We start from the raw sequence: 115,343 nt of genomic DNA, 5'->3' as shown, positions 1-115,343 counted from the left end.
AAAATAGCAATCGCTGCGCCAACACTAGAACCAGTTGAAACACCTAGTAAATTAGGTGATGCCAGCCCGTTACTGAAGACAGATTGAAAAGTGGCGCCGGCCATCGATAGACCTGCGCCAACTAATACAACTGCTATAATTCGAATAAATCGAAGCTCTAAGATCAATTTAGATGAACTGTTGGCCTGCCCAATAAAGTATTTTGAAACTTCTGAAAGTGACAAGTCGTACCGTCCCATCATCATTGACACGAAGATCAAAGCCACAAGTGTCAACAAAGCTATACTCATCACAAGTTTGTTTTGTCGCTTCTTGATAATAATTACCACCTACTATGTTGCTATACTCTTGGTCTCTTACGATAGACGATTGGACGTCTAAAGATATATTGCCAAGGTAACGTAAGGGCATGAACTAATCTTGTGTATGGGAAGAAAGCGAAAATCAAGAATCCACAAATTACGTGAATCTTAAAGATAATTGGTACTTGTAACATCAAATGATAATCAGGGTGGAAGACAAAGATCTGTCTGGCCCAAACTGATAAGTTCAAACGGTAGTTGAATTCAGGATGCAAGATCGCTCCATCAATAAATGAAGCACTCAAACCTAGAACAATAATGATCAAGAATGATACATTGACCATTAAGTCACTGAATGAACTAGTTTTGAAGACACGTTTGTTAGTGAATCGACGATAAGATAAAATCATCATTCCGGCTAACGCCATGAACCCAGCGATACCACCCATGACCAGTGCACCAATATGGTACACCTCGTTAGGAATACCTAACCAGTCAGTGAATGCTTTAGGTATCAGGATTCCTACAACGTGTCCCGCAAATACGAAGATAATCCCAACGTGGAAGAGAATACTTCCAATCATCAGTTGTTTCTTTTCCAATAATTCACTAGATTCTGCCGTTACACCAGCGTGAAAAATAGCGAATCTGCCGATTGTTCCAAAAATGAACGAACCGAGAGCAAGGTAAGGAAAAATAACCCATAAGAATATATCCAGTGCGTCTTTCATTACTGCATCTCCCCCTCTTTTTCAGTTTGTTCAAGACAAGACTTAAACTCAGCTCGAACAATTCTGATCAGTTTGAAATACATATCATCTTCTTGAACTTCGGCATTCTTCAGTAAACTATAAGTGCCATCCTCAACTACTGAGAACATCAATTGTAAATCTTGTTGACGCTTATCATCCTTCCAATCACTATAGGCAAGAAATTCAAGCATCAATGGCAAATAATCTGATAATTCTGAACCATCGATACGTACACCAAACATCTCATACAACATTTTTAATTTTGCCAACAACTGACCTCTTTCACGAGAATCAGTCATTTTATAATACGTCATATACAAAGTATAACGGTTATTTAACTCGAATAGTGAAACATAATGAGTTCTTAACTCTTCCAATGAGTATGTTCTCATTTCATTAATAACATCTTCAATCGCTGATTTAGAAGGTGTCTCACTATAATTCTTCCGAAAATCCTCAAGAAATTCATCATCTAATTGAGCTTGCTCTGGATAATCAAGTAAACGTGAAAGATACGTAAATCCTTGTTTTAGAGTATTTAGCTTCTCAATATTAATCACGCCAAATTCCTCCATAGAAACTTTCAGCATAGGCATCTTTACCCGATTCGCCAGCCTTAGCTTTACGCAAGACACTTCCATGAACTGGTGCTAGTGAACAGCCATTACATGCTTCGTAACCTAATCCACCTTGTTCATCTTCAACGTGTTCTACTTTTTCTTTCTTAGCCTTTGGAATGACAAATCTGTCATCGTACTTGGCGATTGCTAATAGACGATATAGTGATGTTGCTGATTTTTCTGTTAAACCAACACGATCGAGTTTCTCAGGATCGAAGTCTTTACCACTAGTTCTAGCGCGCATGTACAATCTCATCATGGCTAACTTGTAAAGTGCGTTCTTGATTACTTCTGTATTGCCACCCGTTAGAAGGTTAGCAAGGTATTCAACTGGGATACGCATTTCATTGATAGCTGGGAAAATCATTTCTGGGTATTTGATCGAGTTCTTGCCTTCGAAATAATTCATGATTGGTGACAATGGTGGCACATACCAAACCATTGGCATTGTACGGTATTCAGGATGCAATGGGAATGCAATCTTTTGTTCAACAGCCATCTTGTAGATAGGTGATTTTTGAGCACATCTGATTGTTTCCATATCAACACCGTCAGCTTGTGCTTGAGCGATAACTTCTGGATCGTTTGGATCTAGGAATAAGTCTAGTTGTCTCTCATATAGCTTAGTGTCATCAGGTTCTTCACATGCTTCGGCGACACGGTCAGCATCGTACAAAATAACTCCGATGTAACGAATGCGGCCAACACATGTTTCAGAACAAACAGTTGGTAATCCTTCTTCAATTCTTGGATAACAGAAAGTACATTTTTCAGCTTTGTTGGTCTTCCAATTAAAGTAAACCTTCTTGTAAGGACATCCTGTCATACAGAATCTCCAGCCCCGGCAACGCTCTTGATCGACTAAGACGATACCATCTTCGTCACGTTTGTACATAGCACCACTTGGACATGAAGCCACACAAGCAGCGTTCAAGCAGTGTTCACATAATCTTGGTAGATACATCATAAAGGTCTTTTCAAAGTTACCTTTGATATCTGCTTCGATACTTTGCATGTTAGGATCTTCACCAAAACTTCTGTCAGATCCAGCCAAATCATCATCCCAATTAGGACCATTGTTTAGCTTCATATATTCACCAGTAATTTGTGACTTAGCACGAGCAACTGGTTGATGCTTTCTTTCTTTACCAAAAAGTGTTTGGTAATCGTATGTCCATGGTTCGTAATAGTCGTCTAGGTTAGGCATGTCCGGATTATAAAAAATCTTTGCGAGCGCAACTTTGTTCAACTTATTACCGGCACGCAATTCCAATTTACCTTTACGGTTCAACTTCCAGCCACCTTTATAATGACTTTCGTCTTCCCACTTCTTCGGATATCCGACACCAGGTCTAGTTTCTACGTTGTTAAACCACATGTACTCTGCACCTGGGCGGTTTGTCCACGTTTGCTTACACGTTACTGAACATGTGTGACAACCAATACATTTGTCCAAGTTCAGCACCATGGAAATTTGTGCTTTAACCTTCATTCCACTTGACCTCCTTTAATTTTCTAACATTTACGTATAAGTCTCTTTGGTTACCGATCGGTCCATAATAGTTGAATCCATAACTTAGTTGAGCGTAACCACCGACCATTTGGGTTGGTTTGACATGGATCTGAGTTGGAGCATTGTGACTACCACCACGATTTCCGGTAATAGTTGATAATGGCTCTTCGATCTCCATATCTTGAGCATGATACATGTACATCGTGCCATCTGGCATACGTTGACTAACGACTGCTCTGGCAGTAATGACACCATTCTTGTTATAAAGTTCAACCCAATCATTATCTTTGACATCGATCTTCTTAGCGTCGTCCAAACTCAACCAAACCGTTGGACCACCTCTGAACAATGTCAGCATGTACAGATTATCTTGATAAGTTGTATGGATATTCCACTTACCATGCGGTGTTAAGTAACGTAACGTTACTTCCTTATCTGCTGGTTCAACTTTTGTATCTGCTGGTCCTAAGACGTGTGGTGGAAGTGTTGGTTTGTAAGTTGCCAACTCTTCACCATATTCTTGGAAAATTTCATGATCAAGATAGAATTGTTGTCTACCAGTCAAGGTTCTGAATGGTACATTACGTTCAATATTGACTGAGAATGGTGAGTACCGATCTCCGTTGTGCTTTGCACTTGAGAAGATAGGTGTTGGAATCGACTCGCTAGGCTGAGCTGTAATCTTAGCGAAGGTCATTTGTTTCTCAGTCAATCCTTCAGAGATATCAGATAATTTCTTACCTGTGACCTCTTCCGCATTCTCCCAAGCTTTTTTAGCAACGTGACCATTTGAAGCACTTGATAGATGAAGAATTGCTTCGGCAACATTTCTATCTTCATCCAACTTTGGAAGTCCTTCGTCTGGTCCGTCATCATACGTTCCAATAAGATCCTTTAATTCGTCATATTCATCAGCAACACTGTAACTGTAACCATTGGCTCCGACTTTGCCGCTACGAGTATTTGGTCCTAAGGCTACATACTTGTCATAAACCTTAGTATAATCACGTTTGACCAACGATAGACTTGGCATTGTCTTACCAGGGATAGGTTCGATCTCACCACGTTTCCAATCCTTGATCTTACCAAGTGGTTGTGATATTTCACCCTTCGAATCGTGACCAAGTGGTTGAGTCTTCAAATCATATTGAGGTTCCTTCAAGTATTTCTTAGCCATACCTTGGAATTCCTTGGCGATGTGCTTAAATGCTTGCCAATCACTTTGTGATTCCCAAAGTGGATCGACCGCTTTGTTGAAGGGGTGAATGAATGGGTGCATATCAGTACTTGATAAGTCTTCTTTTTCATACCAAGTTGCGGCAGGAAGAACAATATCTGAGTAAAGTGGTGTTGTTACCATTCTGAAGTCGAAGTCTACCGCTAGATCCAACTTACCGGTAACGCTCTTTTCATCCCACTCCATATCTTGTGGCTTGAAGTTTTCACTTTGCTTTGCAAGTAAGCCATTTTCGGCGCCCAAGATATGCTTCATGAAGTATTCTTGGCCCTTACCTGATGATGCGAACAAGTTAGAACGCCAGATAAACATCCCTTTTGGTTGATTAATATCTTCATCTGGTGCTTCAGCCGCAAATTGTAATGAACCATCTTTTAGTTCTTTAACAACTTTATTTGAAATTTCTTTAATGTCGGTTGTTCCGTACTGTTTGGTAAAGTCCAAACTATTACGGTTGAATTGTGGATATGATGGCATCCAACCTAATCTGATTGCCATTTGTTGGTAGTCAGCAGGATGTTTGAAAGTATCCTTGATCGTCTTAACAGGTGATTTCATACCTTCGTTGTCGATCTCGTCGTACTTCCATTGGTCACTAGCAAAGTAGAAGAATGAAGTTCCTTGTTGTTGACGAGCACCGCCTGGTTGCCAATCATTAGCGAAGGAAATATTAGCCCAACCTTCTGCCGGACGAAGTTTTTCTTGTCCAACATAGTGAGCCCAGCCGCCACCTTGCACTCCGATACAACCGGTCAGCATCAACATATTGATAACGGAACGATATGTCATATCAGAATTGAACCAGTGGTTAACACCAGCACCAATAATTACCATTGATTTACCGTGTGTTTCAGCGGCATTTTGAGCGAATTCTTGTGCAATTTGTACAACTAATTCTGGTTTCACACCAGTAACTTTTTCTTGCCAAGCTGGTGTAAATAAGCTGTCAGCATCGTCATAACCCTTGGCTGCTAACTCATCCATCTTCTTACGACGAATTCCATATTGAGCCATCAATAGATCAAAAACAGTCGTAACTAACTTCTTACTACCATCTTTTAGAGTTATCTCTCGGCACGGTAATGTACGTTGATAAATACCATTCCCACTAGCATCAAAGCTAGGCATATCTACAACTCGTTCATCTTCACCCAAGAATGATAACTTAGGACTGATACCATCGAGATCAAGATTCCACTTCTTACCTTGTTCCCATCTTTGACCTATCGTTCCATTTGGAACTACTAACTGATCAGTAGGTTCATCGACTAGAACTGGTTTCCATTCCGCATTTGGTGTTTCAGTATCTTTAATATCAGAGATTCTCAAGAAGCGTCCTGAAACAACATGTTCATGATTTGTTTCACTCTGATCAAGCATGATAACAAATGGTAGATCAGTAAACTTCTTAACATAATCATTGAAATATGGAACTTGTTTATTGTTATAAAATTCATTCAAAATAACATGTGTCATACCTTGTGCTAATGCTGCATCTGATCCCGGATGTGGAGCTAACCAATTATCCGCAAATTTCACATTTTCAGCGTAATCAGGACTGACGGAGACAACTTTAGTTCCTTTATAACGAGCTTCAACCATGAAGTGAGCGTCAGGCGTTCTAGTTAATGGAACGTTTGAACCCCACATGATCAAGTATTGACTGTTATACCAGTCAGCTGATTCAGGAACATCAGTCTGTTCACCCCATACTTGAGGAGATGCTGGTGGCAGATCGGCGTACCAATCGTAGAAACTCAACATTTCTCCACCAAGTAATGAAATAAATCTAGCACCTGATGAGTAACTCAACATCGACATAGCTGGAATTGGTGAGAATCCAGCAATACGATCGGGACCGTATTTTTTGATCGTGTAAATCAGCATGGCAGCGATCATTTCTGTAGCATCGCCCCATTTGACACGGATCAAACCACCGTGACCACGAGCTGATTTGTATGACTTAGTCTTCTCTGGATCAGTAACAATACTCTCCCAAGCATCGATAGGATTATCGTACTTGTGACTTGCCTCTTCCCAGAACTTCCAGAGACGTTCACGAATATAAGGATACTTGATCCGTAAAGGACTGTATTCGTACCAACTGAAACTGGCACCACGAGGACAGCCACGAGGTTCATATTCAGGCATATTTGGTCCACATGAAGGATAGTCAGTTGATTGATGCTCCCAAGTAACTACTCCTTGCTTAACGTAGACGTTCCAACTACAAGATCCCGTACAATTGACACCGTGTGTCGTACGTACGACCTTATCATGAGCCCAACGTTCCTTGTATAACTTCTCCCAACGACGAGAATGTTCTTCTAGTTGGGTGAAATTACCGTTAAACTTATCAACTTTTTTAAAAAATCTAGATTTTAGCATATGCAACTCCCACCTAGTTCACTTTAATATTCCTTATAACAAATCTAGCACTTATCCTAATTGACTTCGATTAGGAATTTCCCTAACCTTTTGCATGTGAGGTGAAGAAAATGACAAGCAGATACGACAGGCAGTTAAAGATCAAACAAATAGGAATTGAGGGACAACAAAATCTAGAACAATCCAGTGTCCTAGTGATCGGTGTGGGTGGATTAGGAAGTTTCGTTGCATCCGAATTAGTCAAAGCTGGAATTGGTAAAATAACTTTAGTCGACTACGACGTAGTTGAATTGACCAATTTACATCGGCAAAATCTCTATACCGAGGAAGATGTTGGTACTGAAAAACTGATTGCTATGAAGAGCCACTTGCAAGCAGCTAATCATAATGTAGTTATCAAGACTATCAACCAAAAATATTCCGCTGATTTACTTACCGATTACGACTTAGTGATCGACTGTACGGATAATTTCCCCGTCAAATATCAAATCAACGAAGATTGCCAAAAACGTGGTATTAAGCATATCTTTGGAACATGTGCTGCCAATCAAGGACAAGTCATGTTTATCGATTCAGATTCCGCATGTCTCGAGTGTCTGTATCCGAAGGACAAAGTAGCTCAATTGGGATTGAGTGCTAATATTGGAACGAATCCGATGATTGTTGCTTTAACGGGAAGTTTACAAGCTTCATTAGCTATGAAGTTTTTAACTAGCGGCAAGTACACCGCCGGTCAATTACTGGTGATCGACAATTGGACATTTGATTTTAGAAAAATTAAAGTTAATAAGAAGAATGATTGTCCTATAAAATAATAATTAATTTGAGGAGGAAATTATTAAATGATTGATTTTGGAATTATCACTGTCAGTGATACTAGAACCGAAGAAACTGACAAATCCGGTCAATATCTTCAAAAAGCCATGACGGACGCCGGAAATAATTTTGTCAAAAAATATATCGTCAAAGATGATGCTCAACAAATCGTTGATGCTTACAATAAATTGCTGGTCACTTCCTGCAAATTGATTTTGGTAAATGGTGGTACTGGTATCGCTAGAAGAGACGTCACAATCGATACACTCGAACCAAAATTTATCAAAGTTATTCCAGGATTCGGCGAATATTTCCGCCAAATAAGCATCGCTGACATCGGCTTGAAAGCTCTCGTTTCTGGAGCAACAGCAGGTATCACCGATAGCGACCAAATTTGTTACTTACTGCCGGGATCGACCAACGCTTGTAAAACTGCATTGGAACAAATCATCTTGCCAGATCTTGACCATCTAATTAAGGAGATAACTAAATAATGTATAAACCAGTTGATAATAGAAATGCCATCAGTATCGACCAAGCACGCCAAGTGATCGTTGATAATATTGATAGCGTAAAACTTACCACAGAAAAAATTTCAGCTATAGAAGCTAATCACCACGTAATTGCTGAAGATGTCTTAGCACCAAATGACTATCCAACCTTCAGACGTTCTGGCTACGATGGCTTCGCTATGTTACAAGCTGATTTGAAGAACTTACCCGCTACCTTAAAAGTCGTTGGCGATATTCCAGCTGGTGCCGACTTTGATCGTCCTCTAGTTTCTGGAGAAGCCGTTCGTATTATGACTGGTGGTTACGTTCCTGATGGTGCTGACATTGTCGTTATGCTAGAAACAACCCGAATGATCGACGATGACACTGTGGAAATATCTGAAACACAGCACAAAGACAACATCACACCAGTTGGCGATTATTTCAAAAAAGGCGATGTTCTATTAAAGAAGGATACTGAAATCAACCCCGGCGGCATCAGTCTATTGAGTGCTTTTGATATCCAAGAGATTTCTGTTTATAAGAAACCAACAATCGGTATCATCACGACTGGTTCAGAGTTATTGAATCCTGGCGAAAAAATCGTTAACGGAAAGATTTTTAACAGTAATGGACCAATGATTCGTGATCTATGCAAAGAAAACGGTGCTGATGTTATCAGCTATACTCAAATCAAAGACGATCCTGATGCCTTGAAGTCAGCCGTCAATTCACTATTAGGTAAATGCGATGTCATTATCACTGACGGTGGTGTATCAGTCGGCGACTTTGATATTATTGCCGATCTCGCAAAATCATCCGAAAAATTATTATTCAATAAACTGGAAATGCGTCCCGGTAGTGTCACTACTGCCTTTATCTACGATGGCACGTTATTTTTTGGACTATCAGGTAATCCGGGTGCCTGCTTCACAGGTTTCTACTTATACGTAGAATATGCCTTGAGATTGATGCAACATCAAAACAGTCGTTGCATCGAATGCACTGGTATTTTGAACGCTGAATATACTAAGACTAATATGTATGACCGTATTTTGCGTGGACAATACAAATTTGTTGGCGATCACATTGAAATTGGACGTGTCGGCGGGGATGCATCTGGTAATCTCAACAACTTACAACGTGCAACTTGCATGTTCGAAATTCCCCGTGGAAAATCAATTACACCAAAGGACAGTAAATTACGCACATGGCTATTACCTTTCAAATAATTGGACACAAAAAAAGCGGCAAGACTACCTTGCTGCAAGATTTTTTGATCAATTCTACTAATTACAAATTCAGCGTCGTTAAACACACCCACCTTCCGATTGAAATTCCTGACAATACCGATACTGGAAAATTCTTTAAATATTCTGATGATGTCTTATTACTGAATAATGAACAAACCATTCACTATCAACGCAACTTGCCTTCTACTGAATTAGATAAGATCCACGAGTTACAAACTGGAGATACTGACTTCATCATTATTGAAGGTATTAAAGAATTAGACTTTCCCAAAATTGTCTTACTTAAGTCCAATGAATCGATTGCCGATTTCTCTAATGTTACTAACATAAAATACTTCGTAACTATTCAGGGTAATCAGTCTGATCAAGTCATTGATATTGAACAGCCTGATAAGAGAATCGCATTCATAAATAATTTTTTGAAGGATATTAAAAATGACTGATAGTTTGATATTAGCTGGCGGAAGATCAAGTCGCTTCAAAAGTGATAAAGCTCTCGCACACTTCAACGATTTATCCATTCCCAATGTGAAATATACCGCTGATCTAACTTTGCCATACGTCGACCATTGCTATGTCTCGACTAATAGTAATAATCATCATGCCATCAGCACTTTATTTGATGATTCCAAAATAACTGTCATTCAAGACCAAGAGCCCCTGATCGACTGCGGTCCAGTGTCTGCACTTTGGTCGTATTTTCAACAAAGTGATCAAACAATTGCTGATCTGATAGTCATAGCGACCGATTACAAAATCGATCAAAGTGCCGTTGAATTCCTAAGTGAAGATTTCGGGTATATAAAAATTAAGCGTCTTCCCTACTACACTTGTTGCCACTTAAAGATTAAGATTGATTTATTGAAGCAGCAAATACACAATCACAACTATCGCTGGCGAGAACTACTGGACAAGTCTGATTGCGGAGCTAGGAACTATGAAGGTAACTTGAAAAACATAAATTATCCGGAGGATTTAGAATGAAAGCACAAACTGAGATGAGCCGTGGGGATTTTCAAAAACTAGTAAGAATCTGTTTGAATGATTTGAGTATTCAACGAACTTTATTGGAGAATGAAGAGCAGACGCAACGTGATGATTTAAGAACTTTGGAACAAGATGAAGCAATTGAAAAGATTGAACGTCGTATTATGTTGATTAAGAAGGATTATGATTTCTACAAGCAATTTGCGGATCCTGATTTTGAAACTAGTGAGGCTGAGTACTAGTATTGATGCCGCTGAGGGTGGACAACAATTCCATCTGTCGTGGGACCGGTCTCAAACTACGTTTTCAACCTCGCTCTGAAGCCTGTAGTCTTCAGATTCGTCCAGTTTACTAAGCGATAAATCGCTAAGTAAACTATCACGACGGATTCCATTGTTGTCCACCCTCAGCTGGGTTTGTATTATCTTTTATATCTACCTTGAGATAAAAGATGGAATCTATTTTACAATTTCAATTTCTAGAATATAAATCAAATGGTTCACTATTAGTCGTTGGAGACTGACAGTGAACTATTTTTTTATTGCTGTGCATGCAAGAATATTGAGGATCTAACGGAGATCTCCCAAGAGTACATTGATTGGTATAACAATTTAAGAATTTCAAGAAAGACAAAAAGCATGTCACCAGTAAAATACCGGGAACATGCTTTAGCAGCGTAAATAATTTAATTTTGTCTAACTTTTGTATTACACTTCATAGCTTAATCTATCCAAATAACCGTAGTATGCATAATTACTCAATTTTAGCTGGAGGTCAGCAGTAATGGAATCAGTGGCGAAAGTGGTGTTAATGCGGGCGGTTTCCCCACATTTACAGCACGGACGTCTTTCTTGATTTGCGGTTTATGCAAAGCAAGAAAGCGAGATCTTAGACCGCTTTTTTGGCTAAGATCGGTCCCGCCACAGATGGAATTACTGCTGACCGGAAGCGACATCCCACCTATATATTTTTACTCGTCAGTATCTATTCGATCAATAATCTTGCGTGCATCATCAGTCGTCTTAGTCTGCATCAAATCATTTCTAATGGCAGAAGCACCCTTCATCCCACGAACATAAATCTTAAAGAATCTTTGCAGCGGTGCAAAGTGTCCGGGAATCCCCATGGCAACGAACTGATCATAAAGATCCAATTGATAACGCAATAATCCTAATAACTCATGCGTTGAATGCTCCTTAGGAACTGGTTCAAAGGCAAATGGATTAGTAAAGATACCACGTCCGATCATAATACCGTCAATTCCAGGGTGTTCATGATACAATTTCATACCTGCCTGATAGTCAGCAATATCTCCATTGATTTGAAGTAATGTATCTGGGGCAATTTCATCACGCATCTTCACAATATCATCGATCAATTCGTAATGAGCCGGTACATTACTCATCTCTTCACGCGTTCGTACATGGACTGTCAAAACTGGAACTTGTTGTTCCAACAAAAATGGAATCCAAGTTTTGTATTCATCGACTTCACTATAACCAATTCTTGTCTTCACAGTTACGGGTAAGTCAGATTGACGAGCGCCTTCAATGACTTCTTTGGCTCGGTCAAAGTGACGGATTAAATCACTACCACTGTGATTTTTGATCACAGCAATATCTGGGCAGCCAGTATTAACGTCGATAGCTTCGTAACCTTGTTTTTCTACTTCTTTGGCTGCTTTAGCGAAATCTTCGTAGTTGTTACCCCACAACTGAACAATTGGCTTGGGATTTTCTTTCGGGTCGATGTACAAACGACCTTTTGTAGTTTCTTTAGCTTTTGGGTGTGTGATACTCAAAGCATTCGTAAATTCAGTATATAAGACATCTGGTGCGGCAGCTTTTTCTACCACACGGCGAAAGACTGATCCAGTAACAGCTTCCATTGGTGCTAAGCTGAAAAATGGTCGATCTTCTTTCTTTGCCTTTTCTGCGATGCGATTCCAGTAAGGTGACTGGGTCACAATCTCATCTCCTATCAAATAGTTAATTACAACTTATCAACTATACCGATAGTCGGTAAGTTAACGCAAGTTTTTAGTTCAAAGATTGTGAAAAATCTCTTGCATATTATTTTCGATTTTGTTTATTTCATCTGCGTAGTCCTGTAATGATTCAGAATATTCAGCAACTTTTTCAGCTGGTTCATCCGTCTTATAACGTAATTTGTGTTCCAAACTGGCCCACATATCCATGCCAATTGTTCGAATTTGAATTTCAACTGGAGTAACTTGGACCCCATCTGATTGAAATACCGGAACGGTTACAACCAGATGCAGACTGCGGTAACCACTCTCCTTAGGATTTTTGACATAATCTTTTTGTTTCAAAAGGGTCACATCATCTTGAGCTAACAAGTTGTCTTGAACAGTATAAATATCATCAATATAGTTAGTTATTACTCGAAGACCGCCGACATCATAAATATTATCTTTGATGCTTTCAAATTTTACTGGCAATCCCTTACGAGTTATCTTTTCCAGCAAACTTCCAACATCTTTCATCCGCACCTCAATATGATGAATAGGATTATGATTATGTCTAACTTGATAATCAGCATCTAAGTTTTCTAATTTTGTTCCAAATTCACCGACTGCCGAGTGACAAAGCTGATAATAGTTGACCAATTCACTAATGTCGCGAATCTCTTCTCGATTAGAATATTCTCCTAATTCCTTTTCGATTTGGTGAATATTTAACATATTCTGACGTTCTAATATCATTTTTTCTCCTCGTACAAAACAGATTTGAATACAAATTTAATTATACTAGGATTTCTGGCCATTCAAAGTAAGGACTGAATTATCTTTACTGATCAAATTATTTTCTAATTCACTGGCAACATTTTTTCCATGTTTAATGGTTGCCGTAGTTATTTCTTCAATCTGTTTGTCATTTGTCTGTGAGTTTAAAACTGTTTTTACTCGTGACCCAGAACCATACAAGTTGTTACTTAAGTCAGCCCAGGTATTTCCGTGATTATTCAGATTAAAATTCCAATTGACCGAACTGTCTCTGCCAAGATATGCTCTGGTTTTCGTGTAAATAAAATTAGAACTTGATTCACTATTCAATGAATAATTAACTTTGGCGTTTGCTCGAGCTAATACCTCTACGAAAAAATTAGTACGGTTATTATTTTTGCCATAATTACTTAAATTCTGCTCGATTGAAACTTCGGCATCACCCTCCGCAACGACCAATACATGAGTATTAAGATCTGTCGGCCTAGTGTCATCTTGAATCAAATTGATACTAATCGGTTGAGATATTTTGACACCCTTTGGAATGTACAAAAAGACACCCGAATTAACACATGCCAAATGAAAGGCTGTCATTTTGTCCTCGTCAGGAGAAATCACCTTGTCCATAAAGGAAGTCTGGATTAACCGAGGGTGAATCCTTAACGCGGTGAAGATATCAGTCAAAATAACGCCTTGTTCTTCCAATTCTTCTGGTAAACCGTTCTTCACTGTTGTTTGACCAAATTGCGTCATCGTATAATCGTTAATATTTTTAGCATCGATCAAATCCTTTTTTGAACGGATTCTTTGCGGTGAAGTAATCTTAACAAGATCATCAAATTCATTAAAATATTGACTCTTCGCCAAATCTAATGAATCAAGCTGTTTCAAAACTTCAATTCGGCGATCGATAAACCAATGCGGTTCACCATGATCATTAGCATCTAATTTAAAATCTTCTAAATATTCATTATTTATTCCCATTTTTTAAACTATCCTCTTTTAATATTCCATTTTTATATAAAAAATTAAATATCAACTTAAAAAAATGCCTCTAAACCAACTTTTGGAGGTTTATATCTATTATTCTCTCATAAATATTCCAAAATAAAATTAGGTAAATTGCTCATACACATTCACTCAAAAACGTGGCATAATAGGTATTAAATAATAGTTAATCTTTTCACTAACTAACAAATCAAAAAATATTTATTTTTGGAATATTGTGGAGGCGGACTTTATGCAACTGATTTCTGATCATGTAATGAACAAGAGTTTTGAACTTTGTAATCTAGAAAAATTGGACAGTCAAACAGCGCAACGCCTCCATTCACTGGGGATCCATGACGGAAGCGAAATGTCTGTGGTTAGATTCTTTCCGATGCATGGACCAGTGATAGTTGAAATCGAGCAGCAACAAATCGGAATACGTTACAAGGTATTCAAGCTCTTGTCTGGAGGTCAACTCCAATGACAACAGTTGCTTTAATGGGAAATCCCAATACTGGGAAAACAACTATCTTCAATCAAATCACCGATACTTACGCTTACGTTGGTAATTGGACTGGCGTTACGGTTGAAAAAAAGATGGGTAATATCAAACACTCTGAAATAGTTGTCACCGATTTACCGGGAATTTATTCTCTTAACCCAATTACTAAAGACGAGTCGGTCGCCATCAACTACTTATTAACTGACGATGCTGATATTATCCTAAATGTAACAAATGCCAGTCAATTGAAACGTAATCTTTTACTATCGATCGAACTATTGGAATTCGGTCGCCCTACGGTGATTGCTTTAAACATGATCGACGACTTAAAGCGTTCGGGAATTTATTATGATATCAAAACTCTCTCGCAACGACTAGGCTGTCATATTGAAACGACTAATGCTCGTAATAAGGATGGAATCAAAGAATTACGTGACGAACTTCTAAATATGCCTGCTGACGAATTGCCCGATGGCTCGGCTTTGGAATTAGACTATCCTTTCATGGTTAAGCAAGCTATTAGACAGGCAAGTGAGAGTTTAGTCGCTGATTATGATATGAAACCGGCCTTTGCTCGTTGGTTATCGATTCAATTCATCAATAAAAACAAAATAATTCGTAAATATGCTGTTAAAAATGATTTGAAGCCATTGCTAGAACAACGTGAATACTACGATGCTCAAAAGTTTGAAAACAAAATTTTCAATACTAGATTGAGTTTCATCGATGCAACACTGACGGCTGCTACTAAGAACTTGGAATCAACTAAGAACGTCGAGATGACTTCAAAAATCGACAAGATCATCACGCATCCCCTATTAGGATTACCAGTATTCATTCTGATTTTCTTATTGATGTTCAAATTATCCTTTGATTGGATTGGTACACCGATTTCAGATCAATTGGATGCACTATTGTCCGGGCCAGTCTCCACCTATGCCAATCAATTCTTGATCAGCGTTGGAGCAATGCCGTTCTTACGTTCACTGATTGTTGACGGTGTCATTGCTGGTGTCGGCGGTGTTCTTACATTCATCCCCCAGATTTTTACTTTATTCGCCTGTATCTCGATTTTGGAAGATTCTGGTTACATGGCACGTGCCGCACTAGTCACTGATCGAATCATGCAGACTATTGGCTTGAATGGCAAAGCCTTCATCCCGTTGATCATTGGCTTTGGCTGTAACGTAACAGGAATAATGGCTGCCAGGACGATCGAACAACCTAAGGAAAGATTGATAACTACTTTGATCTCACCTTTCATGAGTTGTTCAGCTAGATTACCAATTTACAGTTTGTTCGTAGCAGCATTTTTCCCTAGAAATCAAGCTTTAATAGTTCTATCGATCTATTTCTTAGGAATCGTCGTCGCCTTGACGATGGCTAAGATCTACCAAGTTGTCTTCAAAGTGAAAGATAGCACCGTCTTCATTGTTGAGTTACCTAAATATCACATCCCTCGTCTAGATATTATCTGGCGTGGAACTTGGGATAAGAGTAAGGGCTTCGTTAAAAAGGCCGGAACAATTATTTTTGCTGGAACTGTTTTGATTTGGTTGATGTCGAACTTTGGACCGACTGGATTCGTTTCAGATATTGACAATAGCTTTTCAGCTCTCTTAGGTAAAGTATTGTTACCAGTCTTTGCACCGATCGGAATCACTTCCTGGGAAGCAATCAGTGCCTTGTTCACTGGTATCATGGCTAAAGAAGTTATTAGCTCCAGTATGATGGTCTTATTCCATACCTCAAGTCAAACTGCTTTGATTGCTACCTTTGGACAAATGTTCACTCCTGTTGCCGCATATTCTATGTTAGTTTTTGTGCTATTATATGTTCCCTGCTTCGCAACGATCGGTACGATCAAATCAGAAACTGGCTCAACTAAATGGGCAGTCTACTCAGTGGTCTCAAGCTTAGTTATTGCCTATGTGATTTCATTTATTATCTTCCAAGTTGGAAGTTTATTATTCTAAATAAAGGAGAAATTAGATGTCACTTTTTATTAATATATTAATTGCCGCAATTATCATTGGTTTAGCTGGATACGAGATCTATAAGGTCACTCAAAAATCAAAGCAAGGTAAATGTGCTGCTTGCGATTACAAGTGTGAAGCTAAACTGATGGCTGATAAAAAGAATCATGTACTGAAAAATGGAAATCTTTAAATCATAATTGATTGAGTCTGAGATAAACTTCCCAGGCTCTTTTTGTTTTGAGCAATTCCCCTAATACTTAATTATCATCACTGTTGTTATACTTTGGATAAAGAAAATTTTATATTGTCAATTAAGGAGTCATCAAAATGGATGAATTAACCCACTTCAATGATCAAAATAGAGCCAAGATGGTCGACGTTACTGACAAAAAAGTCACTTCACGTTTCGCCGTAGCTACGGGAAAAATCAAAATGCATCACGAAACATTGCTTCGTATTCACGAAGGTAAAATAAAAAAAGGTGACGTCTTGGCAGTTGCACAAATAGCCGGCATAATGGCGGCTAAACAAACTAGTTCTCTGATTCCCATGTGTCATTTGATCCCCCTAACTGGAGTCGATATTCACTTCGAGGACGATAATGAAACGACTATCACAGTTACAACTAAAGTGAAGACCAAGCATGTCACTGGTGTAGAAATAGAAGCATTATTGGCCGCACAAACGTCACTTCTAACTATCTATGACATGTGTAAGGCTATCGATCGAGGAATGCTTATCACTGATATTCATTTGGTTGAAAAAGATGGCGGTAAAAGTGGCCACTTCATGTATGAATAATTGCCAACTCAAGGAGGCTAATTATGATTGGACTTGTTTTTAACGAGCAGCTTAGTAGTGCGTCAATCACCAGTGTTGATCTCGCCGCAAGCAAACTCTTACTTATGACTACTAAAGTACTGATTTCAACAACAGATACGAACTATGATGAATTAACCAAGCACTATACAGCTATGAAAAGTATTCAAGTAATACCCTCACAAACAGAGTTTCAAAATTGTGGCTACTTGACTGATATTTATTCTGCCAGTTGTCAATTTCAAGGACCAACAGAATTCCTGACGTTATCTCCCAAATATTCTAATTTGGATCAAGAAGTCCTGTCTATCTTGGCTGATAATCAAAACAGCTATGCTACAACTACAAATAATAATTTCTACGAGATCAGTCACTTCAGTGTTGAAAGAGATAATCTAATACCTTATTTAAACTTACAAAACTTTAGCTTGGAAGAATTCATCACTGAAGAACTTCAATGCCTACCTATTACTTTCGTTAAAAGTGATATTATTTAATACTTTATATAGAAAAACGCTTATATAATATTCCAAAATTAAATAAAAACCGGTAAAATCAATGTTAATGCTCTATAAAAATGTTATTATTAGGAGGAAATAAGACGTGAATCCAGAACAACCAAAAAACTTATCTGATTATCAATTGGATTACCAAAAAGTCGTTAATCAGATCTATCACGCTGAGAATTTTGATTTTGTTGGCATTGCTCTTCAATCTCAAGATCCCCCACATTCTATAAAATGGTCATTTGTCGCTGGAAATTCTAACGAGAGATTTAGAAAAATCGTCTTACGCAGTGGTATTGGGATTGCTGGACTGGTCGTAAGAACTGGCAAACCATTTTGGGATAATAATCTAATCGAATATGAATACTCTAGTAAAATGTACACCCCAATCGCTAAAAGTGAAAAACTTCAGACAGCCGTGGCCGTTCCGATCATTGATCACCTCGGTTTAGTTAACGGAGTACTACTAGCGGGATATCGCACAAATACTATAGTTTCAAATCAAACAGCCCAAATTCTCTCCCAATATCTTTGATTCGTCAAAAATTGAGAAAGGGCTGATTTTTTTTGCTTGAAACTACGCAATGGATCAATGATTACTTCGATGAATCGTCTGATGCAATCATGATTTTTAAAGATACACAATTAATAGTAAGCAATCATATGGCTAAGGAACTTCAAGACGAGTTGAACATGAACCCACAATATCTGGTTGAAATTGCTGACTCATCCGTTAAACAGAAGTTCTCATCCACTGATGACTGCTTCAATTGCATAATTCAAAATAAAATGAAACAGATCTCTATCCCTATTACACTGGCAAAAGAAATGCCGCATCCGTTGCCATACTTTATGATCTACAATGTCATCGATCCTGACGAGCATGTCTTCTCTTTGACGTTGAAAAACCGTGGAACGATCAATCGAATGGATCAATTAGCACAACAGCGTAAGTTAACGCAATACGTCAATCGAGCTTATGAGGATGAGCGCAAACGTATTTCTGAGGATCTACACGACAGTATCGCTCAAGGAGTCTATTCTGCAATTATGGGTGTTCGTAGACTGAGTGACTCACAATTGTCACAAGAAGATTTAAACAAGCTCACTGAAGTAGTTCAATCACAACTGAACGATACTCTTACCGAGGTCAAAAGAATGGCACTCGATGTTAGACCTTCTGTCCTTGATAGTTTTGGACTGTTGGCAGCTTTAAGAGTATTAGCCAAGCGACTCCAAGAAAACTCGGGAGTAACTATCGATGTCATCGGTAACGCTGATACGAGCAACCTTTCAAACGACATTCAGAGTGTCTTCTACCGAATCGCTCAAGAAGCAATCAACAATGCGTTAAAGCATGCCAATGCCGATGAAATTTCTATTTTGTTGGTATCGCACGATCACTTCATTACCTTAGAAGTAATCGATGATGGCGATGGCTTCGATGTTCCGGCTCATCAAACTTTCAATGGTCATTCACTAGGGTTGATGAACATGAATGAGCGAGTCAAAGCTCTAAACGGTGCTTTCAATATCAAATCAGTCAAAAACGAAGGAACTACGGTTACAGTTAAATTTCCAGTAGCATAATTAGGGGGGACTTTATGTATAAAGTTTTAATTGCTGACGACCATGCAGTTGTAAGGTCTGGTTTATCCTTTTTAGTTAATAAACAAAATAATTTCGAAGTTGTCGGTGAAGAGGCAAACGGAACTGATACTTATATGCGTGTTGAACAAGGTGGCGTTGACATCCTGATCATGGATTTAAGTATGCCGCCTGGTGAGAGTGGACTTATTACCACACAACGAATTCATGACAAATATCCTGACGTTAGGATCTTGATCTTATCGATGCATGAGGAACAAGAATACATCAATAAAGCAATTCACAACGGTGCTATGTCGTATATTTTAAAGAGTTCTTCAGATGATGAACTGATCAAAGCCTTAAAATCATTGTCCAACGGTGAGAACTATATCGATAAGAATATTATGATCACTAAGTCAGATGTACAAGAAATCAATTCTGACGGCGTGGATGTTGATCTCAAAGGATATAACGGATTGTCAAAACGGGAAAAAGAAATATTCCCATTGATTGCTTTAGGATATTCCAATAAAGAAATTGCTGCCCAAATGTTTATTTCTACGAAAACAGTTGAGGCACACAAAGCTAATATCATTCGTAAATTGTCATTAGATACTCGTGCAGATCTAGTTCGTTACGCTATTCATCATCATTTAATTGAATTTTAAAATAAAAGAAGAAGCCTAAAAATTTAGGCTTCTTCTTTTGCTTTAATAGCTTTTTCATACTTAGTTCTCAATGCAGCAACTCTGATCTCAACAACTTGATTGTTGTTAATATGAGCAAAAGCCAAAGCTTCGTTCATCAGACGATTAATTACTGTGCTGGACTTTTTCTCATCGATCGCATTCTGAGCAGCTTGCAACTTCAATCTTGGCAAGTAGTAAGTAACATGATATTCAGAACAAAGATCAATCCCCATTTTTACCAATTTGTTACTCAATTTAATATTGCCCTTGCTTGCATAATATTCAGAAGTAAAGAAAATCAAGGTCAATATCTTCAAATAATGATCATCTTCCTCATCAGAATCCTTAGCTGGTTCATGATGATAAGATTCAATAAATTGATAAATCTTCTCAAAATAAAAATCAGCTTTTTCATTCTGCTTCTCACGCGAATACATTACGCCGGATCCTAAATATGCGAGTTGAGTATAAATTGATTGATGTTTATCATCAAGGTCATCTAATATTTGCGAGAAATCAAATAAAATATCAACTGGCTTTTGATTGGTCAAGGCATTTAACAAACCACGTAAGTAATAGAACTGCGTTTTTAATGGAATGAACTCAATCTTTTCTGGTTTTATCTCAGATAAAATATCAATTACTTCCTGATAATTCTCCATCATTAATTCTTTTTCGGCATGATTCAAGCCATCACGAATCTTAGCCGTTGAAGTCGTTGAATCTTGATATAGATCATCAACCATCAATCCTAATCGTGCACACAATTTATTCAAAATCGTCAAAGAAGGCACACGACCGTTATTTTCAAACTTACTTAATGTTGCTTGAGTACAAATACCCTCACAAAGTTTCACCTGCGATAACTTAAGTTCCTTACGTCTTTTTATAAATACGTCTATATTAATTTCTCTCACAATTAACACTCCAAAGTTTAACTATCATAGATTCCCAGAGATATCTTCGCAAAACGACTAGCCATGTCCAAATCCCATGCTGGTTCCCAAACTAAATTAATTTCTACAGTATTAACGCCATCAACTAACTTTGCAGCATCAGTGATCTCATCGTGCAAGTAATCACCTAGAGGGCACCCCATTGTTGTTAATGTCATCGTAATAATACAATTACCATCTATTATATCAATTTTATAGATCAATCCAAGGTTTACAATATCAATTCCTAATTCCGGATCAATCACGTCCATTAATGATTCTTTAACTTGGTCTTCCATCGTTGTTTCTGTCATGACAAATATCCGCCTTTCGGGTTGTTTAAACTTATTATCTCACTTATCCACCAATTTGGCTCATGTGTCTCCAAGTTGGTGCTTTGTCAATTACACGATCTGCTTCATCCATTGCCATCTCATGGTTGAGTGGCTTGCGATCTAGCGATTTTTGAATCAATCTTCTGAATTCTTTTTTATCAGGAATAGATTTACGAATATCTATTTCCTCGTTCCAGTACAGGCAGGCTTTAACGTATCCGTCCGCTGTTATACGCAGCCTGTTACAGTTTTCACAGAACTTAGAACTAATGGGATGAATAAGGCCAAAACTGCCCTTAAAGCCCTCTATTTGATAATTATCAGATGGACCATTTCCCTTCAGTTCAATTGGTGAATATTCATATCCGTTTTGTCTACAAGTATCAAAGACACTTTGTAATCCCACGTATTCCTTCTTCCACATCTTCTCTGAATTACCAATCGGCATGAATTCAATAAATCTGACATTTACATCATGATATTTAGTATAATTTAAAAAATCTAAAATTTCATCATCATTTTGACCCTTGATCAAAACAACATTTAATTTTATCTTTTTAAAATGTAATTCTGCGGCTGTATTGATCCCATCAAGTACTTGTTCGATATTCCCACCACGAGTGATTTCTTTATATCTTTTGGCTTGGAAAGTATCCAAACTAATATTTAGACGATCAAGACCAGCTTCTTTTAACGCTTTAGCTTTTTTAGCTAAATACAGGCCGTTAGTAGTGATTGAAACATCCTCAATACCATTGACCGCTTTGATGCGACGAATAATATCTACAACATCGGTTCTAAGTAGTGGCTCTCCACCAGTTATTCGAACTTTAGACACGCCCATTTCAGAGAAATTTTCAATCATTTTCACGATCTCATCTTGTGACAAGACCTTATCGGATGGGAAAAACGGCAGACCTTCTTTAGGCATACAATAAACACATCTTAAGTTACATCTATCTGTGATCGACAAACGTACATAGTCATGCACACGGTCATATTGGTCATACAATTTTTCCATACTAAAACCTCCGAATAATGATTCCAAATTGTGAATTATATAATTAACTAATATAATTATGTATTAGATTTATTCCAAAATGAATTAGTAAAAGCCCTATAAAATAATTTAAAACTTGTGTGGTGTTTGGTGTGTAGTTCCGCTTCCGGTCAGCAGTAATTCCATCTGTATCAGGACCAGTCTGAGCCACAAAGCGGTCTCATACCTTGCTTGGTTGCTTTGCAAAAACCGCAAATCAACCAAGACGTCCAGTGCTGTAAATGCGGGAAAACCACCCGCATTAACACCACTTTTGATACTGATTAAATATTTGTCGTTATGTTCTATTTTTAGTTACAGAACACATACTTCGATTACTAATTTATTGCCAGACGAATATTAATAAAGAGGTAATACTAACCTAGCTACCGGTGGGCAACAATGGAATCAGCCGTGATAGCGTACTTATCGATTTATCGCTTAGTACGCTGGACGACTCGGAAGACTACAGGCTTCCGAGCGAGATCGAAGACGGCCACGGCTGAGACCGGTCCCACGGCAGATGGAATTGTTGCCCACCGGCAGCGGCATCCATCCAAAAACCAAAAAAATCCCCCGCCAAAATGGCAAGAGGATTAATCTGTATTTGCACGGGTAAATGTTACAATTGCGGTCGATGCAATCAATAATAACGCACCGATAATTATATTTGCCGTGATTTGAATTGGGAAGAAAAAGTAAGAATAAATAATAACAACGATTGGCCCTAGGGCACGCACGATGTTTGCCTTCCCTGCCGTAATGAATTTCAAACTCGTATAAAATAGTAATAATGATAAGAAACCATTGAAAAATGCGCCAAAGAAGTTAAACGTTACTGCCTTAGCTTGGATTCCACCGAAAGTTCCAGGAATTATTAGAGCATATACAAATAGTAAAACTGCTGAAACTAAGTGATTATAAAACAAAACATTACCAGGATTGTTGTCCTCAACTAAGTACTTAGCAATAATATTATTTATTGCATACATTAATGGATAAATAAAAGCACAAACAATTCCCCAAACACTATCGATTTGAATGCGACCAGTGGAAACAAAGATTGATCCACCAATACACATTACAATAGCTAAATAATCCCATTTAACTAATTTCTCTTTTAAGAACATGTACGATAATGCAAAAACGTAAACTAAATATATTCGAGCAATCAAAGTGACCGTAACTGGACTGAGCAATGTTAATGCAATGTATTGCAAGATAACACCAACGGCATTTGATAATCCTAAAGCGATCACCCACTTGTTCTTGATGATTGCAAAATTATGATACATTACAAATATCAAGATCAAGTTGAAAATAGCGGCGAATACACTCGTGAACAAAGCTCCGATAACTGGATTTAGACTGACTAACGAGAACTTATTGAGAACTGGACTGATACTACTAAATAATAGCGAAATTAAATTAAGCTCAACTCCTAGAAGTTGGGCCTTTTTAGTGGTCATAGAATTCACTAAGCTAATTCCTCAACCTTGAATGGTTTACTTGCTAAATCAGCTTTGATTTCATTTACATCCAATTCTTCATTTCCAGAAATTGTTAAAGTCATCTTGTCCATATCTTTGTCTAACTTCTCTACACCCTTAGCGTCCTTGATCAATTCAGCAATGTGCTTAGGACAGTTCTCACAGTGTAACCCACTTACTAAGATTTGTTTTTCCATAATAATATTCCTCCAATATATTAATTCTATTACTTTTTTATAATACCGCAGTAAGAAATTAATTTAACTTAGGATTTTTACTAATTTTTTATTATTCCTAAAAACGCTAGAATATAAGTAATATAGGAATGGAGAACTAATTATGGCTGAAAATGTAAGTATGGAACAATCTATTTATCAATTATTAAATGACGTAAATCGTAATTACTTTACTTCTAACCGTCAACTAAATAAGCAATCAATGTTGTACCAAACAATTGAGGAAGTTCAAGATAAGGGCTGGTTCAACGACTTAAAATTAGAAGAAATCGAAAATTATTCTTTGGCAACTGCCACTCTAAAGCCAGCTACTCTAACTAAAGATGGTATCAACAAACTTACTGAACTTAAAAAGATCTACGGCAAGGAGGACGATAAGTAATGGATATTGATGATTTAAAGAAACAAATGAGTGGTCGTTTTGAAAACGCCCCTATTCAATCATCAGCTTTTTACGCTGATCCTGAAGATCACCTGGATAATCAAAAAAAACTGCGCGTTACTCTAAAATCATTCACTGAAACTCAAAAAATGATCACACCATTTGCCTTACAAATTCTCTGTACACATTCAGAAATCACTCTGATGCCACTAGGGCTATTGGATTTAAATGAATTAAGAGACTGGGAAGATCAACAAAGAAAAGATACTGGAATCTTAGTTGGTAATCCTGACAAACGTACTGGTATGCCCTTGGTAATTCAATTTGAATCACATGTCAAAGAGTTCCCATCTGAAAAAAAGGTACTTGATGTCTATACTGACGATATGTTCAATCATTTCCATGAAACATTCAATGATCATATTTGGCCAGTTGTTATGAAATACTTGAACGAAAATCAAACAATCCTAAAAGAAATCGAAAAGAAACTCGATGAAGAACGTATTGAAGTTCGTGATTTAACGTTAAAACAATTGGAACCACTGAACGAATCTGAAATCAAAGAAAAACTTGGTGTTCCTTTAAAGAAAGATCAATTAGATCATTATTCAAATTACATCGCCGATATGAGTCAAGTTAATTCCATCATTACATCTTCGGGAACTTTTACTAAAGAACAAATATTAAAAGACAAGCCTTTCCCACAAATGATGAATTTGGCTGAGATGCGTAACACATTCTTCTATGTACTCGACAATACTTTCAACGAAATTTTATATTTCTACATTGAAGCCTACGGAACTAAGGATGCAAAATTAAAAAAACATCTCCAAACATTGCGCAAAAATTTGGCAGCACTAATGCGTCAAGATGCCTGGAAGAAATCCAATGACATCATTGAAAAAGAACAAAAATTCAATGCACAAAAGTTTTTCAGTTCAGTTTTCTTACCGATTGCTGAAAACCTCGAAGTTGAAATTGATAAATTCAAGTAAGGAGAATCGTTATGGCATCACCATTTGAACAATTTGAACACTTAAATCCAAAATTGATCAATTTGGAAGACTACATCCTCCACTTGATTGAATTAAATAAAGATGACATTATTTCCGAAGCTAGCGGATTTTTGAAATCTAGCCGTTTTCTTCACGGAGCATTCTTCTATCTATTCTCAGCATTTGGTACAACTGACGATCTACGTGAGAATGCCTTACAATCAGCTGCCGCCGCAACGCAAATGTTCTATATCAGAAATGAAATGATGCGCCGACATCAAGCGGGACCTGACTCTATCAAGTTAAACTTTATGGTCGAATACTTCTCCGACTTGATCGATGTAGAGTTACGCAAATGCTCAGCTGATGATGACGCCTTACAAGGCAAAATCGATGCTATTCAGGAAATAACTACGCAGCAATTATTAGCTGACGAGCAAATGGTTAAACCGGTCGAAGATATCGGTGAATATGTCAAACGTGTTGAAGGACGCTCAGCAGTGATGTTTGAATTTGCCTGCCGTTTTGGTGCCCAAGCTGCTCACGCCTCTGACATTATTGTTGATTCAGCTGGTGAGATCGGTCGAACAATTGGCATTGCTTATCAAATCAAGAGTGAAATCCTTGATCTGGTCGGGATCAACACTAATGATGATGAATTTGGGCCATTATACATGCTTCAAAGTGGCGAATTCACTTTGCCAGTTATCTTTGCAATCGGCAAAAAGGGTCCTGACTTCATGAATAAAATTGCTGAAGCTGGACGTACTGGTGAAAAAGCACTGGCCGAGACAGCTGAAGAAGTTATCGATAACGGTGTTGACGCTTCACAAGTTATGGTTAAGGAATATAAGGATCAAGCTTTATTCGACATTAATATGCTGCCTGAAATACCTGAAAAACATGACTTGCAGAAGTTAGTGGAAATGTTACTGTAATCATTCAGTATTAAAAATGGATACCTATAAAATGAAGAATTTCATAGGTATCTATTTTTTAACTTCTATACTTTAAACCAAATATTGCAAATCACTTGCTGGTGTTGGATATGCAAAAATCGTATTAACGATCTCATCATGAGTAAGTTTTTTGTTGATAGCTAATGTTAAATAATTGATCATTTCATCAGCTTCATTACTCATAAGTGTTGCTCCAACAATTTGATCATCTTTATTGAAGACTATTTTTGCTTTAGCGACTGGTTCATTAGTTCTATAATACGTAAACCACTTAGTTAGATCCTGATCGACTACTCGATAGTCATCAGGATTTTTTTCGGCTTCAGTTGTACTTACACCAACTTTGGCCAGTTCAGGTGAACCGTAAACCAACGTCGGAATTGCCGGGTATTCAATCTCTTTATCAGTCTTACCCAGAATCACATTGGATACATATCTAGCGTCAAATCCTGCAACTGGTGTTAGTTTAGGTTGCGATTTATCAACAACATCCCCAATTGCATAAATATTTTTATTTGTTGTTTGTAACTTATTATTAGTCTTAATTCCCTTAGTTGAGTATTCAACTCCAGCTTTTTCCAAATCAAGCTTATCTACATTAGGAACTCGGCCAGTTGCACCAACGATCAGATCACTTACTAAGTTAAAGTCACCAGCATCGATGACGTACTGCTCACCAAACTTGGCAATAGACTTCGTATCAACATTAAAGTGAAATGTAATTCCACGGCTTTCTAATTGCTTAACTAATGCATCCACGTAACCAGCATCGAATTCTTTTAGGGGTCGATCATTATGATGTACGATATGAACTTCAGCACCAGTTGAACTAGCGATAGTCGCTAGTTCAAAGGCAATGTAACCTGCACCGATAAAGGTTACCTTCTTAGGCATTGACTTCAAGTTCATGAAGTCAGTACTCGTTAATAGATGCTCATTACCTTCAATATTTAGACGACTTGGTCGTTGGCCAGTCGCAATCACAAAGTTATCAGCTTGATATATTTCATCATTAACACTGATTTGATCTTCAGAAATAAACTTGGGTTCACCATCAATTGCGGTTATTCCTGCACTTATCAGTCCATTGCGACTACCTTCAGGGATCTTACTTGTATAAGTATCTTTAAATGCTTCAATCTCTGGCCACTTAACATATGGCGCATCTCCAAAACCTTTTCCTTTTAATTGAGCCACACGATCACGTGCCTGTACACCACTTAGAAGCATCTTCTTGGGATCACAACCACGGTTAGGGCAAGTTCCACCCCATTGATAATTCTCAACTACAGCAACATCCTCACCTGCTGACTTGAGTGCATATGCCTCGGCCAATCCCGCGGGACCACCGCCGATAATAATTGCATCGAATTTATTCATCTTAACTAGTTACCTCCGAAAAGTTGACTAAAAAAATAGACCTCATAACATTTCTATTATAAGAGTCTACGTATAATTTTTTTAGTTATTTGCTTATTCTACAATTATGACAATTAGAATTCAGCGTTACCTGGTGTTCTAGGATAAGCAATGACATCTCTGATATTTTCCATACCAGTGATGTACATAATTAGTCGTTCAAAACCGATACCAAAGCCTGAGTGAACTGTACCACCATACTTACGTAATTCTAGGTACCACTTGTAGTCGTCTTCATTCATTTCAAGTTCTGACATTCTCTTTTCAAGTTTGTCAAGACGTTCCTCACGTTGTGATCCACCGATCAATTCACCGATTTCTGGAACTAATAAGTCAGCTGCAGCAACTGTCTTACCATCATCATTAGCACGCATATAGAATGCCTTGAAGTCCTTAGGATAGTCAGTAATGAAGACTGGCTTCTTGTAAACTTGCTCTGACAAGTAACGTTCATGTTCTGAATCAAGGTCAAGTCCCCAATAAGGTTTAACCTCAAATTCAACATCAGTAGCTTTTTCTAGAATATCGATAGCATCTGTATAAGTAACGTGCGCAAATTGTTCGCCAGCAGTAGCCTTCAAGCGATCGATCAATGTGTTATCCACGTTCTCATTCAAGAAGTCCAATTCTTCCTTGGCATGATCCATTACATAATTGATAACATACTTAAGTAATTCTTCGGAGCAGTCCATTTCATCTTGTAAGTCTGCAAAGGCCATTTCTGGTTCGATCATCCAGAATTCTGAAGCGTGACGACCAGTATGTGAGTTTTCAGCTCTAAATGTAGGACCGAAGGTGTATACATTTCTGAAAGCCAAAGCAAATGGTTCAACCTCAAGTTGTCCACTAACAGTTAAGTTTGTTTCCTTCTTGAAGAAGTCTTCACTGTAATCAACTTTGCCATCATCAGTCTTAGGAACATTATTCATATCAAGGGTTGTTACTTCGAACATTTCACCAGCACCCTCAGCATCTGAACTAGTGATAATTGGTGTATGAACGTAGACGAAGTCGTTCTTTTGAAGATATTCATGGATAGCAAAGGCAGCTAATGAACGAATTCTGAATACTGAGTAGAAAGTATTTGTTCTTGGACGCAAGTGAGCAATTGTTCTCATGAATTCATATGAATGAGCTTTCTTTTGCAATGGATAGTCAGCATCAGAAGAACCTTCTTCGATAACTTCTGTAGCGTGGATCTCAAATGGTTGTTGTGCTTTAGGAGTTAATGCTAATTCACCGACAACTTTGATTGTTGTGCTGATTGGGAACTTAACAACATCAGCATAGTTTTCCATGTCACTTGTGATAACTACTTGAACATTCTTGAAAAATGAACCGTCATTTAATTCAATGAAGCCGACACGTTTTGATCCTCTGATTGTACGAATCCAACCAGAAACAGTGATTTGATCACCGTCAGCAAATTCTTTTTTGTATAAATCTTTAACTAAAATATTTTGCATTTACTTCTCCTTATTATTTCCGAATACTATATAGAAACAAAAAAATCCTTCATCCCTAATAAAAGGGACGAAAGATTTTCCGCGGTACCACCCAAGTTTTTTTATAAAAAAACACCTCAAAGTATTATTCAATACTTACAATGGTAACGCATTGGCTTGCGTCTAAACCTACTCTCGAAATTTCAGTTAGAACAACAAAGATGTTTTTCGTATATACCGACACACCAAGCTCTCAGTAACCTCGGTTCCCTGTAGATAAAGTATATAGTACTCGTTCTTTTCATATCTAATATATTATATTTTCTTAAATGTAGCATATCTTTGTGCAACTTGTAAAGTACCAAATGGAATAGAGCAATTCAGCCTACTTACCTGAATCGTCGGCCTTGCCCTTATTTAAGTTAAGAACTGACATGAAGGCTTCTTGAGGAATCGAAACTTTTCCAACTTCCTTCATCCGCTTCTTACCAGCTTTTTGCTTGTTTAATAGCTTATCACGACGGGTTCTGTCACCACCGTATAGCTTAGCAGTAACATCCTTACGATAAGCCTTGACTGTGGCACGGGCAACGATCTTATTACCAATAGCAGCTTGAATAGGAATCTCAAACATTTGACGAGGAATAACTTCCTTCAAACGTGAGACGATGTCACGTCCACGTTGATAGGCGAAGTCCTTATGGACGATAAAGCTCAAGGCATCGACCGGTTCACCATTCAACAAGATATCCATCTTAACTAATTCACTTGGTTCATATTCTTCAACTCGATAATCCAGTGAAGCGTATCCTTTAGTATTTGATTTCAAATCATCGAAGAAATCAAAGATGATTTCTAGCAATGGCAATTTGTAGATTACGTTAACTCGATACTTATCTAAATAATCCATAGTTACAAATTGACCACGTTTGCGTTGGCATAATTCCATAACTGGGCCTACGAAGTCTTCGGGAACCATGATCTCGGCTCGTACATACGGTTCACGAACTTCTTTGATCTCAGAAGCATCTGGTAATTCAGCAGGATTATCGACGATTATTTCTTCACCTGAAGTAGTCGTAACGTGATAATCAACTGATGGTGATGTGATGATCAGATCCAAATTAAATTCACGCTCTAGTCGTTCTTGGACAACGTCCATATGGAGCAATCCTAAGAAACCGACACGGAATCCGAATCCTAAAGCTTGCGAAGTTTCAGGCTCATATTCCAAAGCAGCATCATTTAATTTTAATTTTTCGAGTGCTTCATGTAAGTCTTCATATTTAGCATTATCAACTGGATACATACCAGCATAAACCATCGGTGTACTCTTACGATAACCTGTTAATGGTTCATCTGTTGGATTATCGGCAAGTGTAACCGTATCACCAACTTGTGTTTCGACGACTGATTTGATACTGGCAGTGATATAGCCAACATCACCGGCCATTAAGTAATCACGTGAAACGGCCTTAGGAGACATTACACCAACATCTGTAACTTCGAAGGTCTTCTTATTACTCATCAATTCAATCGTGTCACCGACCTTAACTAAGCCTTCACGAACACGTACGTTCAAGACAACTCCGCGATAACTGTCATAAACTGAATCAAAGATCAACGCCTTTAGAGGTTTGTCAATGTCACCTTCAGGTGCTGGTACATCACTGACGATCCGCTCAAGCAATTCATCAATACCGATACCCGTCTTGGCACTAGTCATAACCGCGTCCGAAGCATCGATTCCGATCATCTCTTCGATCTCTTCTTGAACTTTTTCAGGTTGTGCTGATGGCAAGTCGATTTTGTTGATGACTGGAACAATCTCCAAGTCATTATCAATAGCTAAATAAGAATTAGCTAGTGTCTGTGCTTCAACACCTTGTGCCGCATCAACAACTAATAGTGCTCCCTCACAGGCAGCTAGTGAACGTGAAACTTCATACGAAAAATCCACGTGTCCCGGTGTGTCGATCAGATGGAAGATATAATCCTTACCATCTTTAGCAGTATATTCCAATTCGACCGCATTAAGTTTGATCGTAATTCCACGCTCACGCTCTAGATCAAGATCATCTAGAATTTGTGCCTTCATATCACGTTTTGCGACTGTATGTGTTTTTTCCAAAATACGATCAGCAATTGTTGATTTACCGTGATCGATATGCGCTACGATAGAAAAATTACGAATTCTTTTTTGTCGTTCTTTTAATTTGTCAAGATCCAGATCCATAAATGTTTCCCTTCTATCAATTACTTTAATTATTTAAGAATTAAATCTCATCTTATCTATTTTACACTATTTGAACCTATACCACCACGTAACAAGTACTCTTATTGAATGATAACTAGATAAGAATATAGCAAAAAAGAAGCCTTGAGTAAATTAACTTCAAGACTTCAATTTTATAATAGATTAACCATTAAAGGCATCTTTTATCTTATTAAAAAAGTTACTATCTTTTTCTTTTACTTTGTTTCCGCCTGCTTCCGCAAACTTCTTCAAAGCTTCACGTTGTTCACCTGACATCTTACGAGGTGTAACGATATTTACGGTAACTTTTTGGTCACCAATATTCTTGCTGTTAAGAACTGGAGCACCTTTACCACGTAATCTAAATGAGGTACCAGTTTGTGTACCGCTAGGAACTGTTAATTTAACTGGACCATGAACGGTATTAACCTGGATCTCATCACCTAGAGCTGCTTGAGGAAAACTGATATTTACTGATGAGTAAATAGTTGATCCATCACGCTGAAATTCTTTGCTTGCGGCAACATGGAAGACAATGTATAGATCACCATAAGGTCCACCGTTTTCACCGGCTTCACCTTGGCCATCAAGGCGCATTTGTTGACCATCTTCAACACCTGCTGGCACAGTAACTTTAAGAGTATGTTTCTCATTAACCTTACCCTTACCATGACAAATGTTGCATTTTTCTTTGATTTCTTTACCAGTACCACCACAGACATCACAAACAACTCTTGTACGCATGCGACCAAGTGGTGTTTGACGATCTACTTCGACATAGCCGGAACCATGACATTTAGAACATGTTTCAGGATGTGTACCAGGTTTAGCACCACTACCATCACAAGTCTTACAGATCTCTTCACGATCATAAGAGATGTCACTCTTCTTACCAAAGACACCTTCTTCAAAGGTCAGATCCATACGATATTGTAGATCAGATCCTTGTCTAGGTGCATTAGGACTTTGTCTAGCTGTACCGCCGCCGAAGAATTGACTAAAGATATCTTCGAAACCGCCGAATTGATCACCGCCAGCTCCACCACCGAAGCCACCAAAACCTTGGCCTTGGTTCATACCAGCTGATCCATATTGATCATAAGCTGCACGTTTTTGAGGATCCTTTAGTGTCTCATAAGCATCGTTGATCTCTTTAAATTTCTCTTCAGCATCAGGAGCCTTATTGATATCTGGATGATACTTTTTTGAAAGTTTACGGAAAGCTTTTTTGATTTCATCTTCAGAAGCGTTTTTATCCACGCCTAAAGTTTCATACGGATCTCTATCTGCCATTTAAAAATCACCCTTGTGTTGACTAGGACTCTACGTCCGATTTTATCTTTTATGCTCAAAAGAGCAGTTGTTAATACTATACCATTGTTGGTCTAGTAATTAAAATGACTGCTCTTTATCACAAATTATTATTATTTCTTATCTTTATCTGGGTCTACTTCTTCGAAGTCGCCATCAACTGTACCATCATCGGACTTCTTGCCGTCCTTTGAATCTGTACCTGTTCCAGTAGCACCTTGGGCACCACCAGCTTGTTGAGCACCTTGAGCTTGTTGATAAAGTTTTACAGAAAGATCTTGAACGATCTTATTCAAATCGTCACGCTTCTTCTTCATGTCTTCAATATCACCAGAGTCTTGAGCCTTCTTCAAAGCATCACGAGCATCTTCGGCCTTCTTGATTTCATCGTCAGAAACCTTACCCTTAATATCTTTAAGAGTCTTGTCAGTAGCAAACAATGCTTGTTCAACATCGTTCTTAACGTCTACTTCTTCCTTACGTTTGTTATCTTCGTCTTCGTGTTCCTTAGCTTCCTTCATCATTTGATCGATTTCTTCATCGCTCAAGCCTGATGAACTCTTGATAGTAATCTTTTGTTCCTTATTAGTACCAAGATCCTTAGCAGAAACATTTACAATACCGTTCTTATCGATATCGAACTTAACTTCGATCTGAGGTACACCACGTGGTGCAGCTGGAATGTCTGTTAATTGGAAACGACCTAAGGTCTTATTGTCAGCAGCCATTGGACGTTCACCTTGTAGAACGTGAATGTCAACAGCACTTTGGTTATCGGCAGCAGTTGAGAATGTTTGTGATTTACTTGTTGGGATAGTTGTATTTCTATCGATCAACTTAGTAAATACGCCACCCATTGTTTCAATACCTAATGAAAGTGGTGTGACATCAAGTAAGACAACGTCTTTAACATCACCAGAGATAACACCACCTTGGATAGCGGCACCTAAGGCAACGGCTTCGTCAGGGTTGATTGAGTGGTCAGGTGTCTTGCCTGTCCATTTTTCAACAGCATCTTGAACAGCGGGTGTACGTGTTGAACCACCATTTAAGATAACTTTATCAAGATCGTTGATTGTCAAACCAGCATCCTTCAAGGCATTGTCAACTGGGATCTTTGTCTTTTCAACTAAGTCAGCAGTTAATTCATCAAACTTAGCACGTGTCAAAGTTTCTTCCAAGTGAAGTGGGCCATTAGCACCTGATGAAATAAATGGAAGACTGATTGATGTTTGCATAACACCAGATAAGTCCTTCTTAGCCTTTTCAGCAGCATCCTTTAATCTTTGTAGAGCCATCTTGTCTTGTGACAAGTCAACACCGTTCTTGTTCTTGAATTGTTCAACTAACCAGTCGATAACCTTTTGATCAAAGTCATCACCACCAAGGTGTGTGTCACCATTTGTTGAAAGTACTTCGAAGACACCGTCACCTAATTCAAGGATAGAAACATCAAATGTACCACCACCAAGGTCATAAACAAGAATCTTTTCGTCACCCTTGTCGTTATCAAGACCATAAGCAAGTGCTGAAGCAGTTGGTTCGTTAACGATACGTTGAACGTTCAAACCGGCAATCTTACCAGCATCTTTAGTAGCTTGTCTTTGTGAATCATTGAAGTATGCAGGAACTGTAATAACAGCATCTGTAACAGGTTCGCCAAGATAGTCTTCTGAGAACTTCTTGATGTGTTGCAAGATCATAGCTGAAATTTCTTGTGGAGTATATGACTTGCCAGCAACAGTAACTTTGTAACCTGCTTCACCCATATGTCTCTTGATTGATGAAACTGTATCAGGGTTAGTGATTGCTTGTCTCTTAGCAACTTCACCAACTTGAATTTCACCATCTTTAAAAGCTACAACTGAAGGAGTTGTTCTTGCACCTTCGGGGTTAGCAATAATCTTTGGTGAGCCACCTTCAAGTACGGCAACAGCTGAGTTAGTTGTACCTAAATCAATACCAATAACTTTTGACATAAATATAAACCTCTTTTGAATTTTAATATTATTTATTAACTAAATTATGAAGAACTATTGTGCTACAACGACCATTGCTGGACGAAGTACACGATCTTCTAGCTTGTAACCTTTTTGTAGAACTTGGACAACAGTATCTTTTTCATGATCTTTATCAGCTGGTACAGTTTGAACCGCTTGACTATCAGTTGGATCAAACTTCTTACCAGCATTGTCGATAATCGTTACATGATTATCAGTCAATGCCTTAACCATATGTTGTTGAACCATTTCGATACCCTTCTTTAGTTGCTTGCCAGCATCATCGCTGACTTCAACTGCCAAAGCTCTTTCTAAGTTATCAATAACTGGAAGAATTTCTGTAGCCAATTTTTGACCATCATATTTAAGGATTCCGGCAACTTCCTTCTTATGACGATTATTCATATTTTGAATTTCAGCTTGGCTTCTCAAAAACTTATCTTCTAGTTCTGAATTCTTAGCCTCAAGATCCTTGATTTTTGCATCCTTAGGATCGATTTTGGTTACTTTTTCAGCATCCTTCTTTGCATCCTTAGCAGTGTCTTTTGCTTTTGACTCTGTCTTAGATGCGGTCTTCGTCTGTTCACTAGAAGATTTAATATCTTCTTGCTTCTCTTTATCTGCCATTACTTCCTCCTAAATATCAAGAATCATCATACCGTGAATAATAATCGATCAAGCGCTTTGCCAGCTCTTGTCTAAATTCACCTAATAACCCAATTAATTGTGAATAATGCATTGTTGTAGGACCAAGCAAAGCAATTACCCCTTTACCATGATGACCAACATCATAGTTTGCAGTGATAATACTGTAGTTCTTCAATGCATCGGATCCTAACTCACTACCTAAACGAACTCTGATTCCATCATCAGTGTCGTTGGGATCAAGCAATTTCTTCAAATCTGTACTTTGATTAATAATTGAGAATAATGATTGAACTTCTGATAGATCTTCGTTATTCGCGTAATTTAACAAATTCAATTGACCATCAACGAAATACTTTTCCGATCCGGCTTTTTTGAACAGCTGATCTATCATATCGATCAATCCATCGTTTGAATACATATACTCAGATAAGATAGCTGGTATATCATTGTGAAGCATCTTTAAAACTCGTGGCAACGGTTGTCCAACCAACTTATCATTAACAACTCTTACGATTTTTTCGATTAACTCTGTATCAAAGTTTTCATCGATCGTATAAATATTACTCTCAACATTATTGTCGCTTGTGACGATGATCGCCATAATTTGACGCGAATTCAAAGGTACGATCCTAAATCCTGTTAGGAGGATCGAACTACTCTCTGGTCCCAATGTGATTGCTGTATAACTAGTTAGATGAGATAAGATTTTCGCCGATTGTTCAATGATGTCATCAATTTGATGATATGTTTGACCAAAATCCTCGTCGATTCTCTTTGCGATATCTTGTGGTACGGTAGTTGGTTGTACCAAATTATCGAGATAATAACGATATCCCATTGCGGAAGGAATACGACCGGAAGATAAATGAGTCTTCTCTAAGTAGCCTATTTCTTCTAGCACTGCCATTTCATTTCTGATCGTTGCTGAACTGACGTGAAATGGTAATGCATTCATCAATGTTTTTGAACCAACCGGCTGGCCGGTATCTGTGAAAATGCGCACGACTTCTTTCAAGATTGCATCTTGACGTTCCGATAACATTCTACCGTCCTCCTTTTAGCACTATTCATATTGGAGTGCTAACAATGTAAAATATAACAATCTATGCTTATAGTGTCAAGTGGTGAGACTCATAAAATTAAAAATTTGCACAAAGAAAAAAGCAGGTCACAAAAACCTGCTAATATTAATGTTTCTTAAAGTAATTCAGTGAATCTTCTTTATCCTTGTGAAGCTGTTTGACCAAACCATCAGCATCACTGAACTTAACTTCGCCACGAAGATAGTGTAACCATTCAACGCGGACGTCTTTTCCATAAATGTCTTCATCAAAATCAAAGATATTACATTCGATCGTCACACCGGTATCTTCCTTAAAAGTTACATTGTATCCAACTGATGTCATCGATGGATACCATTTGCCGTCAATCTCAATACGAGTCACGTACACACCGATAGAAGGCTTTAACTGTGATTTGCTAGTAACCACATTGGCCGTCGGATAACCAAGCGTACGGCCACGTTGTAAGCCATGTACGACGGTTCCTTGATTCTGGTAGGAATATCCTAGTAATTCGTTAGCATAATCAACTCTATCGTTTAATATTAACTTCTTAATAGTGCTAGAGCCGATCTTTTCATCATTTATCATTTGCTCAGGCACAGTTATAACTTCAAATCTACCTTTAGCAAAGCTAGGGAGAGTCTCCATATTGGCGATATCCTTTTTCCCATAAGTGTAATCAAAGCCGGCAACGATATACTTGGTTCTCATTTTGACCATATAATCGTCGACAAACTCCTGTGGTGGCAAACTAGCGAATTCTGAAGTGAATTCAACAAAGTATAAATAATCGACACCTAGTTCTTCAACTAACTCAGCTTTGCGTTCCATAGTGGAAATATATTTATAATTTTCTTCATGTTGATATATTTCTCGAGGTGAACGATCAAAAGTCAAAAGAACCGATTTTAGTCCTTTTTGACGTGCCAAATCTACCCCACGTTGAATCACTTTTTGATGGCCACGATGAACTCCGTCAAAAAATCCCATGATCAATACGATATCTGATCCTGGTATTTGATTATTCTTCAGCGGATGTGTAACATTCACGATCTCCATCAGTTCATCCCCTTAATCATTATTTAATAACATAGTTTCTGGAATCCACAATTGACGCTCATCATTGTATTTATAAATTGCTTTAGTTACATGATTGCGAGTAACACGCATCAGATTGGACTTGTCATAACCTGATAAATCCAAGAATCCGCCATGCAGTACACGGACCTCCCACTCCTCATCAGTCAATTCATGTGCCTGCATATCGGATAATACATCATCAGTGCTCCGCAAGAAATCATGATTTCCTTCTGACATCATACGCTCAATATCAGCCAATTTGTATGTTTCATCGATATTGAATCCAGCACTTTCTGTTCTCGTCAGCTTGGACATAAATGACGGTACGCCAAGTAAATCACCGTATTCGACGGCCAAGGTTCTAACGTAAGTACCTTTGGAACATTTAACGTGGAATCGTAATTTTTGTGTTCCTGTTTCCGAGTCAAACTCGGGTTCGTCCAACATATAAAAATCATAAATATGAATATGACGTTCTGGTCGCTCTACTTCTATCCCAGCTCGAGCATATTCGTATAATTTCTTTCCATTAACCCGAACAGCTGAGAACATTGGCGGAATTTGAGTCAAATCACCTATCATTTTTTGGAAGTTAGCATTCAATTCTTCCTTAGTAAAGGCTTGATCCAGCTTTACTTCCTTTACAGTCTCACCTTCACGGTCTTCAGTAGTTGTTGATCTGCCTAGAGTTATCTCACCTTCGTATTCTTTAGGTGAACCTGTTAAGCGATTTACTAACTTAGTTGCCTGGCCAACACAAATTGGTAATACTCCATCAACTAATGGATCTAGAGTACCTGTATGACCAATTTTTTTTGTGTGCAAAATTTTTCTTAATTTATAAACATAATCAGAACTTGTCATTCCAATTTCTTTATTTAGGGGAATTACTCCGTTCATTGCTATCTCCCGATTCGATAAAATTATTTACTTAAACATATCAATGACTATTTTACTAGTAATCTTATACAATAACATTCATTTTTTTAAGTTACTTACAAAAAAAAGACCCAACAATGTAAATTGTTGAATCTTTAATTCTATTTATTAGCTTCGTCTTGGTGCATTTTAGCGATCAAACGATCAATTTTTTCACCATATTGAATGGATTTATCTTGTTTGAATTCCAATTCCGGAATCTTGTACAGTGTCAGTCTTGGAGCTAACTCTTTACGAATTAATCCCTTGGCTTTATCCAATCCTGCTTGAGTATTCTCAATATCTGCATCTTTTTCAGACAAGATACTGTAATAAATAGTAGCGGATTGCAAGTCACCTGTCATTTCGACTCCAGTAACTGTTACGCCTTGTACACGAGGATCACGAACACGTTTTAATAGAATGTCATTTACTTCTTTTTGAATCTCTTGTTCTACACGACCGATTCGATGTTTTACCATATTATCATCTCCTATTTGACTGGAACTTCTTCCATCACATAGGCTTCAATTTCGTCGCCAATCTTGATGTCATTGTAGTTTTCGATTGTGATACCACATTCGAATCCTGACTTAACTTCTTTGACGTCGTCCTTGAAACGTTTAAGTGAAGCAAGTTTACCTTCATAGACAACAATACCATCTCTAATTAAACGAACTCCACTTTCACGAGTGATGCTACCACTATTTACGATACATCCGGCAATTGTACCGATCTTAGAAACATTATATGTTTCACGAACAGTTAAGTTACCTGTAACTTTTTCTTCGTAAACCGGTTCTAGCATACCCTTCATGGCAGCTTCGATTTCATCAATAGCCTTATAGATAACTCTATGTAGACGAATATCTACGTTTTCTTCCTTAGCTTGAACACGAGCTTGAGCTGTTGGACGAACATTGAATCCGATGATAATTGCATTACTTGCTGCAGCTAAGTTAACATCACTTTCAGTAATGGCACCAACGGCTTTATGAATAATGTTTACACGAACACCTTCAACTTCGATCTTCTTCAAACTTCCGGCAATGGCTTCAGCAGAACCTTGAACATCGGCTTTGATGATAACATCAACAGTCTTAAGTTCTCCTTCTTTCATTGTTTCAAACAAGTTATCTAGTGTAACAGGGTTAGTCTTCTTACGTTCAATTTGAAGAGCACGACTTGCACGCTCTTCACCAGCTGCACGAGCTGTCTTCTCATCATCGAAGACAACAAACTTATCAGCTGATTCAGGAACATCATTCAAACCAGTAACCTCAACTGGTTGAGAAGGTGTAGCTTTCTTGATTTCTTTACCGTTGTAGTTAGTCATTGTTCTAACACGACCATACGTATTACCAACAACGATTGGATCTCCAACGTGAAGTGTACCTTGTTGTACCAATAGTGATGCAACTGGTCCACGACCCTTATCAAGTTTAGCTTCAATAACAGTACCAACGGCTTTTTGGTCAGGATTTGCTTTCAATTCCATCACATCAGCTTGTAGAAGTACCATTTCTAGTAATTGATCGATATTTGTTCCGACTTTGGCAGAAATATTAACAAAGATAGTATCCCCACCATAATCTTCAGGAACAAGGTCATATTCCATCAATTGTTCAATAACGTGTTGTGGATTTGCACCTGGTTTATCGATCTTGTTAACTGCAACGATGATTGGATCATTAGCAGCCTTAGCATGGTTGATAGCTTCAATTGTCTGTGGCATAACACCATCATCTGCAGCTACAACTAGAATAACAATATCAGTAATATCAGCACCACGAGCACGCATATTAGTGAAGGCAGCATGTCCTGGGGTATCAAGGAATGTGATCAAACGATCCTTTAATCTTACTTGATAAGCACCGATATGTTGAGTGATACCACCAGCTTCACCAGCTGTAACGTGTGTATGTCTCAAGTGATCCAACAATGTTGTCTTACCATGGTCAACGTGACCCATGATAGTAACAACTGGAGGACGAGGTACTAAGTTCTCTGTATTTGTTGTCTCTGCATCGAAGTATTGATCGATATCAGCAATATCTTCTTGAACTTTTTCTTCAGCATTAATTCCGTAATCAGTTGCCAACAATTCAATTGCATCTTTATCCAATGATTGGTTTTGGTTGATCATAATACCAAGCATGAATAGCTTCTTAACAATTTCAGCTGGTTCACGGTGAATTAACTTACCAATATCTTGAGCGTTCATACCAACTGTATATGTAAGTGTTTCTGGCAATGGACGATCTTTTCTTTGTGGCATTGGCTTCTTAGGTTCAGTTCTTTGACGTTGTTGTCTCTTACGTTCCTTCTTCTTCTTACGAGAACCAAATGGGTTAGCCAAGTTTTGTCTGTGACCAAAGTCACGGTTGTTATTAGTTGGCTTACTCTTCTTATATTCAGGTTTTGGAACTTCAATACTTGCTGGTGATACATTTACCTTTGAAGTTTCCTTTGGCTTGTTGTTTGAAGCAACTGGTCTTCTGTTGTTATTGTTACTACTATTATTGTTTCTGTTATTGCTATTGTTGTTATTGAAACGATTGTTGTTAGGACGGTTGTTGTTATTGCTATTACGATTACCATTGTTGTTATGGTTGTTATTACGGTTATCGTTTGTACGACTGGCATTATTACCATTGCGGTTATTATGGTTGTTAGTTCTAGGACGGTTAGTTGAACGACTTGCTTCTTGGATATTTGTCTTAAATTGTTCTAGATACTTGTTACCAGCACTTTGTCTAGGTCTTGGTGCTTGTTGTGTTTGTGGACGATCACGTCTAACACTGCCATTGTTACGACGGTCACGGTTTTGGGAGTTATTACGGTTGTTCGAATGATTTCTGTTGTCATTTGGACGGTTATTCCCATTATTAGCATTATGATTACCGTTATTATTATTACTTCTATTATTTAGATTAGAAGAATTATTACGGTTACCATTATGATTATTGTTATTATTTCCACGATAATTACTGTTTCCGTTGCCATTATTGTTACGGTTACGGTCAAAGTGTCCCTTATTCTTGTTAGGGTCTCTTCTTACAGCAGTAATTTTGATCTTAGTCTTGTGATCACCACTTTGTTGATGATTTTCACTTGTTTTTTCTTTTGAAGCATTATTTGATGCATTGTTTGAAGATGGTTTAGCAGCAGCTTTTGGAGCTGGTTTTGAAGCAGGTTTACTACCCTTAAGACTACCTACAATCTTCTTTTCACTTGATTCATCGACTGATGACATGTGATTCTTTACATCGATACCTAATTTGGCAGCGGCATCTAATACAACCTGATTTTCAACACTATTTTCTTTTGCAATAGTATAAATTCGTTTTTTGGCCATCCTATCACTCTCCTTAATTTTCCATAATTTCAATTAACCTTCTAGCAATTCCAAGATCCGTAATACCGATAACTTTTCGCTTTTTACCGATTGCATCTTTTAGTTCTTGACTGGTGAAATTGTCAATCAAAGTTACATCATAAGAATTTGTCTTATTAGTCAAATCCTTCTTTGTCCGATCACTACAATCACTTGCCATCACTACTAATTTAACACTTTTATTTCGAATTCCTTGCATGGTTAACTCTGTACCACTAATCATTTTTCCGGCACGTAAAGCTATACCTAAAAAATTTAAAAATGAATTTTTCAATGTTTCTTACCCAAATCACCGAATAGATCCATTCTTGCTTTTTGATGATCTACGAAATCGAATAATTCATCATAGAAATCATCTGGAACTGCATGCGAAAAAACTTTTTCCAAAGTTTTTTTGGACTTTGCTTCTTTAACGGCTTCAGGATCTAGCCCTACATAAGCACCACGTCCAGATTTCTTACCGGTTGGGTCAATGGAAATAGTACCTTCTTTGTCTCTTACAATTCTAACCAATTCTCTTTTAGGGAACATCTTATTAGTCAGAACATCTTTTCTCATGGGTATCTTACGCGTTGCCAAACCCATCACCCCCTTAATCTTGTGAGTCAGTATCAGTATCTGAATCTGAATCTAGTTTTTCATCGATATCATCAATATCTACATCTTGATCGTTATCGTCAACAAATTCAACTTGTGATTCAGGCTTGATATCAATCTTGTAACCTGTTAATTTAGCAGCTAATCTTGCATTTTGACCCTTCTTACCAATTGCTAGTGACAAATGATAATCTGGAACAATAACGATACATTGCTTCTTATCAGTGTCATCAAATTGTACAGCAATAACTTCAGCAGGATTCAAAGCATTAGCAATGAAATCAGTTGGGTCATCAACATAAGGTACAACATCGATGTTTTCGCCGTTCAATTCATCAACAACAGCTTGAACACGCGATCCCTTTGGTCCTACACAAGTACCAACTGGGTCAATATCAGGGTTATCTGACTTAACAGCAATCTTAGTTCTATCTCCAGCTTCACGAGCGATTGAAACAATTTCTACAGTTCCATCATATATTTCTGGAACTTCTTGTTCAAATAGTCTCTTAACCAAACCTGGATCTGTTCTAGATACAAATACTTGAGGTCCCTTTGTAGCATTTTCTACCTTTGTTACATAAACACGGATTCTGTCACGTGAATTATAAGTTTCACCTGGCATTTGATCAGACTTCGACATAACTGCCTCAATCTTACCAAAGTTGATGTATACAAATCTACTATCACTACGTTCAACGATACCTTGAATGATTTCATGCTCGTATTGGCTATACTCATTATAAATGATATCACGTTCAGCTTCACGAACACGTTGCATAATTACTTGCTTAGCTGTTTGAGCAGCGATTCTTCCGAAGTCCTTTGGTGTTACTTCTTCACGAACATGATCGCCAAGTTCATAACCCTTGCTCTTCTTCAAAGCATCTTCAAGTGATACTTCCAAACGGTCATCAACCACTTCATCAACTACTTCTTTAACTGCATAAACATGTATATTACCCTTTTTTGCGTCAAATTCAACCTCAACGTTTTGAGCTTGATTGTAATTACGCTTATAGGCTGCTACTAATGCGGCTTCTAGGGATTCAATAACGTATTCTTTTTTGATACCTTTTTCAGTTTCCAACGCATCTAGTGCGTCAACCATTTCTTTACTCATGCTATTCTCCTTAAATGAGTTCTTAAACGTTCTCTAGAATTCAATTGCGAGTCGAATCTTAGCAATCTTATCTCGTTGGATAACAATTGTTTTCTTAAGATTCTTCACTTTTATTATTAAAGTTATTTGTGTATCAGTTACTTCAGTCATTGTACCTTCGAAAACTTTGTCACCGTCTTGCTTTTGGTACAGTGAAACATTAACATAGGCACCTTCATAGTTTAGAAGGCTTTCGTCGTTTTCCAATGGACGCTCTGCACCAGGTGAAGAAACCTCCAAGTAATAAGCAGGCTCGATCGGATCTAATTCATCAAGCTTCTCACCATACTCTTCACTAATAACGGCACAATCATCAATACTGATTCCACCTTTCTTATCAGCATATACTCGTAAATACCAGTCTCCACGTTCATGAACAAATTCTAGATCGACAAGAAAGAAATCATGTTTCTCCAAAATAGGTTGTAAGATGGCTTTTAATTCATCAATTTGTGTATTCAAAAATACTCCTCCAAAGTAATCGGCAATAAAAAGAGTGAGCATTTCTGCTCACTCATTAATCAATAATTAACTAATAGGTAATTTAACATAGTTTCACAATTAAATCAACCTCTAACGCTTGACGTTAAAAGAGGGAGAGCTGATTTTCATCAGGCATCCCATCCAAAACATGATTTTCAGTCATGTATTCAATGATAGTTTTTGATACCTTACCACGAGTAGACAAATCTTCCTTTGATAAGAAAGGCTGCTCTTCACGTGCTGCAACAATCTGCTTAGCAACGTTATCACCAAGGCCTGGAATGGCATTGAATGGTGCCAGTAAAGTTTTATCATCGACTATTTTGAACTCAAATGCATCGGATTTTTCAAGGTCAACCATATTGATCTTGAAACCTCTTTCTAGACACTCATTAGCAAGCTCTAGAACTGTTAGTAAATTTTTCTCTTTTGTAGATGCGTCCATACCTTTATCGTTGATTTCTTTCATAGCGGTTTTGACAGCATCTTTACCTGTCGTCATCGCAACTAAGTCGAAATCATCGGCACGAACTGAGAAGTAAGCACTGTAATAGTATAACGGATAATGAACTTTGAAGTAAGCAATACGCAAGGCCATCAAAATATATGCCGTAGCATGGGCCTTAGGGAACATATACTTGATCTTCAAACAAGATTTGATATACCAATCAGGAACATTGGCGTCTTTCATATCTTGTTGCCACTCATCCGGAATACCACGTCCCTTACGAACATGCTCCATAATTTGGAAAGCGGTTTGTGATTTCATACCCCAGTGGATCAAATCCATCATGATATTATCACGACAACCAATAACTTCCTTCAAAGTAACAACGCCCTGATCGATCAATTCTTCAGCATTACCTAACCACACATCAGTACCATGTGATAAACCGGAAATTTGTAACAATTCAGCGAAGGTTGTCGGATGAGTTTTCTCCAACATTCCACGAACAAATCTGGTACCGAACTCAGGAACTCCTAATGTACCAGTCTTCGAAAAGATCTGCTCTGGTGTGACACCGAGTGATTCAGTTCCACGGAACAATTCCATAACTTCTGGATCGTCAACCGGAATAGTCAAAGGATCGATACCAGACAAATCTTGAAGTGTACGAATCATAGTTGGATCATCATGTCCCAGAATATCAAGTTTCAAAATATTATCATGAATAGAATGAAAATCAAAATGGGTCGTCTTCCAAGCAGCATTTTGGTCATCAGCTGGATATTGAATCGGCGTGAAATCAAAAATATCCATATAATCCGGCACAACGATAATACCAGCCGGATGTTGACCAGTTGTACGTTTTACACCAGTTGATCCCATTGCCAAACGTTCTTCTTCAGCATTACGCAATTGTTGTCCGGTCAACTCTTCATAATTCTTAACGTATCCAAAAGCCGTTCTATCAGCAATAGTACCGATAGTACCGGCACGGAACACGTGATCTTCACCAAACAGTACCTTGGTATAATTATGAGCTACCGGTTGGTAGTCACCAGAGAAGTTCAAATCAATATCAGGAACCTTGTCTCCCTTGAAACCTAAGAATGTTTCAAACGGAATATCTTGTCCATCTTTTTTGAGTTCCGTTCCACACTTAGGACACTTTTTATCAGGTAAATCAAATCCAGAACCAACTTCACCTTTGGTAAAGAATTCTGAATACTTACATTTAGGGCAACGATAATGTGGTGGCAATGGGTTAACCTCAGTAATACCAGTCATTGTGGCAACGAAACTAGAACCAACAGAACCACGGGAACCAACCAAGTATCCATCTTTATTAGACTTGTAAACCAATCGTTGAGAAATCAAATAAATAACTGAGAATCCATTTCCAATAATACTCTTCAATTCCTTATCCATTCGTTCTTGAACAATTTCAGGAAGTTTTTCGCCATATAACTCATGAGCTTTGTTCATAGTCAGACTGCGGATCTCTTCTTCAGCACCCTCCATTTTAGGAGTATACAATTTGTCCTTAACTGGTGAGATCTCGTCGATCTGATCCATGATTTTTTTAGGATTATCAACGATGATCTCTTGCTCGGTTGCATCATCTAAGAAATCAAACTCATCAAACATTTCATTAGTTGTTCTGAACTGTACATCAGGCAATGTTTGACGAGCCAAAATATTACTCTTGACCGCTTTAATTACAATTTCACGATAAACCTTGTCGTGAGGATCCAAATAGTGGACATCCCCAGTTGCAACAACTGGTTTATTGATCTCTTTACCAAGTTTAACGATATTCTTGAGTATTTCTTCTAGACCTTTTTCATCCTTGATCAACTTTGCATCCAACAAGTGTTGATAAACAGGTTTTGGCATCACTTCAAGATAATCGTAATACTGAGCGACTTCACGAGTATCATCGTAACCTTTTTGCATCATCGTATTAAAGACTTCACCGTCTTTACATGCTGAACCAACTAGGATACCTTCACGGTATTTGTTCAAGAGTCTTCTAGGAACTCTTGCCGTCCGATAATAATATTCAGTCATTGAATAAGAAACAATCTTAAATAAGTTCTTCAACCCAGCCTGAGTCTGTGCTAACAAAATAGCATGACTTGGACGAGCTTGTTTATAAGCTTCTTCCCCACCAACATGATCATTCAATTGCGACACATTTGTAATTTGGAATTTGTCTTCCATCTCTTCGAACAACTTATACATCAAGTATCCAGTAGTTTCCGCATCGGCATTAGCACGATGGTGGTGTTCCAAAACAATATTGTAACGTTTGGCCAAAGAATCCAACTTGTGATTACGATATTCTGAATGGAGTGTTCTGGACATTTCCAGTGTATCGATAACTGGCACAGATACTCGATTAAGTCCCATTCTAGTTAAAGCAGAATTAATGAAACCAATATCAAAAGTAACGTTATGTCCAGCTAGAATATCATCACCAACAAAATCGATAAATTTTTGAATTATTGTCGCTTCATCAGGAGCATTCTTAACCATGTCATCGGTAATACTTGTCAAACTAGTCGTAAATTCTGATAGCGGATGGCCTGGATTAATGAATTCATCGAATGAATCGATCACTTCGCCATCTTTCATCTTCGTGGCAGCGAGTTCGATAATGCTGTCATAAACAGCTGATAGACCAGTTGTTTCCACATCAAAGATCACATATTCAGCCGGATTAAGTTCTTCATCTCGCAAATTGTATGCAATTGGATTTCCTTCATCTACAAGATCAACTTCAACACCGTAAGCAATTTTCACACCGTACTTTTGTCCCGCACTATAAGCTTCTGGGAACGCCTGCAACGCACGATGGTCAGTTATAGCAATTGCTGGCTGACCCCAGTCACTAGCACGTTTGATCAAAGCAGTCGCACTAGGAATTGCATCCATCTGACTCATATTAGTATGTGCATGTAATTCGATACGCTTGTTGTCTTCAGGAGCTTCATCCTGTCTTTCGGAATGCTTGATCACATTAATATCATTAGCCATAATAACTAATTCACGTGAAAAATTATCTTCTTGAATATTACCGCGAACCCTGATCCATGAACCTTTATTCAAGCTCTCAAAGAAGGCTTCGTCATCTTCACCGTTTGAGAATTTCTTAATACTAAATGAAGAAGTATAATCAGTAACTTTCAAGATCAACAATGATCTACCCGACTTTAATTTGCGCACATCGATGTCAAATACATTACCTTCAACTACTTTGTTTCGATCTTCTTCATTAATATCGATCATCTGCATAATTTCAGAATCATCAGGGATCTTACGTCCAACTTTAGAAACGTTAGCCGCAGGTTTTTTAGCTTTTTTCTGAGCCACTTCTTGGACTTTGTCTTGAAAATGCTTAGTCTCTTTTTGCTTAGCCGCTTCCAGTGCCTGAGCTTTTTCCTGACCTTTAGCCTCATCAACGTCGACCCTAATCTTAAACGGAGGGAATCCTAATGATGAATAGGCTTCTTGAATGCTACCAATCAATTTCCCATCCATAAAATCAGCAATGAAACCATTAGAAACAGTCAAAAAGACTTGTCCATTTTCTAATTTTGGTGGATTTTGACTCATTAACTGTGAAACGACCGGTGATCGTTCCTCACAGTTCTCAAGAACATAGTTCCAATAGTCACGGATATTATTTTCACTTAACTGCTCGTTCTTAGAATTGATATCAAAATCAATCGTAGCAATTCCATCAAAGGTATCATTCAATGAATGTACAAAAACTTTGAATTCGTTGAATGGAATGACATCATCGAACATGAAATGAAATGTCCAACGATGAGATTTTTTATGGACCTCTAGTTTCTCCAACTGCGCTGTATTAAATAGTTCATCAGATTCTGCTAAATTATCCAATTTGATTTGTTTAATTAAAATTTTAAAAAGTTGATTATTATCAGACATATCTTACCCTTCAAAAAATAAAAAAAGGCTTAAGCCTCATTACTGATTCTTAAGCAATATTTTTACTGAATTTACTAATTCATCTTTACTTACTTCAATTGTTTCGCCAGTACTTCTGATCTTCAATTCAACTATGTTATCAGCAGCTTTTTTACCAACTGTAATTCTGATAGGCATACCCATTAAGTCTGAATCAGCAAACTTAACACCAGGACGTTCTTTACGGTCATCTAATAAGACATCGTATCCTTCATCTTGAAGCATTGTTACGATTTCATCACTCAATTTTCCTTGAACATCATTATTGTACTTAATTGGAACAACATGAATTTGATATGGTGCTAATGCAACTGGCCAAATAATTCCATTCTCATCATTATGTTGCTCAATGATAGCTGACAAGAGACGAGAAATACCAATTCCATAACAACCCATGATCAATGGATTTGATTTACCATTTTCATCCAAGAAGTTAGCACCGAGTGCTTTAGAGAACTTAGTACCTAGCTTGAATATGTGGCCAATTTCAATCCCACGAGTAAACTTGATAGTTCCATGTCCATCAGGTGACATTTCGCCTTCCTTAATAACACGGAAATCTCTAAATGTTGGTTCTTCATCAGTTATGTCTTCAAAGTTAGCATTAATATAATGTTTGTTAGCTTGATTAGGACCAACAACAAAGTTTGTCAATCCTTCAAGTGAACTATCATACAATACTTGCACATCGTCAGACATACCCTTAGGTCCAATGAATCCAGGAACACTCTTGAACACATCTTTAACTTCGTCAGCTGTAGCCTCGCTTAAGAAGTCTGCACCTAAGTAGTTTTTCAACTTAACGTCGTTAACTTCATAATCACCGCGAATCATGACCAATACTGGCTTTTCATCAGCAATATAAGCAACTGCCTTCATAATTGTAGAAGGTTCAACTTTCAACAATGAAGCTAAAGTATCGATAGTATGGACATCTGGTGTATCAACCAATTCAGCTGTCTTGTGTTCTGCTTGAGGATTATCAGGTAACTTACTTGCTGCCATCTCCAAATTAGCAGAATAATCACTTTCGTCTGAATATGCAATAGTATCTTCACCAATATCAGCGATTGCAGAGAATTCCTTAGAATCTGTACCACCCATGGCACCAGCATCACCAATGATTGAACGATAGTTCAATCCACAAATATCAAAGATATTACGGTAAGCTTGTTCCATTTGATTGAAGATAACATCTAGTTGATCTTTATTAGCAGTAAATGAATAAGCATCATACATGTCAAATTCTCTACCACGTAACAATCCATAACGAGGACGATCCTCATCACGATATTTCATTTGCATTTGATATAAAACTAGAGGAAGTTTTTTATAACTATTCAAACTTTCTTTTACAACACTAGTAAATGTTTCTTCATGAGTTGGTCCCAGTATGAACTCTCTTTCATGACGATCATCGACCTTGAACAAGGTTTGACCGTATGTATCATAACGGCCACTCTCTTTCCATAAATCAGCAGGAATAATTGCAGGCATGCGCATTTCAGCAGCATCCATTTTGTCATTTTCCTTGCGAATAATGTCTTCGATTTTACGAATTACTGACCAAGCAAGTGGTAAGTAACTGTAAATACCAGCAGAAACTTGTCTTACATAACCTGCTCTCAACATCAACTGATGACTAATAGCCTCAGCATCAGATGGAGTTTGCTTTAATGTTGGAATATACAGTTTTGATTGTTTCAAATTTTTATCCCCCTATTTTATGAAAAAGCGTTGGATATCATTCCAAGTTACAGCAACCATTAATAGTACTAAAATGCCGACCCCAATCAACGTAATGACATTCTCATACTCTTCAGGTAATGGTTTTCTTCTAATAGCTTCAATGATATTAAGTAAAATTTTACCACCATCAAGTGCTGGAATTGGAATCAAATTAACGATACCCAAATTCATTGACAACATTGACATGAATAAAATAATACTCAAAATTCCTTGTGATGACACTTGCGATGTCATCGAATAAATACCAACTGGTCCAGATAGTTGATTAATGCTGAATCCACCAGTTACCATCTTGCCTAATACATGAAGTATTTGTACGGTGGTTTGCCAACTGTATGTGAATCCATATTTAATTTTAGCCGCAAAACTATAATCACGAACTGGCATAATGCCTATCTGACCATATTTTTGACCCGATGATTTAATTGTTTTCGGAGTTAATGTGATGTTAGAAACTTTATTACCAGATTTAACCTTGAAATCAGTTTTCTTGCCAGGATATTTTTGAATATTCAATGACAAAGTATTCCAATCATTAGTCTTATGACCATTAACGGCAAGTATCTTGTCATTAGCCTTTAATCCAGCTTTGGCTGCAACACTTCCACTCTGAATCTCACCCAGTTGATTAGTATTTTGTACAACACCGTTCATCATGAAGGCGGCAATAATTGCACAAACGATTGCCAAGATGAAATTATTAAATGGACCAGCAAAATTAGTGATCATTCGCTTCCAAACTGAAACAGATTGCAGTTGCACGTCTCGCGGAGCAATCTGTACTTCAGTTCCATCTTCTTCAACAATCGTAGCATCATGATCTACTGAATAAGTCTTAATAGCTGTTTCGTCACCATTTTCGTATCCTTCGATCGTTAATGCATCAACTAAATCAGCTTTAGAAATTTGAACTGGTATACCATTTGGATCATATACTTTACTAGAAGTAATGATTTTCCTAACTTTTTGTTCATCATTCAAGACTAAAGAGGCCATAGTCCCAGGTTGTATTTCAGAATCGTCTTCTTGTGCTCCGGCCATTCTGACATAACCACCTAGTGGCAATAGTCTCAGTGTATATGTAGTACTATTTTTTCGATATGCGAATAGTTTTGGACCCATTCCGACAGAAAATTCACGGACTAGGATTCCTGACTTCTTCGCTGCGTAGTAATGTCCAAATTCATGAACGATTACCAAAATTCCAAAAACAATAATAAATGTAATTATCGCGGTCATTTTAACCTCCACGAATCGCCTATACTAGGCCAAAAATGTGTAACAAAGGTAAGACAATAAGCATACTGTCAAATCTGTCTAATATTCCACCATGACCAGGTAAAATATTTCCAGAATCCTTTACTTTGTAATATCTCTTATATGCAGATTCAATTAAATCTCCCATTTGTCCGAATACTGAAAGAACAAATGCAATCAATAACATTGATGTCATTGAATATTGTTGTGGTACAAAATACATGTAAATACCAGAAAGGACTAGTGCAGAAACTATTCCACCAATTGTTCCTTCCCACGTCTTGTTAGGACTAATAGCCGGCCATAACTTATGCTTACCGATCTTGCGTCCAAAAGTATATGCAAAAATATCAGTTGACCAAACAACGATCAATGCAAACATCAATAATCCTAGGCCGCCACTAGAGTTTCGTACTGAAGCAAGATAATGGAATCCAGTTCCAATATAAATCATCGAAACTACAGAAACACCAACATCTTCAAAATTAAACTTGTTCTTAGTCAGAACCGTAATTATCAATAGCAAAACCGCAAAAACATAAAATACATCTAAGCGTGTGAAGCTATCGGGTAACCATCCCTTATAAAAGTTCAACGGGACAGCAATTGCTAATGTTCCTAATAGTGTGATCACAAAATCAATTGAAACAATGATTCGTTTTCGCATAATATAAATCTCAAATATACCTACTACTGCTAGTGCTGCTGCTGCAACTTCAAGCCAAATTCCACCTGCAAGTAGAATTGGAATGAAGATTGCTAAGGCAATAACAGCTGTAATTACACGTTGTCTCATAATCTTCCCCCAAATTAAATAGCGCCAAATCGACGATCTCGATCATTAAAAATCTTAATATCCTCAACCAAATTATCTTTTGTAAAATCAGGCCAGTATGTCTTGTCAAAAACCATTTCTGAATATGCCAATTGCCATAATAAGAAATTAGAGATTCTCTCTTCACCACTAGTTCTGATCAACAAATCAGGATCAGCTAAACTTCCCAAAGGACTAGTTAATAGCTGATCCGCAAATAATTTATCATCAATGTCATCTGGACTAATTGAACCATTAACTGCTTCTTTTGCCAAATTTTTTGCCGCATTAACAATTTCTGCACGGCCACCATAGTTGAATGCAAAGTTCAAGACCATACCAGTATTGTCTTTTGTATCTTCCATAGCTTTAAAAACAACTTTTTTTGTTTTTTCTGGCAAATGCTCAGTAAATCCGGTAACTAAGACTTTAATGTTCTCTTTAATTAAGTCTGGCATAAATGTTCCAAAGAAATCTACAGGTAGACGCATCAAAAAGCTGACTTCTTTACTTGGTCTACTCCAGTTTTCCGTAGAAAAGGCGTAAAGGCTCAAGACCTTAACGCCCATATGACTAGCTGCAGTGGCAATTCTTTTGACATTGTTCATGCCTTCTTTATGACCCGCAATACGAGGTTGACCACTGCGCTTAGCCCATCTACCATTACCATCCATAATGATAGCTATATGCTCTGGAACTCTTAATTCAGAACTTAATTCACTACTATTAATCTCTGTCATAAACCATCACTCCGAAGGTTACCCTTCAGTGATTTCCTTTTCTTTGTCTGCAGCAATTTGATTAATGTCAGCTACTGCTTTGTCAGTTACTTTTTGAATTTGATTTTCTAAATCATGTAAGTCGTCTTCTGTAATATCGCTGTTCTTCTCTTGTTTCTTAATATCGTCCATTGCATCACGTCTTACGTTACGAACAGCAATACGTGTTTCTTCAGCTTCCTTACCAACTTGCTTAGCGATTTCCTTACGGCGTTCACCAGTCAATTGAGGAATAACTAATCTAATAACGTCACCATCATTAGCAGGGTTCAAGCCAAGATCTGAAGAATTGATTGCATGCTCAATAGCATCCAAAGCTGATTTGTCATATGGTGAAATCAATAATACACGAGCCTCTGGAATGTTGATTGAAGCAACTTGGTTCAAAGGTACAAGTGTTCCGTAGTATTCTACCTTAACGTTATTAAGAATAGATGCATTAGCTTTACCAGCACGGATATTAGCTAATTCTTTTCTCAATACTTCAATAGATTTGTTCATGTTCTCTTTAGCTTTTGAAACTGCACTGTTTTCAGTCATTACTACCACCCTTTATGATTGTTCCAATGTTTTCACCTTGAACAACCTTTTTAATATTTTCTGGCTCATTTAAATTGAACACTATTAATGGAATATTGTTATCCATTGATAATGATGAAGCAGTTGAGTCCATTACACCTAAATTCTTGTTAATAATATCAAGTTGTGACAACTCATCATACTTCTTAGCATTTGGATCCTTTTTAGGATCAGCTGAATAAACACCATCAACATTATTCTTAGCCATTAAGATAACGTCAGCTTCAATTTCAGCTGCACGTAGAACAGAAGTAGTATCTGTTGAGAAGTATGGATTACCAGTACCACCAGCAAAAATAACTACACGTCCTTTTTCAAGATGACGAACAGCCTTTCTTCTAATATATGGCTCTGCGACTTGTCTCATTTCGATTGAAGTTTGAACACGTGTAGGAACATCCAATTGCTCCAAACCGTCTTGTAAGGCCAAGCCATTCATCACAGTGGCCATCATACCCATGTAGTCTGCTTGGGCACGATCCATTCCCATTTCAGCACCAGTTTCACCACGCCAAATGTTACCACCACCACAAACGATAGCAACTTGGACACCTAGCTCATGAACACTTTTAATTTGTTCAGCAATTTTCTTGATTACTGGAGGGTTGATTCCAAATCCCTTTTCCCCAGCTAAAGCTTCACCGGAAACTTTTAATATAATTCTTTTATACTTGATATCAGGCATAAGTACTCTCCTTTAATTTTGCTACTAAACATTTTAACATAATCGATTACAGTAGATTGTATTAATAACCAATTTTACGTAAAAATTGACCGAATTGCACCTTATATACAAGAAAAGATCGTTTAATTCATAAGAATTAAGCGATCCCCTCTATAATTTTTAAAAATTAATTATTTAATTTGGTTCATAACTTCGTCAACAAAGTTATCTTGAGCTTTTTCGATACCTTCACCGACTTCAAAACGAACGTAAGATACTAGTGAGCTCTTCTTTGATTCAACATATTGTTGAACAGTCATATCTGAATCCTTAACAAATTCTTGATCAGCCAAACTAATTTCTGACAAGTACTTGTTTAGACGGCCTTCAACGATTCTTGGAATGATCTTTTCAGGCTTACCTTCAGCTTTTGTTTCTTCTGTGAACACTTTCTTTTCATGTTCCAAAACATCAGCAGGTACTGCATCACGGTTCAAGTATGTTGGGTTGATAGCAGCAACGTGCATAGCAACGTCTTTAGCAACTTCTTCATCAGATCCGTTAAGAACTGTAAGAGCAGCAATCAATCCACCGTTATGTAGATATGAACCGAATACTTGTGAATCACTCTTTTCAACAACTCGGAAACGTCTCAAAGTGATTTTTTCACCAATAACAGCTGTCAAACCAGTGATAGCATCATTGATTGTTTCGTCGCCAACTTTAAGAGCAAGTGCTTCTTCCATTGTCTTTGGTTCACCTTCAACAAGAGCTTTACCGATCTTAGCAACAAGATCCTTGAACTTATCATTTGATGAAACAAAGTCAGTTTCTGAGTTTACTTCGTAGATAGCAGCTTTGTTACCAGAAATAACGATTTCTGCTAGACCTTCAGCAGCAATACGGTCGTTCTTCTTGGCAGCCTTAGCAATACCCTTTTCACGAAGTTCGTCAATAGCTTTTTGCATATCACCATCAGCAGCAACCAATGCCTTTTTAGCATCCATCATACCAACGCTTGTCTTATCACGTAATTCTTTAACTTGAGCAGCAGTAATTTTAGCCATGAATATCCTCCAGTCGTATAAATAAAGCCATCTTGCTCAGATGACTCTATTTATAACTATTATCTTTTTATTTTTCTGCGTTACCATTATCATCTGATTCAGCAACATCTTCGATTGACTTGTCATCTGATGCAGCGTCATCATTCTTAGCAAAATCATCAGTAGATACTGATTCTTCACCTTGTTTACCTTCAACGATAGCATCAGCCATCTTAGAAACAATTAGGCGAACGGCACGGATAGCATCATCGTTTGATGGGATGATAACATCGATGTCATCAGGATCAGTATTTGTATCAACCATAGCTACGATAGGAATGTTAAGTTTCTTAGCTTCGTTAACAGCAATGTTTTCCTTATGAGGGTCAACGATAAACATAACATCAGGGATTCTTGGCATATCTTCGATACCACCAAGGAACTTCTCTAACTTAGCTTGTTGTTTTGTAAGTAAAGCAACTTCTTTCTTAGGAAGACGTTCGAAAGTACCGTCTTCAGCCATTGCTTTAATATCCTTTAATCTCTTAATACGTTTTTGGATTGTGTTCCAGTTAGTCAAAGTACCACCTAACCAACGATGGTTAACGTAGTATTGACCAGCACGTGTAGCTTCTTCTTCAATAGCATCTTGTGCTTGTTTCTTTGTACCAACGAATAAGAAGATACCGTCATCACCGGCAACAGCCTTCATATAGTTGTAGGCATCGTCGATCATACGAACTGTTTTTTGTAAATCAATGATGTAAATACCATTTCTTTGTGTAAAGATAAATGGCTTCATCTTAGGGTTCCAACGTCTTGTTTGGTGTCCAAAATGTACACCGGCTTCAAGTAGTTGTTTCATAGAAATAACTGACATAAAAAATTCCTCCTGGTTTTTACCTCCACCTAAGTCGTGTTCAGTTGACACGCAATTGCGCACCAACAACTGAATCGTTAGGTGTGTGTATTCAATACAAGAAAATATTATAATGGAATTTTTTTATGAAATCAAGAAATCTCGCCAATTAATTCCGTGATCCTGTAAAAAAGTTTCTTTTTTCTTACGGGTAAGCTTCTTCAATTCTATTTCTCGTTTAAGAGCATTAGACTTACTATTCAAATTCTCCTGATACAGCAACTTAACTGGTCTTCGAGTCTTGGTGTACTTTGCTCCCTTACCAGAATTATGAGTTGCTACTCTTTTTAATACATCATTGCTGGTACCAATGTAAAATGTCCTGTCTGCGCACAGCAATATATATACGAAATAATCTCTACTGTCCGTCAATTATCTCTCTTCCTTCTGCACTCAATTCATTACCATCATACATAACAAGATCAGGCTGCACTATGAGTGAACTCTCTTTAACCGTCTTTATCGCGTCTACCAATACCAAATTAGCGTTGTCATCGGCATGTGAGCGTACAAATCTAACTTTTTTTGGTTGTAATCGATTATCAGCCATTTTAACAAATAATTCACTCAATCTATCCGGTCGATAAACCATGTACACGTGGGAATTTTCTTTTAAGAGTACTTTGATCGTATACAAAATTTTATTTAAATCCGTTTTTATTTCATGTCTAGCAATGGCCAAAACTGGATTTTCTTTTGTTTGAGTATGTTCTTTCGATGTAAAATATGGTGGATTACAAACTATCATATCGATAGAATCGTGTTTCAAATATTTCTGTATATCTTTTATGTCAGTATTAATGACCTTAACTTGATCATTCAAATTATTTTCTTCGATACTCTTTTGAGCAAGATCTGCCAATACTTTCTGCAGTTCTACCAAATAAATTTTTGAATTAGTTTTGGCAGCTAAACTTAAACCAATTGCGCCATTACCGGCACATAAATCAACTATATTTCCTTTTTTTGAGGTTTTTGCAAAATTATAAAGTAAAATAGTATCTAGATTGAATGAATAAAGGTCTTTATTTTGGAAGATCTTTATTCCACTGTTAGAAATTTCGTCTTGCGAAAGATTGGACATAGAGCACCTACTTTGTGGTATTTTATTAAAGTAAAATTTATTTTAGGGAGAATGATACTAAATGTTTTATAAATTCATCCGTGTGGTTGCGAGAGGCATTGTCTTTTTACTTAACGGCAGATATGAAATTGAAGGTAAAGAAAACTTACCCGATAAGCCATTTATAATCGTGGCTCCACATAGAACTTGGTGGGAACCAATTTTCTTTGCACTAGTTATTGCACCCCGCGAAGCAACATTCATGGCAAAAATAGAATTATTTAAAAATCCAATTCTAAGGTATATTCTCGTTCATGCGCATGCCTTTCCTGTAGACCGAAAGCATCCCGGACCATCTGTGATCAAGACGCCCGTAAAAGCACTTAAGAAAAAAGGTCAAGTCTTGATAATGTTTCCATCTGGAACACGTTATTCTGAAGACTTAAAAGGTGGAGCGTCTTTGATTGCAAAAATGTCTAAAGCACCACTCGTTCCCTTCGTATATCAAGGACCATTAAAGTTCTCTGGACTTTTGAAACATCAAAAAATAACTATTGGTGTTGGACCTGAAATCGATTTTGATTTTAAGGCAAAACTAGATGAAGAACAGACCAAACAAGTTAATGAAGATATGGAATTAGCCTGGAACAAATTAGACAAAAAGATCAATCCCGAGTTTAAGTACATTCCACCAGTTAAAAATAAATAACGTTATAAAGTATATTACAAAAAGACCGATCATTGTGAGTTTAATTATTCACAATAATCGGTCTTTTTTAAATAGAATTATTTCCAATATCTGTTCGATAAAAAATATTATCTTGCTTTAATTTTTTCAAATCATCATAAATATCCGCTTGAGCATCTTTCAGATTATCGGCATGTGTTCGTATCAAGAACAACCGACCACCATTAGTGAAAAGTGAGTTGTTCTTATTCACAACACTTGCGTAATTCACTTTGCAATCTAATAAATCAAAATACTCTATTGAACCTAAATCCGCACCCTTGGTAGGATTTTCTGGATAGCCTTGACTGGAAACAAATACTCCTAAGTCAATGCCTGAATCATCCCAATGTATCTCGGGATTCTCGTCATTCAAAATCGCCAAGATAACACTAGATAGATTAGTCTTTAATCTAGGTAAAACAACCTCAGTCTCGGGATCACCAAATCTGACGTTGAATTCGATCACCTTTATGCCTTTGTCAGTCAATATCAAACCAGCATAGAGGACACCGGTATACTTTATCTTCTCTTCAACTAAAATATCAACGAACGGTTTTAGTACTTTATCAACTGCAAATTTATATGTTGATTCAGAGATATTATTTACAGGACAAACTGCTCCCATTCCACCAGTATTAGGGCCTTTATCGCTATTATTCAATTTTTTATAATCTTGTGCGGCTGGCATTGGATAGAATTTGCCGTTATAAACAAACGCCATCAGTGAAAACTCTTCACCGTCAAGATATTCTTCAATAACAACTTTTTCAGTTTGATACTTATGACTAGCCAAAAGTTCAGATATAACTGCTAAAGCCTCTTTTTGATCATTAACGATATAAACACCTTTACCTGCAGCCAAGCCATCAGCTTTGATCACAAGTGGATATTCAGATTGACGCTTAATATATTTTTCGGCAACATCAAGATCATTAAATTCACAATATTGTGCTGTAGGAACCCCGGCCAATTTCAATAATGACTTAGTAAATGCTTTAGAGCCCTCGATCTTAGCAGCTTTTTTGTTAGGTCCAAAAATCCTTAAGCCATGTGCTTCAAAGAAATCAACAATTCCATTGACCAATGGTTCTTCTGGACCGACAACGGTAAATGCTATATTTTCTTTGATTGCAAAATTTACTAATCCTTCAAAGTCATCCTCAGTAATTGACACTGTTTTTATCCCAGATAATTTCATCCCATCGTTTCCCGGTGCACAGAAAACTTTATTATTATCTGAAGATAACAACGCATCACAGATAGCATGTTCACGTGCACCAGATCCAATTACCAATATCTTCATATTAAAATACCTCTTAATGTCTAAAATGACGTCTGCCGGTACAGATCATGGAGATGCCATATTTATTTGCCATGTCAATTGAATCCTGATCATGAATCGAGCCACCAGGTTGAATGATTGCTGTTACACCATGTTCTGCAGCATATTGTACACAGTCATCCATTGGAAAGAACGCATCAGATGCCATAACTAACGGTGTATTACTTTCACCATTTGCTTCTTCTTGTTCAATGGCTATCTTAACTGAACCGATTCTATTCATCTGTCCAGCACCTACACCCAGTGTCTTATCAGTCGTTGAAATTATAATTGCGTTACTTTTGACATGCTTAACAACTTTTTGACCAAATAGTAAGGCTTTGATTTCTTCTTCTGTTGGCTTCTTCTCAGTCACTACTTCGAAGTCAGTGACATCATCTACCACATTGTCACGTTCTTGCACTAATAAACCGCCCATAACAGAAATATATTCATACTTATCTGCGTTTTTAGCTTCATCAAAATCTAATGTCAATAAGCGAATATTTTTCTTTGATTCAAGTATTTCTAGTGCTTCATCTGTAAAGCTAGGTGCAATTACAATTTCTAAGAAAATCTTGTGTAACTCCTCTGCAACTTCTGCTGTTACCTCTCTATTGAAAGCAATGATTCCACCAAAAATAGAAATCTTATCAGCACTGTAAGCTTTTTGCCATGCCTTATAAATACACTCGTCATCAACACCAACACCACAAGGATTCATATGTTTTAATGCTGCAACACACGGTTGATCAAAGTCAGCGACGATTCTTAGGGCTGCGTCAGCATCTTTGATGTTATTAAACGATAGTTCTTTACCATGTAATTGTTTTGCTGAAGCAATTGAGTATTTTGTTGGTAATGAACTTCTGTAAAATGCTGCTTTTTGATGAGAATTTTCACCATATCTCAATGATTGTTGGAAATCATAAGACAGTGTCTCTACATCTGGAAATTCCTCGCCGTTACGCTTAGATAAGTATCCTGCAATAATACTGTCATATTGTGCAGTATGTCTGAATGCCTTGGCTGCTAATTTTTGTCTAAATTCAACATCATCAGGCGTATCTAAATCATTCAAAACAGATTCATAGTCTAACTGATCAACTACTACATATACACTCTTGTAATTTTTAGAAGCTGAACGAATCATTGATGGTCCACCAATATCAATTTGTTCAATTGCTTGATCAAGAGTTACATCTGGCTTAGAAATCGTTTCTTTGAATGGATATAAGTTTACACAAACCAAATCAATCGTTTCGATATTTAGTTTTTGTAATGTTTCCATATGTTCTGGATTATCACGTTTAGCAAGTAATCCCGCATGTACTTTGGGGTGTAATGTTTTAACGCGACCGTCAAGAATTTCAGGAAATTCCGTAACTTCGTCGATCTCAATGACTGGCACTTCATTTTCTTGAAGTCTTTTATATGTACCACCAGTTGAAATAATTTCAAAATCTTTTTCTACTAAACTCTTTGCAAATTCTACGACACCAGTCTTATCTGAAACACTAATCAACGCTCTTTTCAAAATTACGGTTCCTACTTTCATTTTTTTATAAGATCAAGAATTACTTTGATATACATTTCATGTTCTTTTTGATGAATTCTCTCTTCCAAGGAATCCACCGAATCACTTGGTAAGATAGCAATTTTTTCCTGACGAATTACTGGACCAGTATCTACACCCTCATCGATATAATGAATAGTTACACCAGTTTCTTTTTCTGAAGAATCAAATGCACGTTGGATGGCATCCAAACCTGAAAACTTAGGAAGTAGTGAAGGATGAATATTAATGATCTTATTAGGATATCGGTTCAATAATTCACTTGTAACGACTTTCATATAACCGGCTAAAAAAATATAATCCAAGTCATAGGAAGCAAGTTTCTCAATAATTTTTTGTTCATATAATTTTCTACTTGGATAATTCTTCAATTCATTAACGAATACAGGTATTTTAAGATCTTTAGCTTTTGAAATAACCGGCGCATTTGGTTGATCACAAACCAAGATTTCAATCTTTAATCCAGCCTCTTTTAATTCCTGTGAATTAGCAATTGCATCAAAGTTGGTACCATTACCTGAAGCAAATATCGCTACTTTCATGTAATTACACCCCCATTAATTCAACTGGATTTGTTCTTCTCTTGACAATTTTGCCGACTGGCCAAGCATGAGTCTTACCTTGGTTCAATATCGACAAAACTTTGGATTCATTAACCGGATCAACTGCAAGGATCATCCCTAATCCCATATTGAACACGTGATACATATCATCATTTTTCAAATTACCATACTTTTGAACAACATCGAAGATTTCATCCTTAGACCACCTAGTAACATCAATATGTGCTGCCAAGTCATTTGAAAACATGCGTGGCACATTCTCGTAAAACCCGCCGCCAGTTATGTGTGCAATGCCATGAACTAACTTATCAGATAATAACGGTAAAACATCCTTAACATAAATCTTTGTAGGAGTTAATAAAGTTTCACCAAGCTCTTTGTCACCGAGTTCTGGTAGTTTAGAATCCAGCTTAAAGTCATTATCCTTGAAAAATATCTTTCGAATCAATGAATACCCATTTGAATGTAAGCCACTCGAAGAAATACCAATCAATACATCGCCATCTTTGACATTTTCTTTGCGTAAAATAGCATCTTTCTCCGCTATTCCCACAGAAAAACCGGCAATGTCATAATTATTTTCTCCGTACACATCTGGCATTTCTGCTGTTTCACCACCAATTAGGTCTGCTCCTGCTTGGTCACAGCCTTCAATTACTCCAGACAAAATATGTTTCACCTTGTCATCGATTTTGCCTGTTGAAATATAATCTAAAAAATATAATGGTTTAGCTCCTTGAGCTAAAATATCATTCACGCACATTGCCACGCAGTCGATTCCAATTGTATCTAGATTTCCATTTTCTGTAAGTAGAAGCTTTGTACCTACACCGTCATTACTAGAAATTAAGACCGGCTGTTTGTATCCTTCTGGTATCTCGTACATTCCGCCAAAGTTTCCAATATTTGCGGATTTATCCGAAGTGTTCTGTTTAACGAATTTAGATATTTTATATCCAGATTCAACATCAACACCTGCATCTTTATAGGGATTTGACATATAGGTCTCCTTTAAGAATCTTTTTCTGCATAATCATATAAATAAGCTGGATACTGACCATTGAAATAAGATAAATCTAAACCTGAATCTGGTAATGAACCATCCTTGTTAAGACCGATAGCATCCACTAAGCCTTCTTCACTTAGAAATTCTAATGAATCAGCATCAAAAATTTGTCTCATTTCTTCAATCGACTTATGCGAAGCAATTAACTCACTTTTCTTTTGAATATCAATTCCAAAGAAACAAGGATACTTAAATTGAGGTGAAGCAATTCTCAAATGAACTTCTTTAGCTCCAGCATCTCGTAACATGCTGACGATATAACCACATGTCGTTCCTCTAACAATCGAATCATCGACTAGAATTACTCTCTTACCTTCAACAACGCCTTTGACAGCTGCTAATTTCTGGCGAACACTCTTCTCACGTAATTCTTGAGTAGGTTGAATAAATTCTCGTCCCATATATTGATTCTTAATTAGTCCCATTTCGTAAGGCAATTTGCTTTCTTCAGCATAACCGCTAGCTGCGGACAATGAAGAATTTGGAACACCTACGACAATATCGCCTTCTACAGGTTGTTCTTTAGCTAAATTGATACCCATTCTCTTTCGAGCAGAATGAACATTGATACCTAATAAATTGGAATCTGCTCTAGCAAAATAAACAAATTCCATAGAACAGAATGCCGGTTTAATATTTTTTGTCCAATGATCAATTTTCATCCCTTGATCATTGATCGTAATCAATTCGCCAGGAAGAACATCACGAACAAACTTGGCATTAACCGCATCAAGAGCACAAGTCTCACTTGCCACAACATATGATCCATTTTCTAGTCGACCGATTGATAATGGCCTGAAACCATTACTATCCAGTGCAACCATCATTGAATCTTTATTCAACAACAAATATGCAAAACCACCTTGAATTTTATTCAAAGCTTCTTTAACTTTTTCAACTAATTCTGTTTTTTTAGAAAGCTTGATCAAATGCATCAAAACCTCAGAATCAGAACTTGATTTAAAAATATGACCATTAGCTTCTAATTCTTTTTTTAGAGTAATCGAATTCGTTAAATTGCCATTGTGCGCTAGCGCATACTGCTCGTCAGTAAAGTCAAATAGCAGCGGCTGAACATTTTCGATTCGATTCTCACCAGCGGTTGAGTAGCGAACGTGGCCAATAGCTGAATTGCCAGTCAAAGAATATAAGTTATTCTTATCTTCAAAAACTTGAGATAGTAATCCAAGGTTTCGATAGCTCAGAAGTTTGCCATTGTCGTTTGTAACTATTCCAGCACCTTCTTGACCTCTATGTTGCAAACTATGTAACCCTAAATAGGTTAAATAATTTGCATTTTCAGCACCCCAGACACCAAAAACTCCACATTCTTCATTTAAACTGCTTACTTCATTAAACATGGTATAGCCTCTTTCCAGTTATCAAGGGCTTCACTTAGTTCAATATCTACACTGTCATCCAAAGTACGGATAGAAAATACTGAATCATTAGTTACAAATCCAAGACACTCAAAGTTATCTTCAAATAATTTTTCTAGTGCTTCTTTATCTTTACTATCAATTGATACTAGATAGCGAGATTGTGTTTCTGCAAACATTTGCTTAGTGGTCAATTTTGTTTGAATATTAAATCCTAATTCATTTTTAAAGGCTGATTCAGAAATAGCTGTTGCTAGGCCACCCTCTGATAAGTCATGGCAGCTCTTTAGTAATCCCCGTCTTATTGCTGACAAAATAATCTCTTGATTCTTTTGTTCAACATCTAAATCAATTTCGTTCAAACGACCTTCAACAAATCCTAATAACTGGTTTTGAATCTCAGAACCGTTGAAGTCATTTCCAGTTTCACCTAATAAATAAATTAAATCTCCAGAATTTTTAAATGATGAAGTAGTTATATGATCAATATCTTCGATCAATCCCACCATTCCAATCATTGGACTAGGGTAAATGGCCTCTTTGTTATATTCGTTATATAGCGAAACATTTCCAGAAATAACTGGAACTCCTAGCTTATTGCATACGTCAGCAATTCCTTGAACACTTTGGTCCAATTCCCAAAAGATTTCTGGATCTTCTGGATTACCGTAATTTAGACAATCAGTAATTCCAACTGGTATTCCTCCAGTAGCAACGATGTTACGAGCAGCTTCCAGAACAGTGATTTGTCCACCAACGTAAGGATCAACGTAAACATACTTTGAATTGCTATCATTCGTCGATGCAATAGCTTTTCTTGTATTTCGAATGCGAATCACACCTGCATCACTACCAGGTTTTACGACGGTATTACTCTTAACTTGAGAATCATATGTTTCATACAAATACTCTTTTGAGGCAATGTTCGGACTTGTCAGAATACTCAACCATGTATCTTTAAGTGATCCGATTTCTGGATCAAATTGAGTTCTATCATCCGATATTCTTGTAGGTCTAACTCCTTGATGATCATATTCAGGTACATCCTCAGTTAGACTATCAACTGGTATATCAACTACTAACTGATCCTGATGATAAATTTTGTATTGTTTGTCAGTTGTGACTTTACCAATTACAACAGCATCCAAGTTATATTCATCGAAAAAGTTCAAGACATCTGTTTCAAACTCAGGTTTAATACACAGAACCATTCTTTCCTGTGATTCGGACAGCATCATTTCATATGCACTCATTCCCGACTCGCGTTGTGGAACATTATCTAAGTTCAATACTAGACCACTGTTAGCTTTAGAAGCCATCTCTGCTGTCGATGATACTAATCCGGCAGCCCCCATATCTTGAACACCTAATATCCACTCAGAATGCTCTTGAATAATTTTCACACAAGCATCCATCAACAATTTTTCTATGAATGGATTACCAACTTGAACGGCAGAGCGTTGTTTTTGTTTTTTGTTTGAAAATTCATCAGATGCAAAGGTTGCTCCATGAATACCATCACGACCAGTTGTAGATCCAACATAAACGATCAAGTTGTCACTTCCGCTGGCCTGACCATGCTTAAACTGCGTATCATTCAATAACCCAATACACATGGCATTGACTAGTGGATTTTTCTCGTAACATTTTTCAAAAGATATTTCTCCACCAATAGTAGGAATACCAATACAGTTACCATAACCACCAATACCTGCAACTACTTCTTTTACTAAGTGCTTAGTTTGACCATTATCAACTGGACCAAATTTTAAGCTATTCAGCAATGCTATTGGAGTAGCTCCCATGGAAAAAATATCTCTGATAATACCACCGACACCTGTCGCCGCACCTTGATATGGTTCAACCGCTGAAGGATGATTGTGGCTTTCAGCTTTGAATACTACTGCTTGATTATCACCAATATCGATAATTCCCGCATCTTCCCCAGGACCAGCTAAAACACGCTCGCTATTATTTGGAAGTTTGCGCAGTACCTTTTTAGAATTCTTGTATGAGCAATGTTCACTCCACATAACTGAATACAATCCTGCTTCGGTATAGTTAGGTAATCTGCCCAAAATCTTCTCACTGATAAGATTGAATTCTTTATCACTCAAACCCCAAGCTCGGTAGATTTTTTCTTCTTTGATCTGGATAGGTGTTGGTTCATTCACTGTTATTGCACCTCGCTCTTTTGAGTTTCTAACATCGATTGAAATAGTTTTAAACCATCATCGGAACCTAAAATTACTTCTAGAGCTCTCTCAGGATGTGGCATCATTCCTAAAACATTTTTTTGCTTATTTGTAATTCCAGCAATTTTATCGACACTGCCATTAACGTCCTCGCTATATCTAAAGATAACTTGATCATTGTCATTCAATGATTGCAATGTCTCAGGGTCACAATAATAACGTCCTTCACCATGTGCTATTGGAATATCGATTTTTTCTTTCAAACTGTAATGATTAGTAAATAAAGTTTCGTTATTTTCAACGGACAACTCTACTTGCTTACAGATGAAGCGATTTTGACGATTATTCGTCAATGTTCCTGGTAATAATCCAATTTCAGTTAAAATCTGGAATCCGTTACAAATACCTAGAACTGGTTTGCCTTGTTTAGCAAGTCTAATTACTTCTTTGATTATTGGTGCATGGCTAGCAATAGCCCCACTTCTCAAATAATCACCGTAGGAAAATCCTCCCGGAATCAATATTCCGTCATAACCCTCAAGTGACTCTTCCTTGTAACTGACCAAATCTGCTTCTTGTTTGATTCCATCTTTAATGGCGTAATACAGGTCCATATCACAATTGGAACCTGGAAAAACTATGACAGCAAATTTCATTAAACTTCCTCCACAATTTCATATCGATAGCTTTCGATATTAGGGTTAGCCAATAATCCATCACAAATCTCATCAACATCTGTTGTCAAATTATCGTTGTTTTCATCAAATTTGATTTCAAAGTACTTACCCATTCTTACTTCGGCTACATTCTTATATCCCATAGTGTGAGTGGCATCTTTAATTGCCTCACCTTGAACATCAACTACAGAATCCCTTAAAGTTACGTATACTTTTACTAAAACCATGATTATCTCCTTATTCAGCTGTCAATCTATCCAGCACTTTTTGATAAGTTTCAACTAGATCGCCCTTTTTTTGTCTAAAAATATCTTTATCTAATGAATTGTGGCTAGTCTGATCCCATAATCGACAATTATCTGGTGAGAATTCGTCAACCAAAATTATTTCATCGTTCAGACGACCAAATTCCAATTTAAAATCAATCAAATCAAGATTCTTATCTGCAAAAAATTTGACCAATAAATTATTGACTGCTAAAGCTTGATCCTTAACATAATCAATCTCATCTTGAGTTGCTATTCCTAAAGCTAATACTTGTGAATCGTTGATGAACGGATCGTCCAATTTATCACTCTTGAAATAAAATTCGATGATAGGTTTTTCTAATGTTTCACCTTCAATAAGATCAAACTTTCTAGCTAAACTTCCAGAAACTCTATTTCTCAAAACTACTTCCAGTGGGATCACTTCTGTTTTTTTGATCAATTGTTCGTGATCTGAAACATTTTTGATTACATGTGTCTTAATGCCATTTTTGATTAAATAATCAAATACTAAAGTTGCAATTTGGCAATTGAGAGTTCCTTTACCAGGAAAAATTTCTTTTCTTTTACCATTCAATGCTGTCGCTTGATCTTTGTAGACAACTAATAATTCGTCTTCATTTTCAGTTTTAAATAAGTCTTTGGCTTTACCTGAATAAATTAATTCGTTATTCATAATCTCTCCTAAACATCCCAAATTGGATTTTGTTCAATTTCTTTTTCTGTTGTCTCAATATCATTCGTCAAAATGGTAATATGTCCCATTTTTCGATTATGTTTAATCTGATCCTTGCCATAGTCGTGAAAATTCCAATCACTGTGTTTAAAAACATCTTGGCGGGCTTTCTCTAAGTGTTGGCCTAATAAATTAACCATTATTGCTGGCTTAAACTGTTCAATTGATGGCATGGGCAGATTACATACACCGCGAATGTGTGCATTAAACTGTGAAATATTGCATGACTCGATAGTCAAATGTCCAGAATTGTGTGGTCGAGGTGCAATTTCATTTACAAACAACTCGTTATTTTCAGAAATAAAAAATTCTACACACATCGTGCCAATTAGTTCGAGTTTTTCCGATATTCCTTCTGCAATTCGATGAATCTCATTACTCAATTCATCATTGATTCTTGCTGGACAAATACTCAAATGTAAGATATTTTCACGATGAATATTTTCAATTACTGGAAAAACTGCTGTTTCTCCTGAGCCGTTACGAGAAATAACTACTGACACTTCCATTTTCAATTCAATTGTTTTTTCTAACATGCATTCACCAGAACTAACTAACTCACTAATTCCAGTTTGTAAAGTATCACTTAGACGAAGCTGTCCCTTTCCGTCGTAACCGCCACGAGTAGTTTTTAAAATAGATGGAAATCCGATCCTCAGTGAAGCCGATTCGAAGTCTTCCATATTATCTACAATTGCATGTGGAACGACTGGAAAATTATTTTCTTCAAGGAATTGTTTTTCCAAGGTTCGGTTCTGTGTAACAGTCAATGCCTTTGTTCCTTGAGGTATATACGTATACTTCGATACTTCGTTTATTGTTTCAGCATCGACATTTTCAAATTCATACGTCAAAACATCAACATTCTTGGATAATTCAATCAGTGCTTCTAAATCATCGTATTCTGCAACTATCTGTGCGTCTGACACTTGTGCTGCCGAACAATTATCCTGTGGATCCAAAATAATTACTTTGTAGCCCATTTCTTTAGCAGAGAACGCCATCATTTGTCCCAACTGACCTCCACCGATTATTCCAATCGTCGAACCAGAGAGAAATTGTTTATTCAAGATTTTTCCCACTTTCTACTGATTTGTCATGCATTTGATTTTGGTAATCAATCAAATTAATAGCATATTGCTTATTTTCCAATGCACATATTTTAGTAGCTAAAATTGCAGCATTAGTGGCTCCTGCATCACCGATCGCTACGGTTGCTACCGGTACACCACTTGGCATTTGAACGATGGAAAGCAAAGAATCCATTCCACTTAGTGCATTTGATTTAACGGGTACACCGATAACCGGAAGAATTGTTGAAGAAGCAACCATTCCCGGTAGATGTGCGGCACCACCAGCACCAGCAATGATAACCTTGTAATGATTGGCAGCGGCTCCTATCGCGAAGTCAAGCATTTCCTGTGGCATTCGATGTGCCGAAATGACCTTTACGTCGTAACTAACTTCCAATTGTTCAAGAGTTTCAATGGTTCTCTCCATTGTTTTCAAATCTGAAATTGAACCCATAATTATTGCAACATCTTTCATTATTCGTTTACCCTTTCCAATTAGTAATCAAAGTTTATCAGCAATGATTTTAATTTTCAAGCTAAATACGTACATTATTATCTATAATTTTAATAATCATTCGTGAATTCGCTTTAAAAAAGAAAATATTAAATATTAATAATAATTATAGTTCGTAGTTTATTAGATAATCGTTAATGAATACAAAAAAAATAGGTTGAACAAGATTAATTTAATAATCTTATTCAACCTATTTAAATTAAACATACAAAAAATTACTTTTTGCTGTTTTCTCTCTTTTGTTGTGCTTTCATTGAGCTCATCAATTGATTTAACTTCTTTTGTGAAGGCTTTTGTCCCATTTGAGCCATCATTTGTTTAATCATTTCAGGACTAATTGGTGGATTATCTTCGAAGTATTTCTTCATGTACCATCTGGCAGCGAAGAAACCAATAATCAATCCAACTAGTAAAGCTAAAATTCCAACTGCGATTGTTATTCCCATATCTTGTTCTCACCCTTTCCGTACATCTTATAATGATACAAAAGAATTAATATAATTAAAAGACTAATCGTCACGTAATCCTTTTTTACGTTGAATTTCTTTTACTTTATTAGGTGTAACTTCCTTGCCTTCTTTGTCATAGACTCTCATCATTTCGATTTGAGATCTAAAACTTGCACGAAAGTTCTCTAAGTATTTTCTACGAAGACTTGCTTGTTGTTCCTCTTCTTCGTGTGTCAAACCACCATTCTTTGATTTGTGTGCCAATTCGTTGATCTTGGCAATGAGTTCTTCTTGTTCTTTCATTCTATATTATCTCCTAAATACATACCGAACACTTGTTTGAATTTATATCACCATTCTGATACAATCTAAATAAGATACTAACAATGAGGTGTTCTAATGTCAAAAGCTGAGGGCTCTAAACAATCCCAAATTTTACAATGTATTCATGATTATTTAGATGATCATGGATACCCACCAACAGTCAGAGAGATTTGCGAAGCAGTAGATCTCTCTTCCACATCAACTGTTCATGGTCATCTTTCTAGACTTGAAAAGAAAGGCTATTTACAACGTGATCCAACTAAGCCACGTGCAATTGAACTTACAGTCGCCGGTTTAAATTCCATTGGGGTCAAATCTAAACAAATTCCTATTTTAGGTGCCGTTGCTGCTGGTCAACCAATTACAGCTGAACGTAATCCTGAAGGATATTTCCCCATTCCACCTGACTTAAACCGTGATTCTGGTGAATTGTTCATGCTGGATATTCATGGTGAAAGTATGATAAACGCTGGAATATTCGATGGTGATCAAGTAATCGTCCACGAACAAAATACAGCTAATAACGGCGAAATAGTCATTGCTATGACTGAAGACATTGAAGCTACCTGCAAACGATTCTACAGTGAAAATGGTCACTATCGTTTACAACCAGAGAACGATACTATGGATCCAATAATTCTCAATAATGTTGAAATTCTTGGAAAAGTCGTTGGACTATATCGTTCACAAATATTTTAATCAACACAACCTTAAATTAGTTCTAAGTAAAGATGATCATCTTTGCTTAGAACTTTTTTTGTAAAAAAAAGATGCCTCGAGGGCATCTTTTGATTGCAATATTAGATATCGCGACGACGTTCTTTAATACGTGCAGCCTTACCTTTACGATCACGTAGGTAATATAGCTTACTACGACGTACACGACCATGTCTGATAACTTCAATCTTTTCAACACGAGGTGTGTTTAGTGGGAATGTTCTTTCAACACCAACACCACTACTGATCTTACGAACAGTGTATGTAGCACTGATTCCTGCACCGTGTCTCTTAATTACAACACCTTCGAACAATTGGATACGTTCACGTGAACCTTCAACAACCTTGGCATGGACACGAACTGTGTCACCAGGACGGAAGTCAGGAATATCTGAACGTAATTGTTCTGATGTAATATCTTGAATTAACTTATTCATAAAAAATTTCTCCCTATTCGACACTCTTATACATCCTCAATGGTGCACAGCGGAATATCGTTAATATGTGTTCAAACACTCTTACAATGATACATTATTTATATTTCAGTGTAAACTATTTTTTTGATTTTATTTCTCGTAATAATTTTTTCTCTTCATCTGACAAAGCGACCGTCTCTAATAAATCCGGACGACGCTCTAATGTCTTCTTAAGAGCTTGTTTTAAGCGCCATACGCGGATTTTCTCGTGGTTACCGCTAGTTAACACATCTGGCACTTTTTTGCCACGGAAATCGGCAGGGCGTGAATACTGAGGATATTCCAATAATCCGTTTGAAAAAGACTCATCTTCAGCCGATACCGAATTACCTAGCACACCGGGTACAAATCTTAATGTTGCATCGATCATACTCATTGTGGGAAGTTCTCCACCAGTCAAAATATAATCGCCAATAGAAACTTCATCCGTTACTAAGTCTTTGATTCTCTCGTCAAATCCTTCATAATGTCCACAAATAAAAACCAGCTGGTCTTCTTTAGCAAAATCACGAGCCATCTTTGTATCAAATGTTTTACCCGCTGGATCTAACAAAACAACACGTTTCTTACCAGGTTTTTGTTTTTCAACGTAGTCCATAGCATCATAGATCGGTTGTGCTTGAAGTAACATCCCTGCTCCCCCACCATATGGTGCATCATCAACGTGATTTTGTTTATCAGTAGTGAAATCACGGAAATCAACTACGTCAATATTGACCAAGTCTTTCTCTTGCGCCTTACCAATCAACGATTCATCCAGCGACTGAAACATTCTTGGAAAAATACTTAAAATTGTAATATCCATTAGTCTATCAATCCATCCGGAATCTCAACATCAATTCTTTGATTATCGAGATCCACTTTTTTTACAACATCATCAATATAAGGAACTAAAACTTCTTTATATTTTGTTCCCTTTACAACCCAAACATCGTTGGGGCCTAATTCAATAATTTCTTTAACTTTACCAATATTACCTAGGTCAGGATCAATCACATCCAGACCTATTATCTGACTATAAAGAAATTCACCTTCAGCTAATTTTGGTTTAACCTCATCATCTGAAAACAATTCAGACTTTACGTACTGCTCTACATCATTGATATTGTCGTACCCTTCAAACTTGATCAGAACAAAATTCTTATGTTTGCGTGAAGATTCAACGATCAATTGTTTTTCAGCACTTCCTGATTTATGAAGATACAACTTAGCTCCTGGTTTGAATCTTTCTTCTGGAAAGTCAGTAATAGGCATGATCCTTAGTTCACCCTTAATACCATGAGTATTAACAATTGTTCCCACTCTGTATAATTTTTCGGCCATTGGCTCCTCCATGATAAATAAATAGGACCTGACAAAACTAAGTTTTATCTGATCCCACTTTTTTTATTCATTATTTTGAATATTTGTTTTCATGATACTTTTGCATAATACCATGTGTCTTAAGCAAGTTGCGAACTGTATCTGAAGGTTGTGCACCTTTTTGTAACCAGTCCATGATCTTGTCATCATCCAACTTGATTTCTTCTGGTTGTGTAATTGGGTTGTAGTAACCAACTTGTTCGATAAAGCGGCCATCACGTGGTGCACGTGAATCAGCAACAACGATTCTATAAAATGGTCTTAACTTACTACCCATACGTTTCATTCTAATTTTAACTGACATTCTGTTTCCTCCTAAATACTTAACTTTGTTAGTATACACAAAAAAAATAGAAGTGTAAAGTTTTTTTCTTTACACCTCGCATTTTATTTTGATTTAAAACGTTTGATCTTCTTCAAGCGCTTCTTTTTGTTCTTTTTCTGTTTTTTAACCATCGAACGCATTGCCATCTTACCAATTTTTCCGGACATTCCTCCGCCCATCATTTGGTCTAAGCCGTTCATATTACCTTTGCTCATTTGTTTCATCATGTCACGTGATTGTTTGAATTGCTTGATCATTCTATTAACTTCTTGAATATTACGTCCAGATCCACTAGCAATTCTCCTTCTACGTGATGGATTCAACATATCAGGATTCTCACGTTCTTGAGGTGTCATTGAATAGACGATTGCCTTCAAGTGATCGATATCTTTTTCACCGATACTAACATTGGCTAATTGTGGATTATTTGCCATACCAGGGATCATCTTCATGATTTCATCAAGCGGTCCCATCTTTTGAACTTGATCCATTTGGTCAATGAAATCATTGAAATCAAAGCTGTTTTCTCTGATTTTTTCAGCCATATCTTCAGCTTGCTTAGCATCGTAATCATTTTGGGCTTTCTCGATAAGAGTGAGCATATCACCCATTCCCAAGATACGATCCGCCATTCGATCAGGATGGAAAACATCTAATTGATCTAATTTTTCACCTTGACCAATAAACTTAATTGGTTTACCCGTAACCGAACGAATTGAAAGTGCGGCACCACCACGAGTGTCACCATCTAACTTAGTTAATACAACACCAGTGATATCTAATTGCTCATCAAATCCATGAGCAACTTTAGCGGCTACTTGACCTGTCATTGAATCAGCAACGAACAAGATTTCGTTTGGATGAGCTAAATCCTTAATACGTTGAAGTTCGTCCATCAACTTATCATCGATTTCCAAACGTCCAGCAGTATCGATAATTACGTAATCATTTTTGTTTTCTTCAGCTTGCTTTAATCCATTTCGAACAATTTCTACTGGATCTTTATCTGTACCTTCATCGTATACGGGAGCACCAACTTGCTCACCAACAACTTTCAATTGTTCGATCGCAGCAGGACGATAAACGTCTCCAGCAATAAACAATGGACGAGCTTTATCATTAGCCATCAAATACTTGGCTAATTTACCAGCTGTTGTAGTTTTACCAGCACCTTGAAGACCGACCATCATAATGATAGTTGGAATGTGCGGTGCCTTATTTAGAGGGACTGCTTCCTCACCCATTAACTTCGTTAACTCATCGTCAACAATCTTGATTACTTGTTGAGAAGGTGTCAAACTGTCCATTACTTCAGCGCCTAAAGCACGTTCTCTAACTTGTTTAACGAAACCTTTAACAACGTCAAAGTTAACATCAGCCTCAAGTAAGGCCATTCTTACTTCACGCATTACAGCACGAACATCATCTTCTGAAAGTTTTCCTTTACCTCTCAGTGAAGAAAAAACTTTTTGTAGTCGTTCACTTAATCCTTCAAAAGCCATCTCTTACTCCTATTATTTTTCATTTATTTTTGAAATTCGTTTAACTAAATCTAGCAATTCTTTATCTTTAGGATACTTATTCAAAACAATTTGGTCCAGTTTACTAGCGATATCATCTATTTCTTGGGTCTTCTTAACTAAACCAATTTCAGTTTCAAACGACTCTAATAAACTGACCGACCGATGTAAATTATCCATTACTGCTTGACGAGATACATCTAATTGTTCAGCAATCTCACTGAGTGAAAAGTCCTCAACATAGTACAAATTCATATATTGATTTTGTTTCTTAGTCAATAAAGAATGATAAAAATTATACAACAAATTTATTTTGGTAGTCTCATCGATTCCCATAATTATTTACCAGAGCCAACAATCAATTCCTTAAATAATCCGTAAATAAATTTCTCAGGATCAAAGTCACGTAGATCATCCATCTGTTCGCCAAGTCCTACTAACTTAACTGGGATATGCAACTCATTACGGATCGGCAAAACAATTCCACCTTGTGAACTACCGTCGATCTTTGTCAAAACAATCCCTGTTACATCAGTTGTTTCGTTAAATTGCTTAGCTTGGCTCAAAGCGTTTTGTCCAGTTGAACCATCGAGAACCAACAACACTTCCTGTGGAGCTTCTGGTAATTCGCGAGTTATCACACGCTTAATCTTTTCAAGCTCACGCATCAATCCCTCTTTATTTTGAAGACGACCAGCAGTATCCACTAGCAAAATATCAAAGTCTTCTTTCATTGCACGTTGAACGGCATCATAAACAACTGAGGCCGGATCAGTTTGAGGCTTACTTGCTTCAACTGGTACATCGACACGACGGCCCCATTCTTGTAATTGTTCGATTGCACCAGCTCTAAATGTATCACCAGCGGCTAAGAGAACTTTTTTACCTTCTTGTTGGTATCTATGGGCTAATTTACCAATAGTAGTGGTCTTACCAGCACCGTTAACACCGACAAATAAAAATACGGTTGGTGTCCTATCTGTACTGAACTTCAAAGAATTGTCTTCTTCTTTGCCTTCTTCATCGTACATATCAACTAATTTACGAACGATTACATCAGAAACGTCAGAACGCTTTTTAACATTTTCCAACTTAACTTCTTCACGTAATTCATCGGATAATTTCAAAGCAGTTTCGTAACCAACATCAGATTCAATAAGTAATTCCTCTAAGTCGTCGAAGAATTCCTCGTCAACACTTCTAAAGTTAGCTAAGAAGCGATTGAAACGAGCCCCAAAGGAGTTACGACTCTTTTTAAGACCCTCGTCATACTCTTTAATATCATCCTTTGGCTCAGTTTCTTCTTCGGAATCACCAGAATCAGAGTCTTCAGATTCTTCCTCTGGTTGAGTAGTTTGATCTGTTTGTTCTGTTGATTCTTCGTTATCACTTGATTCAATTGATTCTTCAGCATTATTAGTTGTTTCTTCAGCATTAGATGCAACAGATTCTTGTTGATCTTCAACTTTAGAACTCTCGGCCTTAGGTTCTTCAACCTCATCTTTTGGTTCTTCTACATCCTCTTCTGATTCCTCAGGTTTTTCAGTTACATCAGATTCATGCGATTCAGAAGCATTCTCTGCTTCATCCGACCCATTATTCTCATCAGCAGTAGTTTCAGTTTGGTCAGATTGTTCTGGAGCAGCTACGTCAGTATCGGAATCTTTAGAATCCGCTTCTTCAGTAACTTTTTCTTCAGTCGCTTCTTTTGTTTCTTGTTCTTTTTTTTCTTCTTCGTCGTCTTTTCCAGTAAAAGCTTTTTTTATTCGATCAAAAAGTCCCATTAATTAATCTCCTTTTAAGCGTTTTTGTTTATATCTTGAACAGACACTGACAGCATTCTGGATACACCAGATTCCTCCATAGTGACACCATATAAACGATTTACATTCATCATTGTACCCTTACGGTGAGTAATAACAATAAATTCGGTATTATCATCATAACGATTTAAATAATTTGCGAAGCGATAAACGTTAGCATCGTCAAGTGATGCTTCCACTTCATCCAAAATGCAGAATGGTACCGGATGAACTTTAATAATAGCGAATAACAATGTAATTGCTGTTAACGCCTTTTCACCACCAGATAATAAACTCAAACGTTGGAATTTTTTCCCAGGTGGTTGAGCAATAATTTCAATTCCTGTTTCTAACAGATTATTAGGATCAGTTAGTACTAACTTAGCACGTCCTCCAGCAAACATTTCTGGAAAAATCGTTTCAAATGCAGCACTAACTTCATCAAATGTCTTCTTAAAACGTGTTGTGACTTCATTGTCCATCTCTGACATTGTATCTAATAATTGTTGGCGAGCTTTCAACAAATCATTTTGTTGAGAGGTCAAAAACTCATAGCGATCCTTAACTTTGTCATACTCTTCGATTGCTGAAAGATTGACTGTTCCTAATTCATCGATACCCATCTTTAATAACTTAGCCTCACGTTTGAGCGTATCAGGATCAGAATCAAGTTCTTTTAAGTTCTTCATCGCTGCTTCATAAGTTAATTGATATTCTTCAGATAAGGTATCCAAACGACTGTCAATTTTATTAGCCAATTTGGTTACTTCTATCGCCAAATTCTCTTGTTCATCTGAGGCCGACTTTTGAAGGTCAAAGTTTCTTTGGGCTTTATCATTTAAAACAACTGCCTGTTCATCTTTTTCACTTCGTTGAGATTTCAAATCATCCAGATCAACTTGTAACTGTTTGATGTCAGCTTCAAATTGCGCTGTCTTTGACTTGATTTCTGCATTAGTCATATTTAATTGATCTTTTTCAGAATTAAGCTGATCCAATCTTATACCTAATTCTTTGATTTGATCATTGGCAGCAGCTATCTCATTAGTTAATCGTTCTTGTTGAGTTTTTTCGTTTTCATAATTACTCTTTACAACCGCTAAACTAGTTTGATTCTTCTGGATATTGTCGTTTATTTGACTTAGTTCTGAGTCAAAATCTTTTAGGAGCTTTTGCTTGTCCTCAATTTCTTTTTGAATATCAACGACCTGTTTTTTTAGATTATCAGCATTTTTAATTTGAACATTAAGATCTTTTTGTAACTGATCTTTTTCCTGGTTATTCTTATTAACAGTATATTGCAGAGCATCCCTCTGCTCTTTTAGATGATCTGATTCATTCTTATAATTTGATAGTGCACTGCTCAATTGGCCTTTTTCTTGATTGAAGCTTTCTAGTTTAGTAGCAATTTGCTTCTTTTCTTCACGCAATTCAACCAATTTTTGACGCAGGTCTACGACTGATTGTTGTTTTTGATCCAACAGTAATTCCTGTTTAGAAAGTTTGGTATTCAACGATGTTAATTCGTCTTTTCTAGTTAAGATACTTGAGTTAACTCGGCGTTGCTGCCCACCAGTCATGGAACCTCCAGCATTGACCACATTACCATCTAACGTTACTACACGATATTTTCTATTTACTGCAGCTGAGACCTTTGTTGCAGCATCTATATTTTCGGCGATTAAAAGATTACCTAAAATATTCTTCACGATATTTGAAACTTTATCGTCAAACTTAACTAGATCACTAGCAACACCAACGTAACCGATCACTTGCTCTGCCTTATTCAAATCAGTCGCATAAATAGTACGAGGCTTAATAATATTGATTGGCAAGAAAGTTGCACGTCCGCCGTTACGTTTGCGCAAATAAGAAATCGCCTTTTTAGCTGATGATTCATCTTTTGTAACGATCGACTGCAGCTGATTACTTACCACAGTTTCGATAGCCAATTGATACTTACTTGGTACCTTGATCAATTCAGCAACCGCTCCAATGATTCCACCAATTTCTGCTTGATTATTTAAAACATTTTTAGCACCTTCAAAAAATCCAGCATGCTCTTGTTGCATATTTTCAAGTACAGTTTTACGAGCCTTAGTTTCTTGAAGATTCTCCAAAAATTTCAAATATTCTTGATTTTCAGCAGTTCCGGTTTCTGTAACCTCTTTGATATTCTCATCGATCTCATCATTTTTCTTGATCAAATCATGATTATCGTCAATTAGTTTTTGTAGTTGCTCACTAGTAGTTGTTACCTTGTCATTGGCTTCTTTGAGATTGTCTTCAATATCAGCCATACGATGTTCTGTCTCTTCGTTAGAAGTTTTAATTCGATCCAACTGACGTTGAGTATATTTCTGATCATTGCCAGTCGAGACCTGTTCTTGCAAAGTATTAACATACTTATCGCGCAAATCATTGATATTATTCTGAATTTGCTCAGGTGTCTTCTTTTGCAACTGTGTTATTTCTTTTAATTTTGCTTCAAATTCTTTTATTTGTGATTTATATTCTGCAATTTTGGCATTGCATTCAGACAACTTTGCTTCATGTAATTCTTTATCGGCCTGAACACTTTTTAACTGTTCATTTAGTGACGTCTGATTAGTTGTATTGAAACCATTTCTTTCATCCGATACAGCAATTTGTCCATTCAAAATTTCCAAAGCTTGTGTCTTCTTAACCAAATCTGATTGACTAGCATCGATTTTTTCAGCCAGTTTACTAATTTGATCACGATTATCAGCAACAGCCTTGTTAGAGATTTTTACTTGTCGTTCGATATTTTGCAGACTCATCTTTACTTCACGAAGTTTTGACTCTGTCTGGCGCTTTTCTTTGGACAAATCTTTTATTTCAATGGTCAAAATTTGTTGGTAAATGCTGTCGTACTTACTCTTCTGTTCTTTATAGTCACGAGCAATACTAGCTTGTTCTTTAAGTGGTTCTACTTGCTTAGACAATTCCGACACAATATCAGAAACACGGTGCAAGTTATCCGTTGTCTCAGTTAAGCGATTTTCTGCCTGTGCTTTTTTCTGTTTGAATAAGGCAATTCCAGCAGATTCTTCAATAATTGAGCGACGTTCGACTGGCTTACTGTTAAATACTTCTTCCACTCGACCCTGAGAAATAATCGAAAATGATTGTTTTCCCATTCCCGAATCCATAAACATTTCAGTAATATCCTTTAAGCGACAGGCCTTGTTATTGATTGAAAATTCTGTATCACCATTTCTGAACAGTTTACGCTTAATCGTAATATTAGTCTGATCTGACTTCAATTCTCCATTAGAATTATCAAATTCCAATGTAACTTCCGCATGATTCATCTGTGCTCGTGTTGCGCTTCCGGCAAAAATAACATCCACCATCTTGTCACCACGTAGGCTCTTAGCTGATTGCTCACCCATTACCCAACGAATTGCTTCTGTAATATTTGATTTTCCACTTCCATTGGGTCCTACAATACCGGTGATTCCACTTGTAAAATCAATCTTTGTCTTATCAGCAAAAGATTTAAACCCGTTGATCGTTAATGATTTTAATGGCATAAAATAAAAACTCCTATAATTCTTCTAATGCTTTCTTAGCAGCCATTTGTTCTGCATGCTTCTTACTAAATCCAAATCCCTTGGACATAACGTCTCCGTTAACAACCAATTCGATCTCGAATTTTTTATCGTGATCTGGACCTTCTTCATCGATTACTTTGTAATCAATTTCTACCTCACCTGATTGTTGCAATTTCTCTTGCAAGTGAGTCTTAAAATCAGTATCTTCAGAGAATTCACCTGAATCGATGTGTGGATATACTACACTTTCAAGAAATTCCTCAACAGCTGAGTTTCCTTGATCCAAGTACAGTGCACCATTGAATGCTTCAAAAATATCCTCTAACAAAGTATGTCTTTGACGAGCACCTTGCTTTTCTTCACCTTTACCGATCAATAAATATTTATCAATTTTAATTTGTTTAGCAAACTTAGCAAAACTGTCAGTTCTAACAATATCCGATCTTAATCTCGTTAATTTACCTTCAGGTAATTGGGGATATTTTTCAAATAGATATCTTGAGATGTTGATTTCCAAAACCGCATCCCCCAAGAACTCCAATCGTTCATAGTTACCTATTCCTAATTCTTTGTGTTCATTATCAAAAGAAGAATGAGTCATAGCACGCTCAATCAACTTCTTGTTGTTAAAGGTAATACCATAGTTCTTTTCTAAATAATCTAGAAATTTTTGATCTAGCATAACGCGTCCCCTTTCCAATAACTTTAATTATACTAAACTTTTACAGTAAATAATTAAATGGCGAAAAAAATAAGACCAATTGGTCTTATTTTTGATGGCTCTTAATATAATCAACTGCTTCACCAACAGTTGTAATCTTCTCAGCATCTTCATCTGGTATCTCAGCATCGAATTCTTCTTCTAATTCCAAGACAAATTCTACTAAGTCGATTGAATCAGCATCTAAATCTTCTGTAAATGATGTTTCTTTCTTGATAGTACTTGCTTCAACTTCAAATTTATCAGCGATCAATGCAACAATTTTATCGTAAATTTCTTGTTCTGACATTTAATGATTCTCCCTATTTATCTTCATCTTTTTTGTTCATTTGTTCAAAGTAAGTATTAGCTTTGTTAATCGTGTCGTTTAGCAACATATCATAAATCTGCTTAACTGTATAGAAAACTGTCTTACTATCGGCTGCACCATGTGCCTTGATGACTGGTGACTTCAAACCTAACAACACAGCTCCACCGGCATGAGATGTATCAAACATATCACGAAGCCCTTTTAATGAAGGGGCAACAATAGCTGCACCCATTTTAGTAAAGAAGCCGTTATTTAGCAAGGCATGTTTCATTTCCTTCAACAGAATAGTTGCTGTACCTTCAGTAGCCTTCAAAGCAGCATTCCCGGTAAATCCATCTGTAACGATAACGTCAGCAACACCGTTCAAGATATTGTTTGATTCCACATTACCGATAAAGTTAATACCTTCAGTATTCGACAATAACTTAAAGGCTTCTTTATGAAGCGTATCACCCTTATCTTCTTCCGTTCCATTATTTAACAAACCAATTCGTGGTTCTTTGATTTGTTTAACATCACGAGCATAGATCGATCCCATGACTGCCCATTGTTGCAAGTATGTGGGCTTAGCTTCAGCATTGGCACCAACGTCTAAAACATTAACACCTAGAGCTGAGTTGGTAACTGGTAGAGTTGGCATCAAAGCTGGTCTTTCTACTTGTTTGATACGTCCAACAATGAAGATACCTGCTGCCAATAAAGCTCCAGTATTACCCAAAGAGAGCATTGCATCTGCTTCTTTTGCCTTAACTGATTTAGCAGCCAAAACCATCGAAGAGTTTTTCTTAGAACGAATAGCCTTAACCGGTTCATCCGTTCCCAGAATTTCCTCATCAGTATGAACAATAGAAATACGATCACTATTCTTCAAATACTGTTTGATTTTTGCTTCATCACCGTACAATACAAAGTCTAAATCAGCCCATTCGTCACGAGCTTTTTCAATCCCCTCAACAATAACTTGAGGAGCATTGTCTCCACCCATGGCGTCTACTGCAATTTTCATTCATTAATTCCTCACAAATCTTTTTATTTTTAATCGAAATTATTCAACTGTTCAAATTCATCATTCAAAAATAATTTTAACACTTTGTTTTCTGGATTATCCATAGCCTGCGGATCCTTAAAAATTTGTTCCGCTTCAATTTGGGCTGTTTGCAAAATATTAAAATCAGCAATAGGATTACCAACCTTAAAGTCCGGCAGTCCCGATTGCTTGCTACCAAGCAGATCACCAGATCCACGCATCTTAAGATCTTCTTCAGCCAAAACAAAGCCATCATTGGTTGATGTCAAAATTTTCATTCGTTCTAATGCCACATCATTCTTAGGGTCAGCAATCAAAATACAATACGACTGCTTCTCACCACGGCCAACTCGACCACGCAACTGATGTAACTGCGATAATCCAAATCTATTAGCATCATATATTACCATAACAGAGGCATTAGGTACATCGACACCAACTTCAATAACCGTCGTTGACACTAATACATCGATCTCTTGGTGACTGAATTTGTTCATTATATCTTCTTTTTCGTCGTTGCTCATCTTGCCATGTAAAATACCGATTCGATACTTAGGAGCATATAATTCATTGAATTTATCATAAATCAATTCAGCATTTTTTAAATCGATTTTTTCAGATTCTGAAATCAGCGGCGTGACTACGTATACCTGCGCATGCTCAGCCAATTGCTTGGATACAAACTTATACATTTGCTCAATTTTTTGACTTCTGATCCAATAAGTCTCGATTTTCTTACGTCCGGCTGGAAGTTCATCGATCCGTGATACTTCCATATCACCATAAGTCGTAATGGCCAAAGTTCTAGGAATTGGTGTTGCTGTCATTGCTAAGACATCAGGATTATTGCCTTTTTCACGTAAAGCCTTACGTTGATTAACTCCAAATCGATGTTGCTCATCGATAACGATAAGTCCCAAGTTCTTAAAATCCACGCTATCTTGTATCAAGGCATGTGTACCAACGATAACATTAGTCCGACCTTCACGAATATTTTCAGCAATCGTATCATGCTCTTTTTTCGTCTGTGATCCAGTCAAAATAGCTGTTCTGATATGCCATTTCTCTAATAATCCGCCAATTTTTTCAAAGTGCTGTTGAGCCAATATCTCGGTCGGTGCCATAATTGCCGCTTGAAAACCTGCCGTCACAGATGCGAGCATTGCAATGACCGCAACGATTGTTTTACCAGAACCAACATCCCCTTGCAACAGTCGATTCATATGGTGATCTGACTCCATATCATTCAGGATTTCATTTACCACACGACTTTGGGCATCAGTAAGATTAAACGGTAATGATTCTCTAAACTTAGCAATATAATTTTTATCGTACATTTCTACTAAGCCATCATTTTCCTGTGCATCCTTAGCTTTAACACTCTGGATACCACATTCAAATAAGAAAAACTCCCGAAACTTAGCACTGCGTCTGGCAGCTTCATTCTCTTCTTCACTGTTAGGAAAATGCATCCCTTTAACAATTGCCTTATCATCTAGCAATTGATATTTATCCAGGAGATTCTGAGGCAGAATTGACTCTATTTCATTTTGGTACTTATCAAAAGCCATTTTGATCAGATTGACTAGTGTTTTTTGATGGATATTTTTATTCACCGAATAAACAGAATCAATCGTATCTTGTTGATTACTGCCGATCACCTTCATCCCTGTTAACGAACGGCGATTCTCATTCCACTTGCCGTATACAGCAACTTCATTACCAGTTTCAAACTTATCTTTCAACCAGGGTTGATTGAAGAATGTCACCATTACCGATTCATTTTCGACCAATATTCGGACATTCAGCCGATTTTTTTTATAGCCAAATCTCGCTACGACCGGATCACTGGCAACAACGCCCTTGAGTAGGATCTTTTCTTGATCAACAGCATCGTTTAACGATTTAACTTCCATATCTTCATAACGAAAGGGAAAATAAAATAATAAATCATAGATACTATCAATTCCCAGAGATTTTATAGCTTCTAATCGTTTAGGACCTACTCCCGGTAATTCAGCAACTGATATCTCTCTTAAATTCATTTTTCCCTCCTTATACAAAAAAGAGACCAGAAGTAGTCCCAGTCTCAATTTGTTTGATTAAATTAATTATTCAACAGCGATCATGTATGGATATACTGGTTGATCACCTTGATGGATCTCTGTCTCTAAATCTGCATACTTATCATCTAAGTAATCTGCAAATTTCTGGGCATCCTCAAGATTACCATCTTGTCCTACAAGGATCGTAATAACTTCACTGTCATCGTCGATCATCTTATCAAGCATTTTTTCCGTACCAGAAATAATATCAGGATCATCTACTAAGATCTTACCATCAACGATTCCCATGTAATGTCCAGTTGTTATCTTCAGACCATCGATCTCGGTATCACGAATAGCTTGTGTTATTTGACCACTCTTAACAGTGTCTAAGGAATCTTCCATGTTGTCTTTGTTTTCATCCAATTCAGCTTCTGGATTAAACGATAGCATAGCTGTCATTCCTTGAGAAATCGTCTTTGAAGCAACGATTGCTACTGGAATATTAACCAACTCTGCAGCTTGTTTTGCGGCCATAATAATATTTCCGTTATTTGGCAAAATCAAAGCTCGTTTGGCATTAGCCTTGTTAATAGCATCAACAATATCATTTGTAGACGGGTTCATTGTTTGACCACCACTAATAATATTAGTTACACCAAGACTTTCGAAAAGTTTAGATAAGCCTTCACCAGATGAAACTGCGATAACTGCATAATCAACTGGCTCATTGCTTGCTGATGTTGGCGTAGTTTCTTCATCATCTTCAACAATTGTTTCATGTTGAATCTTCATATTATCGATCTTGATTTTAGTTAAGGCACCGAATTTTCTACCTGCAGCCCAAACTTTTCTTGGATAATTAGTGTGTACGTGAACTTTAACGACTTCATCATCAGAAACAACTAATAATGAATCACCGATTTCACTTAAATAATTACGGAACTTGTCGTAATCAAATTTTTCATCAGAAGTAGGATCTTGACCTAATTCAACCATCATTTCTGTACAATAGCCATTTTCAATCTCATCTGTATTGAACTGACCTTGCGCTGATTGATGATGTGTTGCATTGATCATTTCGTCCATCTCAGTCTCATCAGGAGTATAAGCTTCATCGCTCGCTTCACCTGATAGACCTTCTAGAAAGCCTTCATAAATGAAAACTAATCCTTGGCCACCAGAATCAACAACACCGACTTCCTTTAAAACTGGAAGTAGTGATGGTGTTTTTTCTAGTCCCACTTTGGAACCCTTAACTACGGCTCTCATTACTTCAATCGCATCTTTAGTTTCTTTAGCTTTTTTAACTCCAGCTTCAGCACCAAAACGAGCAACTGTCAAAATTGTACCTTCAACTGGTTTCATAACAGCTTTATAGGCTGTTTTCACTCCATCATCAAAGGCTTTTGCTAAATCATCTGAAGTTAATGTTTCTTTTGCTTCGATACTTTTAGAAAATCCTCTGAACAGTTGTGAAGTAATAACACCTGAATTACCACGTGCTCCCATTAGCAGGCCCTTAGCGAGCGCTTTGCCCAATGTTCCCACGTGTGTACTCTCTGACTCGTTTACGGCCTTAAAACCGCTCTGAACGGTCAAGCTCATATTCGTCCCAGTATCACCATCTGGTACTGGAAAGACGTTTAGTGAATTCACAAATTTTGCGTTTTTCTCAAGTCTGTGTGCTGCCACACGGATCATATCGGAAAATTCATTTTTGGTAATAAGTTCTTTGCTCAAAAGTTTCCCCTCCAACTAGCGTAATACCTATTTAATGTCATCTAGAACTTTGATTCCTTGAACATATACATTAACAGTGCCAGCTGGTGTTCCAAGCATTGTTTCTAGGTTATATTTTACTTTTTCTTTTAAATTCTTTGCTACTTCAGATATTTTAATACCATATCCCACGATTATGTAGACATCAACGGCAATCTTATCATCCTCTTGATGAATAACCACTCCGCGTGAGAAATCTTCACGATTTAAAATTGTGTTCATCCCGTCACGTAGTTGATTTTTGCTTGCCATACCTACAATTCCGTAGATATCTAATGCAGCACCGCCAACAATCGTCGAAACGGTATTAGTTGATACATCAATTTCACCATGTTTTGTTTTTATTGTAACTGCCATTTGGGATCCTCCTATCTTGGATCTAACTATCATAAACATTAAAATTCTATCATAGCAAGATTTTGAATTAAAGATTTATGACACAATATTATTCAACTGTTGTTTTTATTTTCAGTTTATGGTAAATTAGTCAGGTGATATTTTAAAGAAAACATGTAGCCAAAGGAGGTCGGTCCCATGGCAAAAGATATTATTACAGGCCGTAAGACAGTGTTTGGTAACAAACGTTCTCACGCTCTTAATCAATCAAAACGTTCTTGGAAGCCAAACTTGCAAAAAGTTCGTATCATGGTTGATGGTAAGCCTAAACGCGTTTGGGTTTCAGCTAGAGCTTTGAAATCAGGAAAAGTTACTAGAGTATAATTATCATATAATTAACTAAAAAAGACTAGCAAATAATGTTTGCTAGTTTTTTTTGTGGGTAATTTGACTGTTTGATTGCTTGATTGCCGCTGAGAGTGGACAACAATTCCATCTGCCGTGGACCGGTTTCAAACTCCGTTTTCAACCTCGCTTGGAAGCCTATAGTCTTCCAAGACGTCCAGTGTACTAAGCGATGAATCGCTAAGTACACTTTTACGGCGGATTCCATTGTTGTCCACTCTCTGCTAATTTTCATTACCTTTTTATATTAGTTACTACTTGGCGTTCACTAAACGATAGTAAAGTAATAATTTAATTTCATATTTCTCAAATAAAAAACGCATATCACAGCAAAAGGATAAATATATATCCAAATTGCCGTGATATGCGTTTTTTTTATAATCAACAAATTTAGTTGGAGGTCAACAGTAATGGAATCAGTAGCAAAAGTGGTGTAAATGTGGGCGGTTTTCCCACATTTACACCACTGGACGTCTTTCTTGATTTGCGGGTTTATGCAAAGCAAGAAAGCGCAGTCTGAGACCGTTCTTTGGCTCAGACTGGTCCTGCTACAGATGGAATTACTGTTGACCGGAAGCGGAATAAAATCCAGAAACAAGCTCTAAATACAATCTATTTACTATCCCTAGACTGTATCACAGCGATTATCCCACTCTCAAAACCAAAATTGATCGTATCCCCAACAAATTCATTGCTGGACCAACTAACAGGATGCATCGCTGTAAAATCGTCTAACTTATATTTAGCATCAAGAATATTAAAGTGCGTCACAGGACCCAAATTAACGAAGCCCACGTATTTCATACCCTCTTCATGGTAGATCGTATATCTACCAGGTCTAAAGAATCTAATCGTATTTGTAGCAGATTTAAAATACAGCTTGTCATAAAAGCTTAAAAATCTTTTGTCGTACGGTAAGAAAAAATTAACTAAGAAGTGATCGATACGACCACCTGTACCGCCATAGATATAATATTCTGACGCATTAAATTTTTCTTTTGCGGCTAAGATACACAATTGTGAATCAGTATCGTCTTTTTCCGGAGGATACTTCTGGAAGTCATGTACATTATCCTTTAATAATTTTTGTTCTTTTTTATTGATCGAATCGAAATCACCAATAGCAATCTCTGGTAACACACCGTGAGCAATCAAATATAAACTTCCTCGATCTGCTCCGACCCAAGGTCCTGAAATCGCCTTAATGCTCTTTGAAAGTTCATCAGGATACTCGCTCTTCGGTCCGCCCAATAAGATATTTACACGCTTCATATTAGTCTTCCACTAGCTTTTTTAAGGTATTAACACGATCCTCAAATCCGTCTTGTCCGTTATACAAGTATGAACCTGCAACGAAGATATCTGCACCTGCTTGAGCACATTTAACGATTGTCTCATCATTGATACCACCGTCAACTTCAATTTCAAAATCATCATCAGCTGATGTTTGACGAAGTTGATCTAGACGTTGAATTTTTTTGGTCATACCAGGAATAAACTTTTGACCACCAAATCCAGGATTTACGGTCATAACTAAAATTTGATCGATGATTGGAAATAATTCTTTAACGTTTTCTAGAGGAGTTCCCGGATTAACAACAACTCCAGCCTTTGCACCTAAACTCTTGACCAAGTCGATCGAACGGTAAATGTGCTTAGTGCTTTCTGTATGAATCATAACTGTGTCTGCACCAGCTTCAACGATTGGTTTGATGTATTCATCAGGGTTATCGATCATCAAGTGAACATCCAATGGCTTGTCAGTAATGCGTCTCATCCCTGCAACAACGCTAGGACTAAACGACATGTTAGGAACAAAATGTCCGTCCATAATATCGATGTGGAATAAGTCAGCCCCTGCTGCTTCTGCCATCTTGACATCACGTTCAAGATTCATAATATCTGCTGATAAAATTGATGGTGCAATTTTTTTTGTTGTCATATAAACCACTCCTCTATACTCTCTTAATATCTTTTTTTGTAAGAATTTATTTCATTTAAAAAGTAAAGATAATTGTCATAGCGACTTTTCATAATCGTTCCATCGGCAACTTTTTCTTTGACCTTACAACCAGGTTCGTTCACATGATTACAACCACGGAATTGACATTCCCCACTGTATTCAACAAATTCTGGATACAGCGTTGGCAGTTCTTCCTTCTCTATATTGATCAATTCTATCGAAGAAAAACCTGGCGTATCAGCAACCAGACCATTAGCAAGTTCAAACAAAGAAACTTGTCTAGTTGTATGTTTACCACGATTAAGGGTTTGAGAAATCGCAGCAGTTGCTAAACCTAATTCAGGATTAATGTGATTAAGCAATGTCGATTTACCGGCACCAGATTGACCTGTAAAGACTGTTACTTTGTCAGCAAAATGCTCCTCAAGACGATCGATCTGTTGTTGATTATAGGCATCTCGATCCGTGAAGACTACGTATCCTGCCCGATGATATCCATCAAAAATTGATTTTAATTCTTGATATTTATCATCATCTAACAAATCAGTCTTAGTCAAATAAATCAACGGATCAATCCCATTGTGTTCAATATTAACCAAAATCTTGTCTAACAAGTTGCTAGAAAAATTAGGCTCGACTGCTGATGTTACTACGATTGCCTGATCAACATTGGCAATCGGTGGACGAACTAAGCTATTAGTTCTTGGTAATATTTCTAATATGTATCCTAAATCGCCGCTAGCATCATAATTAACGAAGTCGCCAACAACTGGTTTGATCCCACGTTTGCGAAAATTACCTCGAGCTCTAGTACGTATCAACTCGTGACTCTCATTATCTAATACATCATAGAAACCACTGATCGACTTAATAATTCTTCCTTTTTTATTCATATTACCCACTTACTGAGCCGGACAGAATCTGCTTACCATCACGCTCGATGTTGTAAGAACCATTTTGTCCACTCTTCAAATTAAATACTAATGTCAGTGTCGTATCTTGTGTAATACTCATTGATTTATAAACGGTGTTAATGCTGTGAGTAGCATCTGAAAGGTAAATCGTGATCGTATTACTACTGTTGCTTGAATCAAACGGTATGGTGACATCTTTAGTTACTGTCTTAGTATTTGACGACGATGAATCGTCATCGTTCTTGTCACTTTGATTGTCATCGTCAGAATCACTCTCTGGTTCTTTGCCTTTAGAGATAACCACTGCCAAAGTATCACCTTGATCAATAACACTACCAGCAGTTGGATTCTGACTGATCATAACGCCATCTTCAATTGTATCAGAATAATCATAACTGACATTCAATGTTGCTCCGATCTCACTAGCATAATCTTGAATACTCTTGAGATTATAACCAGTGAGATCTCTCACCTTGGTTACTTTTCGCTTGACTGTTGGTGTTTTAGCAATGGTCAATGTCAGTTTCTTATTCTTCGTAACAACTTTCTTGCCAGCCTTGATACTCTGCTTAGTAATTACACCCGATTCATATTGGTTAGTCGCCACTCGTTTGATCGAAACGTTAAAGCCACGCTTCTTCAAGTTATCCGAAATATCGTCATAATCTTTTCCAACTAGTTGTGGCATCTTGTAATACGTCGCTCCTAGACTCAATACTAAGTTGACTTTGGCATTGTTCTTAAGTTTTAGTCCTTTCGCTGGTATGGACTTAATAACATGCCCTGCTTCAACATCATCGTTGTTCTCTTTAGAAATCGTACCTACCTGCAAATTAGAACCTTTCAGCATCACATCTGCCTGTTTAACTGTCAGGTTCTGTAGATCCGGTACGGTTGTTTCTTCATTGCCTTTGACAACCATGAATATCAAAAACAGAACCAAAGCCAAAGGAATCAATGAAGCCAAAATTATATTGCGCCGACGATTATTTTTTTTATGAAGCGGTTTACTCTCTGCTTCCTCATCATCGATCGAAGGTACAACCTTCGTTTCATCCATATCATTCAAAGGTTGCGGCACAAATTTAGTTTCGTGAGCACGTTCAGGAAGTAGGCAAGTACTTAAGTCTTCATGCATCTCACGCACAGATTGATATCTCTGAGTTGGATCCTTTGCTGTAGCTTTCAAAACCGCATTCTCAAGCGGTTGCGGAATATTAGGGTCAATTGCCTTCAGGTCAGGAATATCTTCTTTAGAATGCTTGAGAGCAACTGATACAGCCGTATCTCCAGTAAATGGAACATGTTGCGTCAATAATTCAAACAAAATTATTCCCAACGCATAAATATCCGATAAGGCAGTCGCAGACTTACCTCTAATCTGTTCCGGGGACATGTAGTGCACTGAACCAAGTAACGAATTCGTTCTAGTTATAGAACGATCACTCAAAGCTAGAGCAATACCAAAGTCCGATACTTTCACTTGAATCGGATCTTTCGATGTATCCACTAGAATATTTTCTGGTTTTAAATCACGATGAATGATTCCATGATCATGCGCGTCTGCCACGGCGGAACAAATCTGCTCCATAATATCGACAACTTCATGATATGGAATTGGAAAATGTGTTTTTATGTATTTTTTTAAGTTAGGACCGTCAACATATTCAATTATGATATATTGCAACCCGTTGTCATTGCCAACGTCTAAGACATTAACAATATTGGGATTAGAGAGACCACTAGTAGCCTTGGCTTCACGTCCAAATCTCCTTTTGACAGACTCATCATCTTGAAGATCATATCTTAAAGCTTTTACTGCAACTTTACGATTAAGCTTGGTGTCATTAGCTAAATACACATTAGCCATTCCACCTTCACCAAGAGTACCTAGGATCTGATAACGACCACCAACTAGGTAACCTTTGTCCATCTACTCCTTACCCCCATTTCCAGAGGCAAAAAGTAGAGCTGTGATATTATCTCGACCACCAGCTTGATTGGCTTTATCAATCAAAATATGGCATTTGGATTCTAATCCAATTTTTTGCGAGAGCACAGACTTGATTTCATCTTCTGGCACCATATTAGTAAGTCCATCGGTACACAGTAAGATGATTGAATCATCAATAATATCAAAATTTTTAACTCTTGGTTGTACCGTTTGCGATACACCCAAAGTCTGCGTGATGATATTTTTTTGGGGATGATTCTCAGCTTCTTCAGGGCTGATTTGACCAGTTTCTAAAAGTTCATGAACCAATGAATGATCAACACTTAGTTGTTCTAATTCATCATCATGATATACGTAACAACGTGAATCACCCACGTTGACGACCATCATTTTTGTTCCTACAAAGAAGACACCGACCATAGTAGTGCCCATACCGTTCAAATCATCAAATTGATTCGATACAGATACGATGCGATCGTTTTCTTTACTTATTTCTTTTAGAACCCATTCACGTAAATCTTCTAAGTCAGTGATTTCTGACTCTTCAAAATTATGTCCTAGATGAGAAACCGCCATATCAGAAGCAACGTCACCTCCACGGTGACCTCCCATACCATCAGCGACAATACCGAAGACGATTCCTTTTTTATTTTTGAAAACATTGACATAATCTTGGTTATTTTCTCGCAATTTTCCTACATCAGTTAATAACGCATAGTCCATATTTCTAAACCTTACCTCATTATTTTTTTCGTCTAAATGCGGCTACAAAAAATCCGTCAGTGAAATAATCACTTGGTAGTAACTTCAAGACACCGTCATTTACATTCTTATCAAGAGATTTTTCATGCTTAACAGGAACTAATTCATAATTATCATGTGCATTCAAGAATTTCATAACGACATCTTCATTCTCTTCTGCATCAAATGTACAAGTACTAAATACTAATTGTCCACCAACTTTTAATAGACCAGTAACACTATCCAAAATAGACAGTTGAATACGTTGTAAGTTCATAAGATCGTCTGGATCTCTGAAGTACTTCAACTCTGGTTTGCGACGGATCAATCCTAATCCAGAACATGGTGCATCAACTAAAATACGATCGAATTCTTCATCAAATTCATCTTTAGCCTTACGTGCATCCAAAGCTCTTGTCTGTATTATATCGCCGTAACCTAATCTTTGCCCGTTTTCTTGAATCAACTTCGTCTTGCGTTTGTGAATATCCAGTGCCATAACTGATCCTGATTTAAGATAACTGGCAATATGTGTTGTCTTTCCACCAGGAGCTGCACAGGTATCTAGCACTTTATCATCAGGTTGAACATCCAATGCAGGTGCAACGAGCATCGAACTCTCATCTTGAATGGTGAACAAACCTTCACGAAACTCTTCAGTATCAACTAAATTACCACTGTGACAAGTTAAACCAACTGGAGAAATCTCACTTGGCTTCATATCGAATCCTTGTTCAGCCAATTTAGCTGATAATTCTTCAACAGAAGTTTTGTTGGTATTAACTCGAATCGATATGTGTGAAGGATCATTGATAGTACTTAAAATTTCTTTAGTCTTCTTCAATCCTTGTTGTTTAATAAATAAATCAACTAACCATTCAGGAGTACTATAACGAATGCTCATTGACTCAACACTATCGTCCTGTGGTACCGGACGAGCACCATGTCGTTGGTAATTTCTCAGCACCGCTGTTACTAGGTTACCGATTCCTTGACTGCCACGACCCTTAGCAACATTGACCGATTCATTCAACACAGCATGATCTGGTACCTTATCCAAGTATTGCATTTGATAAATAGCTGTCATCAACAAAACTCGGATCCAACGATCTAAGTCTTTACCTCCAACATAAGGCTTCAGTTGATACTCCAACGTTAGTTTATGTTGCAATACACCGTAAACAATATTAGTCATAAGTCTTGAATCAGATTCTGATAATTCTGAGTTTTTCAAAATATTATTTATTTCAATATTTGAATATGCTTTATTTTGTAAAACTCTCGTCAATGTCTCAACGGCTAAATCACGTGGATTATTATTTTTCATTAATTTCGACCACTCTTTGTCCTTTTTCTAGATCCTTACCCATTCCGTTAATGTAATTGGCAACATCCATAATTTTTTTACCTGCTGGTTGAATTCTCTTGATAGACAAACCATTACCATCACCAGCGACGATCACTAATTTTTTCTTAGTTATTTCATAAATTGTTCCGGCCGCTTGATCAGTTGTTAGATCAACGACCTCACTCTTATATAACTTAGTTCTCTGATTATTGAACATGACCCATGCTCCTGGTTCAGGGCTTAGAGCGCGGATGTGATCAAAGATCTGTTCAGCACTTTGGCTAAAGTCTAATTGTTCTTGTTCCTTCGAAATTGTTGGTGAAAATACAACCTTATCCTGATCTTGTTTGATAGGATCAATATCACCGCTAAGAATCTTAGGAATCGTATCCAACAATAACTCTTGGCCGACGACAGCTAATTTTTCAAATAGTGAGCCATTATCATCGGTTGGTTCAATAGCTATTTTTTCTTGGCTGATGATATCACCCGCATCCATGGCTTTTACCATATACATAATAGTTACACCAGTTTCTTTATCACCATTCAGTAATGAATATTGAATTGGTGCACCTCCACGATATTTAGGCAACAACGATCCGTGAACATTGATGGCAGCTACTTTAGCTGATTCCAAAAAACTTGTAGGTAAGAATTGACCGTACGCTGCTGTAATTATTAAATCAGCGTTCAAAGCTTTAAGTTCCTCAACTTCAGGACTACCTGATAATTTGGCTGGCTGAAAGAGTTTGATTTTTTCATCTTCAGCAATTACTTTAACTGGACTCTTTTGGAGTTTTTGTTTACGTCCAACTGGTTTATCCGGCTGAGTTACAACAGCTATAACATTGTATTCTTCTCTTAGTAATCCCTTTAAGACAGTTGCTGCAAAGTCCGGAGTTCCTAAGAATATAACATTTGTCATTTAATATTCCTCACTTTATTAACACTAATCGATATGTTGTGGCTCATTATCGATTGCAATAGTAAAACCTTTTTTAGCATCTGCTTGAGTATCGTTTAAAATATCCAGCAATTTTTGATGCAATTGTGGCTCATTCTTATATTTTACAATAACTTGGTAATAATATTTATTTTGTTTACGAGAAATCATTGTTGGACTTGGTCCCAACAGAATAGAATGATCTGACAAAGCACCCTGCAACTGACGCTTGATCCAATAACTTTGCTTGAGTGCCTGTCCTTCCTCCTTATGCGCTACACTCACTAAAGTAGTGAAATAATACGGTGTGTAATTCGACTGATGTCTCAAATACATCTCTTGTTTATAAAATGTTTCATAGTCCTGCACAGCTGCGTCTTTGATGGCATAGTGATCAGGATTGAAGGTTTGAATAATAACATGTCCTTCTTTATCAGCACGACCGGCACGACCACTAACTTGAGTTAACAATTGGAACGTTCTCTCACTTGCCCGATAATCGGAGATACTCAAAGTAGTATCAGCATTGATCACTCCAACTAATGTAACATCTGGAAAATCTAGTCCTTTAGCAATCATTTGCGTTCCTAACAAGATATCCGCTTTGTGTTCACCAAACGCCTTTATAATTTTAGCATGTGCACCCTTTCGACGTGTAGTATCAACGTCCATTCTCAAGACTCTTGCTTGAGGTAATAATTCATTCAATTGACGTTCAATATTCTGTGTACCCGTCCCATAAAAGCCTATTTTGTTGCTCTTACAATTAGGACAAGTAGTCGGAACTGGTTCTTCATGTCCGCAGTAATGACATTTCATCCGTGAAAGATCTTTATGGTATGTCAATGAAACATCACAATTAGGGCACTTCAGTGTGAATCCACACTCACGACACATCATGAATGAAGAGTAACCTCGACGATTGAGCAATACAATTGCCTGCTCACCACGCTTTACGGCTCGATATAAATTATCTTGTAATAACGGTGAAATATCACCCTTAGCGGCTGAATTCTCGGCATCACGCATATCAATAATTTGGACATGTGGAAGAGGATGATCATTGACACGTTTCTTCATATATATCAGATGATAGACACCCTTTTGTGCTCGTGCTCTCGACTCTAGACTAGGCGTTGCACTTCCTAGAACCACTGGACACTTATGCTGCTTAGCACGCCACAGTGCTACATCCCTAGCGTGATAACGAGGATTATCATCTTGCTTATAACTAGCCTCATGTTCCTCATCTATGATGATCAAACCTATATTCTTCAATGGTGCAAAGACAGCACTGCGAGCTCCGACGACAACTTGAACACTGCCATTTTCAATTCTAGTCCATTCGTCATAACGCTCACCACTTGATAAACCACTATGTAGAACCGCAACCTTGTTACCGAATCTACCCGTAACTCGATTGACCATCTGTGGCGTCAATGATATTTCAGGCACTAACATCAAGGCCGAACGGCCTTGATTCAAAGCTTGTTCAATAGATTGCAGGTAAACCTCGGTCTTACCACTACCGGTTACTCCTTCGATCAAAAATGTCTCAGCTTTTGATTCATCAATACTATTTGTGATCTGATCTACTGCATCTTGTTGTTCAACAGTCAATTTCAATTTAGTAGTTTTTTCTGGCGTAATACCGACTGGCTTTCTGCGCTTAGTAACTTCGATGATCTTTAAAATACCATTTTTTTCAGCTGTTTTAATAGCTGAACGTCCAATGTCTTCGTCATTTTCTAACACACTCATCTCAACAGGTAACTTGTCTAAATTATCTATCAAATAATTGACTAACTTCAATTGAGCCTTAGCATTAGCGCGTAATCCACTTCTCTTCTCACGTAATTGAATTGGATTCAATTCTGTCATAACTGCCTGACGTTGTAATTGCTTTGCTTGATTTTCTACTACATAATTTATTTCTATTTTGTTTTGACGACGTAGTCTATTGATCAATTGAATCGTCTCATCGGTTATTTGTGAAGTTATCTCTAGAGATTCACTGTCACCCAATAAACTTCTAACTTCATCATCGTCAACGTAATCGTCTTTTGCTTCCACAAATTGCTTATACTTGGCTCTCATGACACTAGGAAGCATTGTCTGCAAACAAGATATTTGAAATGAATAAGTTTGATCAGCTAACCAGTAAGACAAATCCAGCATTTCTGATGTCAATACGGGTCGCAGATCAATTACCCGATCGATCGGCTTGAGTTTGCCGGAGAAGCTACTACTATCTTTTACCTTCATAACAAAGCCTTGAACTTTTCTCTTACCACGACCAAAGGAAACTTCGACTCTCATCCCTGGAACAACGACGTCTCCCAGTTGTTCAGGTATTGCATATTCAAACGGTCTATTAGTTTGCATCGTTGGAACATCAACGACGACCTCTGCGACTGACATAACTTCTCACCACCTAATTAATCTCATAATAAAAAATCCTTCACCATCATCTTGTCGACAATCAGTGAAGGAAATAAATATCTATTCTTCTTCTTTTTTCTCTTCTTCAACTTTTTCGGCTTCTTTTTCAAGAAGGATTGAGTTAGGATCGATTTCAATTTTGTCATCAGCAATTTCTTCGAATGCTTTACCAATAGTTCTTGGTGATTCATACTTGCTCAACAATTCAATGTCACCATTCTCTAGTTCATGAGCTCTCTTAGCTGCCAATACAGCTAGTGAGTAACGTGAGTCCACTCTGTCTAATAACTTATCGATTGATGGATAAATAATCATATTATCATTCTCCTATTATTTTTTTATATTTGTCAATTACACGTGGCACTCTTAAGTGTTCACTTCTAATTATACCTTCAATTTTTTTGACTGCATTAGGTATTTTATCATTAACTACGGCATAGTCATAGTTTGACATCATTTCAATTTCTTTTTTGGCTTGTTCCATACGCTTGTCGATCGTCTTAATATCGTCTGTTCCACGATGTGTAATACGGCGACGCAAACTAGGAAGATCAGGTGGTGTTAAGAATACAAATACACCATCGGGCATCTTCTCACGAACTTGCATTGCACCGTTAACTTCGATTTCTAACAAGACATCGATACCGGCATCTAATTTTTCATTAACATATTTTAATGGTGTTCCATAATAATGGTCAACATATTTAGCATATTCCAACATGCCGCCATTTTTGATTTCTTCTTCAAACTCTTCATTTGTTCGGAAATAATAATCGACCCCATCGACTTCTCCAGGTCGCATATTACGAGTGGTCATCGAAACTGAATAATCAAATCTAATTGATGACTTCTTTAACATAGCTTTTCTAACAGTTCCTTTACCCACACCGGAAGGACCTGACAATACGATTAACATTCCCCTTGTTGACATTTAACTATCCCTACTTATCTATATTATGATATCTATAATGCAATAGATTTACTGTGTTTTCAAGACTTTGGCCCATTCGAAAGAAAAATAAATTAAGAAAAATTAAAATATAGTTGCTTAAACGAACAAGGGTTCGTATAATAGAGACACAAACAAGTGTTCGGGGGTTTCCAAATATGCAAGTAAAACAATCACACATTAACAACACATTAGCCAAAGCCATCATTAGTAATACTGCCACTTTTATTGACAGAAATTTTGACTTCAAACTTGGTGAAGTAGCAACCCATCTCAAGCAAATGCCTCTTAAGCAACTCGATATCTTTGCTAGACAAAGTCTTCAAAAACAATATTCTATTATTGTAACTATGGTAAACGATGAACAGTTTCATGGCAAGCTGATTAAACGAATCAATCAAAATAAATATATTCTCAAAGTAAATAATTCATTTTTTAAGATCGTCGAATTAAGCCAAATCAAGTCGATCAACTTAATCTAATCTCTTTTGCTCGCCTTGCGCTAATTCAAGTAATTCTTGTGCATGTTCTTTAGTAAGATCTGTTACCTTGGTACCAGCAAGCATCAATGATATTGCATCAACTCGCTCGTGATCATTAAGCAACGAAACTGAAGTAGAAGTTTTGTTCTTAATGGTCTTTTTTTCGATCTGGAATTGACGATCACTCATAGCTGCCACTTGTGGTAAATGAGTAATACATAGTACTTGAACCGCTTGTGATACTCGATAAATCTTGTCCCCAATTGCTTGAGCGACTCGACCACTTACACCAGTGTCGATCTCATCAAAGATTATGGTTTCAACATTCATTTTTTCAGCAATAATTGCTTCAAACGCTAGAATGACACGTGATAGTTCACCACCAGAGGCCACTTTTGCTAAAGGTTTGAAATCTTCTCCGACATTGGTTTTTAAATTAAATCTAACTTGATCTATACCCTTTTCTGTTAATGAATCTTCATCCAAGGTTTTAAAACCAACATCAAACCGAGCGTTCTTCATATACAATTCTTTCAACTGGTAATTGATGGACTTTTCCAGTCCAGTGGCTACTTGATGACGTTCATCGGATAACTGTTTACCAAGCTTCATCAACTGATCTTGTATATCCTGAATATCTTGTTCCAGCTTAGCTTCAGTAGAATCATCAATATCAATTTTTGATAACTCATCATGGGCATCAATACCGAATTGAATGACTTCATCCAAAGTTGGACCATATTTTTTCTTCAAGTTATCTAAGGCAATCAAGCGCTTTTGAATTTCGTCCAATCTATTCTCATCAAAATCCAAGCCATCCAGTTGATCAGAAATAGTCGACATATCATCTTGAATTTGATAATAGGCGCCATTGATTGAATCATACAGTTCCTTGTAAACTTTATCGTAACCACTTATATCATCTAACTGGTCACGAACGTTTCCCAGTGCATCAACTACACCAATATTGTTCTCTGAGAGTGTACGATAACTTTCTTGCAGTGCCTCACTTATTTTTTCAAAATTAGCTAGATGATTTTTTTCATCTTCAAGCTCATCATCTTCGCCTTGCTTTATTTGAGTACTATCTATCTCTTCAGTTTGAAATTTGAGCATATCTATTCTTTGAGCCAGATTTTGTGAATCCTTTTGGATTGCGCGAAGTCTAGCTTTTTTTGTTTGATATTCATCAAATAACTCATGATATTGATTCAAGAGTTTTAGTAATTTATCGTCAGCAAATCGATCAAGTATATCTATATGATTATCTTCATCCAATAGTTCTTGTTGCTGATTCTGACCATGGATCTCAACTAAATATTTACCAATTTCTTTTAAAGTCGTCGTATTGACCAATTCTTCATTTAAACGACAAACATTACGTCCCTTACGATTGATCTCTCGCTTAATAATAATTGACTTGTCCGTATGATCTATACCGTACTTATCCAAAATAGCAAAAACAGGACTACTTGAACTAACTTCAAATAAACCCTGTACTTTGAGACTATCTTGACCTGTTCGAATAAAGTCAACAGAAGAACGGCTTCCGACTAGTAATCCTAATGCATCGATAATGATCGACTTACCGGCACCAGTTTCACCAGTCAAAGCCGTCATACCATTTTTGAAATCAATTTGTAATTCGTTAATAATAGCAAAATTATTAATTATCAATTCTTTCAGCATTTATATTTTCACCTATTTGTTCAAACTTGAATAAGCAGCTTCCATCGTATCACTAATAGATACACTGTCTAAGATTTCGCCTTCTTGCTCTGTCTCTGGTTTCTGGATATGCATCAAAAATTCAATATTACCTTCTCCACCTTTAATAGGTGAGAAATCCAATCCTTTAACAATAAAACCTGTTTCTTTGGCAAAGTCCAAAATCTTCTCCAATACCATCTTGTGAACTTTATGGTCTCTAACGATTCCGTGCTTTCCAACATTTTCTGGTCCAGCTTCAAATTGTGGCTTGATCAAACAGGCAGCTTCTGAACCTGGCAAAATAATATTGAACATTGGTGGCAAGATCAACTCTAAAGAGATAAATGAAACATCAGTCATCGCAAATTGTGGCAGCCCCTCATGGAAGTCTTCCGGCTTGCTGTAACGGAAATTCACACGTTCCATTACAACTACCCTATCATCACTTCTAAGCTTCCATGCTAGCTGATTATAGCCAACGTCGAGTGCATAAACTAACTTTGCCCCATTTTGTAATGCGACATCAGTAAATCCACCAGTTGACGAACCGATATCTAAACAAATTTTATCTTTTAAATCAATACCAAAAGATTCTAAGGCTTTTTCCAGCTTATATCCGCCACGACTAACATACTTGCTGTGAGCACCTTGGACAACATGAAGAATCGTATCAGGATCGATTTTTTCACCTGGTTTATCAAAGCGCAAATTATCTTGGTTATACACTTCTCCAGCCATAATCGATCGCTTTGCTTGTTCACGTGATTCAAATAAATTTTGTTCGACTAATAAAACATCTACCCTTTTTTTTGCCAATCTTTTCACCTAATCCTTAAAATAATCCAAAAAACTTACCATCAAATTTTTATCAAATTTTTCTTCTTTTAATACTGCATTCAATGCATCTTTAACTAAATTACGTAATCTATCCTCAGTAGCATCTTTTCCAATTAAATTGGGAAAGGTATTCTTGTCAGCATCTTCAACACTGCCAAAGTCATCTAAGTCATCCTTAACTTGAAAGGCCAAGCCAACTTTATTAGCGTAATCAACCAAATTAGTTGATAAACTATGGTCTGCACAAAAAGCACCGATCGTAATGGCTGCGACAATCAGGTCTGCCGTCTTTTGGCGATGCAAATCAGTCAATTCTTCTTCATTCAATTGACGGTCTTCTTTGGTTATATCGGTCATTTGACCAGCAACCATCCCCATAGGACCGGCATTATGAGCCAAAATTCTCACTGCTGCCATGCGTTTGCTTGTATCAAGACTAGACTTAGCGATCCAATAAAAAGCTTGAGTCAATAATCCGTCTCCAGCTAAAACCGCTGGTCCAACGCCAAATTTCTTGTGGTTAGATAATTTACCACGACGATAATCATCGTTATCCATTTCTGGCAAATCATCGTGGATCAATGAATATGTATGGATCAACTCAATTGCTCCAGCAATATCATAATACTTGTGTAAGTCCTCGAGCTTCACTCCACAAGAATATACTACGGCGAGCATCAATATTGGACGTACTCGTTTACCGCCAGCATTGACAGAATACAACATCGCATCACGAAGTGTAGGTTGCTTGATTTCTGAAGTTATTTTGGTAGTTAAAAAATCATTAAATTCAGGTAACACTTTTTCATGAAATTTTTTAAAATCTTTTATCTCCATGACTAATCCTTACCTTCAGTCTTATCGTCAGTTAAATCTTCTTCTGATCCGTCTTGTTGCATAATCTTTGTAACGGTATTTTCAGCATTATTCAATGTTTTTTCTAGGCTTTTGCTTAGTGCAACACCTTTTTTGAATTTTTCCATTGCTTCTTCCAATGGAACATTTCCTGCTTCAAGGTTTGTAACGATTTCTTCTAAATCCGCCAAATTGTCCTCAAAAGTTTTTTTCTTTTCAGCCATTATTTATCCTCGCTTATTTCCTTAGTAATCAACGTAACAGTACCGTCAACCACTTTCAAATCAACTTCTTTGCCTTGCTGGTAATCAGCGGTACTCTTCAGTATTTTGTTATTCTTGTCAGTTGGAATTGCATACCCACGACTCAAGGTCTTTAACGGGCTCAACGAATCCAATGCTCCAACCTTGCTGCCAAATATATTTTTATTATTATTTATTATCTGACGAATAGAAGTCAGCATTTTTTGAGTAAGGTTATTCACCGTCGTATCGAAATAATGTATCTGTTCACGTGGTGAGTTTCTCACTAATCGATTCTCTTTATCATACAACTCTTGCTTAGCTGAATTAATTTGTTCTGACATAGATTGCTGTAATCGTTGTGATAATATATCGGATTTTTGAATATAAACCTGATAGATTCGCTCTGGATGTTGTAAATATCCATTTTTAGCATAGTGATCGACTTGATCACGGTAATTTTGAATAATCTTACCCTGTGCATTATACATCCGACTATTAAGATCCTGTAGATGTAATAACGTATCACGCAATACTGGCGTAGCTAATTCGGCAGCAGCAGTTGGTGTGGCAGCCCTTAAATCAGCTACCATATCAGCAATAGTTGTGTCAGTCTCATGTCCGACTGACGAAATAATTGGAATTTGACTAGAGACGATTGCCTGAGCAACGATCTCCTCGTTAAATGGCCATAGATCTTCAATCGATCCACCACCACGACCAATAATAATTGTATCAAAATTACCCATTTCATTGATACGCTTGATTTGACTAACGATTGTTTTCGCTGCTTCATCACCTTGAACTTGGGCGGGAAACAAGACTAATTGAACTATTGGATAGCGTCTCTCCACTGTCGTCATAATATCGTGGATCACGGCTCCTGACTGACTTGTCACAATAGCAATTCTCTTAGGAAATTTAGGTATTTCCTTCTTGGGCAAATCAAACACACCTTGTTGAGCAAGTTTTTTCTTCAACTGCTCCAAAGCCAAATAAAGCGCACCTAAGCCATCTGGTTCCATCGAATCCACATATATCTGATATGAACCGCTAGGCTCATACAGAGAGATTCTACCCTTTACAAGTACCTTCATACCTTCCTCAGGTACAAACTTAACTTTACTAAAGGCTGATTTAAACATGATCGCTGAAATTTTGGCTTTATTATCTTTTAATGAAAAATATTGATGGGAATTAGGACGTGGTCTGAAATTTGAAATTTCACCCATCAAATAAACGTGACCCAAATATGGATCAACGTCAAATTTACGTTTTAAATACTGAGTTAATGCAGTAACAGTTAAATATTGAGAATTATTCTTCTGATCCATTTGTTCTTTTTGCTCTTTCTTCGGCTAACACAATTGTCATATCCATAAGAGAAGTAATAGTCATTGGCCCTACACCACCAGGAACTGGTGAAATCATGCTAACTTTATCTTTTACATCATCAAAGTCCACATCTCCACACAACTTGCCATTCTCGTCATGATTCATCCCTACATCGACAACAACAGCACCTTCCTTGATGTACTTACTGTCAATAAAGCGTGGGTCACCAATAGCTACAACAAGGACATCCGCCTGACTGGCAATAGCTGGAAGATTCTTAGTAAAGATATGTGCGATCGTAACTGTAGCATTACGTTCCAATAGTAAGGCAGCTACTGGCTTACCTACAATATTACTTCTACCAATTACAACAGCATTCTTTCCCTTTAATGGGACGTGATAATAATCCAACATCTTAATGATTCCATCTGCTGTTGCTGGCTTAATTGTTGAATCGCCGATCCATAAATTACCAACGTTAACTGGAGAGAATCCATCAACGTCTTTTTTAGGATCAATTGCCTGAATAACTTTTTCTTCATCAATTTGATCCGGTAAAGGTAATTGTACTATAAATCCATCTATATTATCATCATGATTTAATTCATCAATTTTATTTAATATCTCAGTTTCAGTTACAGTTTCTTCATAATGAATCAATTGGAAATTAAAGCCTAACTTTTCTGCACGGCGTTTCTTATTTCTCACATATACTGAACTGGCACCATTGTCTCCAACTAATATTACCGCTAATCCTGGCGTAATATTTTGTTTTTTTAAGGCGTCAACACGCTTACCCATTGACTCATCTAATGCACTAGCTACTATTTTTCCGTCTAATAATTTCATTTATTTCACCATATAAAAAGACTGGTCCAAAAGACCAGCCTTTACCCTTCAACAAAGTTAGATAGAATTCCATTTATGAAAGCCTTTGAATCTTTATCGCCGAACTCACCGGCTAATTCGATGGCTTCATCGATTGCAACTTTCTTTGGAACTTCGAGACTATTTTCCATTTCAAACAAACCGACACGCAAAATTGCACGATCAATTCGTGACAAACGTCCGATAGTCCACTTATTCTTTAAATATTTGGATATTTTTGTATCCAATTCATCTTGCTTTTCAATGGTTCCAGAAACTAAGAAGTTCAAATAATCAGGCACATCTTGTTCCGCTAAGTCTGACAGTTCCATCACTGACGCAATAGCTGTGTCTGAATCATCTTTAGTAGTCTCAATGGAAAAAAGAGTTTGAACAGCAAGTTCTCTTATCTCATGTCTATTTATACCCACTTGTATTATTCCTTTTTATCCGTTGTTACACGTTCTACTTCGCCAGATTCTTTCTTAGCGATTAAACCTACAACATGTACGTTGATTTCTTTTAGTGCTAAATCGGTCATGAATTCAAGTTGTTCAATGGCTGATTTTTGAATTTCTAACGATACCTTTGGAATTGATACGCCATATTCTAAATAGACGAATACATCTGCAGAAATCTTATCATCATCAAAAACTACGTCAACACCCTTGCCATGATTGATTCTACCAAAAAGTGAATCAATTCGGTTAGAAAGAGTACCGCGCATTTCATAGACACCATCTACTTGGTTTGTAGCGATGCCCAAGAGAATCTCAATAACTTGATGTGAGATTTCAACGTTACCTTTTACTTTTCCACTATCTTGTTGTAGAGAAACATATTTTTGTTCAGCCATAAACTTATCTCCATAATCAAAAATTAGTTGGCACGTGAAATATATGTACCATCTTGTGTGTTGATTGTTAGCATATCACCTTCGTTAACGAAGAATGGTACTTGAACAACAACACCTGTTTCCATAGTAGCTGGTTTTGAACCACCTGATTGTGTGTCACCTTTGATTGAAGCTTCTGTTGAAGCAACTTTCAAGTCAACTGTATTAGGAAGGTCAACACCAAGTGTCTCACCACCATACATCAAAACATTAACTTCCATGTTTTCCTTTAGATATTTCAATTGTTCTTGAATCTCATCTGCTGGAAGTGACAATTGTTCATAAGTAGAAGTATCCATGAATACGTGGTTAGTACCATCAGCATATAGATATTGCATCTTCTTGTTATCAATTGTAGCTTTTTCAACTTTGGCAGTTGATCTGAAAGTCATTTCTTGAACAGCACCTGTTCTCAAGTTCTTTAACTTAGAACGAACGAAGGCACTACCCTTACCTGGCTTAACGTGTTGGAATTCAATAACACGCCAAATTCCGTCTTTAACTTCAATAGTCAAACCATTTTTAAAATCATTTACTGAAATTGACATTTTTACTCTCCTCGATTAATTAATCGTTAAAAAACACTTTACATATTATCTTACCAATATTTCACTATTAATGGCAATATTTCTAGATAATTATATAAAAAAAAGAGGACAATGTCCTCTTTTTAAGTAAGATATAAGAATTAGTATACTGAAACTTTCTTTCTATCTTTGCCAAGTCTTTCAAACTTAACAACGCCATCTTTAAGTGCGAACAATGTATCGTCGCCACCACGGCCAACGCCTTCACCAGGATGAATCTTAGTTCCACGTTGTCTGTAGATAATACCACCAGTTAGAACTGATTGTCCGTCAGCGCGTTTTGCACCTAATCTACGACCAGCTGAGTCACGGCCGTTAGAAGTTGATCCACCACCCTTATGGTGAGAGAAAAATTGTAAATTCATTTTAAGCATGAGATTTACCTCCTTAAGCAAGATCTATAATTTTATTTGTAGTTTGAACATTAATGTTCTTTGGATAACTATCTTGAATATCCTTGAGAATATAAAATAAATTATCCAATAATAAAGCAGTATCATGAGATACTTCTTCATCAAAGCGACAGCCTAAGTGGCCACCGTTGACCTCATCAAGAACAACCTGAGGACTGGCCTTAGTAAGCTTCTCCAGATTGTTGATTGTTCCAATTGTTACTGCCGAAACAGCTGCACAAACCAAATCTTGACCATAAGGTCCTGAATCAGCATGTCCTTTAATCAGAAATGAATCAATCTGTTGTTTGTCATTCTGGTGAAAACTTGCTCTAATCATAATTAACCTTTGATACTGTCGATAAGTACCTTAGTATATGGTTGGCGGTGACCTGTCTTAGTATGTGAATGCTTCTTAGGTTTGTATTTGTAAGTAACAACTTTCTTGTCCTTACCTTGTTTTTCAACTTTACCTGTAACTGAAGCACCCTTTACTACAGGATCTCCAACTTTAACACTGTCTCCGTCAGAAACAAGAATTACATCGTCAAATGTAACAGCGTCTCCTTCTTTAACATCAAGTTTTTCAATAAAGATTGAGTCATTTTCTTCAACCTTATATTGCTTACCACCAGTTTTAATAATTGCGTACATAGTGTGTACACTCCTTTCTAAGACTCGCCAGTTAGGTGCCGAAGCTTAAACCTAATTTTGAGCGGTTGTAGATGCAATAGTGATTGCAACTAATAAAATATAGCAAATATCACAATCTTTTTCAACCATTATAAACAATTTTTCTAATAGTCCATCTCCCATTATTCAAAATCAACCAACATAAAACTAAAAATCCGATGGCACTGATGACAAGTGACACCTTAGCTACATTGGTATAGTGATAATTGATCTGGACCATATTAGCGCCAGGTTGCGTCTTTATTTTGACAGTCCCTCTATCAGAGACATTCGAACTAACACTCTCATTATTGATTTGAACTGTTCGATTATTGTAGGCAATCACCGGCACATCAATCGTAGCCGACTTAGGCGCATAGTACTTGAATTCATATGAATTCATATCCGCCTGTACTGATAGTTTGTCAGGCTTACCGTTTATGATAAATTCACCGAAATTCAATTTAGATGCTTTGGTTGGGGAATGGATCGAATCGGTAACATTAGAATAATCACTCTTCAAAAGATTCCCATTAGGCAGATTTGTAGTGCTGACATAAACTGACCAGCAACTCACAATTGCCGTTAATAATAAAATTGCCAATTTTAACAAAGACGACTTGTGTTCAGTTATTTTTGACAAAACATAACTCACAAATAAACAAATCAAAAAAATACAAACTAACCAAAAATAAAAAGTAACTTTTGTAAAATCAAATTCATTAAAAGATTTCCAGGGAAGCAAATCAGTTGAAAGCATACCTGAAAATACAATTCCTAAAATTGAAACTTTAATGGAAATGTGACTACTTAAAAAGTACAAAACCACAATTGCCAGTATCAAAAATACTGACAGCATCAATAAATATTTATTTTGAGCACTCTTGTAATAGTTTTGAAAATCAAATTTGCTTATTTCAATAAATGCCGATTTGATTTTGTCTTGAGTAAAATTATTTTGTTCCAACATTGGTAATGTATACCCCAATGTAGAAATCACTACCATTAGAAGTGCTTCCACACTAGTAAGTAACATCATCCCCCAATACTTCCAATGATGACTTGCTTTAAAAATTACAGCTGAACAAATCATCAAAACTGAAATAAAGCCGACACTAAGTGCCATCCATGGAGTGGTCAGAGCTATTAATGACATCCCTAAGCCAAAAACTGGCCAGTGATTAAACTCTCCTTCGATCATTTGGAATAATCCATAAAAAGTCATCGGTAAGAAGATCAATACCAAGTAGCTGGATATATTATTATCAGATAACAAGTTGAATCGTGTCAGTGATAATGTATAAATTATTGAAAATAAAAAAGATTGAAGCGTGTCTTTAAATAATTTGTCACAAAAATAATAGGCACTAATAAAAGTCAATAAATTAACAATAAAAATCAGCAAAACATAACTCACTGTTGAATTTCCAATTTGAAACAACGGCCAAAACGGCAATAGGGTCAACCAAGGCATAAACAAATTAACTGGACTTGCCGAATGATTCCAAAAGTTAAAATTTGTAGGTGAAATAAAAATATTACCTAAACTTTTTATTCGTTCGAGATCAAACATCAAATTCCAATTGACGCTTCCATGAGCCACTAATAAAAATGTATACAAGACACTTAAAACGATAAATGTAGAACTTAAAATTATTCTTTTCCACGTTAAACTGGACATTTTGATACCTCATCCCCAAAATATACTTCTTAATTATACTAAAAAAGGATTGAGACTAAACAATAATGTCTCAATCCTTAATTCATATTCAGTTTTTTAAACGGCCATTGACGATACTACTAACAGTGGTCCGAATATTAAAAATAAAAATACCGCAACTAGAAACGAAAAAGCAGTTTTGCCCTTCTTCATGTCCATCTTGGTAAGTATTCGAGTTATCAAAATTAAAATAGCTATTAACCCAATACCAGTAGCAATTCCAATCGTATTACTAAGAATATTAAGTTGAGTCAATACAGAAACAATTAAATCAATGATTATAAAAGCAACTGTTATAAAAAATGAATACTCCCTTTTCAAGCATCCCACCTCTAAAATCCTAAGAACTAGTCTCACATAACATGATGTAGTCCTTAAACTTTAAGCACAACGGTTTTATTGTAAAATGAAAACACGAACATTGCAATATTATTTTTTCATGGTAACTTTCAAAAGACCGTCAAATAAGCAATTATAAATGAAAAATTATAATTTATAATTTTGCCATGGCATATTTTTGATCCACTGATGATTTATCATTGATACACTACTCAAATCATTAGAATCTAATTCCATAACCAATTGGTTTTTGTCAAACAAAGGCCACTCATACTTGATTTGATCATTATAAGGCTTGTCATTTAATAAGAAATCGACGACCAATTGAAAATAATATTGACGATTCTTACGATATTCAATATTCAACTCTTTTGTTGGAGTATTTAGATAATCAATATTCCCGCCATGACGTCCATCAAAAACTGTGAAATAGTTGCCATAAACTTCAGCTTCATTTTCGGATAAGAATTTCTGTGCTCTAAAAGCTGGATAACTATACATTGCTTCGCCGATCAATTGCACCAAGGCTGACTTTTGATCACCAGAAGTCGGCAATTGTCTAAGTAAAACGTCAGCATTTCTACCAAATAAATCTGGAACAATATTGTTTTTTAATCTGGACAAATTATACTGATTTAATTTTGCTTGCTCATTACTACCAGCACCAATTAATGATTTAAAATCTGTTCTTTTAACACGCTGAGCCAAAACACTAAGCCAATTATCAGAAATCAGATCATTATCCATTACCGGGCCAAACCAGTTAGTAGCGATGTGTTCACCAATAGTTTTTTGTTGCACGTTCAGTAAGCCATCGTCAGTCAAGTTGAGCAGGTCTTTGTCACTTGCAATATTATTAGTCTTACAAAATCTATCAGTTACCATTTGAGCAGTTTCTAAATTTCTGATTGTTTGGAATGAACCACTGAACAAAACAATCTTTTTAATACGATCTGCTAAGTGAGAATTAGATGCCATCAACGCAGCGATTGACTTTGCTCCAGCCGAAATACCAACTAAACTAATATTGTCAACATCTCCACCAAAACTTGCAGCATTGTCAATCACCCATTGTATACTCATTAATTGATCAGACAGACCTATGTTAGTGTCACACCCACTAACAACACCCCAGCCAAACAAACCTAATCTGTAATTTGGCATAATATGAACTACCGGTTGAGAATCTAGCCAAGGCATCGACTTATGACTGTTGCCTCCGTGCAAAAATCCTCCACCATAAAATTCAATTACAATTGGAAATTTTCCATCAATACTTGGTGTAGAAATATCCAAATTTAGGCAATTCTCACCAAAATGTATATCTGTCTCTTCCAATGCCCTATCTTGCATTGGTTGTGATCCGGGGCGAACCGCCAAATTTATTTTTTGAGGATCGTCAACATAATATTCTTCAGCACGTTTAAAACGACGCGCATAACCGAATGGAATGCCCAAAAAGTTTACATGATTGTTTTCTTCAAATCCTTGATAAATACCAGTTGTTGTTTTAATAACTTTTTCCATTCACAATCAACCCCCCGATATAAATTTTAAATACACATTTATATTGACTAACATTGTAGACTAATAGGAAACATTGAACAAGAATAGGTTTTCAATAAAATAGTTTTTAATTATTGATCAAATTTCAGAATAAACTTGTTTAATTTATAGGGCTTGTATATAATTTCTTGGACACATTTATTAGGGAGAAGGTAACAAATGGTCTTAACTGAAGCTCAAAAACGTGCTAATAAGAAATGGCACGACAAAAACCGTGAACGGGCAAACTACATTGCCATGCGCTCATCGGCGCGTAGTTTTATCCGTAACAAATCTACCACTGAGGATCTTGAAGAACTAGAAAAAATCATCAATTCACGCAGAAGTGAATTGAATGCAAACACACTATAGACCACATTGATGGTCTATTTTTTTACTCATTTATACGTTTTGTAATTTTAGAATTATATTTTTGTATTAAAAAATAAATTTGCTATACTTCAATCATAAATAGTTGTTTAAACATATTTGAATATCTATTTAAATCGTATTTAATTTAAAATGTTTCTGCTGGAGGTTATGATTATGAAATTACTCGAATGGATCAAGTTAGTTTTTAAATCAAATAGCAACTCAGAAATGTCCGTACATGAAAAAGAGATACTCTCCGAATTACAAAACGAAAATAAAATTTTTCTTTTTGATACTAAATAAAAGTAAAAAAGAGTCGATATTGAATTAACAACATCGACTCTTTTTTTGCTTATGTCACAGGTGGACAGTGTATTTACCTATACATCAATACATAGAGCCATTCAGGGCCCCAAAATGGCCCCATCAAAATTAGAAATTAATATTATTTTAAATGCTAAAACTATTTCTCTTCTAAAAGATAATTCAAGAACCCCAACATAGTAGTAGAAAAAGCAATGGCAAAAGTCAGACATAAAGACAATACGACACCTGTGTTTAAAATGTTCATTGGACCCCAAAACATATCAGTAAAAACATGCAAATTACCGACCAACATTAAAATAATCCATAGCCAGCTTAAATTCACGAGAATTTTAATAATATTTCCACCAATCACTTCGACATTTAGCAAAATATTTTTTCCAATAAGAATAATTTTTCCAAAAATTAGCACTAGAAAAAATGCCGTAAGAATCAGGAGCAATATTATTAATGTAGTCGTTTGAGAGGTATCAAACGTTATCTGATCAATAATTGGTACTTTGAGGACATAGTTGGGACTTAAAAACTTTATAAATTAATGAACAAATTACTACATTCGTTATTTCCATTCTTTTTTCAATGATACCAAAATATTTTTCAATAAACCCAATTAATGAACTCATAAACAAGGCCTCCTTTATTATTTAATGATATTATCTGGCCACATCTGATTTTATTCAAGATCTCGTTGAATTTTCACTAATTATTACCACCACCAATAGTATAGAATGCATCCACATACTCATCAGTAGCAACTTTGAAATAGTCACGACAAGCAATGCTATAAATCACATCATCAGTCTTCCATTGAGTTAAATCTTTAAGAATATGATCTAATTTGTTACCTTTTGAATTTACAGTATTTACCCCTGCAATTGCATTAATAGTAACAATTTCAGCTTGGTCTGTATACTTCTTCGGAACATATTCGTCAGTAGCAATCTTATACATAGCAAGTCCATTGATTTTTTTAATTCCCACAGTTTTCCAATTTGAAGCATTGACAAACTTAGAGTTAGAACCAGGGATAATAGTTCCTTTTGAGGTCCATCCAGCGATTCCTGTCACAGGACCATGTTTGATAGTAATAACATCCCTGATTGGTGTCCTTGGAGCAGGTTCTACAACCGATTCACCAATACCAGTGGCAATATCATGTGCTAGTTGTTCTTGTGAGATTCCCCAAACCGGTTCTAAATAGCTTTGAACAGGATCAACATGACTACCCCAGATATTTTGAGATATCCAATAGTGTGTTTTGATACCTCTTTGGTTTGATGTATCTAAATTCACAGGAATACCGAATTGTTTACCTTTTGCACGAGCCAGATTAACGAATGTTGCATAATCCTTTTCAAAAGTGGTCTTATCATAAGTACGTGCCAATTCAATCTGAACAGGAGAATTAGCATTGGCATATGATCCAGCACCCCAGGCAACATATCCTTCTTCCCCAACCTGATAGATCTTCCCACCATCACCAACAACAAATTGGACATAAGTTTGCGCTGTATTAACATTGTTTTTAAAATAAATGGCATTATTCTTGGCACCTACATTGGTAGTCTCATGCAGCACAATTAAATTATTAGCTGCACGCTGACTCGATCCTTCATTTGAATCAAGCATATATGTTTTATCAATATTAAATTCTGTCATTTTGTTTTCTCCTCAGTATCATCATCCGTCAATTTTGACAATCGTTTAACTAACCATTTGGGTATGGGAATTCCCATCTCCCCTAAATTCTCTACTATGGATATACCGTATTGACCTATAAAAAATGCTAAAAACATATTGGCATACTCCGATAGTCCCCACGATGCTACAAGGGGATAGAAAATTGTGGCAATTCCAACAATAGTAAAATGCCTGATTAACCCCTCACGCCCAACCGTACTGTTCACTTTCTGTTTTGAATGCTTGAAAAATCCTTTAAGAAATCCTGTTGTTAAATCAACAATAATAATCATTAAGAATGTTGTAAACCATGGATTTTCAGATAATTGATTGGCAGCAATCCACCATTCAGTTAATCCCAGTTTAGGAATTGGTGCATCATACATATATTTCCTCTCCTAACTAAAAAAGCTAGCCGTTTGGCTAGCTTTCTGTGTATTCTTCTCCAGTGATTGATTTGTAATCCTCTTTGGTAATTTGACGACCAACATAGCCTTTGATTTCTTCTTTAGTACGTAATCCCCATGATAATTGAGTTTTTAATAAAAAAATCATTTTAATTTCCTCCAGTTGTTGCGTTTAATTGCATATTTGTGAGTAACATTACTGACTTCTTGATATCTTCAATATCGGTTGAATTGGCAAGAATAATATCTGTTAGTTCTTTAGCTGATTTATGAGATTCTTCCTCTGGGGTTAACATTGTTGATATATGAACTAAAGTATTATCGGATTCACGAACAGTCCACGAATACATATTATCGATAGAAAAAACCGGATTACTAGCAACTAGCGTCCAACTTTCATATTTAGATTGTGCTTCTGCTGTGGATTCTGATGCATATCCGATAATACTTCGATCGTCACTTAATTGAATTGCTATTTTTGACATTATTTAACCTCCTAATTTTTGTAAGGTGTAATTTTAATTACTTTGGAATAATAAGTATCGACTCTATTGAGCCAAATGCCAGATGCCAATATAGATATTCCTTTAGAAATATCTACATCAATATTGCCTTGACTCATTTTCACTAATGCACTGATATTTGATGAAGGGTAGTACTGCCATCCACTTTTATCTGTATACGAGCCACTATTTGTTTTCTCTTGATAATTTAATTGTTTAGGATTACCACCGTTTACTCCGACAACTTTATAATTTACATTTGTTTTTACTAATTCAATATATTTAGTGTTGATTTTGAATTTATTTACAGGAATTAAATAATTTTTAGGAATTCTTATTACTTTCGATATACCTAATTGATCAATCGAAATTCTTGTTGTTTCATTCAGACCATAAAGATAATCATCCAAAGTAACCTCAATACCATCCATAACATTTTCAAAATAATCAGTTGCACCAGCTAATGCAATTTCACCAGTAGCTGAACCATTAAACAAATTAACAGTATCAGGCAACTGAGTAACAGCTTCCTGAGTACTATAAGTACTTACAACCTCACAAATAACATCATAAGTAACTCCAGTAATACCATCAGAAACACCATCATTTGCATACCCTTGAGTTGATTCAACATCCATAGACTTATCTGATTTAAAAGTATATGTAATCGATGGTGCTTTTATATTTGCCAATCCCAAGTTCTCGCCGACACCATCTAAGGGAACTTCAACTGGTACATCAACTTTGAAACTAGTTCCCTTAATATACATCGGTACCGGTGATGTAGTTGTATAATAACCATTTTTTGCAACATTCTTTGGGTCATAATTAATTTCTAGCCTTGAGATGGCACCTTTAACGCCTTTCGTAATAACAGTCTTTTGAATATAAACAAGAAATTGCAAACCATCCCCGACCATATTCATCTTTGAACCAACGTCACGTTGAAACACTAGATTAGTAACCTTCGATGGATCGGTAATTATATCACTCAGCAAGTAACGTTCAGTGATTTCTCCTTTGGCTAATGAACCGGGATAAATATCTGCTCCTACTGGAGGATTGGTATCAGTGATTGACGGATTGGTATCTTTTCTAAACTGATCAAAATCTAATGCTGATCCTGCCCCACTTGGCAACATGACTTTCACATTACCATCAAGATCTTTATACGTTCCCGATAGTACAGAATGTGCCGCAACATATGCTGCCAAATCTAAGTCGTTTTTAAACTCCATTCAATTTATCCTCCTATTCTGTTTGTGTACTATTTAAAAATTCATTCATTTCCTGCAACTTCTTAAGTGTGGCAGAATCAGAAATTTCAGAATTATTATTAGCATCGATAATCTTTTTGCTTATCTTGTCATCAACTTCCTCCTTGCTATAAACGGCACTAGACAAATC

122 protein-coding genes and 2 other annotated features (2 of these 124 running past the window's edge) are annotated in these 115,343 nt (G+C 36.8%); of the genes, 23 read left to right on the top strand and 99 right to left on the bottom strand.

Features of this window, described 5'->3' with window-relative positions; translation table 11 throughout:
- From U8519_RS01520 to U8519_RS01500, 5 genes are all read right to left on the bottom strand, one after another.
- Nucleotides 1-266: the start of a FecCD family ABC transporter permease gene (locus U8519_RS01520; RefSeq protein ID WP_334328962.1), read on the bottom strand. Its footprint begins 673 nt before the window's first position; only the first 266 of its 939 coding nucleotides appear in the window; its start codon is at nt 264-266; its stop codon lies off the left edge, out of view.
- A 74-nt stretch (nt 267-340) separates the two neighbouring features.
- Nucleotides 341-1,033: a respiratory nitrate reductase subunit gamma gene (gene narI / locus U8519_RS01515; RefSeq protein WP_334328562.1), complete on the bottom strand. Its 693-nt coding sequence runs from the start codon at nt 1,031-1,033 to the stop codon at nt 341-343.
- Complete coding sequence (narJ, locus tag U8519_RS01510; RefSeq protein WP_334328561.1) at nt 1,033-1,614, bottom strand: nitrate reductase molybdenum cofactor assembly chaperone; 582 nt, start codon at nt 1,612-1,614, stop codon at nt 1,033-1,035. Before narJ ends, narI begins: the two co-directional genes overlap by 1 nt.
- A complete protein-coding gene (gene narH / locus U8519_RS01505; protein WP_334328560.1) occupies nt 1,607-3,166 on the bottom strand; it encodes a nitrate reductase subunit beta in 1,560 nt (519 codons plus the stop codon). Before narH ends, narJ begins: the two co-directional genes overlap by 8 nt.
- The gene (locus U8519_RS01500) at nt 3,156-6,812 is read right to left on the bottom strand and encodes a nitrate reductase subunit alpha (RefSeq protein ID WP_334328559.1); all 3,657 of its coding nucleotides are present in this window, start codon (nt 6,810-6,812) and stop codon (nt 3,156-3,158) included. The genes narH and U8519_RS01500 overlap by 11 nt, the downstream gene beginning before the upstream one ends.
- Before the next feature lie 110 nt (nt 6,813-6,922).
- Between U8519_RS01500 and U8519_RS01495 the strand changes: the two genes are divergently transcribed.
- From U8519_RS01495 to U8519_RS11920, 7 genes are all read left to right on the top strand, one after another.
- The gene (locus U8519_RS01495) at nt 6,923-7,627 is read left to right on the top strand and encodes a HesA/MoeB/ThiF family protein (RefSeq protein WP_334328558.1); all 705 of its coding nucleotides are present in this window, start codon (nt 6,923-6,925) and stop codon (nt 7,625-7,627) included.
- A 27-nt stretch (nt 7,628-7,654) separates the two neighbouring features.
- Entirely contained in the window at nt 7,655-8,122 is a 468-nt protein-coding gene (locus U8519_RS01490) for a MogA/MoaB family molybdenum cofactor biosynthesis protein (RefSeq protein WP_334328557.1), read from the top strand.
- On the top strand, nt 8,122-9,351 hold the full coding sequence (locus U8519_RS01485; RefSeq protein ID WP_334328556.1) for a molybdopterin molybdotransferase MoeA: 1,230 nt from the start codon (nt 8,122-8,124) through the stop codon (nt 9,349-9,351). The genes U8519_RS01490 and U8519_RS01485 overlap by 1 nt, the downstream gene beginning before the upstream one ends.
- Nucleotides 9,330-9,815: a molybdopterin-guanine dinucleotide biosynthesis protein B gene (locus tag U8519_RS01480; RefSeq protein WP_334328555.1), complete on the top strand. Its 486-nt coding sequence runs from the start codon at nt 9,330-9,332 to the stop codon at nt 9,813-9,815. The genes U8519_RS01485 and U8519_RS01480 overlap by 22 nt, the downstream gene beginning before the upstream one ends.
- Entirely contained in the window at nt 9,808-10,356 is a 549-nt protein-coding gene (locus U8519_RS01475; RefSeq protein WP_334328554.1) for an NTP transferase domain-containing protein, read from the top strand. The genes U8519_RS01480 and U8519_RS01475 overlap by 8 nt, the downstream gene beginning before the upstream one ends.
- A complete protein-coding gene (locus tag U8519_RS01470) occupies nt 10,353-10,601 on the top strand; it encodes a hypothetical protein (protein ID WP_334328553.1) in 249 nt (82 codons plus the stop codon). The genes U8519_RS01475 and U8519_RS01470 overlap by 4 nt, the downstream gene beginning before the upstream one ends.
- Nucleotides 10,602-10,871: 270 nt before the next feature.
- Nucleotides 10,872-11,039 carry an IS3 family transposase gene (locus tag U8519_RS11920; protein WP_442892108.1) on the top strand — a complete coding sequence of 56 codons (168 nt, stop codon included), beginning with the start codon at nt 10,872-10,874 and terminating at the stop codon, nt 11,037-11,039.
- A gap of 290 nt (nt 11,040-11,329) precedes the next feature.
- On the opposite strand, the gene U8519_RS01465 is transcribed toward U8519_RS11920, so the two are convergent.
- From U8519_RS01465 to U8519_RS01455, 3 genes are all read right to left on the bottom strand, one after another.
- Nucleotides 11,330-12,325: a tRNA dihydrouridine synthase gene (locus U8519_RS01465; RefSeq protein ID WP_334328552.1), complete on the bottom strand. Its 996-nt coding sequence runs from the start codon at nt 12,323-12,325 to the stop codon at nt 11,330-11,332.
- 78 nt (nt 12,326-12,403) lie between these two features.
- On the bottom strand, nt 12,404-13,084 hold the full coding sequence (locus U8519_RS01460) for a GTP pyrophosphokinase (protein ID WP_334328551.1): 681 nt from the start codon (nt 13,082-13,084) through the stop codon (nt 12,404-12,406).
- A gap of 45 nt (nt 13,085-13,129) precedes the next feature.
- Nucleotides 13,130-14,089, bottom strand: a complete 960-nt coding sequence (locus U8519_RS01455; protein ID WP_334328550.1) for a SufD family Fe-S cluster assembly protein — start codon at nt 14,087-14,089, stop codon at nt 13,130-13,132.
- A 256-nt stretch (nt 14,090-14,345) separates the two neighbouring features.
- Between U8519_RS01455 and U8519_RS01450 the strand changes: the two genes are divergently transcribed.
- The 8 genes from U8519_RS01450 to U8519_RS01415 all read left to right on the top strand — a co-directional run bounded on the left by U8519_RS01450 (nt 14,346) and on the right by U8519_RS01415 (nt 20,159).
- The gene (locus tag U8519_RS01450) at nt 14,346-14,579 is read left to right on the top strand and encodes a FeoA family protein (protein WP_334328549.1); all 234 of its coding nucleotides are present in this window, start codon (nt 14,346-14,348) and stop codon (nt 14,577-14,579) included.
- Nucleotides 14,576-16,573, top strand: a complete 1,998-nt coding sequence (feoB, locus tag U8519_RS01445; RefSeq protein WP_334328548.1) for a ferrous iron transport protein B — start codon at nt 14,576-14,578, stop codon at nt 16,571-16,573. The genes U8519_RS01450 and feoB overlap by 4 nt, the downstream gene beginning before the upstream one ends.
- A 16-nt stretch (nt 16,574-16,589) precedes the next feature.
- Complete coding sequence (locus U8519_RS01440) at nt 16,590-16,766, top strand: FeoB-associated Cys-rich membrane protein (protein WP_334328547.1); 177 nt, start codon at nt 16,590-16,592, stop codon at nt 16,764-16,766.
- A gap of 137 nt (nt 16,767-16,903) precedes the next feature.
- On the top strand, nt 16,904-17,377 hold the full coding sequence (gene moaC, locus U8519_RS01435) for a cyclic pyranopterin monophosphate synthase MoaC (RefSeq protein WP_334328546.1): 474 nt from the start codon (nt 16,904-16,906) through the stop codon (nt 17,375-17,377).
- 23 nt (nt 17,378-17,400) lie between these two features.
- The gene (locus U8519_RS01430) at nt 17,401-17,892 is read left to right on the top strand and encodes a hypothetical protein (RefSeq protein WP_334328545.1); all 492 of its coding nucleotides are present in this window, start codon (nt 17,401-17,403) and stop codon (nt 17,890-17,892) included.
- Between the two features lie 106 nt (nt 17,893-17,998).
- Nucleotides 17,999-18,436, top strand: coding sequence for a GAF domain-containing protein (locus U8519_RS01425; RefSeq protein WP_334328544.1), 438 nt, complete (start codon nt 17,999-18,001; stop codon nt 18,434-18,436).
- A 32-nt stretch (nt 18,437-18,468) separates the two neighbouring features.
- Nucleotides 18,469-19,491 carry a sensor histidine kinase gene (locus U8519_RS01420; protein WP_334328543.1) on the top strand — a complete coding sequence of 341 codons (1,023 nt, stop codon included), beginning with the start codon at nt 18,469-18,471 and terminating at the stop codon, nt 19,489-19,491.
- A gap of 14 nt (nt 19,492-19,505) precedes the next feature.
- Nucleotides 19,506-20,159: a response regulator transcription factor gene (locus U8519_RS01415; RefSeq protein WP_334328542.1), complete on the top strand. Its 654-nt coding sequence runs from the start codon at nt 19,506-19,508 to the stop codon at nt 20,157-20,159.
- A gap of 23 nt (nt 20,160-20,182) precedes the next feature.
- Here the strand turns inward: U8519_RS01415 and U8519_RS01410 are convergent, their stop codons facing one another.
- The 5 genes from U8519_RS01410 to U8519_RS01390 all read right to left on the bottom strand — a co-directional run bounded on the left by U8519_RS01410 (nt 20,183) and on the right by U8519_RS01390 (nt 24,176).
- The gene (locus U8519_RS01410; protein ID WP_334328961.1) at nt 20,183-21,088 is read right to left on the bottom strand and encodes a helix-turn-helix domain-containing protein; all 906 of its coding nucleotides are present in this window, start codon (nt 21,086-21,088) and stop codon (nt 20,183-20,185) included.
- Nucleotides 21,089-21,114: 26 nt separating this feature from the next.
- On the bottom strand, nt 21,115-21,429 hold the full coding sequence (locus U8519_RS01405) for a metal-sulfur cluster assembly factor (protein ID WP_334328541.1): 315 nt from the start codon (nt 21,427-21,429) through the stop codon (nt 21,115-21,117).
- A 43-nt stretch (nt 21,430-21,472) separates the two neighbouring features.
- Nucleotides 21,473-22,471 (bottom strand): GTP 3',8-cyclase MoaA, encoded by a 999-nt coding sequence (gene moaA / locus U8519_RS01400; RefSeq protein ID WP_334328540.1) that lies wholly within the window; start codon nt 22,469-22,471, stop codon nt 21,473-21,475.
- 614 nt (nt 22,472-23,085) lie between these two features.
- A complete protein-coding gene (locus U8519_RS01395; protein WP_442892107.1) occupies nt 23,086-23,967 on the bottom strand; it encodes a DMT family transporter in 882 nt (293 codons plus the stop codon).
- Nucleotides 23,967-24,176 (bottom strand): heavy-metal-associated domain-containing protein, encoded by a 210-nt coding sequence (locus U8519_RS01390; RefSeq protein ID WP_334328538.1) that lies wholly within the window; start codon nt 24,174-24,176, stop codon nt 23,967-23,969. Before U8519_RS01390 ends, U8519_RS01395 begins: the two co-directional genes overlap by 1 nt.
- Before the next feature lie 142 nt (nt 24,177-24,318).
- Between U8519_RS01390 and U8519_RS01385 the strand changes: the two genes are divergently transcribed.
- The 3 genes from U8519_RS01385 to U8519_RS01375 are packed head-to-tail and all read left to right on the top strand — an operon-like array spanning nt 24,319 to nt 26,530.
- The gene (locus U8519_RS01385; RefSeq protein WP_334328537.1) at nt 24,319-24,597 is read left to right on the top strand and encodes a hypothetical protein; all 279 of its coding nucleotides are present in this window, start codon (nt 24,319-24,321) and stop codon (nt 24,595-24,597) included.
- Nucleotides 24,597-25,592 (top strand): hypothetical protein, encoded by a 996-nt coding sequence (locus U8519_RS01380; RefSeq protein WP_334328536.1) that lies wholly within the window; start codon nt 24,597-24,599, stop codon nt 25,590-25,592. Before U8519_RS01385 ends, U8519_RS01380 begins: the two co-directional genes overlap by 1 nt.
- An 11-nt stretch (nt 25,593-25,603) precedes the next feature.
- Entirely contained in the window at nt 25,604-26,530 is a 927-nt protein-coding gene (locus tag U8519_RS01375; protein WP_334328535.1) for a polyprenyl synthetase family protein, read from the top strand.
- Between the two features lie 72 nt (nt 26,531-26,602).
- Here the strand turns inward: U8519_RS01375 and U8519_RS01370 are convergent, their stop codons facing one another.
- The 26 genes from U8519_RS01370 to U8519_RS01245 all read right to left on the bottom strand — a co-directional run bounded on the left by U8519_RS01370 (nt 26,603) and on the right by U8519_RS01245 (nt 57,664).
- Nucleotides 26,603-27,931: a dihydrolipoyl dehydrogenase family protein gene (locus U8519_RS01370; RefSeq protein ID WP_334328534.1), complete on the bottom strand. Its 1,329-nt coding sequence runs from the start codon at nt 27,929-27,931 to the stop codon at nt 26,603-26,605.
- A 113-nt stretch (nt 27,932-28,044) separates the two neighbouring features.
- Complete coding sequence (gene asnS, locus U8519_RS01365) at nt 28,045-29,436, bottom strand: asparagine--tRNA ligase (protein ID WP_334328533.1); 1,392 nt, start codon at nt 29,434-29,436, stop codon at nt 28,045-28,047.
- Between the two features lie 60 nt (nt 29,437-29,496).
- Nucleotides 29,497-29,729: a binding site (T-box leader), on the bottom strand.
- A gap of 71 nt (nt 29,730-29,800) precedes the next feature.
- A complete protein-coding gene (gene lepA, locus U8519_RS01360) occupies nt 29,801-31,651 on the bottom strand; it encodes a translation elongation factor 4 (protein WP_442892106.1) in 1,851 nt (616 codons plus the stop codon).
- 183 nt (nt 31,652-31,834) lie between these two features.
- On the bottom strand, nt 31,835-32,965 hold the full coding sequence (dnaJ, locus tag U8519_RS01355) for a molecular chaperone DnaJ (RefSeq protein ID WP_334328532.1): 1,131 nt from the start codon (nt 32,963-32,965) through the stop codon (nt 31,835-31,837).
- A 131-nt stretch (nt 32,966-33,096) separates the two neighbouring features.
- Nucleotides 33,097-34,962: a molecular chaperone DnaK gene (dnaK, locus tag U8519_RS01350; protein ID WP_334328531.1), complete on the bottom strand. Its 1,866-nt coding sequence runs from the start codon at nt 34,960-34,962 to the stop codon at nt 33,097-33,099.
- 54 nt (nt 34,963-35,016) lie between these two features.
- Nucleotides 35,017-35,610, bottom strand: a complete 594-nt coding sequence (gene grpE, locus U8519_RS01345; protein ID WP_334328530.1) for a nucleotide exchange factor GrpE — start codon at nt 35,608-35,610, stop codon at nt 35,017-35,019.
- 16 nt (nt 35,611-35,626) lie between these two features.
- On the bottom strand, nt 35,627-36,673 hold the full coding sequence (hrcA, locus tag U8519_RS01340; protein ID WP_334328529.1) for a heat-inducible transcriptional repressor HrcA: 1,047 nt from the start codon (nt 36,671-36,673) through the stop codon (nt 35,627-35,629).
- 145 nt (nt 36,674-36,818) lie between these two features.
- Nucleotides 36,819-37,754 carry a riboflavin biosynthesis protein RibF gene (ribF, locus tag U8519_RS01335; RefSeq protein WP_334328528.1) on the bottom strand — a complete coding sequence of 312 codons (936 nt, stop codon included), beginning with the start codon at nt 37,752-37,754 and terminating at the stop codon, nt 36,819-36,821.
- Nucleotides 37,755-37,766: 12 nt separating this feature from the next.
- On the bottom strand, nt 37,767-38,675 hold the full coding sequence (gene truB, locus U8519_RS01330) for a tRNA pseudouridine(55) synthase TruB (protein ID WP_334328527.1): 909 nt from the start codon (nt 38,673-38,675) through the stop codon (nt 37,767-37,769).
- A 140-nt stretch (nt 38,676-38,815) separates the two neighbouring features.
- Complete coding sequence (gene rbfA / locus U8519_RS01325; RefSeq protein WP_125588657.1) at nt 38,816-39,175, bottom strand: 30S ribosome-binding factor RbfA; 360 nt, start codon at nt 39,173-39,175, stop codon at nt 38,816-38,818.
- A gap of 11 nt (nt 39,176-39,186) precedes the next feature.
- Nucleotides 39,187-42,051 (bottom strand): translation initiation factor IF-2, encoded by a 2,865-nt coding sequence (gene infB / locus U8519_RS01320; protein ID WP_334328526.1) that lies wholly within the window; start codon nt 42,049-42,051, stop codon nt 39,187-39,189.
- 13 nt (nt 42,052-42,064) lie between these two features.
- The gene (locus U8519_RS01315; protein ID WP_334328525.1) at nt 42,065-42,364 is read right to left on the bottom strand and encodes a L7Ae/L30e/S12e/Gadd45 family ribosomal protein; all 300 of its coding nucleotides are present in this window, start codon (nt 42,362-42,364) and stop codon (nt 42,065-42,067) included.
- Nucleotides 42,361-42,669 (bottom strand): RNase P modulator RnpM, encoded by a 309-nt coding sequence (gene rnpM / locus U8519_RS01310; RefSeq protein ID WP_334328524.1) that lies wholly within the window; start codon nt 42,667-42,669, stop codon nt 42,361-42,363. The genes U8519_RS01315 and rnpM overlap by 4 nt, the downstream gene beginning before the upstream one ends.
- Nucleotides 42,670-42,682: 13 nt before the next feature.
- Entirely contained in the window at nt 42,683-43,810 is a 1,128-nt protein-coding gene (gene nusA, locus U8519_RS01305; protein ID WP_334328523.1) for a transcription termination factor NusA, read from the bottom strand.
- 33 nt (nt 43,811-43,843) lie between these two features.
- On the bottom strand, nt 43,844-44,311 hold the full coding sequence (gene rimP / locus U8519_RS01300) for a ribosome maturation factor RimP (RefSeq protein WP_334328522.1): 468 nt from the start codon (nt 44,309-44,311) through the stop codon (nt 43,844-43,846).
- Nucleotides 44,312-44,435: 124 nt separating this feature from the next.
- Nucleotides 44,436-48,734, bottom strand: coding sequence for a PolC-type DNA polymerase III (locus tag U8519_RS01295; protein ID WP_334328521.1), 4,299 nt, complete (start codon nt 48,732-48,734; stop codon nt 44,436-44,438).
- Nucleotides 48,735-48,773: 39 nt separating this feature from the next.
- Nucleotides 48,774-50,480, bottom strand: a complete 1,707-nt coding sequence (locus tag U8519_RS01290; RefSeq protein WP_334328520.1) for a proline--tRNA ligase — start codon at nt 50,478-50,480, stop codon at nt 48,774-48,776.
- A 12-nt stretch (nt 50,481-50,492) separates the two neighbouring features.
- Entirely contained in the window at nt 50,493-51,761 is a 1,269-nt protein-coding gene (rseP, locus tag U8519_RS01285) for an RIP metalloprotease RseP (RefSeq protein ID WP_334328519.1), read from the bottom strand.
- 19 nt (nt 51,762-51,780) lie between these two features.
- Nucleotides 51,781-52,575 (bottom strand): phosphatidate cytidylyltransferase, encoded by a 795-nt coding sequence (locus tag U8519_RS01280; RefSeq protein WP_334328518.1) that lies wholly within the window; start codon nt 52,573-52,575, stop codon nt 51,781-51,783.
- A gap of 14 nt (nt 52,576-52,589) precedes the next feature.
- Entirely contained in the window at nt 52,590-53,333 is a 744-nt protein-coding gene (locus tag U8519_RS01275) for an isoprenyl transferase (protein ID WP_334328517.1), read from the bottom strand.
- Between the two features lie 18 nt (nt 53,334-53,351).
- Nucleotides 53,352-53,912 carry a ribosome recycling factor gene (gene frr, locus U8519_RS01270; protein ID WP_334328516.1) on the bottom strand — a complete coding sequence of 187 codons (561 nt, stop codon included), beginning with the start codon at nt 53,910-53,912 and terminating at the stop codon, nt 53,352-53,354.
- Nucleotides 53,905-54,636 carry a UMP kinase gene (gene pyrH, locus U8519_RS01265; protein WP_334328515.1) on the bottom strand — a complete coding sequence of 244 codons (732 nt, stop codon included), beginning with the start codon at nt 54,634-54,636 and terminating at the stop codon, nt 53,905-53,907. Before pyrH ends, frr begins: the two co-directional genes overlap by 8 nt.
- A gap of 170 nt (nt 54,637-54,806) precedes the next feature.
- Nucleotides 54,807-55,682 (bottom strand): translation elongation factor Ts, encoded by an 876-nt coding sequence (gene tsf / locus U8519_RS01260; protein ID WP_334328514.1) that lies wholly within the window; start codon nt 55,680-55,682, stop codon nt 54,807-54,809.
- Between the two features lie 67 nt (nt 55,683-55,749).
- Nucleotides 55,750-56,541: a 30S ribosomal protein S2 gene (gene rpsB, locus U8519_RS01255; protein ID WP_334328513.1), complete on the bottom strand. Its 792-nt coding sequence runs from the start codon at nt 56,539-56,541 to the stop codon at nt 55,750-55,752.
- Between the two features lie 123 nt (nt 56,542-56,664).
- Nucleotides 56,665-56,952, bottom strand: coding sequence for a GIY-YIG nuclease family protein (locus U8519_RS01250; RefSeq protein WP_334328512.1), 288 nt, complete (start codon nt 56,950-56,952; stop codon nt 56,665-56,667).
- The gene (locus U8519_RS01245) at nt 56,939-57,664 is read right to left on the bottom strand and encodes a tRNA1(Val) (adenine(37)-N6)-methyltransferase (RefSeq protein WP_334328511.1); all 726 of its coding nucleotides are present in this window, start codon (nt 57,662-57,664) and stop codon (nt 56,939-56,941) included. The genes U8519_RS01250 and U8519_RS01245 overlap by 14 nt, the downstream gene beginning before the upstream one ends.
- Before the next feature lie 61 nt (nt 57,665-57,725).
- On the opposite strand from U8519_RS01245, the gene U8519_RS01240 reads away from it, so the two are divergent.
- Nucleotides 57,726-58,352: a lysophospholipid acyltransferase family protein gene (locus U8519_RS01240; protein ID WP_334328510.1), complete on the top strand. Its 627-nt coding sequence runs from the start codon at nt 57,726-57,728 to the stop codon at nt 58,350-58,352.
- Nucleotides 58,353-58,419: 67 nt separating this feature from the next.
- Here the strand turns inward: U8519_RS01240 and purD are convergent, their stop codons facing one another.
- The 13 genes from purD to U8519_RS01175 all read right to left on the bottom strand — a co-directional run bounded on the left by purD (nt 58,420) and on the right by U8519_RS01175 (nt 70,491).
- Nucleotides 58,420-59,676: a phosphoribosylamine--glycine ligase gene (gene purD / locus U8519_RS01235; protein WP_334328509.1), complete on the bottom strand. Its 1,257-nt coding sequence runs from the start codon at nt 59,674-59,676 to the stop codon at nt 58,420-58,422.
- Nucleotides 59,677-59,689: 13 nt separating this feature from the next.
- A complete protein-coding gene (gene purH / locus U8519_RS01230) occupies nt 59,690-61,231 on the bottom strand; it encodes a bifunctional phosphoribosylaminoimidazolecarboxamide formyltransferase/IMP cyclohydrolase (protein ID WP_334328508.1) in 1,542 nt (513 codons plus the stop codon).
- 17 nt (nt 61,232-61,248) lie between these two features.
- Nucleotides 61,249-61,812 carry a phosphoribosylglycinamide formyltransferase gene (gene purN / locus U8519_RS01225; RefSeq protein ID WP_334328507.1) on the bottom strand — a complete coding sequence of 188 codons (564 nt, stop codon included), beginning with the start codon at nt 61,810-61,812 and terminating at the stop codon, nt 61,249-61,251.
- A gap of 4 nt (nt 61,813-61,816) precedes the next feature.
- On the bottom strand, nt 61,817-62,833 hold the full coding sequence (gene purM / locus U8519_RS01220; protein ID WP_334328506.1) for a phosphoribosylformylglycinamidine cyclo-ligase: 1,017 nt from the start codon (nt 62,831-62,833) through the stop codon (nt 61,817-61,819).
- Between the two features lie 11 nt (nt 62,834-62,844).
- Nucleotides 62,845-64,260: an amidophosphoribosyltransferase gene (purF, locus tag U8519_RS01215; RefSeq protein ID WP_334328505.1), complete on the bottom strand. Its 1,416-nt coding sequence runs from the start codon at nt 64,258-64,260 to the stop codon at nt 62,845-62,847.
- Entirely contained in the window at nt 64,245-66,452 is a 2,208-nt protein-coding gene (gene purL / locus U8519_RS01210) for a phosphoribosylformylglycinamidine synthase subunit PurL (protein ID WP_334328504.1), read from the bottom strand. Before purL ends, purF begins: the two co-directional genes overlap by 16 nt.
- 2 nt (nt 66,453-66,454) lie before the next feature.
- Nucleotides 66,455-67,129: a phosphoribosylformylglycinamidine synthase subunit PurQ gene (purQ, locus tag U8519_RS01205; protein ID WP_334328503.1), complete on the bottom strand. Its 675-nt coding sequence runs from the start codon at nt 67,127-67,129 to the stop codon at nt 66,455-66,457.
- Nucleotides 67,129-67,377 (bottom strand): phosphoribosylformylglycinamidine synthase subunit PurS, encoded by a 249-nt coding sequence (purS, locus tag U8519_RS01200; protein WP_334328502.1) that lies wholly within the window; start codon nt 67,375-67,377, stop codon nt 67,129-67,131. The genes purQ and purS overlap by 1 nt, the downstream gene beginning before the upstream one ends.
- 10 nt (nt 67,378-67,387) lie before the next feature.
- A complete protein-coding gene (gene purC, locus U8519_RS01195) occupies nt 67,388-68,092 on the bottom strand; it encodes a phosphoribosylaminoimidazolesuccinocarboxamide synthase (RefSeq protein ID WP_334328501.1) in 705 nt (234 codons plus the stop codon).
- A gap of 8 nt (nt 68,093-68,100) precedes the next feature.
- Entirely contained in the window at nt 68,101-69,222 is a 1,122-nt protein-coding gene (gene purK / locus U8519_RS01190) for a 5-(carboxyamino)imidazole ribonucleotide synthase (protein WP_334328500.1), read from the bottom strand.
- A complete protein-coding gene (purE, locus tag U8519_RS01185) occupies nt 69,215-69,700 on the bottom strand; it encodes a 5-(carboxyamino)imidazole ribonucleotide mutase (protein WP_442892105.1) in 486 nt (161 codons plus the stop codon). Before purE ends, purK begins: the two co-directional genes overlap by 8 nt.
- 254 nt (nt 69,701-69,954) lie before the next feature.
- Nucleotides 69,955-70,185, bottom strand: a complete 231-nt coding sequence (locus U8519_RS01180) for a YneF family protein (RefSeq protein ID WP_334328499.1) — start codon at nt 70,183-70,185, stop codon at nt 69,955-69,957.
- A 63-nt stretch (nt 70,186-70,248) separates the two neighbouring features.
- Entirely contained in the window at nt 70,249-70,491 is a 243-nt protein-coding gene (locus tag U8519_RS01175) for a DUF896 domain-containing protein (RefSeq protein WP_334328498.1), read from the bottom strand.
- Between the two features lie 96 nt (nt 70,492-70,587).
- Between U8519_RS01175 and lexA the strand changes: the two genes are divergently transcribed.
- Nucleotides 70,588-71,211 carry a transcriptional repressor LexA gene (gene lexA / locus U8519_RS01170; RefSeq protein WP_334328497.1) on the top strand — a complete coding sequence of 208 codons (624 nt, stop codon included), beginning with the start codon at nt 70,588-70,590 and terminating at the stop codon, nt 71,209-71,211.
- Between the two features lie 101 nt (nt 71,212-71,312).
- On the opposite strand, the gene rplS is transcribed toward lexA, so the two are convergent.
- The 14 genes from rplS to U8519_RS01100 all read right to left on the bottom strand — a co-directional run bounded on the left by rplS (nt 71,313) and on the right by U8519_RS01100 (nt 86,534).
- Nucleotides 71,313-71,666, bottom strand: a complete 354-nt coding sequence (gene rplS / locus U8519_RS01165) for a 50S ribosomal protein L19 (RefSeq protein WP_125565116.1) — start codon at nt 71,664-71,666, stop codon at nt 71,313-71,315.
- Nucleotides 71,667-71,781: 115 nt separating this feature from the next.
- Nucleotides 71,782-72,510 carry a tRNA (guanosine(37)-N1)-methyltransferase TrmD gene (gene trmD / locus U8519_RS01160; protein ID WP_334328496.1) on the bottom strand — a complete coding sequence of 243 codons (729 nt, stop codon included), beginning with the start codon at nt 72,508-72,510 and terminating at the stop codon, nt 71,782-71,784.
- On the bottom strand, nt 72,510-73,028 hold the full coding sequence (rimM, locus tag U8519_RS01155; RefSeq protein WP_334328495.1) for a ribosome maturation factor RimM: 519 nt from the start codon (nt 73,026-73,028) through the stop codon (nt 72,510-72,512). The genes trmD and rimM overlap by 1 nt, the downstream gene beginning before the upstream one ends.
- Before the next feature lie 70 nt (nt 73,029-73,098).
- Nucleotides 73,099-73,371, bottom strand: a complete 273-nt coding sequence (gene rpsP, locus U8519_RS01150; protein ID WP_334328494.1) for a 30S ribosomal protein S16 — start codon at nt 73,369-73,371, stop codon at nt 73,099-73,101.
- Between the two features lie 83 nt (nt 73,372-73,454).
- Complete coding sequence (gene ffh, locus U8519_RS01145; protein ID WP_334328493.1) at nt 73,455-74,894, bottom strand: signal recognition particle protein; 1,440 nt, start codon at nt 74,892-74,894, stop codon at nt 73,455-73,457.
- A gap of 12 nt (nt 74,895-74,906) precedes the next feature.
- Entirely contained in the window at nt 74,907-75,248 is a 342-nt protein-coding gene (gene ylxM / locus U8519_RS01140; protein ID WP_334328492.1) for a YlxM family DNA-binding protein, read from the bottom strand.
- A gap of 2 nt (nt 75,249-75,250) precedes the next feature.
- The gene (gene ftsY / locus U8519_RS01135) at nt 75,251-76,696 is read right to left on the bottom strand and encodes a signal recognition particle-docking protein FtsY (protein ID WP_334328491.1); all 1,446 of its coding nucleotides are present in this window, start codon (nt 76,694-76,696) and stop codon (nt 75,251-75,253) included.
- Between the two features lie 14 nt (nt 76,697-76,710).
- Nucleotides 76,711-80,271, bottom strand: coding sequence for a chromosome segregation protein SMC (gene smc / locus U8519_RS01130; RefSeq protein ID WP_334328490.1), 3,561 nt, complete (start codon nt 80,269-80,271; stop codon nt 76,711-76,713).
- A gap of 13 nt (nt 80,272-80,284) precedes the next feature.
- Nucleotides 80,285-80,974, bottom strand: coding sequence for a ribonuclease III (gene rnc / locus U8519_RS01125; protein ID WP_334328489.1), 690 nt, complete (start codon nt 80,972-80,974; stop codon nt 80,285-80,287).
- Between the two features lie 85 nt (nt 80,975-81,059).
- The gene (gene acpP, locus U8519_RS01120) at nt 81,060-81,302 is read right to left on the bottom strand and encodes an acyl carrier protein (protein WP_334328488.1); all 243 of its coding nucleotides are present in this window, start codon (nt 81,300-81,302) and stop codon (nt 81,060-81,062) included.
- 13 nt (nt 81,303-81,315) lie between these two features.
- Nucleotides 81,316-82,329, bottom strand: a complete 1,014-nt coding sequence (gene plsX / locus U8519_RS01115; RefSeq protein WP_334328487.1) for a phosphate acyltransferase PlsX — start codon at nt 82,327-82,329, stop codon at nt 81,316-81,318.
- Between the two features lie 29 nt (nt 82,330-82,358).
- Nucleotides 82,359-84,395 carry an ATP-dependent DNA helicase RecG gene (recG, locus tag U8519_RS01110; RefSeq protein WP_334328486.1) on the bottom strand — a complete coding sequence of 679 codons (2,037 nt, stop codon included), beginning with the start codon at nt 84,393-84,395 and terminating at the stop codon, nt 82,359-82,361.
- A 66-nt stretch (nt 84,396-84,461) separates the two neighbouring features.
- Nucleotides 84,462-86,099: a DAK2 domain-containing protein gene (locus tag U8519_RS01105; RefSeq protein WP_334328958.1), complete on the bottom strand. Its 1,638-nt coding sequence runs from the start codon at nt 86,097-86,099 to the stop codon at nt 84,462-84,464.
- A gap of 66 nt (nt 86,100-86,165) precedes the next feature.
- Entirely contained in the window at nt 86,166-86,534 is a 369-nt protein-coding gene (locus U8519_RS01100) for an Asp23/Gls24 family envelope stress response protein (RefSeq protein WP_025024042.1), read from the bottom strand.
- Nucleotides 86,535-86,711: 177 nt separating this feature from the next.
- On the opposite strand from U8519_RS01100, the gene rpmB reads away from it, so the two are divergent.
- Nucleotides 86,712-86,897, top strand: a complete 186-nt coding sequence (gene rpmB / locus U8519_RS01095) for a 50S ribosomal protein L28 (RefSeq protein WP_010019437.1) — start codon at nt 86,712-86,714, stop codon at nt 86,895-86,897.
- A 25-nt stretch (nt 86,898-86,922) separates the two neighbouring features.
- Here the strand turns inward: rpmB and U8519_RS01090 are convergent, their stop codons facing one another.
- The 11 genes from U8519_RS01090 to gmk form a co-directional block, all read right to left on the bottom strand.
- Nucleotides 86,923-87,126 carry a hypothetical protein gene (locus U8519_RS01090; protein WP_334328485.1) on the bottom strand — a complete coding sequence of 68 codons (204 nt, stop codon included), beginning with the start codon at nt 87,124-87,126 and terminating at the stop codon, nt 86,923-86,925.
- Between the two features lie 404 nt (nt 87,127-87,530).
- Entirely contained in the window at nt 87,531-88,190 is a 660-nt protein-coding gene (locus tag U8519_RS01085; protein WP_334328484.1) for a thiamine diphosphokinase, read from the bottom strand.
- A gap of 1 nt (nt 88,191) precedes the next feature.
- The gene (gene rpe, locus U8519_RS01080; RefSeq protein WP_334328483.1) at nt 88,192-88,860 is read right to left on the bottom strand and encodes a ribulose-phosphate 3-epimerase; all 669 of its coding nucleotides are present in this window, start codon (nt 88,858-88,860) and stop codon (nt 88,192-88,194) included.
- Between the two features lie 23 nt (nt 88,861-88,883).
- On the bottom strand, nt 88,884-89,774 hold the full coding sequence (gene rsgA, locus U8519_RS01075) for a ribosome small subunit-dependent GTPase A (protein WP_334328482.1): 891 nt from the start codon (nt 89,772-89,774) through the stop codon (nt 88,884-88,886).
- Nucleotide 89,775: 1 nt separating this feature from the next.
- The gene (gene pknB, locus U8519_RS01070; protein WP_334328481.1) at nt 89,776-91,728 is read right to left on the bottom strand and encodes a Stk1 family PASTA domain-containing Ser/Thr kinase; all 1,953 of its coding nucleotides are present in this window, start codon (nt 91,726-91,728) and stop codon (nt 89,776-89,778) included.
- Nucleotides 91,729-92,472, bottom strand: coding sequence for a Stp1/IreP family PP2C-type Ser/Thr phosphatase (locus U8519_RS01065; protein WP_334328480.1), 744 nt, complete (start codon nt 92,470-92,472; stop codon nt 91,729-91,731).
- Nucleotides 92,473-92,491: 19 nt separating this feature from the next.
- The gene (rsmB, locus tag U8519_RS01060; protein WP_334328479.1) at nt 92,492-93,817 is read right to left on the bottom strand and encodes a 16S rRNA (cytosine(967)-C(5))-methyltransferase RsmB; all 1,326 of its coding nucleotides are present in this window, start codon (nt 93,815-93,817) and stop codon (nt 92,492-92,494) included.
- Nucleotides 93,807-94,763 carry a methionyl-tRNA formyltransferase gene (gene fmt, locus U8519_RS01055; RefSeq protein WP_334328478.1) on the bottom strand — a complete coding sequence of 319 codons (957 nt, stop codon included), beginning with the start codon at nt 94,761-94,763 and terminating at the stop codon, nt 93,807-93,809. The genes rsmB and fmt overlap by 11 nt, the downstream gene beginning before the upstream one ends.
- Nucleotides 94,764-94,787: 24 nt before the next feature.
- A complete protein-coding gene (gene priA / locus U8519_RS01050; RefSeq protein WP_334328477.1) occupies nt 94,788-97,202 on the bottom strand; it encodes a primosomal protein N' in 2,415 nt (804 codons plus the stop codon).
- An 81-nt stretch (nt 97,203-97,283) separates the two neighbouring features.
- Nucleotides 97,284-97,538: a DNA-directed RNA polymerase subunit omega gene (gene rpoZ, locus U8519_RS01045; protein ID WP_334328476.1), complete on the bottom strand. Its 255-nt coding sequence runs from the start codon at nt 97,536-97,538 to the stop codon at nt 97,284-97,286.
- 4 nt (nt 97,539-97,542) lie between these two features.
- Nucleotides 97,543-98,154, bottom strand: coding sequence for a guanylate kinase (gene gmk, locus U8519_RS01040; RefSeq protein ID WP_125565096.1), 612 nt, complete (start codon nt 98,152-98,154; stop codon nt 97,543-97,545).
- 176 nt (nt 98,155-98,330) lie between these two features.
- On the opposite strand from gmk, the gene U8519_RS01035 reads away from it, so the two are divergent.
- Entirely contained in the window at nt 98,331-98,654 is a 324-nt protein-coding gene (locus tag U8519_RS01035) for a hypothetical protein (RefSeq protein ID WP_334328475.1), read from the top strand.
- On the opposite strand, the gene recN is transcribed toward U8519_RS01035, so the two are convergent.
- The 15 genes from recN to U8519_RS00960 form a co-directional block, all read right to left on the bottom strand.
- On the bottom strand, nt 98,646-100,343 hold the full coding sequence (gene recN, locus U8519_RS01030; RefSeq protein WP_334328474.1) for a DNA repair protein RecN: 1,698 nt from the start codon (nt 100,341-100,343) through the stop codon (nt 98,646-98,648). The genes U8519_RS01035 and recN overlap by 9 nt on opposite strands.
- A gap of 12 nt (nt 100,344-100,355) precedes the next feature.
- A complete protein-coding gene (locus U8519_RS01025) occupies nt 100,356-101,189 on the bottom strand; it encodes a TlyA family RNA methyltransferase (protein WP_334328473.1) in 834 nt (277 codons plus the stop codon).
- Nucleotides 101,190-102,038 carry a polyprenyl synthetase family protein gene (locus U8519_RS01020; RefSeq protein ID WP_334328472.1) on the bottom strand — a complete coding sequence of 283 codons (849 nt, stop codon included), beginning with the start codon at nt 102,036-102,038 and terminating at the stop codon, nt 101,190-101,192. It lies immediately after the preceding gene.
- 2 nt (nt 102,039-102,040) lie between these two features.
- On the bottom strand, nt 102,041-102,280 hold the full coding sequence (locus tag U8519_RS01015; protein WP_334328471.1) for an exodeoxyribonuclease VII small subunit: 240 nt from the start codon (nt 102,278-102,280) through the stop codon (nt 102,041-102,043).
- Complete coding sequence (xseA, locus tag U8519_RS01010) at nt 102,280-103,632, bottom strand: exodeoxyribonuclease VII large subunit (protein WP_334328470.1); 1,353 nt, start codon at nt 103,630-103,632, stop codon at nt 102,280-102,282. Before xseA ends, U8519_RS01015 begins: the two co-directional genes overlap by 1 nt.
- Nucleotides 103,616-104,482, bottom strand: a complete 867-nt coding sequence (locus U8519_RS01005; RefSeq protein ID WP_334328469.1) for a bifunctional 5,10-methylenetetrahydrofolate dehydrogenase/5,10-methenyltetrahydrofolate cyclohydrolase — start codon at nt 104,480-104,482, stop codon at nt 103,616-103,618. Before U8519_RS01005 ends, xseA begins: the two co-directional genes overlap by 17 nt.
- 41 nt (nt 104,483-104,523) lie before the next feature.
- Nucleotides 104,524-104,931 carry a transcription antitermination factor NusB gene (gene nusB, locus U8519_RS01000; RefSeq protein WP_334328468.1) on the bottom strand — a complete coding sequence of 136 codons (408 nt, stop codon included), beginning with the start codon at nt 104,929-104,931 and terminating at the stop codon, nt 104,524-104,526.
- A 5-nt stretch (nt 104,932-104,936) separates the two neighbouring features.
- Nucleotides 104,937-105,356, bottom strand: coding sequence for an Asp23/Gls24 family envelope stress response protein (locus U8519_RS00995; protein WP_334328467.1), 420 nt, complete (start codon nt 105,354-105,356; stop codon nt 104,937-104,939).
- Nucleotides 105,357-105,379: 23 nt separating this feature from the next.
- Complete coding sequence (gene efp / locus U8519_RS00990; protein WP_334328466.1) at nt 105,380-105,943, bottom strand: elongation factor P; 564 nt, start codon at nt 105,941-105,943, stop codon at nt 105,380-105,382.
- A gap of 140 nt (nt 105,944-106,083) precedes the next feature.
- Nucleotides 106,084-106,356, bottom strand: a complete 273-nt coding sequence (gene rpmA / locus U8519_RS00985) for a 50S ribosomal protein L27 (RefSeq protein ID WP_125590314.1) — start codon at nt 106,354-106,356, stop codon at nt 106,084-106,086.
- Between the two features lie 13 nt (nt 106,357-106,369).
- Nucleotides 106,370-106,714, bottom strand: a complete 345-nt coding sequence (locus tag U8519_RS00980; protein WP_334328465.1) for a ribosomal-processing cysteine protease Prp — start codon at nt 106,712-106,714, stop codon at nt 106,370-106,372.
- Nucleotides 106,715-106,716: 2 nt separating this feature from the next.
- Nucleotides 106,717-107,028 (bottom strand): 50S ribosomal protein L21, encoded by a 312-nt coding sequence (gene rplU, locus U8519_RS00975; RefSeq protein ID WP_025024022.1) that lies wholly within the window; start codon nt 107,026-107,028, stop codon nt 106,717-106,719.
- Between the two features lie 10 nt (nt 107,029-107,038).
- Nucleotides 107,039-107,105 (bottom strand) — a sequence feature (ribosomal protein L21 leader region).
- A gap of 44 nt (nt 107,106-107,149) precedes the next feature.
- Complete coding sequence (locus U8519_RS00970; RefSeq protein WP_334328464.1) at nt 107,150-108,727, bottom strand: hypothetical protein; 1,578 nt, start codon at nt 108,725-108,727, stop codon at nt 107,150-107,152.
- Between the two features lie 96 nt (nt 108,728-108,823).
- The gene (locus tag U8519_RS00965) at nt 108,824-109,087 is read right to left on the bottom strand and encodes a hypothetical protein (protein ID WP_334328463.1); all 264 of its coding nucleotides are present in this window, start codon (nt 109,085-109,087) and stop codon (nt 108,824-108,826) included.
- A 165-nt stretch (nt 109,088-109,252) separates the two neighbouring features.
- Nucleotides 109,253-110,632 (bottom strand): carboxylesterase family protein, encoded by a 1,380-nt coding sequence (locus U8519_RS00960; RefSeq protein ID WP_334328462.1) that lies wholly within the window; start codon nt 110,630-110,632, stop codon nt 109,253-109,255.
- 198 nt (nt 110,633-110,830) lie between these two features.
- Between U8519_RS00960 and U8519_RS00955 the strand changes: the two genes are divergently transcribed.
- Nucleotides 110,831-111,022: a hypothetical protein gene (locus U8519_RS00955; protein ID WP_334328461.1), complete on the top strand. Its 192-nt coding sequence runs from the start codon at nt 110,831-110,833 to the stop codon at nt 111,020-111,022.
- Between the two features lie 463 nt (nt 111,023-111,485).
- Here U8519_RS00955 and U8519_RS00950 read toward each other — a convergent pair whose 3' ends face one another.
- From U8519_RS00950 to U8519_RS00920, 7 genes are all read right to left on the bottom strand, one after another.
- Complete coding sequence (locus U8519_RS00950; RefSeq protein WP_334328460.1) at nt 111,486-111,716, bottom strand: hypothetical protein; 231 nt, start codon at nt 111,714-111,716, stop codon at nt 111,486-111,488.
- Between the two features lie 329 nt (nt 111,717-112,045).
- The gene (locus U8519_RS00945; protein ID WP_334328459.1) at nt 112,046-113,005 is read right to left on the bottom strand and encodes a peptidoglycan recognition protein family protein; all 960 of its coding nucleotides are present in this window, start codon (nt 113,003-113,005) and stop codon (nt 112,046-112,048) included.
- Nucleotides 113,002-113,412, bottom strand: coding sequence for a phage holin family protein (locus U8519_RS00940; protein ID WP_334328458.1), 411 nt, complete (start codon nt 113,410-113,412; stop codon nt 113,002-113,004). The genes U8519_RS00945 and U8519_RS00940 overlap by 4 nt, the downstream gene beginning before the upstream one ends.
- A 37-nt stretch (nt 113,413-113,449) precedes the next feature.
- Nucleotides 113,450-113,581: an XkdX family protein gene (locus tag U8519_RS00935; protein WP_334328457.1), complete on the bottom strand. Its 132-nt coding sequence runs from the start codon at nt 113,579-113,581 to the stop codon at nt 113,450-113,452.
- A gap of 1 nt (nt 113,582) precedes the next feature.
- Entirely contained in the window at nt 113,583-113,918 is a 336-nt protein-coding gene (locus tag U8519_RS00930; RefSeq protein WP_334328456.1) for a hypothetical protein, read from the bottom strand.
- Between the two features lie 11 nt (nt 113,919-113,929).
- Nucleotides 113,930-115,174 (bottom strand): hypothetical protein, encoded by a 1,245-nt coding sequence (locus U8519_RS00925; RefSeq protein WP_334328455.1) that lies wholly within the window; start codon nt 115,172-115,174, stop codon nt 113,930-113,932.
- A 13-nt stretch (nt 115,175-115,187) separates the two neighbouring features.
- Nucleotides 115,188-115,343, bottom strand: the 3' portion of a protein-coding gene (locus tag U8519_RS00920) for a hypothetical protein (protein WP_334328454.1). 123 nt of this gene lie beyond the right edge of the window; the window shows 156 of its 279 coding nt (coding positions 124-279); the start codon falls outside the window, past its right edge — the gene reads right to left on this strand; it ends in the stop codon at nt 115,188-115,190.

It is taken from the genome of Companilactobacillus sp. HBUAS59699 (assembly GCF_036913575.1).
Classification (GTDB): Bacteria; Bacillota; Bacilli; order Lactobacillales; family Lactobacillaceae; genus Companilactobacillus.
The sequence above is the reverse complement of the archived record's forward strand: the minus strand, read 5'-3'. Positions and strand labels throughout refer to the sequence as shown.

Coding starts and splice junctions, on each gene's coding strand:
- U8519_RS01175 (WP_334328498.1), bottom strand. CDS start 70,491: ATGAAAGAACAAGAAGAACTCATTGCCAAGATCAACGAATTGGCACAC.
- rplU (WP_025024022.1), bottom strand. CDS start 107,028: ATGTACGCAATTATTAAAACTGGTGGTAAGCAATATAAGGTTGAAGAA.
- rsgA (WP_334328482.1), bottom strand. CDS start 89,774: ATGAATAAAAAAGGAAGAATTATTAAGTCGATCAGTGGTTTCTATGAT.
- rnc (WP_334328489.1), bottom strand. CDS start 80,974: ATGCTAGATCAAAAATTTCTAGATTATTTAGAAAAGAACTATGGTATT.
- moaA (WP_334328540.1), bottom strand. CDS start 22,471: ATGGAAAAATTGTATGACCAATATGACCGTGTGCATGACTATGTACGT.
- U8519_RS00940 (WP_334328458.1), bottom strand. CDS start 113,412: ATGTATGATGCACCAATTCCTAAACTGGGATTAACTGAATGGTGGATT.
- rpmA (WP_125590314.1), bottom strand. CDS start 106,356: ATGCTTAAAATGAATTTACAATTTTTCTCTCACCATAAGGGTGGTGGA.
- priA (WP_334328477.1), bottom strand. CDS start 97,202: ATGTCAGTCGCAGAGGTCGTCGTTGATGTTCCAACGATGCAAACTAAT.
- frr (WP_334328516.1), bottom strand. CDS start 53,912: ATGACTGAAAACAGTGCAGTTTCAAAAGCTAAAGAGAACATGAACAAA.
- U8519_RS01085 (WP_334328484.1), bottom strand. CDS start 88,190: ATGAAGCGTGTAAATATCTTATTGGGCGGACCGAAGAGCGAGTATCCT.
- U8519_RS01480 (WP_334328555.1), top strand. CDS start 9,330: ATGGCTATTACCTTTCAAATAATTGGACACAAAAAAAGCGGCAAGACT.
- U8519_RS01370 (WP_334328534.1), bottom strand. CDS start 27,931: ATGAATAAATTCGATGCAATTATTATCGGCGGTGGTCCCGCGGGATTG.
- U8519_RS01490 (WP_334328557.1), top strand. CDS start 7,655: ATGATTGATTTTGGAATTATCACTGTCAGTGATACTAGAACCGAAGAA.
- U8519_RS01390 (WP_334328538.1), bottom strand. CDS start 24,176: ATGGAAAAACAAATCTTAGTAAGTGGGTTACACTGTGAGAACTGTCCT.
- U8519_RS01180 (WP_334328499.1), bottom strand. CDS start 70,185: ATGGGAATAACAATCGCAGTTGGAATTTTAGCTTTACTAGTTGGATTG.
- tsf (WP_334328514.1), bottom strand. CDS start 55,682: ATGGCTAAAATTACTGCTGCTCAAGTTAAAGAATTACGTGATAAGACA.
- U8519_RS01450 (WP_334328549.1), top strand. CDS start 14,346: ATGCAACTGATTTCTGATCATGTAATGAACAAGAGTTTTGAACTTTGT.
- U8519_RS00930 (WP_334328456.1), bottom strand. CDS start 113,918: ATGTCAAAAATAGCAATTCAATTAAGTGACGATCGAAGTATTATCGGA.
- acpP (WP_334328488.1), bottom strand. CDS start 81,302: ATGTCAGAACAAGAAATTTACGATAAAATTGTTGCATTGATCGCTGAT.
- U8519_RS01500 (WP_334328559.1), bottom strand. CDS start 6,812: ATGCTAAAATCTAGATTTTTTAAAAAAGTTGATAAGTTTAACGGTAAT.
- U8519_RS01375 (WP_334328535.1), top strand. CDS start 25,604: ATGGCATCACCATTTGAACAATTTGAACACTTAAATCCAAAATTGATC.
- purM (WP_334328506.1), bottom strand. CDS start 62,833: ATGTCAAATCCCTATAAAGATGCAGGTGTTGATGTTGAATCTGGATAT.
- plsX (WP_334328487.1), bottom strand. CDS start 82,329: ATGAAAATTGCAGTAGACGCCATGGGTGGAGACAATGCTCCTCAAGTT.
- U8519_RS01385 (WP_334328537.1), top strand. CDS start 24,319: ATGGCTGAAAATGTAAGTATGGAACAATCTATTTATCAATTATTAAAT.
- fmt (WP_334328478.1), bottom strand. CDS start 94,763: ATGACAAATGTTATATTCTTAGGAACTCCGGACTTTGCAGCAACTGTC.
- truB (WP_334328527.1), bottom strand. CDS start 38,675: ATGAACGGAGTAATTCCCCTAAATAAAGAAATTGGAATGACAAGTTCT.
- recG (WP_334328486.1), bottom strand. CDS start 84,395: ATGAATTTAAGAGAGATATCAGTTGCTGAATTACCGGGAGTAGGTCCT.
- U8519_RS01035 (WP_334328475.1), top strand. CDS start 98,331: ATGCAAGTAAAACAATCACACATTAACAACACATTAGCCAAAGCCATC.
- U8519_RS01485 (WP_334328556.1), top strand. CDS start 8,122: ATGTATAAACCAGTTGATAATAGAAATGCCATCAGTATCGACCAAGCA.
- U8519_RS01065 (WP_334328480.1), bottom strand. CDS start 92,472: ATGGACTATGCGTTATTAACTGATGTAGGAAAATTGCGAGAAAATAAC.
- rpsB (WP_334328513.1), bottom strand. CDS start 56,541: ATGTCAGTTATTTCTATGAAACAACTACTTGAAGCCGGTGTACATTTT.
- U8519_RS01415 (WP_334328542.1), top strand. CDS start 19,506: ATGTATAAAGTTTTAATTGCTGACGACCATGCAGTTGTAAGGTCTGGT.
- purN (WP_334328507.1), bottom strand. CDS start 61,812: ATGAAAGTAGCGATATTTGCTTCAGGTAATGGTACCAACTTTGATGCA.
- U8519_RS01280 (WP_334328518.1), bottom strand. CDS start 52,575: ATGAGACAACGTGTAATTACAGCTGTTATTGCCTTAGCAATCTTCATT.
- moaC (WP_334328546.1), top strand. CDS start 16,904: ATGGATGAATTAACCCACTTCAATGATCAAAATAGAGCCAAGATGGTC.
- U8519_RS00995 (WP_334328467.1), bottom strand. CDS start 105,356: ATGGCTGAACAAAAATATGTTTCTCTACAACAAGATAGTGGAAAAGTA.
- xseA (WP_334328470.1), bottom strand. CDS start 103,632: ATGGATCAGAAGAATAATTCTCAATATTTAACTGTTACTGCATTAACT.
- infB (WP_334328526.1), bottom strand. CDS start 42,051: ATGGCCAAAAAACGAATTTATACTATTGCAAAAGAAAATAGTGTTGAA.
- trmD (WP_334328496.1), bottom strand. CDS start 72,510: ATGGATATTACAATTTTAAGTATTTTTCCAAGAATGTTTCAGTCGCTG.
- U8519_RS01380 (WP_334328536.1), top strand. CDS start 24,597: ATGGATATTGATGATTTAAAGAAACAAATGAGTGGTCGTTTTGAAAAC.
- U8519_RS00980 (WP_334328465.1), bottom strand. CDS start 106,714: ATGATTAGAGCAAGTTTTCACCAGAATGACAAACAACAGATTGATTCA.
- lepA (WP_442892106.1), bottom strand. CDS start 31,651: ATGGATCTGGATCTTGACAAATTAAAAGAACGACAAAAAAGAATTCGT.
- U8519_RS00935 (WP_334328457.1), bottom strand. CDS start 113,581: ATGATTTTTTTATTAAAAACTCAATTATCATGGGGATTACGTACTAAA.
- asnS (WP_334328533.1), bottom strand. CDS start 29,436: ATGCAAAATATTTTAGTTAAAGATTTATACAAAAAAGAATTTGCTGAC.
- U8519_RS01455 (WP_334328550.1), bottom strand. CDS start 14,089: ATGGGAATAAATAATGAATATTTAGAAGATTTTAAATTAGATGCTAAT.
- U8519_RS01275 (WP_334328517.1), bottom strand. CDS start 53,333: ATGACAGAGATTAATAGTAGTGAATTAAGTTCTGAATTAAGAGTTCCA.
- rpmB (WP_010019437.1), top strand. CDS start 86,712: ATGGCAAAAGATATTATTACAGGCCGTAAGACAGTGTTTGGTAACAAA.
- rimM (WP_334328495.1), bottom strand. CDS start 73,028: ATGGCCGAAAAATTATACAGAGTGGGAACAATTGTTAATACTCATGGT.
- U8519_RS00970 (WP_334328464.1), bottom strand. CDS start 108,727: ATGTCCAGTTTAACGTGGAAAAGAATAATTTTAAGTTCTACATTTATC.
- U8519_RS00945 (WP_334328459.1), bottom strand. CDS start 113,005: ATGACAGAATTTAATATTGATAAAACATATATGCTTGATTCAAATGAA.
- U8519_RS00925 (WP_334328455.1), bottom strand. CDS start 115,174: ATGGAGTTTAAAAACGACTTAGATTTGGCAGCATATGTTGCGGCACAT.
- U8519_RS01100 (WP_025024042.1), bottom strand. CDS start 86,534: ATGGCAGTTACAATAAAAACAAAACATGGTGAAATTGATGTATCAACT.
- ftsY (WP_334328491.1), bottom strand. CDS start 76,696: ATGGGACTTTTTGATCGAATAAAAAAAGCTTTTACTGGAAAAGACGAC.
- rbfA (WP_125588657.1), bottom strand. CDS start 39,175: ATGGTAAAACATCGAATCGGTCGTGTAGAACAAGAGATTCAAAAAGAA.
- U8519_RS01015 (WP_334328471.1), bottom strand. CDS start 102,280: ATGGCTGAAAAGAAAAAAACTTTTGAGGACAATTTGGCGGATTTAGAA.
- rpoZ (WP_334328476.1), bottom strand. CDS start 97,538: ATGATTATTTATCCATCAATCGATAAGTTATTAGACAGAGTGGACTCA.
- U8519_RS01475 (WP_334328554.1), top strand. CDS start 9,808: ATGACTGATAGTTTGATATTAGCTGGCGGAAGATCAAGTCGCTTCAAA.
- dnaJ (WP_334328532.1), bottom strand. CDS start 32,965: ATGGCAGATAGAGATCCGTATGAAACTTTAGGCGTGGATAAAAACGCT.
- U8519_RS01430 (WP_334328545.1), top strand. CDS start 17,401: ATGATTGGACTTGTTTTTAACGAGCAGCTTAGTAGTGCGTCAATCACC.
- U8519_RS01105 (WP_334328958.1), bottom strand. CDS start 86,099: ATGATCCGTGTGGCAGCACACAGACTTGAGAAAAACGCAAAATTTGTG.
- U8519_RS01470 (WP_334328553.1), top strand. CDS start 10,353: ATGAAAGCACAAACTGAGATGAGCCGTGGGGATTTTCAAAAACTAGTA.
- hrcA (WP_334328529.1), bottom strand. CDS start 36,673: ATGTTATCGGAACGTCAAGATGCAATCTTGAAAGAAGTCGTGCGCATT.
- U8519_RS01005 (WP_334328469.1), bottom strand. CDS start 104,482: ATGAAATTATTAGACGGAAAAATAGTAGCTAGTGCATTAGATGAGTCA.
- narI (WP_334328562.1), bottom strand. CDS start 1,033: ATGAAAGACGCACTGGATATATTCTTATGGGTTATTTTTCCTTACCTT.
- purQ (WP_334328503.1), bottom strand. CDS start 67,129: ATGAAATTTGCTGTCATAGTTTTTCCAGGTTCCAATTGTGATATGGAC.
- rseP (WP_334328519.1), bottom strand. CDS start 51,761: ATGACCGCGATAATTACATTTATTATTGTTTTTGGAATTTTGGTAATC.
- U8519_RS00955 (WP_334328461.1), top strand. CDS start 110,831: ATGGTCTTAACTGAAGCTCAAAAACGTGCTAATAAGAAATGGCACGAC.
- purE (WP_442892105.1), bottom strand. CDS start 69,700: ATGAAAGATGTTGCAATAATTATGGGTTCAATTTCAGATTTGAAAACA.
- U8519_RS01245 (WP_334328511.1), bottom strand. CDS start 57,664: ATGTCCAATCTTTCGCAAGACGAAATTTCTAACAGTGGAATAAAGATC.
- U8519_RS01090 (WP_334328485.1), bottom strand. CDS start 87,126: ATGGAATCCGCCGTAAAAGTGTACTTAGCGATTCATCGCTTAGTACAC.
- pyrH (WP_334328515.1), bottom strand. CDS start 54,636: ATGCCTGATATCAAGTATAAAAGAATTATATTAAAAGTTTCCGGTGAA.
- rpe (WP_334328483.1), bottom strand. CDS start 88,860: ATGACAACAAAAAAAATTGCACCATCAATTTTATCAGCAGATATTATG.
- grpE (WP_334328530.1), bottom strand. CDS start 35,610: ATGGCAGATAAAGAGAAGCAAGAAGATATTAAATCTTCTAGTGAACAG.
- lexA (WP_334328497.1), top strand. CDS start 70,588: ATGTCAAAAGCTGAGGGCTCTAAACAATCCCAAATTTTACAATGTATT.
- purC (WP_334328501.1), bottom strand. CDS start 68,092: ATGAATAACGAATTAATTTATTCAGGTAAAGCCAAAGACTTATTTAAA.
- dnaK (WP_334328531.1), bottom strand. CDS start 34,962: ATGTCAAAAGTTATTGGTATTGATTTAGGTACAACTAACTCAGCTGTT.
- ribF (WP_334328528.1), bottom strand. CDS start 37,754: ATGGAGATCGTGAATGTTACACATCCGCTGAAGAATAATCAAATACCA.
- recN (WP_334328474.1), bottom strand. CDS start 100,343: ATGCTGAAAGAATTGATAATTAATAATTTTGCTATTATTAACGAATTA.
- feoB (WP_334328548.1), top strand. CDS start 14,576: ATGACAACAGTTGCTTTAATGGGAAATCCCAATACTGGGAAAACAACT.
- U8519_RS01405 (WP_334328541.1), bottom strand. CDS start 21,429: ATGACAGAAACAACGATGGAAGACCAAGTTAAAGAATCATTAATGGAC.
- narH (WP_334328560.1), bottom strand. CDS start 3,166: ATGAAGGTTAAAGCACAAATTTCCATGGTGCTGAACTTGGACAAATGT.
- rplS (WP_125565116.1), bottom strand. CDS start 71,666: ATGAATAAGTTAATTCAAGATATTACATCAGAACAATTACGTTCAGAT.
- ffh (WP_334328493.1), bottom strand. CDS start 74,894: ATGGCTTTTGAAGGATTAAGTGAACGACTACAAAAAGTTTTTTCTTCA.
- pknB (WP_334328481.1), bottom strand. CDS start 91,728: ATGGACAAAGGTTACCTAGTTGGTGGTCGTTATCAGATCCTAGGTACT.
- purF (WP_334328505.1), bottom strand. CDS start 64,260: ATGTTTAATGAAGTAAGCAGTTTAAATGAAGAATGTGGAGTTTTTGGT.
- rsmB (WP_334328479.1), bottom strand. CDS start 93,817: ATGAAAAATAATAATCCACGTGATTTAGCCGTTGAGACATTGACGAGA.
- ylxM (WP_334328492.1), bottom strand. CDS start 75,248: ATGGGAATCGATGAGACTACCAAAATAAATTTGTTGTATAATTTTTAT.
- efp (WP_334328466.1), bottom strand. CDS start 105,943: ATGTCAATTTCAGTAAATGATTTTAAAAATGGTTTGACTATTGAAGTT.
- U8519_RS01295 (WP_334328521.1), bottom strand. CDS start 48,734: ATGTCTGATAATAATCAACTTTTTAAAATTTTAATTAAACAAATCAAA.
- gmk (WP_125565096.1), bottom strand. CDS start 98,154: ATGTCAACAAGGGGAATGTTAATCGTATTGTCAGGTCCTTCCGGTGTG.
- U8519_RS01240 (WP_334328510.1), top strand. CDS start 57,726: ATGTTTTATAAATTCATCCGTGTGGTTGCGAGAGGCATTGTCTTTTTA.
- U8519_RS00960 (WP_334328462.1), bottom strand. CDS start 110,632: ATGGAAAAAGTTATTAAAACAACAACTGGTATTTATCAAGGATTTGAA.
- nusA (WP_334328523.1), bottom strand. CDS start 43,810: ATGAGTAAAGAAATGGTTGACGCACTAGATGCGTTGGAAACTGAAAAA.
- rpsP (WP_334328494.1), bottom strand. CDS start 73,371: ATGTCAGTTAAAATTAGAATGAAACGTATGGGTAGTAAGTTAAGACCA.
- U8519_RS01440 (WP_334328547.1), top strand. CDS start 16,590: ATGTCACTTTTTATTAATATATTAATTGCCGCAATTATCATTGGTTTA.
- U8519_RS01495 (WP_334328558.1), top strand. CDS start 6,923: ATGACAAGCAGATACGACAGGCAGTTAAAGATCAAACAAATAGGAATT.
- smc (WP_334328490.1), bottom strand. CDS start 80,271: ATGCCATTAAAATCATTAACGATCAACGGGTTTAAATCTTTTGCTGAT.
- U8519_RS01460 (WP_334328551.1), bottom strand. CDS start 13,084: ATGATATTAGAACGTCAGAATATGTTAAATATTCACCAAATCGAAAAG.
- purD (WP_334328509.1), bottom strand. CDS start 59,676: ATGAAGATATTGGTAATTGGATCTGGTGCACGTGAACATGCTATCTGT.
- purS (WP_334328502.1), bottom strand. CDS start 67,377: ATGGTTTTAGTAAAAGTATACGTAACTTTAAGGGATTCTGTAGTTGAT.
- U8519_RS01020 (WP_334328472.1), bottom strand. CDS start 102,038: ATGGAGATAAAAGATTTTAAAAAATTTCATGAAAAAGTGTTACCTGAA.